General features: G+C 73.0%; 104 protein-coding genes and 2 pseudogenes (1 of these 106 running past the window's edge). 36 read left to right on the top strand and 70 right to left on the bottom strand.

Annotated features, from left to right (window positions below; translation table 11 throughout):
• Nucleotides 1-73: 73 nt before the first annotated feature.
• Together QJ852_01590 and QJ852_01585 are read left to right on the top strand one after the other, a co-directional pair.
• Complete coding sequence (locus QJ852_01590) at nt 74-2452, top strand: DEAD/DEAH box helicase (protein ID WGX97138.1); 2379 nt, start codon at nt 74-76, stop codon at nt 2450-2452.
• 9 nt (nt 2453-2461) lie between these two features.
• Entirely contained in the window at nt 2462-2770 is a 309-nt protein-coding gene (locus tag QJ852_01585) for a hypothetical protein (protein WGX97137.1), read from the top strand.
• Nucleotides 2771-2859: 89 nt separating this feature from the next.
• Here QJ852_01585 and QJ852_01580 read toward each other — a convergent pair whose 3' ends face one another.
• The 7 genes from QJ852_01580 to QJ852_01550 form a co-directional block, all read right to left on the bottom strand.
• Complete coding sequence (locus QJ852_01580) at nt 2860-3228, bottom strand: flp pilus-assembly TadE/G-like family protein (GenBank protein WGX99516.1); 369 nt, start codon at nt 3226-3228, stop codon at nt 2860-2862.
• 2 nt (nt 3229-3230) lie between these two features.
• Nucleotides 3231-3674, bottom strand: coding sequence for a TadE family type IV pilus minor pilin (locus tag QJ852_01575; protein WGX97136.1), 444 nt, complete (start codon nt 3672-3674; stop codon nt 3231-3233).
• The gene (locus tag QJ852_01570; GenBank protein WGX97135.1) at nt 3646-3870 is read right to left on the bottom strand and encodes a DUF4244 domain-containing protein; all 225 of its coding nucleotides are present in this window, start codon (nt 3868-3870) and stop codon (nt 3646-3648) included. Before QJ852_01570 ends, QJ852_01575 begins: the two co-directional genes overlap by 29 nt.
• 199 nt (nt 3871-4069) lie before the next feature.
• On the bottom strand, nt 4070-4795 hold the full coding sequence (locus QJ852_01565; GenBank protein ID WGX97134.1) for a type II secretion system F family protein: 726 nt from the start codon (nt 4793-4795) through the stop codon (nt 4070-4072).
• A complete protein-coding gene (locus tag QJ852_01560) occupies nt 4788-5624 on the bottom strand; it encodes a type II secretion system protein (GenBank protein ID WGX97133.1) in 837 nt (278 codons plus the stop codon). The genes QJ852_01565 and QJ852_01560 overlap by 8 nt, the downstream gene beginning before the upstream one ends.
• Nucleotides 5625-5628: 4 nt before the next feature.
• Complete coding sequence (locus QJ852_01555) at nt 5629-6828, bottom strand: TadA family conjugal transfer-associated ATPase (protein WGX97132.1); 1200 nt, start codon at nt 6826-6828, stop codon at nt 5629-5631.
• Nucleotides 6825-7949, bottom strand: a complete 1125-nt coding sequence (locus tag QJ852_01550; protein ID WGX97131.1) for a septum site determining protein — start codon at nt 7947-7949, stop codon at nt 6825-6827. Before QJ852_01550 ends, QJ852_01555 begins: the two co-directional genes overlap by 4 nt.
• A 110-nt stretch (nt 7950-8059) precedes the next feature.
• Between QJ852_01550 and QJ852_01545 the strand changes: the two genes are divergently transcribed.
• Nucleotides 8060-8869, top strand: a complete 810-nt coding sequence (locus tag QJ852_01545; protein ID WGX97130.1) for an HAD family hydrolase — start codon at nt 8060-8062, stop codon at nt 8867-8869.
• Nucleotides 8870-9204: 335 nt separating this feature from the next.
• Here the strand turns inward: QJ852_01545 and QJ852_01540 are convergent, their stop codons facing one another.
• Nucleotides 9205-9933, bottom strand: a complete 729-nt coding sequence (locus tag QJ852_01540; protein WGX97129.1) for an oxidoreductase — start codon at nt 9931-9933, stop codon at nt 9205-9207.
• Nucleotides 9934-10011: 78 nt separating this feature from the next.
• Here QJ852_01540 and QJ852_01535 point away from each other — a divergent pair, with 78 nt between their 5' ends.
• From QJ852_01535 to QJ852_01505, 7 genes are all read left to right on the top strand, one after another.
• On the top strand, nt 10012-10284 hold the full coding sequence (locus tag QJ852_01535) for a type II toxin-antitoxin system VapB family antitoxin (protein WGX97128.1): 273 nt from the start codon (nt 10012-10014) through the stop codon (nt 10282-10284).
• Nucleotides 10281-10670, top strand: coding sequence for a type II toxin-antitoxin system VapC family toxin (locus QJ852_01530; protein ID WGX97127.1), 390 nt, complete (start codon nt 10281-10283; stop codon nt 10668-10670). The genes QJ852_01535 and QJ852_01530 overlap by 4 nt, the downstream gene beginning before the upstream one ends.
• A 71-nt stretch (nt 10671-10741) precedes the next feature.
• On the top strand, nt 10742-11677 hold the full coding sequence (locus QJ852_01525) for a class I SAM-dependent methyltransferase (GenBank protein WGX97126.1): 936 nt from the start codon (nt 10742-10744) through the stop codon (nt 11675-11677).
• 250 nt (nt 11678-11927) lie between these two features.
• Complete coding sequence (locus QJ852_01520; protein WGX97125.1) at nt 11928-13058, top strand: histidine kinase; 1131 nt, start codon at nt 11928-11930, stop codon at nt 13056-13058.
• Nucleotides 13055-13792, top strand: coding sequence for a LytTR family DNA-binding domain-containing protein (locus QJ852_01515; GenBank protein ID WGX97124.1), 738 nt, complete (start codon nt 13055-13057; stop codon nt 13790-13792). The genes QJ852_01520 and QJ852_01515 overlap by 4 nt, the downstream gene beginning before the upstream one ends.
• Nucleotides 13793-13802: 10 nt before the next feature.
• Nucleotides 13803-14210 carry a hypothetical protein gene (locus tag QJ852_01510; protein WGX97123.1) on the top strand — a complete coding sequence of 136 codons (408 nt, stop codon included), beginning with the start codon at nt 13803-13805 and terminating at the stop codon, nt 14208-14210.
• Complete coding sequence (locus tag QJ852_01505) at nt 14207-15709, top strand: cation acetate symporter (GenBank protein ID WGX97122.1); 1503 nt, start codon at nt 14207-14209, stop codon at nt 15707-15709. The genes QJ852_01510 and QJ852_01505 overlap by 4 nt, the downstream gene beginning before the upstream one ends.
• Before the next feature lie 15 nt (nt 15710-15724).
• On the opposite strand, the gene QJ852_01500 is transcribed toward QJ852_01505, so the two are convergent.
• From QJ852_01500 to QJ852_01460, 9 genes and pseudogenes are all read right to left on the bottom strand, one after another.
• A complete protein-coding gene (locus tag QJ852_01500) occupies nt 15725-22243 on the bottom strand; it encodes an Ig-like domain repeat protein (GenBank protein WGX97121.1) in 6519 nt (2172 codons plus the stop codon).
• Between the two features lie 140 nt (nt 22244-22383).
• Nucleotides 22384-23109 (bottom strand): hypothetical protein, encoded by a 726-nt coding sequence (locus QJ852_01495; protein WGX97120.1) that lies wholly within the window; start codon nt 23107-23109, stop codon nt 22384-22386.
• A gap of 293 nt (nt 23110-23402) precedes the next feature.
• Nucleotides 23403-24587 (bottom strand): calcium-binding protein, encoded by a 1185-nt coding sequence (locus QJ852_01490; protein WGX97119.1) that lies wholly within the window; start codon nt 24585-24587, stop codon nt 23403-23405.
• A 255-nt stretch (nt 24588-24842) separates the two neighbouring features.
• On the bottom strand, nt 24843-25877 hold the full coding sequence (locus tag QJ852_01485) for a PASTA domain-containing protein (GenBank protein WGX97118.1): 1035 nt from the start codon (nt 25875-25877) through the stop codon (nt 24843-24845).
• Nucleotides 25878-25948: 71 nt separating this feature from the next.
• On the bottom strand, nt 25949-26713 hold the full coding sequence (locus tag QJ852_01480; protein ID WGX97117.1) for a CbiX/SirB N-terminal domain-containing protein: 765 nt from the start codon (nt 26711-26713) through the stop codon (nt 25949-25951).
• The gene (locus tag QJ852_01475; GenBank protein ID WGX97116.1) at nt 26710-27822 is read right to left on the bottom strand and encodes a uroporphyrinogen-III synthase; all 1113 of its coding nucleotides are present in this window, start codon (nt 27820-27822) and stop codon (nt 26710-26712) included. Before QJ852_01475 ends, QJ852_01480 begins: the two co-directional genes overlap by 4 nt.
• Nucleotides 27819-28157 (bottom strand): annotated as a pseudogene (gene nirD, locus QJ852_01470) (nitrite reductase small subunit NirD). Before nirD ends, QJ852_01475 begins: the two are co-directional and overlap by 4 nt.
• An 18-nt stretch (nt 28158-28175) precedes the next feature.
• Nucleotides 28176-30605: pseudogene (nirB, locus tag QJ852_01465) on the bottom strand (nitrite reductase large subunit NirB).
• Nucleotide 30606: 1 nt separating this feature from the next.
• Nucleotides 30607-32106 carry an FAD-dependent oxidoreductase gene (locus QJ852_01460; GenBank protein WGX97115.1) on the bottom strand — a complete coding sequence of 500 codons (1500 nt, stop codon included), beginning with the start codon at nt 32104-32106 and terminating at the stop codon, nt 30607-30609.
• A 130-nt stretch (nt 32107-32236) separates the two neighbouring features.
• On the opposite strand from QJ852_01460, the gene QJ852_01455 reads away from it, so the two are divergent.
• The 4 genes from QJ852_01455 to QJ852_01440 all read left to right on the top strand — a co-directional run bounded on the left by QJ852_01455 (nt 32237) and on the right by QJ852_01440 (nt 35866).
• Nucleotides 32237-33760 (top strand): hypothetical protein, encoded by a 1524-nt coding sequence (locus QJ852_01455; protein WGX97114.1) that lies wholly within the window; start codon nt 32237-32239, stop codon nt 33758-33760.
• 30 nt (nt 33761-33790) lie between these two features.
• Entirely contained in the window at nt 33791-34039 is a 249-nt protein-coding gene (locus QJ852_01450) for a ribbon-helix-helix protein, CopG family (GenBank protein ID WGX97113.1), read from the top strand.
• Nucleotides 34036-34278: a hypothetical protein gene (locus QJ852_01445; GenBank protein ID WGX97112.1), complete on the top strand. Its 243-nt coding sequence runs from the start codon at nt 34036-34038 to the stop codon at nt 34276-34278. Before QJ852_01450 ends, QJ852_01445 begins: the two co-directional genes overlap by 4 nt.
• 259 nt (nt 34279-34537) lie before the next feature.
• Nucleotides 34538-35866 (top strand): MFS transporter, encoded by a 1329-nt coding sequence (locus tag QJ852_01440; protein WGX97111.1) that lies wholly within the window; start codon nt 34538-34540, stop codon nt 35864-35866.
• Nucleotides 35867-35876: 10 nt separating this feature from the next.
• Here QJ852_01440 and QJ852_01435 read toward each other — a convergent pair whose 3' ends face one another.
• Complete coding sequence (locus QJ852_01435) at nt 35877-37970, bottom strand: molybdopterin oxidoreductase family protein (GenBank protein ID WGX97110.1); 2094 nt, start codon at nt 37968-37970, stop codon at nt 35877-35879.
• A 197-nt stretch (nt 37971-38167) separates the two neighbouring features.
• On the opposite strand from QJ852_01435, the gene gdhA reads away from it, so the two are divergent.
• Nucleotides 38168-39523: an NADP-specific glutamate dehydrogenase gene (gdhA, locus tag QJ852_01430; GenBank protein ID WGX99515.1), complete on the top strand. Its 1356-nt coding sequence runs from the start codon at nt 38168-38170 to the stop codon at nt 39521-39523.
• Nucleotides 39524-39605: 82 nt separating this feature from the next.
• Here the strand turns inward: gdhA and QJ852_01425 are convergent, their stop codons facing one another.
• Entirely contained in the window at nt 39606-41123 is a 1518-nt protein-coding gene (locus QJ852_01425) for a nitrate/nitrite transporter (protein WGX97109.1), read from the bottom strand.
• Between the two features lie 216 nt (nt 41124-41339).
• On the opposite strand from QJ852_01425, the gene QJ852_01420 reads away from it, so the two are divergent.
• Nucleotides 41340-42743, top strand: a complete 1404-nt coding sequence (locus QJ852_01420; protein WGX97108.1) for an FAD-binding protein — start codon at nt 41340-41342, stop codon at nt 42741-42743.
• 31 nt (nt 42744-42774) lie between these two features.
• Here QJ852_01420 and QJ852_01415 read toward each other — a convergent pair whose 3' ends face one another.
• The 17 genes from QJ852_01415 to QJ852_01335 form a co-directional block, all read right to left on the bottom strand.
• Nucleotides 42775-43794, bottom strand: a complete 1020-nt coding sequence (locus QJ852_01415; protein WGX97107.1) for a LacI family DNA-binding transcriptional regulator — start codon at nt 43792-43794, stop codon at nt 42775-42777.
• Between the two features lie 55 nt (nt 43795-43849).
• Nucleotides 43850-44347 (bottom strand): nuclear transport factor 2 family protein, encoded by a 498-nt coding sequence (locus QJ852_01410; protein ID WGX97106.1) that lies wholly within the window; start codon nt 44345-44347, stop codon nt 43850-43852.
• A gap of 72 nt (nt 44348-44419) precedes the next feature.
• Nucleotides 44420-45622: a dihydrolipoamide acetyltransferase family protein gene (locus QJ852_01405; GenBank protein WGX97105.1), complete on the bottom strand. Its 1203-nt coding sequence runs from the start codon at nt 45620-45622 to the stop codon at nt 44420-44422.
• Nucleotides 45615-47816, bottom strand: a complete 2202-nt coding sequence (locus tag QJ852_01400; protein WGX97104.1) for a thiamine pyrophosphate-dependent enzyme — start codon at nt 47814-47816, stop codon at nt 45615-45617. Before QJ852_01400 ends, QJ852_01405 begins: the two co-directional genes overlap by 8 nt.
• Nucleotides 47813-48319 carry a VOC family protein gene (locus QJ852_01395; GenBank protein WGX97103.1) on the bottom strand — a complete coding sequence of 169 codons (507 nt, stop codon included), beginning with the start codon at nt 48317-48319 and terminating at the stop codon, nt 47813-47815. The genes QJ852_01400 and QJ852_01395 overlap by 4 nt, the downstream gene beginning before the upstream one ends.
• Complete coding sequence (locus QJ852_01390; protein WGX97102.1) at nt 48316-49749, bottom strand: NAD-dependent succinate-semialdehyde dehydrogenase; 1434 nt, start codon at nt 49747-49749, stop codon at nt 48316-48318. Before QJ852_01390 ends, QJ852_01395 begins: the two co-directional genes overlap by 4 nt.
• A gap of 23 nt (nt 49750-49772) precedes the next feature.
• Entirely contained in the window at nt 49773-51032 is a 1260-nt protein-coding gene (locus QJ852_01385; protein ID WGX97101.1) for a Xaa-Pro peptidase family protein, read from the bottom strand.
• Nucleotides 51033-51036: 4 nt separating this feature from the next.
• Nucleotides 51037-51978 carry an NAD(P)-dependent oxidoreductase gene (locus tag QJ852_01380; GenBank protein ID WGX97100.1) on the bottom strand — a complete coding sequence of 314 codons (942 nt, stop codon included), beginning with the start codon at nt 51976-51978 and terminating at the stop codon, nt 51037-51039.
• An 81-nt stretch (nt 51979-52059) separates the two neighbouring features.
• Nucleotides 52060-53007 carry an amidohydrolase family protein gene (locus tag QJ852_01375; protein ID WGX97099.1) on the bottom strand — a complete coding sequence of 316 codons (948 nt, stop codon included), beginning with the start codon at nt 53005-53007 and terminating at the stop codon, nt 52060-52062.
• Between the two features lie 35 nt (nt 53008-53042).
• Entirely contained in the window at nt 53043-54377 is a 1335-nt protein-coding gene (locus tag QJ852_01370) for an amidohydrolase family protein (protein WGX97098.1), read from the bottom strand.
• Nucleotides 54374-54772, bottom strand: a complete 399-nt coding sequence (locus tag QJ852_01365) for a Rid family hydrolase (protein WGX97097.1) — start codon at nt 54770-54772, stop codon at nt 54374-54376. The genes QJ852_01370 and QJ852_01365 overlap by 4 nt, the downstream gene beginning before the upstream one ends.
• A 122-nt stretch (nt 54773-54894) precedes the next feature.
• Entirely contained in the window at nt 54895-56166 is a 1272-nt protein-coding gene (locus QJ852_01360) for an amidohydrolase family protein (protein ID WGX97096.1), read from the bottom strand.
• Entirely contained in the window at nt 56163-57383 is a 1221-nt protein-coding gene (locus QJ852_01355; protein WGX97095.1) for an amidohydrolase family protein, read from the bottom strand. The genes QJ852_01360 and QJ852_01355 overlap by 4 nt, the downstream gene beginning before the upstream one ends.
• Complete coding sequence (locus QJ852_01350) at nt 57380-59554, bottom strand: ABC transporter ATP-binding protein (GenBank protein ID WGX97094.1); 2175 nt, start codon at nt 59552-59554, stop codon at nt 57380-57382. The genes QJ852_01355 and QJ852_01350 overlap by 4 nt, the downstream gene beginning before the upstream one ends.
• Complete coding sequence (locus QJ852_01345) at nt 59547-60521, bottom strand: ABC transporter permease (protein ID WGX97093.1); 975 nt, start codon at nt 60519-60521, stop codon at nt 59547-59549. The genes QJ852_01350 and QJ852_01345 overlap by 8 nt, the downstream gene beginning before the upstream one ends.
• On the bottom strand, nt 60521-61420 hold the full coding sequence (locus QJ852_01340; protein ID WGX97092.1) for an ABC transporter permease: 900 nt from the start codon (nt 61418-61420) through the stop codon (nt 60521-60523). The genes QJ852_01345 and QJ852_01340 overlap by 1 nt, the downstream gene beginning before the upstream one ends.
• Nucleotides 61421-61510: 90 nt before the next feature.
• Nucleotides 61511-63145 (bottom strand): ABC transporter family substrate-binding protein, encoded by a 1635-nt coding sequence (locus tag QJ852_01335; GenBank protein WGX97091.1) that lies wholly within the window; start codon nt 63143-63145, stop codon nt 61511-61513.
• Nucleotides 63146-63388: 243 nt separating this feature from the next.
• On the opposite strand from QJ852_01335, the gene QJ852_01330 reads away from it, so the two are divergent.
• Nucleotides 63389-65065: a CocE/NonD family hydrolase gene (locus QJ852_01330; GenBank protein WGX97090.1), complete on the top strand. Its 1677-nt coding sequence runs from the start codon at nt 63389-63391 to the stop codon at nt 65063-65065.
• Nucleotides 65066-65080: 15 nt separating this feature from the next.
• Here QJ852_01330 and QJ852_01325 read toward each other — a convergent pair whose 3' ends face one another.
• The 5 genes from QJ852_01325 to QJ852_01305 all read right to left on the bottom strand — a co-directional run bounded on the left by QJ852_01325 (nt 65081) and on the right by QJ852_01305 (nt 70267).
• Nucleotides 65081-65725, bottom strand: a complete 645-nt coding sequence (locus QJ852_01325; GenBank protein ID WGX97089.1) for a response regulator transcription factor — start codon at nt 65723-65725, stop codon at nt 65081-65083.
• A complete protein-coding gene (locus QJ852_01320; GenBank protein ID WGX97088.1) occupies nt 65722-66819 on the bottom strand; it encodes a histidine kinase in 1098 nt (365 codons plus the stop codon). Before QJ852_01320 ends, QJ852_01325 begins: the two co-directional genes overlap by 4 nt.
• Before the next feature lie 87 nt (nt 66820-66906).
• Nucleotides 66907-67479 (bottom strand): hypothetical protein, encoded by a 573-nt coding sequence (locus tag QJ852_01315; GenBank protein ID WGX97087.1) that lies wholly within the window; start codon nt 67477-67479, stop codon nt 66907-66909.
• Between the two features lie 44 nt (nt 67480-67523).
• Nucleotides 67524-69542: a hypothetical protein gene (locus tag QJ852_01310; GenBank protein WGX97086.1), complete on the bottom strand. Its 2019-nt coding sequence runs from the start codon at nt 69540-69542 to the stop codon at nt 67524-67526.
• Nucleotides 69539-70267 carry an ABC transporter ATP-binding protein gene (locus QJ852_01305; GenBank protein WGX97085.1) on the bottom strand — a complete coding sequence of 243 codons (729 nt, stop codon included), beginning with the start codon at nt 70265-70267 and terminating at the stop codon, nt 69539-69541. The genes QJ852_01310 and QJ852_01305 overlap by 4 nt, the downstream gene beginning before the upstream one ends.
• A 272-nt stretch (nt 70268-70539) precedes the next feature.
• On the opposite strand from QJ852_01305, the gene QJ852_01300 reads away from it, so the two are divergent.
• From QJ852_01300 to QJ852_01280, 5 genes are all read left to right on the top strand, one after another.
• Nucleotides 70540-71133: a pentapeptide repeat-containing protein gene (locus tag QJ852_01300; protein ID WGX97084.1), complete on the top strand. Its 594-nt coding sequence runs from the start codon at nt 70540-70542 to the stop codon at nt 71131-71133.
• A gap of 545 nt (nt 71134-71678) precedes the next feature.
• Nucleotides 71679-72008, top strand: a complete 330-nt coding sequence (locus QJ852_01295) for a DUF485 domain-containing protein (GenBank protein ID WGX97083.1) — start codon at nt 71679-71681, stop codon at nt 72006-72008.
• Nucleotides 72008-73612, top strand: a complete 1605-nt coding sequence (locus tag QJ852_01290; protein ID WGX97082.1) for a cation acetate symporter — start codon at nt 72008-72010, stop codon at nt 73610-73612. Before QJ852_01295 ends, QJ852_01290 begins: the two co-directional genes overlap by 1 nt.
• Before the next feature lie 187 nt (nt 73613-73799).
• Nucleotides 73800-75833, top strand: a complete 2034-nt coding sequence (acs, locus tag QJ852_01285) for an acetate--CoA ligase (GenBank protein WGX97081.1) — start codon at nt 73800-73802, stop codon at nt 75831-75833.
• Between the two features lie 81 nt (nt 75834-75914).
• Nucleotides 75915-76334 (top strand): PPOX class F420-dependent oxidoreductase, encoded by a 420-nt coding sequence (locus tag QJ852_01280; GenBank protein ID WGX97080.1) that lies wholly within the window; start codon nt 75915-75917, stop codon nt 76332-76334.
• A gap of 107 nt (nt 76335-76441) precedes the next feature.
• Here the strand turns inward: QJ852_01280 and nhaA are convergent, their stop codons facing one another.
• Nucleotides 76442-77824 (bottom strand): Na+/H+ antiporter NhaA, encoded by a 1383-nt coding sequence (gene nhaA / locus QJ852_01275; GenBank protein ID WGX97079.1) that lies wholly within the window; start codon nt 77822-77824, stop codon nt 76442-76444.
• 102 nt (nt 77825-77926) lie between these two features.
• On the opposite strand from nhaA, the gene QJ852_01270 reads away from it, so the two are divergent.
• The 5 genes from QJ852_01270 to QJ852_01250 all read left to right on the top strand — a co-directional run bounded on the left by QJ852_01270 (nt 77927) and on the right by QJ852_01250 (nt 82061).
• A complete protein-coding gene (locus tag QJ852_01270) occupies nt 77927-78337 on the top strand; it encodes a phage holin family protein (GenBank protein ID WGX97078.1) in 411 nt (136 codons plus the stop codon).
• Nucleotides 78338-78367: 30 nt separating this feature from the next.
• Entirely contained in the window at nt 78368-79282 is a 915-nt protein-coding gene (locus QJ852_01265; protein ID WGX97077.1) for a fructosamine kinase family protein, read from the top strand.
• Nucleotides 79283-79345: 63 nt separating this feature from the next.
• Nucleotides 79346-80059 carry a response regulator transcription factor gene (locus tag QJ852_01260; GenBank protein WGX97076.1) on the top strand — a complete coding sequence of 238 codons (714 nt, stop codon included), beginning with the start codon at nt 79346-79348 and terminating at the stop codon, nt 80057-80059.
• Nucleotides 80060-80071: 12 nt separating this feature from the next.
• Nucleotides 80072-81511, top strand: a complete 1440-nt coding sequence (locus QJ852_01255; protein ID WGX97075.1) for a HAMP domain-containing sensor histidine kinase — start codon at nt 80072-80074, stop codon at nt 81509-81511.
• Entirely contained in the window at nt 81504-82061 is a 558-nt protein-coding gene (locus tag QJ852_01250) for a hypothetical protein (GenBank protein WGX97074.1), read from the top strand. Before QJ852_01255 ends, QJ852_01250 begins: the two co-directional genes overlap by 8 nt.
• Before the next feature lie 97 nt (nt 82062-82158).
• Here QJ852_01250 and QJ852_01245 read toward each other — a convergent pair whose 3' ends face one another.
• The 7 genes from QJ852_01245 to QJ852_01215 all read right to left on the bottom strand — a co-directional run bounded on the left by QJ852_01245 (nt 82159) and on the right by QJ852_01215 (nt 90105).
• Complete coding sequence (locus QJ852_01245; GenBank protein WGX97073.1) at nt 82159-83457, bottom strand: anthranilate synthase component I family protein; 1299 nt, start codon at nt 83455-83457, stop codon at nt 82159-82161.
• Nucleotides 83458-83461: 4 nt separating this feature from the next.
• Entirely contained in the window at nt 83462-84004 is a 543-nt protein-coding gene (locus QJ852_01240; protein WGX97072.1) for an aminodeoxychorismate/anthranilate synthase component II, read from the bottom strand.
• 34 nt (nt 84005-84038) lie between these two features.
• Nucleotides 84039-84614, bottom strand: coding sequence for a transglutaminase family protein (locus QJ852_01235; GenBank protein ID WGX97071.1), 576 nt, complete (start codon nt 84612-84614; stop codon nt 84039-84041).
• Complete coding sequence (locus QJ852_01230) at nt 84614-84997, bottom strand: hypothetical protein (GenBank protein ID WGX97070.1); 384 nt, start codon at nt 84995-84997, stop codon at nt 84614-84616. The genes QJ852_01235 and QJ852_01230 overlap by 1 nt, the downstream gene beginning before the upstream one ends.
• Complete coding sequence (locus QJ852_01225; protein WGX97069.1) at nt 84994-85260, bottom strand: hypothetical protein; 267 nt, start codon at nt 85258-85260, stop codon at nt 84994-84996. Before QJ852_01225 ends, QJ852_01230 begins: the two co-directional genes overlap by 4 nt.
• A 120-nt stretch (nt 85261-85380) precedes the next feature.
• Complete coding sequence (locus tag QJ852_01220; GenBank protein WGX97068.1) at nt 85381-87297, bottom strand: anthranilate synthase family protein; 1917 nt, start codon at nt 87295-87297, stop codon at nt 85381-85383.
• A gap of 273 nt (nt 87298-87570) precedes the next feature.
• The gene (locus QJ852_01215; protein ID WGX97067.1) at nt 87571-90105 is read right to left on the bottom strand and encodes a CHAT domain-containing protein; all 2535 of its coding nucleotides are present in this window, start codon (nt 90103-90105) and stop codon (nt 87571-87573) included.
• A 98-nt stretch (nt 90106-90203) separates the two neighbouring features.
• Between QJ852_01215 and QJ852_01210 the strand changes: the two genes are divergently transcribed.
• Complete coding sequence (locus QJ852_01210; protein WGX97066.1) at nt 90204-91595, top strand: S8/S53 family peptidase; 1392 nt, start codon at nt 90204-90206, stop codon at nt 91593-91595.
• Nucleotides 91596-91696: 101 nt separating this feature from the next.
• Here the strand turns inward: QJ852_01210 and QJ852_01205 are convergent, their stop codons facing one another.
• Nucleotides 91697-92161, bottom strand: a complete 465-nt coding sequence (locus QJ852_01205) for a carboxypeptidase-like regulatory domain-containing protein (protein WGX97065.1) — start codon at nt 92159-92161, stop codon at nt 91697-91699.
• Nucleotides 92158-92724 carry a sigma-70 family RNA polymerase sigma factor gene (locus QJ852_01200; protein ID WGX97064.1) on the bottom strand — a complete coding sequence of 189 codons (567 nt, stop codon included), beginning with the start codon at nt 92722-92724 and terminating at the stop codon, nt 92158-92160. The genes QJ852_01205 and QJ852_01200 overlap by 4 nt, the downstream gene beginning before the upstream one ends.
• Nucleotides 92725-92902: 178 nt before the next feature.
• Between QJ852_01200 and QJ852_01195 the strand changes: the two genes are divergently transcribed.
• Both QJ852_01195 and QJ852_01190 read left to right on the top strand, forming a co-directional pair.
• The gene (locus QJ852_01195; protein WGX97063.1) at nt 92903-93316 is read left to right on the top strand and encodes a hypothetical protein; all 414 of its coding nucleotides are present in this window, start codon (nt 92903-92905) and stop codon (nt 93314-93316) included.
• Between the two features lie 12 nt (nt 93317-93328).
• Nucleotides 93329-93592 carry a LuxR C-terminal-related transcriptional regulator gene (locus QJ852_01190; protein ID WGX97062.1) on the top strand — a complete coding sequence of 88 codons (264 nt, stop codon included), beginning with the start codon at nt 93329-93331 and terminating at the stop codon, nt 93590-93592.
• Nucleotides 93593-93613: 21 nt separating this feature from the next.
• Here QJ852_01190 and QJ852_01185 read toward each other — a convergent pair whose 3' ends face one another.
• Both QJ852_01185 and QJ852_01180 read right to left on the bottom strand, forming a co-directional pair.
• Entirely contained in the window at nt 93614-94120 is a 507-nt protein-coding gene (locus QJ852_01185; protein ID WGX97061.1) for a MarR family transcriptional regulator, read from the bottom strand.
• 9 nt (nt 94121-94129) lie between these two features.
• A complete protein-coding gene (locus QJ852_01180) occupies nt 94130-94684 on the bottom strand; it encodes a hypothetical protein (GenBank protein WGX97060.1) in 555 nt (184 codons plus the stop codon).
• 83 nt (nt 94685-94767) lie between these two features.
• Between QJ852_01180 and QJ852_01175 the strand changes: the two genes are divergently transcribed.
• The gene (locus QJ852_01175; GenBank protein ID WGX97059.1) at nt 94768-96006 is read left to right on the top strand and encodes an MFS transporter; all 1239 of its coding nucleotides are present in this window, start codon (nt 94768-94770) and stop codon (nt 96004-96006) included.
• Here QJ852_01175 and QJ852_01170 read toward each other — a convergent pair.
• Together QJ852_01170 and QJ852_01165 are read right to left on the bottom strand one after the other, a co-directional pair.
• Entirely contained in the window at nt 95990-96319 is a 330-nt protein-coding gene (locus QJ852_01170) for a hypothetical protein (protein WGX97058.1), read from the bottom strand. The two genes, QJ852_01175 and QJ852_01170, sit on opposite strands and share 17 nt — an antisense overlap.
• A gap of 23 nt (nt 96320-96342) precedes the next feature.
• Complete coding sequence (locus tag QJ852_01165) at nt 96343-97842, bottom strand: FAD-dependent oxidoreductase (protein WGX97057.1); 1500 nt, start codon at nt 97840-97842, stop codon at nt 96343-96345.
• Between the two features lie 56 nt (nt 97843-97898).
• On the opposite strand from QJ852_01165, the gene QJ852_01160 reads away from it, so the two are divergent.
• From QJ852_01160 to QJ852_01150, 3 genes are read left to right on the top strand one after another with little or no spacing between them, the layout of a single operon-like run.
• Entirely contained in the window at nt 97899-98573 is a 675-nt protein-coding gene (locus tag QJ852_01160) for a TetR/AcrR family transcriptional regulator (GenBank protein WGX97056.1), read from the top strand.
• A complete protein-coding gene (locus tag QJ852_01155; GenBank protein ID WGX97055.1) occupies nt 98570-99226 on the top strand; it encodes a class II aldolase/adducin family protein in 657 nt (218 codons plus the stop codon). Before QJ852_01160 ends, QJ852_01155 begins: the two co-directional genes overlap by 4 nt.
• A 3-nt stretch (nt 99227-99229) precedes the next feature.
• Nucleotides 99230-100162, top strand: a complete 933-nt coding sequence (locus QJ852_01150; protein ID WGX97054.1) for a PfkB family carbohydrate kinase — start codon at nt 99230-99232, stop codon at nt 100160-100162.
• On the opposite strand, the gene QJ852_01145 is transcribed toward QJ852_01150, so the two are convergent.
• Entirely contained in the window at nt 100111-101385 is a 1275-nt protein-coding gene (locus tag QJ852_01145; GenBank protein ID WGX97053.1) for an MFS transporter, read from the bottom strand. The genes QJ852_01150 and QJ852_01145 overlap by 52 nt on opposite strands.
• 1 nt (nt 101386) lies before the next feature.
• A complete protein-coding gene (locus tag QJ852_01140; protein WGX97052.1) occupies nt 101387-101971 on the bottom strand; it encodes a helix-turn-helix domain-containing protein in 585 nt (194 codons plus the stop codon).
• A gap of 103 nt (nt 101972-102074) precedes the next feature.
• Here QJ852_01140 and QJ852_01135 point away from each other — a divergent pair, with 103 nt between their 5' ends.
• A complete protein-coding gene (locus QJ852_01135) occupies nt 102075-103304 on the top strand; it encodes a helix-turn-helix domain-containing protein (GenBank protein ID WGX97051.1) in 1230 nt (409 codons plus the stop codon).
• 155 nt (nt 103305-103459) lie between these two features.
• On the opposite strand, the gene QJ852_01130 is transcribed toward QJ852_01135, so the two are convergent.
• Entirely contained in the window at nt 103460-103654 is a 195-nt protein-coding gene (locus tag QJ852_01130) for a ferredoxin (GenBank protein ID WGX97050.1), read from the bottom strand.
• Nucleotides 103654-105120 (bottom strand): fatty acid desaturase, encoded by a 1467-nt coding sequence (locus QJ852_01125; protein WGX97049.1) that lies wholly within the window; start codon nt 105118-105120, stop codon nt 103654-103656. Before QJ852_01125 ends, QJ852_01130 begins: the two co-directional genes overlap by 1 nt.
• A gap of 240 nt (nt 105121-105360) precedes the next feature.
• Between QJ852_01125 and QJ852_01120 the strand changes: the two genes are divergently transcribed.
• Complete coding sequence (locus tag QJ852_01120) at nt 105361-106293, top strand: LysR family transcriptional regulator (GenBank protein ID WGX97048.1); 933 nt, start codon at nt 105361-105363, stop codon at nt 106291-106293.
• A gap of 9 nt (nt 106294-106302) precedes the next feature.
• Here the strand turns inward: QJ852_01120 and QJ852_01115 are convergent, their stop codons facing one another.
• The 11 genes from QJ852_01115 to QJ852_01065 all read right to left on the bottom strand — a co-directional run.
• Nucleotides 106303-106572, bottom strand: a complete 270-nt coding sequence (locus tag QJ852_01115; GenBank protein ID WGX97047.1) for a hypothetical protein — start codon at nt 106570-106572, stop codon at nt 106303-106305.
• Nucleotides 106569-107831, bottom strand: a complete 1263-nt coding sequence (locus QJ852_01110) for an FAD-dependent oxidoreductase (GenBank protein WGX97046.1) — start codon at nt 107829-107831, stop codon at nt 106569-106571. The genes QJ852_01115 and QJ852_01110 overlap by 4 nt, the downstream gene beginning before the upstream one ends.
• Nucleotides 107828-108160, bottom strand: a complete 333-nt coding sequence (locus QJ852_01105) for a 2Fe-2S iron-sulfur cluster-binding protein (GenBank protein WGX97045.1) — start codon at nt 108158-108160, stop codon at nt 107828-107830. The genes QJ852_01110 and QJ852_01105 overlap by 4 nt, the downstream gene beginning before the upstream one ends.
• Nucleotides 108157-108708 carry an aromatic-ring-hydroxylating dioxygenase subunit beta gene (locus tag QJ852_01100; GenBank protein ID WGX97044.1) on the bottom strand — a complete coding sequence of 184 codons (552 nt, stop codon included), beginning with the start codon at nt 108706-108708 and terminating at the stop codon, nt 108157-108159. Before QJ852_01100 ends, QJ852_01105 begins: the two co-directional genes overlap by 4 nt.
• Nucleotides 108701-109987 carry an aromatic ring-hydroxylating dioxygenase subunit alpha gene (locus QJ852_01095; protein WGX97043.1) on the bottom strand — a complete coding sequence of 429 codons (1287 nt, stop codon included), beginning with the start codon at nt 109985-109987 and terminating at the stop codon, nt 108701-108703. The genes QJ852_01100 and QJ852_01095 overlap by 8 nt, the downstream gene beginning before the upstream one ends.
• A gap of 20 nt (nt 109988-110007) precedes the next feature.
• Nucleotides 110008-110511, bottom strand: a complete 504-nt coding sequence (locus tag QJ852_01090; protein WGX97042.1) for a nuclear transport factor 2 family protein — start codon at nt 110509-110511, stop codon at nt 110008-110010.
• A 51-nt stretch (nt 110512-110562) separates the two neighbouring features.
• Nucleotides 110563-111456 (bottom strand): carbon-nitrogen hydrolase family protein, encoded by an 894-nt coding sequence (locus QJ852_01085; protein WGX97041.1) that lies wholly within the window; start codon nt 111454-111456, stop codon nt 110563-110565.
• Between the two features lies 1 nt (nt 111457).
• Nucleotides 111458-112930 carry a TRAP transporter large permease subunit gene (locus QJ852_01080; protein WGX97040.1) on the bottom strand — a complete coding sequence of 491 codons (1473 nt, stop codon included), beginning with the start codon at nt 112928-112930 and terminating at the stop codon, nt 111458-111460.
• Entirely contained in the window at nt 112927-113463 is a 537-nt protein-coding gene (locus QJ852_01075) for a TRAP transporter small permease (protein WGX97039.1), read from the bottom strand. Before QJ852_01075 ends, QJ852_01080 begins: the two co-directional genes overlap by 4 nt.
• Nucleotides 113463-114656 (bottom strand): TRAP transporter substrate-binding protein DctP, encoded by a 1194-nt coding sequence (gene dctP / locus QJ852_01070; protein ID WGX97038.1) that lies wholly within the window; start codon nt 114654-114656, stop codon nt 113463-113465. The genes QJ852_01075 and dctP overlap by 1 nt, the downstream gene beginning before the upstream one ends.
• A 184-nt stretch (nt 114657-114840) precedes the next feature.
• Nucleotides 114841-115343 carry the end of an AAA family ATPase gene (locus tag QJ852_01065; protein WGX97037.1) on the bottom strand. 1732 nt of this gene lie beyond the right edge of the window, so only the last 503 of its 2235 coding nucleotides appear in the window; the start codon falls outside the window, past its right edge; its stop codon occupies nt 114841-114843.

Raw genomic sequence — 115343 nt, 5'->3', positions numbered from 1 at the left:
CCGGGCCACGGATCCGACGCCGTCCGCGGATCCGGGCTGAGCCCGTGTCGGGGGTCCGGGAGACAATCGGGGCATGACCGCGCAGCCCGATCTCGGCGTCGGCCCGGCCGCACGCCGCGACCCGGGCGCGCTGCTGGACCGGCTGACCGCACTGCCCTCCCGGGCGGACCGGCTCACCCATCGCGAGCGGGTCCCGGCCCGGCCCGCGGCCTGCTCGGCGTGGCCCGACTGGGCCGACCCCGACCTCGTGACCGCCTACTCCGCGCGGGGCGTCGCGCTGCCCTGGCGCCACCAGGTCGCGGTCGCCGAGGCCGCCCACCGGGGCGATCACGTCGTCGTCGCCACCGGCACCGCGTCCGGCAAGTCGCTCGCCTACCTGCTGCCCGCGCTCACCGACATCCGCCGCAGCCGCGGCCCACGCGGCCAGCGCGGGGCGGCCGTGCTCTACCTCGCGCCCACCAAGGCGCTCGCCCACGACCAGTGGGCGGCGATCCGCGAGCTCGGACTCGACGTCCGGGTGGCGACCCACGACGGCGACAGCACCGCCGAGGAGCGCGAGTGGACCCGCGACCACGCGGAGTACGTCCTCTCCAATCCCGACATGCTGCACCGCTCGCTGTTGCCGGCCCACGAGCGGTGGACGCCCTTCTTCCGGTCCCTGCGCTATGTCGTCGTCGACGAGTGCCATCACTACCGCGGCGTCTTCGGCGCCCACGTCGCGCAGATCCTGCGCCGGCTGCGCCGGGTCTGCGCCGCCCACGGCGCGTCACCGACCTTCGTGCTCGCCTCGGCGACGGTCGCCGACCCCGACCTGACCGCCCGCCGGATGACCGGGCTCGAGGTGACCGCCGTGACCGAGGACGGCTCCCCCCGCGGGGCGCTCGAGCTCGGGCTGTGGGAGCCGCCGCTGACGTCGTACCAGGGGGAGAACGGCGCGCCCGTCCGTCGCCCGGCCACGGCGGAGACCGCCGACCTGCTCGCCGACCTCGTCGTCGACGACGTCCGGACCCTGGCGTTCGTGCGGTCCCGACACGGCGTCGAGACCGTGGCCCGCCGGGCCGGCGAGCTGGTCGCGGAGGTCGACCCGTCGCTGGCCGGACGGATCGACTCCTACCGCGGCGGCTACCTGCCCGAGGAGCGTCGGTCCCTGGAGCACGACCTGCGCAGCGGACGGCTGCTCGGCATGGCGGCCACCAACGCCCTCGAGCTCGGCATCGACGTCAGCGGACTCGACGCGGTCGTGGTCACCGGCTACCCCGGCACGCGGGCCGCGTTCTGGCAGCAGGTCGGCCGGGCGGGCCGCGACGGCGGCGGTGCCCTCGGGCTGTTCGTCGCCCGCGACGACCCGCTGGACACCTATCTCGTGCACCATCCCGCCGCCCTGCTCGGTCGGCCCGTCGAGGGCACGGTGTTCGACACCGACAACCCCTACGTCCTCGGGCCGCACCTGTGCGCCGCCGCGCAGGAGCTGCCCGTGACGGTCGCCGACGCCGCGTTGTTCGGGCCCCGGATGCGCGAGGTGCTGGGCTCCCTGGTCGAGCGCGGGCTGCTGCGGCGCCGGGCGGCCGGGTGGTACTGGACCGACCGGGCCCGTGCCGCCGACCTCGCCGACATCCGCTCGACCGGCGGCGCCCAGGTGCAGCTGGTCGAGGCCGACACCGGTCGGGTGGTCGGCACGGTCGACGGCGGCCGAGCGCACAGCACCGCCCACGAGGGCGCGGTCTACCTGCACCGCGGCGAGACGTGGCTGGTCGAGTCGCTCGACCTCGACGAGCACGTCGCGACCCTGCACCGTGCCGACGTCGACCACACCACCACCGCCCGCGAGGTCACCGACATCGAGATCGTCGAGGAGCGCGAGCACGTCGCCTGGGGGCCGTGCCGGGTCTCCTTCGGCACGGTGGAGGTCACCAGCCAAGTCACCTCCTACCTGCGCCGCCGCACCCGCACCGGCGAGGTGATCGACGAGCGGCCGCTCGACCTGCCGCCGCGCACCCTCGCCACCGCCGCGGTCTGGTGGACGGTGCCCGACGGCCTCGTCGCCGACCTGCTCGGCTCGGCCGGGCTCGCCGCCGCCGACCTGCCCGGTGCCGCGCACGCGGCCGAGCACTGCTCGATCGGTCTCCTTCCTCTCTTCGCGACCTGCGACCGTTGGGACATCGGCGGCGTCTCGACCGCCCGGCACCCCGACACCGGCGTCCTCACCGTGTTCGTCCACGACGGCCACCCGGGCGGCGCCGGGTTCGCCGAGCGCGGATACCGCACCGCGGCCGCCTGGCTCCGCGCCACCCGCGCCACGATCGCCGCCTGTGAGTGCGCCACCGGCTGCCCCTCGTGCATCCAGTCGCCCAAGTGCGGCAACGGCAACGACCCGCTCGACAAGGCCGGCGCCGTCGCCCTCCTCGACACCCTGCTCCGCGAGGCGCCGCCCGCGACGCCCGACGCGGAGTAGCCTGCCGCCATGCTGCTGCTCGGACTGGTCCTGCTGGTCGTCGGCGTCCTCGGACTCGTGCTCAGCTTCTTCGGCGCGAGCATCGACTACACGCACCGGTCCGCCGAGATCATGAACTGGGACGTCGCGCCCGGCACGCTCGTGCTCTGGGGCGCGGTCTCCACCCTCCTCTCGGTGGCGGGTCTGTGGATGATGAAGGCGGGCACCAAGCAGAGCTGGAAGCGCCGCAAGGAGCAGAAGCGGCTCGCCGAGCTCTCCGAGAAGCTCGATCAGGTCGAGCTCGACCGACGGCGCGGCGAGCTCTCCGACGACGAGTGAGCTGAGGGCCGACCACGCCCATCACTCCGGTCACGCCGGGCGACGGCGGGCGACGGCGGGCGACGGCGGGTGACGGCGGGTGCGGCGGGTCACGGCGGCCGGGGCAGGGCCGGACCGGCTCGCGCGGCGGCGATGAGGTCCTGGTCCTGTCCGAGCCAGCGCGGGCCCGGGACCCGGACCTCGACCCGCACCTCCCGCCCGCTCACCCGGCACGACACGAGCTCGGCGCCGTTGTCGTCGGCGACGCCGACAGCGCTCACGCACGGATCACGGCCGGGGTGGCCGCCACGCCCCGCCAGCGAGGCGGCCGCCGCGAGGGCCGTCAGGTCGGCCGCGGCCTGGGCCCGGCGTTGCGCCACGACGATCGCGCCGACCACCCCGGCGGCCGCGCCGACGAGGAGCAGGACGCCCGCCATCGCCAGGGCGAGGACGGTGGCGGCGCCGCGGTCGTCGGGCATGGTCACGGACTCGCACCCCCCTCCTCGGCGAGCGCGACGGCCTCGGCCTCGACGGTCGCACCGGGAAGCGCGCCGAACAGCCCGCCGGGGCCGCTGATCCGGCCGCGGGCCCGGACGACGATCCGGTCGCCGTCGTGACGGACGGAGAGCCGGACGCCGTCGGGAGCCACCCGCGCGCCGAGCTCGAGGGCGACTCCGGAGTCGTCGCCGCGGGCCACCGCCCGGGCCGCCTCCCGAGCGGCGTCGACGGTGCGGACCTGGGCGATCGCCACCGCGAGCAGCCACACGAGACCGGCGGTCAGGGTCAGCAGCAGGGGCAGCGCCAGCGCCAGCTCGGCCGTCACCGCGCCCCGCTCCGCGCGGCGGAGACGCCGGTGGCGGCGGGGGTGGAGCAGGCGACAGGCGCCGCGCGGGCGGTCACCCCAGTCCGAGCAGACCCAGGACATGGTCGAACAGGGTCTTGATCAGCTTGTCGCCGAAGCCGCCGCTGAGCAGCTTGTAGAGCAGGCCCGCGAAGCCGGCTCCGGCGGCGGTCGCGACGGCGTACTCCGCGGTGGTGACGCCACGCTGGTCGGCAGCGCCGGCCGGGGACGGCCGACCGGCGCCGCGGGAGGCGGCGGGACGGAAGGGGGACGGTGCCACGGTGATCTCCGTTCGTCTGCAGCCGCCCGATGCGGCTGTCGGACCCGATCGTGCGCGGCCCGGGCGGCGGCGGGCGCCCGGCGCCGTCGGGCCTGTGGACGACACCCCGCCCGAACGAGCCCTGGGGACGATCGACGGATCCCGCTGTGACGCGAGGGGCTGCTGATCCGAGTCGCCGCGCATCGGCCCGGCCGCTGCCTCAGCCCACGATGCTGCCCGCGAGCGACACCGCCAGCGGGACGATGCCCAGGAGCAGGAAGGACGGCAGCAGGCACACGCCCAGCGGCACGGCGGCCCGGACCCCGACCGCGCGAGCGCGATCCTCGACCTCCGCCCGGGCGCGGGACCCGAGCTCGTCGGCGAGGCCCTCGACGGCGGCCACCACCGGCGCGCCGGTCCGATGTGCCCGGGCCAGGGTACGGCCGAGCGGGCCGAGGTCGGGGTCGTCGGCCAGCCGGGTCCAGGTCGCCGCCGCGTCTCCCCCGAGACGGAGCCGTGCCGCGACCCCGGTCAGCCGACCGGCGGCCGCGCCGGGCAGGGCCCGACAGACCAGCTCGATCGCCTCGGCCGGCGCCTGCCCGGCGCGGAGCGCCGCGGCGAGCAGGGTGACGACGTGCGGCAGGTCCCGTCGCACCTCCTCGCGCCGTCGGCGGCGGGCGCGCGGCTCGAGCCGGGCGGCGGTCGTGGCGACGACGGCGGCGGCAGCAGCACCGGCGGGGACGGCGAGCGGGCCGCCGACCAGGACGGCGGTCCCGCCGCCCGCGAGCAGTGCCCACAGGAGTCGCCCGCGCCGCAGCAGCCCGTCCCCGTCGTCCTGCGGGGACGTCTCCGGGGCGTCGGCTCGACCGGTCCGGCCCCGGCGGGGCGAGGGGCCGAGGAGCAGGGCGGCGGCGACCAGGAGCGCCACGAGCTGGGCGTCAGCCATGGCGGTCGACGTCGCGGGCGAGCGCCTCGATCCAGGCCAGCCCGGCATACCCGGCCGCCAGGCCCCCCGCGAGGCAGAGCAGTCCCGCGGGGTGGCCGAGCAGGAACCGAAGAGGGTCGCCCCCGGCCCCGGATCCCAGGACCAGGGCCAGGACCGGGAGGGCCGCGAGCAGCCGAGCCGTGGCGCGCGCCGAGGCGAGCTCGCCGCCGACCACCCGGCGGGTCCGCTCGGCAGCACGCAGGTCCGCGGCGACCCGGCCGAGGGTGTCGGCGAGGCCGTGTCCGGTGCGGTGCGCCACCTGCCAGGCGGCGGCGACCACGCGCAGGGCGTCGGCTCCGGGCGTGGCCGCCAGCGAGCGCAGCACGGCCGCCACGTCGCCGCCGGTGAGGGCGGCCCGGGCGGCGGGTGCGACCAGCGGCCACTCTGCCGCGGCCCGGTCGAGCGCCCCGGTCGCCGTCTGGCCGGCCGCGAGCTCGCCGCGCAACGCGTCGCAGAGGTCGATCACCCGACGGCGCACCTCGGCCGCGGCACGGTCACGACGCCGCGCGGCCAGCGCCCGGACGACGGCGGCACCGACGGCGATCGCCAGGAGCGGGAGCATCACGCCCGGCAGCGAGCGTGGGGCCAGGATCGCCACCGCGGCCGCCGCGGCGCCGGTCAGCAGGAGGCGGCGGGCACCCGTCGTCGCGGGGGCGCTGCTGCTGCGGGCGTCACCGCGGTCGGCGGCCTCGGGGAGCACGCCGGCGAACACACCGGCGAGGCGCGCCGGGGCGGGGCGGAGCAGCACCACGCCCGCGGCGACGACGAGCGTCAGGACGATCCCGGTCACGTCCTCACCTCCGCCCGTCCAGCAGGTCGCGCAGCCGGTCGGCGCCCGGCCCGCCGGTCGGCGTACCGGCGGCGTCGAAGGAGACCGCGACCTCGGTGTGGGCCAGCCCGTCGGAGCCGCGCACCACGACGGCGACCTCGCCCAGGCGTCGACGGCCGCTGTCCCGGTCGCGCCGGACGTGGAGGAGGACGTCGAGGCCGGCGACGAGCTGGCTGTGGGCGGCGTCGCGGGCGAGACCGGCGCCGAGGGCGAGCGCCTCGACCCGCGCAGGTACGTCGGCAGCGGAGTTCGCGTGCAGCGTGCCGCAGCCGCCCTCGTGGCCGGTGTTCATCGCGGCGAGCAGGTCGACGACGGCGGCGTCGCGGACCTCGCCGACCACCAGTCGGTCGGGCCGCATCCGCAGGGCCTGGCGCACCAGGTCGCGCAGCGAGACCGCGCCCGTCCCCTCCAGGTTGGCGGGCCGGGCCTCGAGCGCGACGACCTGCGGATGCGCGGGCCGCAGCTCGGCGGCATCCTCGACGACGACGATCCGCTCGGCCGGGTCGACGGCGCCCAGGAGGGCGGCGAGCAGCGTGGTCTTCCCACCGCCGGTGCCGCCCGTGACGAGGAACGCGAGGCGCGCGTTCACCACCCGCCGCACCACCTCCAGCCCCGCGTCGCCCAGCGCGCCGGCGGCGTGCAGGTCGGCCAGGCCGAACCCACCACGGCGCGGGACCCGCAGCGAGATCGCGGTCCCGGGCTGGGCGAGCGGCGCGAGCAGCGCGTGGCAGCGGGTGCCGTCGGGCAGCCGGACGTCGGCCCAGGGCGCCGCGTCGTCGAGCCGGCGGCCCCCACTGGCCACCAGCCGCTGGGCGAGCCGGCGGCAGGCCTCCTCCGAAGGCAGCACGACGTGCGTCGTCTCCACGCCGGCCCCGCGGTCGATCCGGACCGGTCCCGGCCCGTTGACGAGGATGTCGGTGACGCCGGCGAGGCCGAGCAGCGGCTCCAGGGGCCCGGCGCCGATCACGTCGCGGCGCAGCGCCTCGTAGACCGCGAGCACCGTCGCGTCGCCGACCGGTCGGCCCGCCTGACGCAGCGACTGGGCCACCCGGTGCGGGCTGAGGTCGCCCGGCTCGCGGGCCAACCGGGCCCGGACCTCCTCCACCAGCACCGACACGTCGCCCGGGGAGGTGCCGCCCGGGGAGGTGCCGCCCGGCGAGGTCACGCCGCCGCCTCGGCGACCGGCGCGTCGAGCACCCGCGCCGCCGCCCGGGCGAGCGGGCCGCGCAGGGAGCGCAGCGGCCCGAAGCCGAGGTCGACCGCCTCCGCAAGCCCCCGCTGGTCGCGCATCTGCGCCCGGACCGGCAGCCCGACCGTCCGCGCGACCTCCTCGGCGGCGAACGCCTCGCCCCGCAGCACGATGCACGGATCGGCGTGGTCGGCGAACCGGGCGCGCATCCGCGCGGCGCCGGCGACCCCGACGACGCTGCCGACCGTGACGACGAGCAGCTGGTCGCAGCGCGCCGCGACCTCGTCGACCAGCGGGTCCGGCGAACGGGGGAGATCGACGACCACGACCCGGTGACCGCGACGGGCGGCCGACAGCGCCTCGCGCACCGCGAACGCCTGCAGGCTCTGGGCGCGGCCGTCGACGTACCAGGACAGCACCCCGAGGCGCCCGCGTCGTGGCAGTGCCTCACGCAGCGAGCGCGCCGACAGCCGCCCGGTGGTCTGGCACAGCGCGTCCCAGCGGAAGCCCTCGCAGCGCTCCAGCCCGAGCATCCGGTCCAGGCCGGGGCCCTGCGGGTCGCAGTCGAGGACGACGGCGTCGCCCGAGCGCGCCGCCCACTGACCCAGGGCGCAGGCGAAGGTGGTCGCTCCGGCACCTCCGGTGCCGCCGATCACCCCGATCACCCGGGCACGGCCGGGCTGACGCTCGGTGAGATCGGCGAGCAGCTCGACCAGCCAGTCGGTGGAGCCCGCCAGCTCGATGACGCTCTCGGCGCCGAGGTCCAATGCGGTCCGGAACAGCTCGTCGGGCGGGCGTCGGGCACACACGACATAGCTCCGGGCCCGGGTCTCGGGGGCCACCTGGGTCATCGCCGTGGCCAGGTCGGCGCCGACGAGGACGACCGGCGCTCGGGTCCACGTGACCAGGGCGGTCCGCGGGTCGCGCGCGATCGTCGGAGCCACGTCGGCGGCGGCGGCGAGCGGCAGCAGCTCGGCCAGCAGGTCGTCATCGGCGGTCACCACCAGGGGAGGCACGTCCGTGGAGCGGGAGTGCGGGGAACGGACGGATCGGTTGAGGTTCATGACCAGGTTGTCGCCGCCCACCGACGCCGTCATGCGGCGTCCGCGCGGGCCTGTGGGAACGCCTGGGGACGACGGCCCCTGTGGAGGACGAGCGGCAGCGGGTGGGACGGATGGGGCGGACGTGGTCACCTACGATGGAGGGCATGGCTCCCGCGGGTACGCCGCCCACCGCCGCGTTCTTCGACCTCGACAAGACGATCATCGCCAAGTCGAGCGTGCTGGCCTTCAGCAAGCCGTTCCAGGCCGGGGGCCTGATCTCGCGGCGAGCCGTGCTGCGCTCGGCGTACGCCCAGTTCGTCTTCATGGTCGGCGGCGCCGACCATGACCAGGTCGAGAAGATGCGGCAGTTCATGTCGCAGCTGTGCGCCGGCTGGGACGTCGCCACGGTCCGCGAGATCGTCGCGGACACCCTGCACAACGTCGTCGACCCCCTCGTGTACGACGAGGCGGTCCGTCTCATCGACGAGCACCATGCCGCGGGCCGCGACGTGGTCATCGTCTCCACGTCCGGCAGCGAGGTCGTCGAGCCGATCGGCGCCCTCCTCGGTGCCGACCGGGTGATCGCGACCCGGCTCAAGGTGGAGGACGGGCGCTACACCGGCGAGATCGAGTACTACGCCTACGCCGAGGAGAAGGCGAACGCGATCCGGGCGCTGGCCGAGACCGCGGGCTACGACCTCGCCGGCTCCTACGGCTACTCCGACTCGGTGACCGACGTGCCGATGCTCGAGGCGGTCGGCCACCCCCACGCGGTCAACCCCGACAAGGAGCTGCGCAAGGTCGCGGCGGGCAACGGCTGGCCGGTGCTGGTGTTCACCCGGCCGGTCGCGCTGCAGTCGCGGCTGCACCTGCCGCCGCCGAAACCGACCCTCGCGGCGCTCGCGGTCGGCGGGGTGGTCGCGGCCGGCGCCGCGCTGTGGATCGGCACCCGGCGCCGCTCGCTCGGCGCCTGAGCCACGCCCTGCGCCACCTCGCGGGCCGGGCCGCGGGAGAACCTGCCCCCAACCCGCCAGCGTTCCCCGTCCCCGGCGAAAAGACAACCCTTGAAGGTGGCCCCGAGGCGGCGTACAAAGGACACCAAGAACTCAAGAGCAACACGTGATCCCGGTACCCACGCGGCGATCTACCCTTCTGAATTGGGCGCTTGCATTCGGAAGACTTCCGGAGCAGCTGTTGATGGTGCACGCCTGGTAGCCACGGTTCACGTGTCAGCGGTGGCACCCGAGACGACTACGGCTCGGGTGCCACCTGCATTTGTCTGCCCGAGGCCGGGCACGCTGCGTGTCGTCTACTCGGCCGCGCGGACCAGCGGGCTCGCCTCGGCGGCGGCCGACCACGCCTCGACGGCGTACAGCAGCCAGGCGTGCATGCCCGCGGGACCGCCGCTCGCCCAGCCGCGCAGGTTGGACTCGTACTGAGGGCGGAGCGCGAGATGCGCGGCCTCGGGTACGACGAGCGACTTCTCGTCCACCCCGCGGGTCGCGGCGACCAGTCGCTCGGCGGCGCGGGCCACGATGCCGTTGTGCGAGCCGAACGGCGCGGCCGTGACCAGCTCGGCGTGGACGACGGCGGCGACCGCGAGGGCGGGCGCCTCGGTCGGCGCGGTGACCAGCTCGGCGATCCCCCGCAGCCGGGACGCGGACTCACCGTCGCGCGGGCGGCCGAGCAGCTCGTCGGGCAGGGTGCCGCGCGCGGCGAGGCTGTGCATCCGGGCGAGCGCCTGGAGCGGCTGGCGGCGCAGCACGGGCATCAGCGCGAGGAGCTCGGTGGCGAGGCGGACGGCGTCGCCGGCGATCTCGTCGCCCTCCCCGGCGCGGACCTCGGGCAGCGTGGACCCGGATCCCTCCAGTACCGCGCTGGCGTGCGCCCCGCGCAGCAGTGACTCAGCGGTCAGCTCCGGGCCGGTCCGGCGCAGGCCCCGGTCGCGGAGCACCACGTCGATGCCGTCGCGGGCGCCGGCGAAGCCGGAGGGGACGCCCTCGAGGGAGAGCAGCCAGGCGTGCGGGTCGGTCGTCACGAGGGCAGCCTAGGAGGGTAGATCGGTAGATCAGGTCAGCGGTAGAATGGTAGACGGACCGGACGACGGAGGTCGGAGATGAGTCTGAACATCAAGAACGAACGGGTGCACGCGCTGGCGCGAGAGGCAGCGCGGATCACCGGGAAGACGCAGACCAGCGTCATCGAGGAGGCCCTGGAGAGGTTCCTCGCGGAGGTCGGCGCGGATCCGGTCGAGGCGGAGCGACGGCGCAAGATCGACGCCGTCCACCGGATCCAGCTCAGGGTCGCTGCCTTGCCCCGGCTGACCGGTCCCGATCGGATCCTGAGCGACGACGACCTCTACGACCCGGAGACAGGTCTGCCGGCGTGATCATCGACTCGTCGGCGATCATCGCGATCCTCTTCGGAGAGCCCGAATCGGAGGACTTCGTCGGCCGGATGGCTTCCGCACGCTGCCGTATGTCGACGGCGAACTGGCTCGAGTCGGCCATGCGCCTCGAGGGCGTCCTCGGGGCAGGCGCCGGGCCGGTGCTGGACGGGCTCGTCGACGAGCTCAGCATCGTTCTGGAGCCCGTCACCGTGGAGCACGCAACAGCCGCGCGCATCGCGTTCCGGCGCTACGGCAAGGGCTCCGGCTCCCCGGCCGAGCTCACCTTCGGCGACTGCTTGGCCTACGCGCTCTCCGCCACCTCCGGCGAGCCGCTGCTCTTCAAAGGCGACGACTTCACCCACACCGACATCCTCAGCGTCCGCTGAGGGAGCGACGGAGTGGCCGACCGCAGCGTGCCTCCGCCACCGGGAGCCAGAACCGCCGTACGCTCGCCCCGATGGCTACCGACCCCACCCCCGACGCACCGGGCCTCTGCTTCGGCAGTGTGGCCGAGGCCTACGACCGCGGCCGCCCCGGCTACCCGCGCGAGGCCGTCGCGTGGCTGACGGGCGAGGAGCCGATCGCGGTCCTCGAGCTGGGCGCCGGCACGGGCAAGCTCACCGAACACCTCGTCGCCCTCGGGCACGACGTGCACGCGACCGACCCCGACCCGAGGATGCTCGATCGCCTCGGCACCCGGCTGCCGGAGCTGCGGGTCTCGCAGACGGCGGCCGAGGAGATCCCCGCCGCGGACGCGACGTACGACCTGGTGATCGCGGCGGACGCCGACGAGTGGTTCGACAGCGAGCGGGCGCTGCCCGAGATCGCCCGGGTCCTCAAGCGGGGCGGGACCTTCGCGATCGTCCGCAACGTCCGCGACGAGCGGATCCCGTGGGTGAGGCGGCTCGGCAACCTGATCGGCCACCACACCATCGGCGCGGGCGTGGGTGACGCGGTCGAGTCGTCGCCGTACTTCGGACCGGCCGAGGACGCCTCCTTCAAGCAGTGGCAGGTCATCGACAGGTCCTCGGTGCAGGATCTCGCGCGCTCGCTGCCCGACGTCGCCGGACTGGACCGGACCGGGCAGGAGTCGAAGGTCCGCGAGGTGCTCGCGTTCTACGACGACTTCGGCCGCGGCATGGACGGCATGCAGCTGCCCTGGGTCGCCGAGTGCTTCCGCGCGGTCGTCGGCATCCAGCCGAAGACGATCCGCCAGGACCAGGTAGCCACCGGTACGCCGACCGCGGAGCCCGCCGCCGAGAGCGGGCCCGGCAGCCCGGGTGGTCCGGGCCCGGAGCTGGTCGGCGAGGACACCGTCCCGGTGGCGCTCGCGCCGGCCGTCGAGCCCCCGGCCGACGACGACTCCGGCATGCTGCTCATCGACTTCCGCTGACCGCGGCCCCGCCGAGGAAGCGGGGTGATCCGTCCACGGCGGGCCGCCGCGCTGTAACACGCCGTCCACCCGACTACCCGGCGGTTGTCAGCCTCATCGGACCCGATTCCGGGCATTTCCTGCTGAGAACCGGCGCCCAGACGGGTAGACAGCGTGTTACAGCGCCGGCTCGCCGAGCGGGACCGCAGGCGCCCGACGGAACCAGACGCCACGTCGCGGACGACGCGACCTCCCCGCCCGGACGGGCATGATGAGTCCCATGCGGACCGACCGGCTGTGGCGACGCGGGCGGCTGGGGAGCGAGGCGGACCGGGCGGCGTTCCGGGCCCTGCACCAGGCCTCCCTGGCGGCGCCGGCCCTGCGCGAGGGGCTGACGACGCAGAGCGCGGAGCGCGCCGTACGACACCTGCGCAACCTGCTCGGTACGCCGGCCGTGGCGATCACCGACACCGAGGCGGTGCTCGCGTGGGACGGACTCGGCGGCCACCACGCCGACCAGGCGGCGGTCGTCGGGCTGCTCGCGATCGAGAGGGGCGCCACCCGGACCGTCGACCGCGGCCAGCTGGGCTGCACGACGAACGGGTGTCCCATCCGGACCGGCGTGGTGAGCCCGCTGGTCGTCGAGGGACGGATGCTCGGGACCGTGCAGGCGTTCGCGTCGTCGCCGACGGCGGGCCTGGTCCGGGCGACCGAGGAGGTCGCCGCGTGGGTGTCGGGACAGCTCGAGCTGGCCGAGCTGGACGCGCACCGCAATCGGATGATCGAGGCCGAGGTCCGCGCGTTGCGGGCGCAGATCAGCCCGCACTTCGTCTACAACTCGCTCAACGCGATCGCCAGCTTCGTGCGGACCGACCCGGACCGGGCCCGCGAGCTGCTGCTCGAGTTCGCCGACTTCACGCGCTACTCCTTCCGGCGCCACGGCGAGTTCACGACGATCGCGGAGGAGCTGCGCTCGATCGAGCGCTACCTGCTGCTGGAGCAGGCGCGGTTCGGCGACCGGCTCCAGGTCACCCTCAACGTGGCCCCGGAGGTGCTGCCGGTCGTCGTCCCGTTCCTGTGCATCCAGCCCCTCGTCGAGAATGCCGTGCGGCACGGTCTGGAGAGCGTCGAGGAGTCGGGGCAGCTGACCATCGTCGCCCACGACCGGGGCCACGAGGCGCTGCTGGAGGTCGAGGACAACGGCGTCGGCGAGGACCCGGAGAAGGTCCGGCGGGCGCTCGCCGGTGATGTCGGGCTCGACTCGATCGGTCTCGGCAACGTGGACGCACGGCTGCGCGCGGCCTTCGGCGACGACTACGGTCTGGTCGTGGAGACCGCACCGGGCGCCGGGACCAAGGTGATCGTGCGCGTCCCGAAGTTCGCCCCGGGGGTGAGCGCATGACCGGCGCGGGCGGGCTGCGGGTGCTGGCGATCGACGACGAGCGACCCGCTCTCGACGAGCTGTGCTACCTCCTCGAGGCCGACGACCGGGTCGCCGAGGTGGTCGCCTGTCCGTCCGCCACCGAGGGGCTGCGGATCCTGCGCGAGCGCGAGGTCGACTGCGTGTTCCTCGACGTGCAGATGCCCGGCCTGAGCGGGCTGGAGCTGGCCGAGGTCCTCGGCCGGTTCAAGCAGCCGCCGCCCGTCGTCTTCGTGACCGCGCACGAGCAGCACGCGGTCGACGCCTTCGACCTGCGCGCCGTCGACTACGTCCTCAAGCCGGTGCGTCCCGAGCGGCTCGCCGAGGCGGTACGCCGCGTCCTCGGCGGCGCCTCCCCGCAGCAGCCCGCGACCGACACCCAGGTCGCGGTCGAGCGGGGCGGCGTCACCCGGTTCGTCGACCGCGGCGACATCACGCACGTCGAGGCCCAGGGCGACTACGCGCGGCTGCACACCGCTGGTGGCGAGACGTACCTGGTGCGAGTGCCGCTGACGACTCTCGAGGAGGAGTGGGCGGAGGCCGGCTTCCACCGGATCCACCGGTCCCTGCTCGTCGCGCTGGCGCACGTCACCGAGGTCCGCACCGACGCGGGGCGGACCTCGGTCCGGGTCGGCGCGACCGAGCTCCCGGTGAGCCGACGGCACACCCGCGGCCTGCGCGACGTCCTGGTCCGGCGGGCCCGCGCCGCCCGATAGGGAGACACAGATGACCGAGCGGGTGCGGGTCACCGGACCACCGCGGCACCCCGCCGCGGGGAGCCCGGCGAGCACGACCGACCCGCGGAGCCGGCTCGGCGACGTCCACGAGCAGACGGCGCTGGGCGACGTCTACCTACGCTCGCTGCTGCGCGAGCAGCTCGGCCTCGCCGCCCGGGTCCTGGTGCTGCTGGCGGCGACCCTCGGCGCGCTGCCGCTCGTCTTCCACCTCGCGCCCGGCCTGGCCGACGTGCGTCCGCTCGGGATCCCGCTGCCGTGGCTGCTGCTCGGGGTCCTGGCGCACCCCGTCCTGCTGCTGCTCGCGTGGCGCTATGTGCGTCGGGCCGAGCGCAACGAGCGCGCCTTCGCCGATCTCGTCGGCAGCGACGCCGAGCGCACCCCGGAGGACGAGCCGTGAGCGCGGACGCCGTACCGGGGCTCGTCGCGGTCGTCCTGGTCACCCTGATCACGCTGGCGATCGGCATCTACGGGCTGCGTTTCTCGCGGACGACGAGCGACTTCTTCGTCGCGTCCCGCACCGTACGACCCGGCCTGAACGCATCGGCGATCGGCGGGGAGTACCTCTCCGCCGCGTCCTTCCTCGGCATCGCGGGCCTGCTGCTCGTGGGCGGCGCGGACATGCTCTGGTACCCGGTGGGCTGGACCGCCGGCTACCTCGTCCTGCTCGTGCTGGTCGCGGCGCCGCTGCGGCGCTCGGGGGCCTACACACTGCCGGACTTCGCCGAGGCGCGGCTGGGATCGCGCACCGTCCGCGCGGCCTGCTCGCTGCTCGTGGTCGGCATCGGCTGGCTCTACCTGATCCCCCAGTTCGAGGGCGCCGGGCTGACCCTGCGCACCGCCATCGGCGCGCCGGAGTGGGCCGGCCCGGTGGTCGTCGGCGGGGTCGTGCTGGCCAATGTCACCTCCGGCGGGATGCGGTCGGTGACCTTCGTCCAGGCGTTCCAGTACTGGCTGAAGCTGACCGCGATCCTGCTCCCGGTCGCGGTCCTCCTCGTCGTGTGGTGGGGCGACGGACGGCCGCACGGCACGGCGGGCGCGGACGGCTGGTCGGTGCCGGTCGCGGGCGACGGCGGCATCGGCCTCTACACGACGTACTCCCTGATCGCCGGGCTCTTCCTCGGCACCATGGGACTGCCGCACGTCGTGGTCCGGTTCTACACCAATCCCGACGGCCGTGCCGCGCGCCGGACCACCGTCGTCGTCCTCGCGCTGCTGGGGCTGTTCTACCTCTGGCCCCCGGTCTACGCCGCCCTCGGCCGCGTGTACGCCGGGCGCCTGGTCGCCGAGGGCCGCTCCGACGTCCTCGTGCTGGAGCTGCCGCGGCTGATGCTGGACGGGCTCGGCGGCGACCTCCTCACCGGGCTGGTCACGGCCGGCGCGTTCGCGGCCTTCCTGTCGACGTCGTCGGGGCTGGCGATCGCCGTCTCGGGCGTGCTCACCCAGGACCTCACCACCCGGCTCGTCGGCGAGCGGCGCGGCGGGGTCGCCGCGTTCCGCCTCGCAGCGGTCGTCGCCGTGGTGATCCCCATCGGGGCCGCGCTGCTGGTGCGCAACGTCGGGGTGGCGCAGTCGGTCGGCCTGGCGTTCGCCGTGGCCGCGTCGACCTTCTGCCCCCTGCTGGTGCTCGGCATCTGGTGGCGCCGACTCACCGCCGCCGGTGCGCTCGCCGGCCTCGCCGCAGGGGGACTCGGCGCGGGCGGTGCCGCGATCGCCACCCTCGCCGGCTACGCCCCCGGCGGCTGGACCGGCGCCCTGCTCGGCCAGCCCGCCGCGTGGAGCGTGCCGCTCGCGGCGGCGGTCATGGTCCTGGTCTCGCTCGCGACGGCGGACCGGGAGCCGGCGCACGCCCGCCGGTTCCTGGTCCGCCTGCACACGCCGGAGTCGCTCAGCCGCTGACGTGACTCAGCGCTCTCAGCGCACCGTGACCACCTGCTTGCGGCTGCGCGCCGCCTCGTGGGTCGCCGAGCCGTCGTAGAGCACGACGATCTTGTGGCGACCGCGCGGCAGCCGGGGCAGCCGGAGGCGCAGCGTGCCGTCGGCCTCCGCGAGCACCACGGCCCGGCGTACCTTGCCGTCGACCTTGACCCGGACGGGGCCGCCGGCCGGCGGTCCACCCGCGACGGCACGCACCGTGAGCACCACCTTCGCGCGGCGCGCGGCCTTGATCCGCTTCTTGGTCTTCGCCTCGACCACCGTCGGGACGCGGTCCACCGTCGCCACACCCGCTGCGTACCCCGCCTCGACGGTGTCGGAGCCGGTGTAGTTGACCAGCAGCGGCCAGGTGCCGGGAGTCAGCCCCGGGTCGAGGGCGAAGCGGGCGCGGCCGGCCGCGTTGAGGGTGGCCTCGAGGACCTCGCCCGCGACGCTGACCCGCACCGTGCCGGAGGCGGGCGTCGCACCGGCCGCCACGTCGACCACCACGACCGCGGACCGTCCGTACCAGGACGGCTGCGAGCGCACGGTCATCGTCGGCCGTGCCTTGCCGGGCTGCTCGGGTCGTGGTGCGATCCGGACGGACAGGACGCGGGAGGTCGAGCCCGCGAAGGCGGTCGCGTCGGCGGGTGTGAACTCCGCACTGAGCGCGTGGACGCCCTCGGCGAGATCGCTCACCACGAGCTCCGCCACCCCGGACACCACGTCCGCCCGGCCCAGGCTGGTCGTCCCGTCGAACAGCTCCACCGAGCCTGCCGCATCGGCGGGAGTGACGCCCATCGCGAACGTCAGCGCAGTGCCCTCGACCGGATCGCCGGAGAAGGCGAGCGACACCGAGGTGGCGGTCGGCTCGGCCTGGTCCGCGGTGGTGAAGCCCCACACCGGGGAGTCCGTCCGGTGACCGTCGGCATCGGTGACGCGCGCGAACCACTGGTACGACGTGGCCGGGTCGAGTGCTCCGGTGCCGACCGTGGCGCGCTCACCGGACTCGACATGGACGACGTCACCGATCCGCTGCGTGCTGCGCGTCGTGACCGTGAGCGCGTCGGTCGCGATCTCCCGGCTGGCCCGGGTGATGTCCATCGGCACCGTGAAGTTCTCGGCGTTCGACGTCCCGCTCCAGCCGTCCGGCGCGACGAACTCGGTGCCGTTGCCGGCGAAGTTGTTGCCCGGCTTGGTGACCGAGAAGGTCCGGTGCGTGGTCGTCTGGTTCGTGGCGTCCATGTCGAAGGTGCGCATCCAGCCGTCGCCGGCGTACCCGACCGCCTGCGAGTCCTGCATGACCTCCACGACCACCCGTCCGGCACTGGGTCGCTTCACGTTCATCGCCACACCGGGCGTGTGCCCCGACAGGATCATCTTCACGTTGGCGTTCGGCAGCACGATCTCGTCGAAGATCGTCTGGCCGGGCGTGACGTAGGAGCCGCCGTTGAGCAGGTACTGGTGCGTGCCGATCACCACGTTGTGGTCCGGATGGGACGCGATGACCTCGTTCGCCCAGTCGATCTCGTCCTGGGAGAGCGACCAGTCGACGTAGAGGAAGAGGTAGTCGGCGTCCGGGGTCGAGAACACGTCGTAGTGCTGGACGTTGTCCTGGTTGGTGCCGCCGTACCACGGGTTGTCCTGGAACCGCGCGGCACCGAAGTAGGTGCGATAGGTCTCGTACTGGCCGCTCGCGATGTCGTGGTTCCCGGGCACGACCCCGTACGGGAAGCCCGCGGCGTCCCAGGGCTCATGGGCTCTGCTGGCGTTCTGCCACTGCGCGACCGACGAGCCGGCGTCGACGAGGTCGCCGGTGTGCACGCCGTAGGCGATGTCGTCGCTGATCCGGTGGTCCAGCGTCCACTTGATCTGAGCCTCGTACGTCGCGGTCTCGCGAGCCGCGTAGTACTGCGTGTCGGTCAGCCAGGAGATCGTCGTCACGTCGTCGTCGTCGAGCACGACCTCGGGAACGTCCTGGACCAGCACGGTCGCGGTCCCGTCGCGCACGGTGTCCGCGACCGACGCGGCCGCCTCGAGGGTCAGGTCGCTGCCCGTGCCCTCCGCCAGCAGCTGCCAGCGGTCGGCGGCGTGGTCCCAGACCGACAGGGCCGCGCGGTCGCCGTCGGGGACCGCGCCGCGCCAGGTCACGGTGAACTCGTCGCCGGCGAGGTCCGTCGGCACGTCGACCTCGAACCGCTGGAACGGGTACGAGCGCTCGCCGGCGGTGGTCAACGACGTCCCGTCGGCCGCGGCCAAGGCGTCCGCGGTCGCCGCGGTGCCGGCGGTGCGGCCCGGCAGGGCCGCCTTGGTGGCGCCCTCGGCGACCTCGCTGACGCCTCCCTGGTAGCCGCGCAGGAACTCCACGTCGAGGGCGTCCCCGGCAGGATCGGTCGCGGTGACCGAGAGCTCGGTCCCGGCGGGGTCGACCCCCGTCGCTCCGTCGGCGGGTCGCGGGTCACCCGGCTCGTTCGGCGCATTGCCGACCGTGTCGAAGGTGACCGGAACGTCGACGGTGTTGCCGAGCTTGTCCACGGCGTGCGCGGTCAGCGTGTGCTCACCGGGGCCGAGCGTGTCGACGTCGACCACCGTCCCCTGGGCGACCGGCTCGCCGTCGAGGTCGAGCGTCAGGGTGTCCACCTCATGGGGGTCCTCGGCGCGGACGTCGACGGTGAAGGATCCCTTGTAGCGCCCGCCGTCGACGGGCTCGTGGAAGGTCACCGTCGGCGCGGTGTTGTCGACGTCGACCGCAGCGGTGGTCGTCCCGCCCTCGGTGGTGGCGGCGACGGTGTGTCGGCCGTCCGCGCCCAGGGAGGTGTCCCAGGTGGCGGCGTACGTCGTCAGCGCTCCCGGTTCGACGGTCAGCGTGAACTCGCGGAAGTAGACCGTGGGGTTGGCCGTGCCCGCGGGGAACCCGTCGCCGATGAACAGCGGCGCGGCCGGGTCGACCGCCGGGTCGCGCAGCACCGTGCCGCTGTTGCCCAGCTCCAGACGCGGGTCGGTGATGGTGAAGTCGTCGTTGTTGGCGGCGGTGTCCTCGGGACGGGCGGAGCTGCCGGTGCTGATCCGCAGCGTGTTCGCCCCCTCGCGCAGGATGCCCTCGGGGATGTCGAGGCGCAGCGTGCCGTTGACGTCGGTGCGGGGCGGATGGATCGACTCGCCGTTGACCCGGACGTCCTGCACGAAGCCGGTCTGCCAGCCCGACACGTCGAACACCGCCTGGGCGGTCTCCTCGGCCGCGCGGACCTCGAGCGGCTCTCCGTCGACCTCGATGGCCACGTCACCGTCCGCGTCGCCGCCGGGGCGGCTGGCGACGATGTCGATGGTGCCCGAGACGAGGTCGCCGTCGGTCAGCGAGAGTCGCGGCGCTCCCTCCGGGGCGACGGCGGCAACGCTGAAGCGACGGGTGACCGACTTCTGGCTGTCACCGGCGGTGGCGGTGACCACCACGGTGTGGGTGCCTGGCTCCAGACCGGCCAGGGTCGCTGCATAGGCGCCGTTCACCTGGCCCAGGGACACGGGGTCGGCGCCGTCGACGGCGTAGGTGACCTCGGCGCTGCTGGTCGTCCCGGCGAGCGCGATGTCGCCTTCGGGGAGGACGGCGCCCTCCGCGGGCGAGGTGACCGAGAGCTGCAGCTGCCCGGCGGACTCGACCTGACCGACGGTGGTGAGTCGCCCCGAGCGCGCCAGCGACTCGGCCTTGATCCAGTCCGCGCTGCGGGCGACGCGCGACAGGCGCATCTCGTCGATGCTCATCTTCACGCCTCCGGGCGTGTTGGAGTAGCCGTCGACGACGAATCGCGGCGGGGCCAGCCCGTCTCCGATGGCGCCGCTGATGGCATGGGCCGCGGCCTGCTCGCCGTCGACGTAGGTGCGGATGGTGGTGCCGTCGAAGGTCGTGGTCACGTCGTGCCAGCCCGGCGACCAGGCCGCCGAGGCGAGCGCATTGCCACCGCTGGCGTTGACTCCGACGTTGTCGACGACGAAGCGGGGGAAGACCTTGCCCTGGTAGCAGACCAGTGAGTAGGTCTCCCCGGCGACCTTCCCGCCCCCGACGTCACGGCCGGCGATCACCCGGTAGCCGGTGTCGCTCGCCGTGCACTGCGCCGGGTCGATCAGGATCGACGTGGAGAAGGTGACCTGCTCCGTCGCGTCCGCGGCCATCGCCGTGCCGTAGTCGACGTAGGTGCCGGCACCGGTGATCTGGTACGCCGGCGTGCCGCTCTCGCTCGGAGCGCCGTAGACCGACGCCGAGCCCGTCGTGCTCCCGGCCCAGCCGTTGGCCGTCGCGTCCGGGAAGTCGCCGCTCGGCGACGCGAAGTGGTGGACGGCGATGTAGTCGTCGTCCCACACGTCCGTGGCGGTGGTCGTGTTCTGCGGTGCGCCGTCGAAGTACAGCTCGACCTCGGACCCGGTGGCGTCGACGCGCGGGACCCGCACCCACACCGACGTACCGGCCCGGTCCCACCGCTCGACCTGATAGGGCAGCGGCGTCGGGTCGTCACCGGCCGTGAAGACCAGACGGTCGGGATCGGCGACGGCGAAGTCCAGATCGTCGTCATCGAACGTGAGGAGCACCGGGAAGCCCGTGACCGGACCGGAGAGCCCCTCGCCGCGCACCGCGAACGGCAATCGCTGGCGCGCCTCGGGCACCCTCCAGTCCGCCGGCACCTCCGGGCCGTCGTCAGGGGCGAGGAGCGTGATCTCGTCGACGACCGCCATCGTGTCGGTGCGATAGGTGGTGAGACCGATCTCGGCGTCGCTGACCGAGACGCGGGTGAACTGCGGGACGTTGGGCTGGCTCGTGACGGCGACCCAGGAGGCTCCCGCGTTGGAGTTGCCGTAGTACTTGCTTCCCGACGCCGAGCTCGCGGTCAGGTAGAGGATCTTGCCCTGGCCGGCCTGGATCTCGGCGGGTGCGTCGGCCGGCAGCGGTGCCGGCGTGCCCCCGTCCATGGGGTGGCTGCGGGTGTAGACGTGGTCGTGACCGGCGAGCGCGAGGTCGATGCCCAGGCGCTTGAACTGGTCGGGGAAGTAGGCACGACGCTGGAGCACGTCGCTGTCGGTCGCGTGGGGACCGGACGAGTAGAGCGCGTGGTGCATCACCACGACCTGCCACGTCGTGTCGGGGTTGGCGGCGATGGTCGCCTCCATCCACGCGACGTGGGCGGCACGCTGGGCCTCGGTGTTGAAGTTGCTGTCGAGGTTGAGGAAGAGCGTGTCCCCGTAGGTGTACCAGTAGTCGCCGCTGGCCTCGTCGTAGTTCGGCAGGTTGTAGTGCTGGTAGTAGGTCGAGCGACTCCCGGCCTCGTGGTTCCCGACCGTGGTCGACGTGGCCAGCTCGGTGACCTGGTGGGGGGAGAGGAAGCCGTCGTACTGCTGCTCGTTGGCGGCCGAGTCCACCTGGTCGCCGGCCGAGAGCAGCCATTCGGCGGTCGGCACCTGGATCGACGCCTTCGCCAGGGTGTCCGCCCAGCCCGCACTGTCGTTCGCGACGTTGCCGGAGGAGCCGATCTGCGGATCGCCCACGTAGATGAAGTCGTAGTTGTTGTCGAAGTCCCCCGTCGTGAAGGTCGCGATGTCGGACCAGGCGCCGTCGGTGCCGACCCGATAGGCGTACTCGGTGCTCGGCGAGAGTCCGCCGAGCGTCGCCTTGTGCGCCGTCTTCCCCGCTTCGTTGGCCGGACTGGGGACGGAGGTGACCGCTTCGGCGCCGGTGGCGGGGAACGCGCCACCCACCAGGTCGGCGGCGGGCAGGTACTGCACGCTCTGGGCCGCCGACCCGGTGGAGTACCAGTTCACGTTGCGCTGCTTCTCGTCGGCCCCGATGTTGAGGATGACGTCGCTGACGGCCGGCGCGACCGCCGTGCTCAGGCTCGCACTGACGAAGTCGAGGTAGATGTCCGAGCTGCTGGCCCGGCCCTGGTGCAGCTCGACCGCGATCGTGTTGGCACCCTCGTGGAACGCGCTGACGGGCATGGTGAACTCGGCCAGCTTCGGGACATCGGCGTTGGAGCCGCCGTAGCTGAGGTTGGCGGTGATCGACGCGTCGTCGAAGCCGGCGACCCGGGTGCCGTTGACGTAGACGGTGGCCGCGTCGTCGTACCGGATGGCTGCGGCGAGCGAGGTGACCCCGGCGAGAGCGCCGGGCGGGACGGTGACCTCGGTACGGAAGAAGAATGCCTCGATGTCGGTGGTGCCGCCCGGCTTGTACTGGGTCAGGAGCGTGTTCGGCACGAACCCGCTCACGCTCGCCAGGGCGCCGTTCTTCGCGCCGAAGGAACCCTTCGCGCTCCGCCACGCGGTGTCGTCGAAGCCCGGGTCGGCCCAGTCGGTGCGATCGGGGAGGCCCGCCGCGGGATCGGTGCCGTCGTCCAGGTAGCGCCAGGTCGTGGTCGCGGTGCTGATCAACGTCGGGTCCGCGGCCTCCGCGGACGGCGCTGTCACGGCCAGGGCGCCGGCGGCGACCGCAGCCGAGAGGGCGGTGACGAGAACACGGCGCAGTGCCGGGATGTTCATGGGGGGAGGGTCCTCACATCGACGACGGCATGAAGGGGCTGGAAGGCGCGCCCGAGCGTCCCCGGGGGGACGCGCACCCGAGGAGCACCTCATCGAGGACGGATGAACCGGCGCCCGGCAGGTTCGGGCCAGTCGCCGAATCAGCGGTGAACAGTTGTGGTCCGCGTCCGTCGGCGACGCCACGCCAGGATCATGCCGAGGAAGGCCACCGCCCCGCCGATCACACCGCCGAGCTGGACCAGTGCGCTCCTGCCGGACCCTCCGGCCCCTCCCGACCCGTCGGCGTCGGCCGCGGAGGCGTTGCCTCCGGTCATACCCGCCGGGGCGGCCGGGAACGTCCAGGCGTGCACGCGTTCGGCCGCCGAGTAGGCGGCGCGCTGCCCGGTCGGTCCGGTCGCCAGCGTCCGATAGGACTCGTGCAGGTCGACCAGCAGGTCCAGTTCGACGTCGGCGGCCCGGACCGGGCCGCCGCAGTCGAAGCTCAGCGTGGCACCCTCGGCGATCACGTCCGCGAGCGGCTCGAGCGCACCCGTGCACGCGCGACCACCGACGGTGACGGCGACATGCTCCAGCAGGTACGTCGCGAAGGCCGGCGCCCCGGCGAGCACGACCCCGTCGGAGTCGTCGGACTCGGCCGGGACCAGCGCCCCGTCCTGGAAGACGTAGGTGCGCATCTCGGCGAGCACGCCGAGATGCATCGCCAGTGCGGTCACGTCGTCCGGTGCCGCCTGCCACCGCACCTGCACGCCCTGCGCCGTCGTCGTGATGTCAGCGGTCTGCGGGTCCCCGAAGGGATGCGCCGACACGGTGTCGGGCGCGTGGGGACCCGCGGCAGCCGCCGAGTCGACGCCGGTGGTCGCCGTCACGATCCCCAGAGACAGGACGGCTCCCCGCAGGCACGCGCGCATGAACCCTCGCTTCGATCGACGCACGACTCGGGGAGCCCTGCCACCACGCCCCGGCGGCCGCCGGGGCGGTGCAGAGCACAGCGGGTCGTGGTGGCGGGCGCCTGCACGGTCGCCGACCGCCGGACGACGGCCGGGTGAACAGGACTCGGCGGCGGTGAGGGCGGGCCCGACCGCCGTCGTACCCGGCATCCGGGTCCCCCTGACGGCGGATGCGCGACCGGAATGCCGGGTACGACGAGCGCCGGGGCGGGCTACGGGAGGCCCGGGGTGACGGGCGCCAGGTCGAACTGCCACTCACGGTAGAAGTTGTCCGCGAGGTCGAGGCGCGACCCGCCGACGATCCGTCCGGTCTCCGGGTTGCGGACGCCCTCGAGCACCCGCCCGCCGGTGAGCAGCGAGGCGAGGTGGACGCGCTGGCTCTCCGGACAGACCAGGGTGACCTCCAGCAGCTCGGGGCCGCCGAGCTCGAAGTAGAACCCGGTGCCTTCCTTGCGCACCCGGAGGTCGGCCCACAGCTCGGCCTCGTCGAACGGCCCGGAGCTGTCGAAGCTGCAGGTGCTCGCCCGCGTGGCGGAGTACGTCCCCTCGGCCTCCTCGAGCCGGTAGAAGATCTCGCCGTTGAAGTCCTGGTCCTTCACCACGATCACGTCGAGGGTCCAGGTCGCGAGCTCGACGATGCCGGGGGCGGGCTCGAGTCGGGTCACGCCCGAGATCGCGCCGGCCCACCGTTCGGGCAGCGCGTCGCCGCGGCACGACCGCATCACCTCCGCGGTGCAGATGTCCGGATCGCCCGGTGAGTTCTCCGGACCCCCCGGCGCGCCGCCGTTGCACTGGTCGCGACCCGGGCCGCCGTCGCACGTGTCGACCCCGAAACCGCCGTTGAGCTGGACGTCGTCGCCGCCGCCACCGGAGACGTGGTCGTTGCCGTCGCCGCCGTTGAGCTGGTCCGCGTCGGGGCCACCGATCAGCGTGTCGTCACCGCCCTCCCCGTTGACCAGGGTCACCGGCCACGAGGTCTTGAGCAGGTCGTTGCCTTCGCCGCCGTACAGCGCCTGCCCGGGGGCACCGGTCGCCATCGTGTCGTCGCCCGCGTCGCCGTACCCGATGCCGCCGTTGCCCGGCCCCAACGCGATCAGGTCCCGGCCGGCGCCGCCGTGCACCCAGTCCTGGCCGGCACCGCCGTCGATCGTGTCGTTGCCGCCACCACCGCAGATGACGTCGTTGCCGCCGAGACCCTTGATCCGGTCGTTGCCGCCGCGCGCCACGATCACGTCACGCTTCTTGGTGCCCTTGATCCTGTCGGCCTTGTTGGTGCCCACGATGGTCGCCTTGGCGCCGCCGCACCGCGGCTTGGCGGCCTCGGCGCTGGCGGAGATGCCGACGCTCGCGGGGAGCGCGAGCGCCAGGGCGAGGACGGGGAGGAGATGTCTTCTCATGCCCCCGAGGGTCGCCGGGGGCGCTTGCGGCGGGCTTGCGGACCGCTTGGCGTCAGACCTTCGCGACCGATCCGTCGGTCGTGCGGACCTTCAGGCGCCGATACAGGTTCGCGCCGTCGTCCAGGCCGCGGGACTTCTTGACGACCACGCCCTCCCACGCCTCGGTCATGACGGGCTCCTCTCACGTCGCGGCGGACGCCCGGAAGCCGGCGCCCCTCGTCCTCGACGGTAGGCGACGGGCGAGGCTCGGCGGGGCTACCTGCCGAGGGTGACCGCGACCGACGTACCGGGCGCCACTCTGGTGCCGGCGGGGACCGACTGCGCGAGCACCTTCTTGCGGAGCTTCTTGGGCGCCTTCTTCTTGGTGACCTTGCCCAACGCGCAGCCGACGGCGGTCAGCGCCGCCTTCGCCGCACTGGCCGTCTTCTTCTTCAGCGAGGGCACCGTGCAGTACGCGAGCGGCGCCGGCGGCGGCTGGTTGTCGCAGCGCTCGTCGGTGAACGACGAGGGCGTGACGTTGCCCGCCAACGTGTTGCCGCACAGCGAGTGGATCGGCCCCGCGCCGGCCAGGGCCACGCCGTTGAAGACGATGGCCGTCTGGGAGACCCATGCCTCGCTCCCAGACGCGACCCGGATGCCAGCGCCGGAGCGGACGACCGAGCTGTCGGTGATCGCGACCTGGGCCGATCGGCCCGCCGAGGCGGGTTCGACACTGACACCGGTCGCACAGTTGTCGACGATCTCGCTGTTGCGGATGACGAGATCGGCACGGGCGTCCGCCCCACCGGCGTTCAGCGGCGTCGCGACGCCCTGGTCGAAGCCGCTGATCCGCACGTTCTCCATCGTGACGCTCGTCCGGTTCCGGACCACCACCCCGATCGTCCCCTGACAGGAGTCGTCGACCGGGTCACGGGAGCCGTTGATGTCGAGATCGCGCAGCACGACGTGGCCGCCGGCAGCGATGTTGATCTGGACGCCGGAGGTGCCCGTGGCGAGGATCGAGGCGTTGGTGCCGGTGCCGTCGATCGTGATCGACTTGGTGATGGTCACCGAGCCGAAGCCGCCGGGGTCCAGCACGCTGATCGTGCCACCGGCCGCCGTCTGGGCGATCGCGCCGGCGAACGTCTTGCACGGCGCGGTCCGCGAGCAGGGGTTGGCGTCGTCGCCGACGCCGGACACCCAACTCCGCGTGACGGCCGCGGAGGCAGGCGGGGCGAGCACGACGGCGCCGCCGAGCGGCAGGCTGAGGGCCGCGAGGTGGATCAAGACACGCCGGACGGAGGCAGACATGCTTTCAGCGTTCCAGAGCAACGACGATCCCGCGGTGGATCGTCGGAAACTTGTCGATCGGGCCAGTCAGCTCAAGCCGGGACGTGCGTCGCGGACCGGACGAGGGCCAGGGCACGCTCAACCACCAGATCCACCACCCGTGGGTGGGCGCCGAGGACATCGGCGACGACCCGCACGCCGGCGGCGCACGCGTCGCGGCGGGCCCGGTGGTGGAAGTGCCCGGTGGCGAGGAGGTACGGCGACACGGCGTCCCCCGGCCGGACGACCTCCGCGAGGCGGGGGCCGCGGCCCGAGAGCGTGGCCAAGCGGACCGGGGCGCCCCAGGCCTGGCCGAGCAGACGGGTGGCGGCGTCGAGGTCGGCGGTCGCGGCCGGATCGGTGGAGCCGGCGGCGACCATGACCACCGGCTGGCCGGCCGCGGCGCCGGCGCCGCGGAGGCGCTCGGCCTGGGCGTCGGCGAGGAGGGGATCGGGACCGAGCGCCCGGCCGAGGTGGACGTCGCCGCGGCCCGCTCCCCCGACGGCGGCGGGCAGGTCGTGGCGCAGGTGGTACCCGGTCGAGAGCAGCAGCGGGACCACGACGGTCGGCGCGGTGCTCTGCGCCGCCTCGACCAGGACCTCGGAGAACGTCGGCGCGCACAGCTCGACGTACGACGCCGTGGCGGGCCAGCCGAGACGACGCGCGGCCGCGGTGGTCAGGGCGCGAGCCACTTCGTTGCCGGCCGCGGTGCGGGTGCCGTGGGCGACGGTGACCAGGTGGGGTCCGGGCGCAACGTCATACGTTCTGTGGGCTCGAGCCCACGGAGCGAATGACGCTACGGCGGGATTCGACCTCACGGGGCGACCGCCAGGCGGTAGCCGCGCTTCACCACGGTCTGGACGCAGCGGGTGCCGAGGGCGGCGCGGAGCCGGGCCACGGCCATCTCGACGGCGTGCTCGGAGCCGGCGGTGCCGGAGGGGAGCGCGGCGAGCAGGTCGCGGCGGGACACGACGGTGCCGGGGTTGACGAGGAGGGCCTGGAGGACGGCGTACGGCGCGGGCGAGAGCCGCACCTCGACGCCGTCGAGCAGCACGTCCTCGCCGTGCAGGAGCAGGGTGTGGCCGGCGACGTCGAACGACGTGCCGGCGGCGCGGGACGGCAGCTCCACCTCGAGCTGCTTGACCATCGCGGCCAGCCGGGAGCGGTCGGGATGGATGGACGGCACGCCCCACATCTCGAAGGCCGCGGCGGTGACCGGTCCGACGCAGGAGGCGACCACGTCGGCCTGGAAGGCGCCGACGACCTCGTCGCGGTGCCCGGTCGTGCCGGCGGCCTCCATCATGGCCGCGATCGCGGGGGCGGCGGTGAAGGTCACGGCATGCACCCGCCGCTCGGCGACGGCCTCGATCAGGCCGAACATCGGCTCGGGGTCGGCCGCGCCCTCCACCCGGTAGACGGCGACGGTGGTGACGTCGGCACCCAGCCGGCGCAGCGCGTGCGCCGCCAGGGAGAGCGACTGGCCGTGCTCCTGGACGACGATCCGGCGCCCCCGCAGGTCGCGCCCGCGCAGGTGCGCGAGCACGTCCTCGAACTCCTCCGACTCCGGCGCCCACAGCTCGCGCAGGCCGAACCTGCGCAGCGCGCCGACGCTCTTGGGCCCGCGGGCCAGGATCTCCGCGCCGCCCAGATGGGTGGTGAGCTCGGCGAGCAGGCCCCAGCGCTCGGCGGCGGTGAACCAGGACTTCAGGCCGATGCCGGTGGTGGCGACGAAGATGTCGACGGGCTGGGCGAGCACCTCCTCGGTCGCGGCACGCAGAGCGTCCTCGTCGATCCGGTTGGGGTCGACCGACAGCGCCGGGGCGTGGATCACGGACGCACCGCGCCGCTCCAGCAGCGCGATCTGCTCCTCGGCCCGGCGCGCCGCCGTCACACCGATCGTGAAACCGGACAGGGGCAGGTCAGTCACGACGCGATTGTCCCGCGTCGCGCGCCCACCACCACAATGCCGTCGACCACGCGGACGTCGTACGTCGGCACCGCGAGGCTCGCGTCGTCCAGGCACACGCCCGTGCGCAGGTCGAAGTGGTGCTTGAGCAGCGGGCTCGCGACGAAGGGCACCTCCTCGCCGGCCACCGTGCGGGTCCCGACGATGCCGCCGGAGAGCACGGCCGCGCCACCGCGCGGGTCGACGTCGGAGAGCGCGAACAGCTCGTCGTCGTAGGTGCGGAAGACGGCGACCGCCTCCCCGTCGATCAGCGCGGACACCCCGGACTCACGGGCGATCCGGTCGACCGGGCAGACCTCCGGCTGGTCGGGGGCGTTGACGAAGGAGACGAAGCGCGCGAGCTTGGCCGGGTCGTCGATCGTCGCCTGCCACTCGTCGAAGTACGAGTCGACGTGCCGGGCCATCGCCGCCTCCAGCTCGTCGCCGAGCCCGAGGCTGTCGTCGACGACGACCTCGCGCACCCGCTCCAGTCCGCCGATCTCGTCCAGCCAGGGCGCCGTGCGCTGCAGCCGGTCGGCGGTGCGGACGTAGTACATGAGGTAGCGGTCGAGGTAGCGGATCAGCTCCTCGCGGGACAGGTCGCCGGCGAGCAGCTGCGCGTGCGCGGGTACGGCGCCGCCGTTGCCGCCGACATAGAGGTTCCATCCCTTTTCGGTCGCGATCACGCCGAAGTCCTTGCCGCGAGCCTCGGCGCACTCGCGGGCGCAGCCGGAGACGCCGCCCTTGAGCTTGTGCGGCGAGCGCAGGCCGCGGTAGCGCAGCTCGAGCTCGACCGCGAGGCCGACCGAGTCCTGGACGCCGTACCGGCACCACGTCGAGCCGACGCACGACTTCACGGTCCGCAGCGACTTCCCGTAGGCGTGGCCGGACTCCATGCCGGCCTCGACCAGCCGCCTCCAGATCGCCGGCAGGTCCTCCTTGCGGGCGCCGAACAGGTCGATCCGCTGACCGCCGGTGACCTTCGTGTAGAGACCGTAGTCGCGGGCCACCTCGCCGATCACGATCAGCTTGTCGGGCGTGACCTCGCCGCCAGGCAGTCGCGGGACGACGGAGTAGGTGCCGTTCTTCTGCAGGTTCGCGAGATAGGCGTCGTTGGTGTCCTGCAGGGTCGCGTTGGGTCCGTCGAGCACGTGGTCGTTGAGCAGGCTGGCCAGGATCGAGGCGACCGCCGGCTTGCAGACGTCGCAGCCCCGGCCCCGGCCGTGGCCCTCCACGATGTCGTCGAAACGCTGGTAGCCGTGCACCGCGACGACCTCGAAGAGCTCCTGGCGGGTGAGCGGGAAGTGCTCGCACAGGGACTTGTCGACGGTGCGCCCGGTGGCGGCGAAGTGCCCCTCGACGATCTTCTTCACCACGCTCTTGCACGACCCGCAGGTGGCCCCGGCGCGGGTGCAGGCGGTCACGCAGCCGGCGTCGTCGCAGGTGCCCCCCTCGGCGAGGGCCGCGACGATCTCGGCCTTGGTCACGTCGTTGCACGAGCAGACCTGCGCGTCGTCGGGCAGGCCGATCTCCACGCCGCCGCGCGCGGTCGGGAGGATCAGTTCCTCCGGGTTGTCGGGCAGCTCGATGCCGGAGCCCACCAGCGGGCGGAGCACGCCGTACGACGACGCGTCGCCGACCAGGATGCCGCCCAGCAGCTCGTAGCCACCGCTCGCGAGCTCCTTGACCACGAGCTTCTTGTAGACGCCGGCCACCGCGTCGGCATACACGACCTCGAGGGCGGCCTCGTCCGCGGCGAAGGCGTCGCCGAAGGAGGCGACATCGACGCCGAGCAGCTTGAGCTTGGTCGACATGTCGGCACCGGTGAAGGAGCCGGCCTCCCCGCCGAGCAGCGCGTCGACGACGACCTCGGCCATCGCGTAGCCGGGCGCGACCAGGCCGTACATCCGACCGCCCGGAGCGGCGCACTCACCGATCGCCCAGATGTGCTCGTCACTGGTGCGGCAGCGCTCGTCGACCAGGATGCCGCCGCGCTCGGCGATGTCGAGGTCGGCGGCCCGGGCCAGCGCATCGCGGGGACGGATGCCGGCGGAGAAGACGACGAGGTCGACGTCGAGCGGGTTGCGGTCCTTGAGCGCCAGGCCGGTGACCTTGTCCTTGCCGAGCACGGCCTCGGTCATCGCGCCGGTGTGCACGGTCAGGCCGAGGGTCTCGATGTGACGGTTGAGCGTGGAGCCCGCGGCGTCGTCGATCTGGACCGCCATCAGCCGCGGCGCGAGCTCGACGACGTGGGTCTCCAGGCCCAGCTGGTGCAGCGCGTTGGCGGCTTCCAGGCCGAGCAGGCCGCCCCCGATGACCGCACCGACCCTCGCCTTCCGCGACGCCGCACGGATCGCCTCGAGGTCCTCGATGGTGCGGTAGACGAAGACGTTCCTCAGGTCGCTGCCCGGCACCGGCGGCACGAACGGGGTCGCGCCGGTCGCCAGCACCAGCTCGTCATAGTGCAGGTCCTCGCCGCTCGCGAGCGTGATCACCCGCTGGCGCGGGGAGATCGCCACGACTTCGGCCCCGAGGCGCAGGCGGACCCGCGGGTCGTCGTACCCGCCGCCGGGGAGGAGGGACAGTGCCTCGGCACCCCGCTCGAAGAAGGAGGTGAGCGCGACCCGGTCGTACGCCGGGCGCGGCTCCTCGCCGAGGATCGTGATGTCGTGGGTCGCGGTGAGCCCGCGCTCGATCGCCGCCTGGACGAGGCGGTGGCCGACCATCCCGTGGCCGACGACCACCAGGTGCCTGCGCTGGTTCATCTCATACGCCTTTCGTGACGAGGACGGCGTGGTCGGCGCCGCTGCCGAGCAGCTGCCGCACCGTGCCGGCGCAGCCACCGCAGCCGGTGGTCGCGCGGGTGGTGTCGCGGATCTGCTCCAGCGAGGAGCAGGCGCGGATCCGGCCGGCGGTGACGCCCGCGCAGGCGCACACCTCCGCGTCGTCCGGGAGGAGCGCGACCGCGCTGTCGTCGCCCGCCCCCGTCCGCTCCGGCATCAGCAGGCGGCCGGGCTCCGCCGGCCCGAGGACCGTCCGCCGGTCGAAGTGCTGGGTGATCAGACCCACCCGGGACAGGTCGCCGACCAGGGTCGCCGCCACGATCCGCCCGTCGCGGACGACGAGGCGGCGGTGCGACCCGGAGAGCGGGTTCGCGAGCTCGACCACCTCGCCCCCGGCGGCGATCTCGGCCGTGGCGTCCCCGAGCACGGCGACGTCGAGGTCGGTCGCCCGCAGCCGGGCGACGATCCGGGCGCCGTCGTACGTCGGGGTGTCCTCGCCAACCGGTGTCGTCAGGATGGCGGCGAGGACAGCGGCCTGCTCCCAGGCCGGCGACACGAAGCCGGGGCTGCGGCCCTGCCCGTCCGGCGACACCGTCTCGGCGCAGTCGCCGAGCGCGTGGACAGCCGGGTCGGTGACGCTGGCGAGGCGGTGGTCGACGACGATGCCGCGGCGCACCTCGAGCCCCGCCCCACGGGCCAGCGCGGTCGCGGGCCGGCCGCCGGCGGCGAGCACGACCAGGTCGGTGTCGAGGGTGCAGCCGTTGTCGAGCCGCAGCGCGGGCCCGCGGGGACCGTCGACCAGCCGGACCGCGCGGGCGCCGGTGTAGACCGCGACGCCGAGCCGCTTCAGGTCCCGGCCGAGGATGCCGGCGGCCGGGGCGCTCAGTTGCCGGTGGAGCAGGTGCTCGCCGCCCTCGACCACCTCGGTCGCGATGCCGCGCGTGCCCAGCGCCCGGGCCACCTGGAGGCCGAGCAGGCCGCCGCCCACGACGACGGCACGGCGACTGTCCGGCAGCGCCGCGACCAGGCGGGCGCAGTCGGCGAGGGAGCGGAAGGCGTGCACCGCCTCGTGCAGCGAGCCGTCCATCCGGACCAGCCCGCGGATCGGCGGCAGCGACGGGATGCTGCCGGTCGCGAGCACCAGGGCGTCGTACTCCACGAGGGTGCCGTCGACCAGCATGACGTCGCGTCGCGCACGGTCGATGCCGAGCACCCGGGCGCCGAGACGCAGGTCGATGCCGTGGCCGGCGTACCACTCCGGGGCGCGCAGCGTCAGCGCCTCCGGCCGGTGGGTGCCCTCGAGGACGGCCGAGAGCAGGATCCGGTTGTACGGCGGCGCGTCCTCGTCCCCGAGGACGGTGATGTCCATCCGCTCCGGTGCCCGCCGGGCGACCAGCTCCTCGACCAGCCGGGTCGCGGCCATGCCCGAGCCGACGACGACGAGCCGCCGGCGCGGTGGGTCGGTGTGCGGTGGGCCGATCATGGGAGCCATCGAAGGTCACCGAGGTTTCGCGCCGCGGCGCTGGGCCCGCACCCCGATGTCAACGACTCCTCACGACCTCACCGGGTCGCCGCCATGAGCAGCCGTCAGGGAGCCCGGCTAGCGTCGAGCCATGCTGAGGCCCACTCCCCGTGACGTGCACGTGTCCCGGGCCTCCTACCTCGCGGGCGCGATGGCGTTCGCCGCGTGGCTCCCGTTCCTGCGCACCCCGTTGGCCTCCGACGCGGCCGGGTTCCTCGCCCTCGGGCAGCAGTGGGAGCACGGCAGCTCCCTGTACGGCGACCACTGGGTGGACCGGCCGCCCCTGTTGATCTGGATCTTCCGTGCCGCCGCCCGACTCGGCCCGATCGGGCTCGGCGACGACGGCGTGTCCGCTCCGGCGGTGATGGTGCTCGGCGGGCTGGCCAGCGCGGCTGTCGTCCTGCTCGCGGGGCTGCTCGCGGCTCACCTGGCGGCCCCCGGCACGCGCTGGACGACCCGCGCCGTCCCCGTCCTCGCCGCGGCGCTGCTGTCCAGCCCGCTGCTCGGCATGCCGGAGACCAACGGCGAGCTGCTCGCGGCGCCGTTCGTGCTGCTCGGCGTGGTCGCGCTGGTCGCGGCGCTGTCGATGCCGGCCGGTCGCCGACCGGTCCTGCTCGCCGCAGGGGCCGGCGCGGCGGCGATGGCCGCCGCGCTGGTCAAGCAGAACGTCATCGACGTCTTCGTGTTCGCGGCGGTCCTGATGATCCTGTGCCGGGGTGGCGTCGCCGGCCTGGGCCGGGCCGCGGGCTCCTTCGCGGCCGGCTCGGTCGTCGTCCTGGCCGCCGCTCTCGCCTCCGCGGCCGAGCGCGGCACCTCTCCCGCCGACCTCTGGCAGGCCGTCGTGGTCTTCCGGCTCCGCGCCGGGGAGGTGATCGACACCTCGGCGAGTGCCAACACCTCGCACCGGATGCTCCTGCTCACCCTCGCCTTCCTCGCCAGCGGCGCGGCGCTCACCCTGGGCACGGTGGCCCTCCTCAACGCCCGCGACGCGATCCGGGACCGGCCCCGCGGCGCGCCGCTCGCGCTCGCGGGGCTCGCCCTGGCCGGGTGGGAGCTGGTCGGCGTGGTGGCGGGCGGCAGCTACTGGCTGCACTACCTGACCGGGCTGGTCCCGGGCATCGTGGTCCTCGCCTGCCTGGTCCGCCCGACGACGGCGGTCCGCCGGGTGCTGTCCACCTGCCTCGGCCTGGCCCTGATCGCCACGGCCACGGCCTGGACCGAGCAGCTGATCAACCCCGCGAACCCGGCGATCGCGCTCGACGCGAAGATCGCGCACTACCTGCGCGACCACGCCGCCCCCGGCGACGGCGTGGTGGTCGCCTTCGGGCGCCCCGACATCGTCGTGGGCAGCGGGCTGTCCAGCCCGTACGAGCACCTGTGGAGCCTTCCCGTCCGCGTCCTCGACCCCGAGCTCACCGAGCTGCGGGCCGTCCTGACCGGTCCGGACGCACCGCGCTGGGTGGTGGTCTCCGGCGCCAGCCTCGCCACCTGGGGCGTCGACGCGAGCGGGGTGCAGGACTATTTCGTCGAGCACTACCGCGAGCAGGCGGCGTACGACGACTTCCACATCTGGCGCCGGATCGAGGATCGTCGCGACGCGTCCCCGGGACCTTGATCCAAGCCATTTTCGTATTACGATTATCTGGTGGACAAGATCAACGGCGTCCCGGTGACCGACCAGGACGTCCAGAAGTGGGCCGACGAGGCCGAGCGCGGATACGACGTCGACCAGCTCCGCAAGCGCGGGCGCAGGCCCGTCGGTGACGGACCGGGGCAGGTCGTTCCGGTCCGCATCGACGAGACACTGCTGTCGGCGCTCACCGAGCGCGCAGAGAAGGACCACGTCAGCCGCTCCGAGGCGATTCGAGCAGCGATCCGCGCCTACGTCGCGTGAAGGTTCACGACGCCGCACTCAAGCACGGCGTCGATCCGGCCGACGCCGTCCACGCCGCCCGGTCCGCGGTCTTCGTCAGCGATCTGGACGAGGACATGCCGTCTCGACAACTACGGCTCGGATTCGATCGGAGCGGCCGGCTGCTCGAGTTGGTCGTGCTGCGATTCGACAGCGGCGGCGAGCTCCTGATCCACGCCATGAAGGCCCGGCGCTCCTACCTCGACCTGCTCGAACCCTGACGATCGCTTGCAGGCATCCGTTCGCGGCGCCGGATCCCTACGCACCGGCTCGCGAGATGAGTCACCCTCCGACGCGACCGCGAGCAGGCGGCGTACGACGACTTCCACATCTGGCAGCGACGCTGACGCCACCCGCCCAGGTCGCTTCGGTCACACCGGGCGGCGGCCAGGAATAGCCGACGGCGGGGCGCCGTTGCGGCGGATCAATACCCCACGGGGGTATAGTCCGAGACTCCGCACCGCTGGAAAGGAGACCGCTGTGAGCCTGTTCGCGATCCGCGACTTCCGCCGCCTGTTCGCCGCTCAGATCATCGCGCTCTTCGGGACCGGGCTGGCGACCGTCGCGCTCGGCCTCCTCGCCTACGACCTGGCCGGCCGGGACGCCGGCGCGGTCCTCGGGACCGCCCTCACCATCAAGATGGTGCTCTACGTCGTCATCGCGCCGCTCGCGGCGGCGTTCGTCGACCGGCTCCCCCGCCGGCTCTTCCTGGCCCTGCTCGACGTGGTCCGTGCCGGCGTGGTCCTGGCGCTGCCGTTCGTCAGCGAGGTCTGGCACATCTACGTGCTGATCGCGCTCCTGCAATCGGCGTCCGCGGCGTTCACCCCCACCTTCCAGGCCGTCATCCCCGACATCGTCACCGAGGAGGCCCAGTACACGCGGGCGCTCTCGGCGTCCCAGGTCGCCTACACGATGGAGAGCCTGCTGAGCCCGGTGCTCGCGGCCGTGGCGCTGACCTTCATGTCGTTCGACCGGCTCTTCGTCGGCACCTCGCTCGGCTTCGCCGTCTCGGCCGTCCTGGTCATGTCGACCGCGATCCCCAACGCGCGCCCGACAGCCGGCGCGAAGACCTGGGAGCGGATCGCGTCGGGGATCCAGAGCTTCGCCCGCACGCCCCGGCTGCGCGGGATCATGGCGCTCAACCTGGTCGTGGCCGCCGCCGGCGCGATCGTGGTGGTCAACACCGTCAACTACGTGCGCGACGTCCTCGGCGGCGACCAGGCCGACGTGGCCTGGATGCTGGCCGCCTCGGGCGGCGGCACCCTCCTCGTCGCCGTGGCCCTGCCGCGGGTCCTCGACCGGGTCGCGGACCGCACCGTCATGATGACCGGCGCGACCGTCCTGGTCGCCGCGGTCACGGCGGCCCTGGCGATGACGGCCAGCGGGACGACCGCGTGGGCGGTCACCGGCGCGATCTGGATCGCGGTCGGCGGCGGCATGGCCCTGATCGTCACCCCGACCGGCCGGGTGCTGCGCCGCTCGGCCACCCCCGACGCGCTGCCGAAGCTGTTCGCCGCCCAGTTCTCGCTCTCGCACCTGGCCTGGCTGGTCACCTATCCGGTGGCCGGCTGGGTCGGCACCGGCGTGGGCCTGACCACCGCCTGGTCGATCCTGCTGGTCCTCGCGGCCGCCGGCGCGGTCGCCGCGCGGCTGCTGTGGACCCGCCCGGTCTTCGTACGCGAGGGGGTGCCGGTCGAGTCGGCGCCGCGGGAGCCGGCCCTGGTCGGCGCCGGGCGGGCGTGGGCGGAGGCCGAGGCGGCGCAGGGCACGCTCGCCGCCGCGCAGTGCACCTGCGTGCGCACGGTGTGAGCCGGACGGCTCAGGCCGGTGCGGGGATCGGCACCAGCACCTGCGCCGCGCACACCTTGAACTCCGGCATCCGGCTGACCGGGTCGAGGGCGTCGTTGGTGAGCCGATTGGCGCCGACCCAGTGGAAGGGCACGAAGACGGTGTCCGGCCTGATGGTGGTGACCACCCGGGCGGGAGCACGCAACTCGCCGCGGCGGGTGCGGACCACGACCGGACGGCCGTCGGCGGCGCCGATCCGCTCGGCGAGCATCGGGTGCAGCTCGACGAACGCGCCGTCGTCGGCGAGGTCGCGGATCCGCCGGGTCTGCGCGCCGGACTGGTACTGCGCGAGCACCCGGCCCGTCGTCAGGTGCACCGGGTACGCCGGGTCGGGCTCCTCCGCCGGCCCGGCGTACTCCGGCACGACGAAGCGCGCGCGGCCGTCGGGGGTGGCGAAGGAGTCCGCGAACAGCCGGGGCGTGCCGGGATGGTCGGGCGAGGGGCAGGGCCAGAACACGCCGTGCTCCGCGGCGATCCGGGCGTAGCTGATGCCGGAGTAGTCGGCCCGGCCGCCCGCGGAGGCCCGGCCCAGCTCGGCGAAGACCTCCTCCGGGTCGGTGGGGAAGGCGGCCGGGGAGCCCAGTCGGGACGCCAGGCCCGCGATGACGTCGAGGTCGCTGCGCACGCCCTCGGGCGGCGCGACCGCCTGCCGCCGCAGGATCACCCGACCCTCGAGGTTGGTCATGGTGCCGGTCTCCTCGGCCCACTGGGTGACGGGGAGGACGACATCGGCGAGCGCGGCGGTCTCGGAGAGGACGAGGTCGCACACGACGAGCAGGTCCAGCGACTCCAGGCGCTGCGTGATCCGGGTCGCGTTGGGCGCGCTGACCGCGATGTTCGAGCCATGGACCAGCAGCGCGCGCGGCCCACCGCCGACGCCGAGCGACTCCAGCAGCTCGTACGCCGAGCGCCCCTTGCCCGGCAGCGTGGCGGGGTCGACGCCCCACACCCCGGCGACGTGGGCCCGCGCGGCGGGATCGTCGATCATCCGGTAGCCGGGCAGCTGGTCGGCCTTCTGGCCGTGCTCGCGCCCGCCCTGGCCGTTGCCCTGGCCGGTGAGGCAGCCGTAGCCGGCGTACTCCTTGCCGGGCATCCCGAGGGCGAGCGCGACGTCGATCCAGGCCAGCACGGTCGCGGTGCCCTGCGCGTGCTGCTCGGCACCGCGGGCGGTCAGCACCATCACCCGCGGGCGTCGGCCGCTCCGCTCCCCGCCGAGCAGGGCGACGAGGGCGCGCAGCTCGTCGGTGCCCACACCGGTGACGCGCTCGACCCGCTCCGGCCACCACGCGGCCGCCGCCCGGCGTACGTCGGCGAAGCCGGTCGTCCGGGCCGTGACATAGGTCTCGTCCACCGCGCCCCCGGCATCGAGCAGGTGCAGCACGCCCAGCGCGAGGGCGAGGTCCGTGCCGGGCACAGGTTGGAGGAAGAGGTCGGCGCGCTCCGCGGTCGGGGTGCGCCGGGGGTCGACGACCACGACCCGGCCGCCGCGCTCGCGGAGCCGGTCGAGGTGGCGCGCCGCCGGCGGCATGGTCTCGGCCAGGTTGGAGCCGACCAGGACGACCACGTCGGTGTGCTCGATGTCGGCCAACGGAAAGGGCAGGCCGCGGTCGACGCCGAAGGCCTGGTCGGCCGCGCTGGCGGCCGAGCTCATGCACCAGCGGCCGTTGTAGTCGATCTGGCTGGTGCCGAGGGCGACCCGGGCGAACTTGCCGAGCAGATAGGCCTTCTCGTTGGTCAGGCCTCCGCCGCCGAAGACGGCGACGGCGTCCTTCCCGTGCGCCTCCTGCAGCGTCCGAAGCCGGTCCGCGACCAGGTCGAGTGCCTCGTCCCAGTGCGCCGCACGGAGCTCGCCGGTCCCGCGGTCGCGCACGAACGGCGTCGTGAGCCGCTCCCGGCTGCCGCGCAGCCCGCCCGCGGTCCACCCCTTGCGGCACAGCGCGCCGGCGTTGACCGGGAACTCATTCCAGACGCCGATCTCGATGCCGACCCGACCCGCACGGGCAAGCGTCATGCCGCACTGCAGGCTGCAGTAGGGGCAGTGCGTGGGGGTCGCGGGAGCGGGCATGAACCGATTCGACGACATCCGCATTTCACGCCGGGGAGCGCCGGTGCCACTCCCTGTCAACGAGTCCTCACAGTCTCACCGGAGGACCCGCCGTCCACAGGATGGTCACGGAGATGAGACGCTAGGAACTTCCGAGAGACACCACCACAGCGTTGTGGGCGGCGTCCTCGTGCGTCTGAAGGAGCATCGTGAACGATCTGAACCCGACCCTGCAGCCGATCTTCGACGAGATCCTGGCCCGGAATCCCGGCGAATCGGAGTTCCACCAGGCGACGCGCGAGCTGCTGGACAGCCTGGGTCCGGTCGTCGCCCGTCACCCCGAGTACGCCGACGCCGCGATCATCCGCCGCGTGTGCGAGCCCGAGCGCCAGATCATCTTCCGGGTGCCGTGGGTCGACGACGCCGGACAGGTCCAGCTCAACCGCGGCTTCCGGGTGGAGTTCAACTCCGCGCTCGGCCCGTACAAGGGCGGCCTGCGCTTCCACCCCTCGGTCTACCTCGGCATCATCAAGTTCCTCGGCTTCGAGCAGATCTTCAAGAACGCCCTCACCGGCATGCCCATCGGCGGCGGCAAGGGCGGCTCGGACTTCGACCCGAAGGGTCGCAGCGACGCCGAGGTGATGCGCTTCTGCCAGTCGTTCATGACCGAGCTCTACCGCCACATCGGCGAGTACACCGACGTCCCCGCCGGCGACATCGGTGTCGGCGGCCGCGAGATCGGCTACCTGTTCGGGCAGTACAAGCGGATCACCAACCGCTACGAGTCCGGCGTCCTCACCGGCAAGGGCATCGGCTGGGGCGGCTCGCTGGTCCGCACCGAGGCGACCGGCTACGGCACCGTCTACTTCGCCAACGAGATCCTCAAGGCCCGCAAGAGCTCCTTCGAGGGCAAGACCGTCGTCGTCTCGGGCTCCGGCAATGTCGCGATCTATGCCGCCGAGAAGGCGACCGAGCTCGGCGCGATCGTCGTCGCCTGCTCCGACTCCAGCGGCTATGTCGTCGACGAGAAGGGGCTCGACCTCGACCTGCTGAAAGAGGTCAAGGAGGTGCGCCGCGAGCGCCTGTCGGCGTACGCCGAGGCACGCGAGTCGGCTCGCTTCGTCGCCGGCGGCGCCGAGCGCCCGGAGAGCTCGGTGTGGGAGGTCCCCTGCGACATCGCGCTGCCCTGCGCCACCCAGAACGAGCTGGACGGCGCGCACGCGCTGACCCTGGTCCGCAACGGCTGCTCTGTCGTCGCCGAGGGCGCCAACATGCCCTGCACCCCCGAGGCCGTGAAGGTCCTGACCGACGCCGGCGTCGCGTTCGCGCCCGGCAAGGCGGCCAATGCCGGCGGCGTGGCGACCAGCGCGCTGGAGATGCAGCAGAACGCCTCCCGCGACTCGTGGAGCTTCGCCCACACCGAGGAGCGCCTCGAGCAGATCATGGTCGGCATCCACGCCCGCTGCCTGGACACTGCCGAGACCTACGGCGCGCCGGGCAACTACGTCGTCGGTGCCAATATCGCCGGCTTCACCCAGGTCGCGGACGCGATGCTGGCCCTCGGCGTGATCTGAGTCCGGACGGTTCACCTACCGAATTTGTCGTGCTCGGGGCGTTCCAGCGACAATTTCGGTAGGTGAACAGCACACCCCCGCGTCAGATCCCGGCCTCGGCGTACCGCTGCCCGCGCCGGCAGTAGACCGCCCAGGTGACGACGAGGCAGAGGACGTAGCACGCGGCGAAGACCGCGAACGCGCTGCGGGTGGCGGCCAGCGGCTCGCTGACCCACGGGCTGTTGAACGTGATCGGGATGAGGAAGCCGCCGAGCGCGCCGACGGCGCCGATGATGCCGACCGCCGCCGACGACCGCCGCGTGCCGCCGAGCAGTGCGAGCTCGCGCTCGGGCGTGCCCGCGGCCGTCGCGAGCACCGCGTCGGCGCGGTGGAGGGCCGGGATCATCTTGTACGTCGATCCGTTGCCGATGCCCGTGCAGGCGAACACCAGCAGGAAGACGCCGAGGAAGAGCGGGAACACCGCCGCGTTGGCATCGACGGCGGCGGCCTGCGCCGCGACCCCGGTGGTCGGGATCGGGGTCAGCAGGGACAGCGTGCCCAGGATGCCGAGCGTGCCGAGCACCAGCCCGGCGAAGGCGAGGAGCGTGACCCGGGCGCCGCCGTACCGGTCGGCGAGGTGGCCGCCGAGCGGGCGGGTGACCGAGCCGACCAGCGCGCCGAGGAAGGCGTAGGAGGCGAACTCGATGCCGATCCCCGGGGCGCCGGGGACGCCCGGCCCGGCCTGGTGCCAGAAGTTGAGCTTGATCAGCAGTGGCAGGGCGGCGGAGTAGCCGATGAACGACCCGAACGTCCCGATGTAGAGGAGCGCCAGCACCCAGGTGTGGCGGTGCCGCAGCACGCTCAGCTGCTGGCGGGTGTCGGCGCGGGCGTCGGCGAGGTTGTCCATCCGGAACAGGGCGGCCAGGACGGCCACGACAGCGAATCCGGCGTACACCCACGCCGCGCGCTCCAGGTGGACCCCGCCCTCGCTGGCCCGGACCAGCCCGAAGAGGCCGGCGCCGCCGACGAGTACCGGCAGGCACAGCTGGATGAGCGCGACGCCGAGGTTGCCGCCCGCGGCGTTGAGGCCGAGCGCGGCGCCCTTGAGCCGGGCGGGGTAGAAGAAGTTGATGTTCGCCATCGAGCTGGCGAAGTTGCCGCCGCCGAAGCCGGCGGTCGCCGCGATCACGCAGAACAGCCAGTACGGCGTGTCGGGCCGGGTGACGGCGTACGCGAAGCCGAGGGTCGGCACGAGCAGCAGCCCCGCGCTGACCATCGTCCAGTTGCGGCCGCCGAAGCGGCCCACGGCCAGGGTGTAGGGCACCCGGATCAGCGCGCCCACCAGGTTGGGGATCGCGACGAGGAGGAAGAGCTGCTGGGGCGAGAACGCGAAGCCCTGGGCGACGAGGAAGGCCGAGCTGACGCTCCAGATCAGCCACACGGAGAAGCCGAGGTGCTCGGCGAAGATCGACCAGACCAGGTTGCGCCGGGCGATCGGCGCGCCGGTGCTCTCCCAGAAGTCCGGGTCCTCGGGGCGCCAGTCCGCGATCCACCGGCCCCGACGGCGCCGGTCCGGTGCGGGGGCGAGCGGCGGCGCGCCGCTCGGGCTGGTCAGGGTCATCGGGCGCTCCTGGCGGGCTCGGGTCGGGTGGTCGCGCCTCAGCCTGGCCGGGCGTCGTTTCCGGCCGCGGCGCCGCGAGATCTCGTCAGGTCAACTCCTGCTCACGGGCTCACCGGGAGTTCGCGCGTCCTGAAGCAGGGTCGACGACCAGTCCGCGGGGCCGGGGCTGCGGTACGGTGGCGCCACTCACAAACGATTGCACGGCAGGAGCCGACCATGCCTTCGACCCCGGACCCCGGCACCGCGGACCGCACCGTCCCCGCGGGCACACCCGAGTACGCCGAGGCGCTGTCCTGCTTCAACACGCTGACCGTGCACCGGCCCGCGCGGGTGATCGCGCCGACCACGGACGCCGAGGTGGTCGCCGCCGTCGCCCGGGCCCGGGAGGACGGCCTGCGCGTGGGCTTCCAGGCCACGGGGCACGGCGCCCGGATGGTCGACGGCGGCGCGCTGATCAGCACCCGTCGGCTCGACCGGATCGCGGTCGACCCCGAGCGGCGGACCGCGACGGTCGGCGCCGGGGTGCGCTGGGCCGACCTCCAGGCGGCGGCCGGCGAGCACGGCCTCACCGGCGCCGCCGGGTCCACCGGCCAGGTGGGCGTCGTGGGCTACACCGTCAACGGCGGGCTGGGGCTCCTCTCGCGCACCCTCGGGTTCGCGGCCGATCGGGTCCGCGCTCTCACCGTGGTCACCGGCGACGGCGTCCTGCACCGGGTCGACGCGGAGTCCGAGCCCGACCTGTTCTGGGCCCTGCGCGGCGGTGGCGGGCTGGGGCTGGTCACCGAGCTGACCTTCGACCTCGCCCCGGTGCCCGCGCTGCACGCGGGGTCCTACTACTACGCGATCGACGACGCGCCGAGCGTCCTCGCGCAGTGGCTGGACTGGGCCCGGACCGCGCCAGGGAGCGTCTCCACCTCGGTCGCCGTCCTCAACGTCCCCGACCGGCCCGGCCTCCCACCGGCGATCGCCGGCCGGCGGGTGCTGCACCTGCGCTATGCCGAGGTGGGCCCACCCGGACCGGACGCCGTCGTGGTGGCCGGCTTCGCGGCCCCGGTGCTCGGCGGGATCGGCCCGATGGCCTGCACCGACACGGGCCGGATCCACAACGAGCCCGACGACCGCAAGCCCAGCCAGCAGGACTCCCTCCTCCTCGACGACCTCGACCACGCCGGCATCGCCACCTTCCTCGACGCGGCCGAGGCGGCCGGCTCGTCGCTGATCGTCAGCGAGCTGCGGCTGATGGGCGGCGCGATGTCGGCACCGCCTGCAGTGGCGAACGCCGCGCCCGGCCGCGCGGCGCGCTTCAACCTGTTCGCCCTGGGCGCCGCAGCCCCCGATCCCGCCGAGCGGGACCGCCTCGGCGTCGACGCCGCACTCGACCGGCTTGTGGACACGATGGCGGTCTACGGCGCCGGCGCGACGCTGCCCGCCTTCGCGGGGATCGATCGCGGCGCCGACCGGATCCGGGCCGCCTGGTCGCCGGCAGAGCTGCGCCGGCTGAGCATCATCCGCACGACGTACGACCCCGACGACACCTTCGCCCCGGGCCTGCGCTGGTCACCGCTCCCCGCCGGACCGGCCGGCCCATCTCCCGCCGAGCTGTCGCATCCGACCCGTTGAAGCGACCACTCGACGGGCCGGGTGCGACGACTCAACGATCAGGAGGGGCGGCGGTCGAGCCGCGGACCACGAGGGACACCGAGAGCAGCACCGACTTCGGCGAGATCGCGGGGTCGCGCAGCTGCTCGAGGACCAGCCGCGCCGCCTCGGCACCGAAGTCGTAGTGCCGGACGTGGACGGTGGTCAGCGGCGGCCACACCTTGTCGACGAAGGGGATGTCGTTGAAGCCGACCACGCTGAGGTCCGCCGGACAGGAGAGCCCGCGCTCCGCGAGCACCTCGTAGCAGCCGATCGCGAGGAGGTCGTTGGCCGCGAGGACGGCGGTGACACCGGGGTGCTCGTCGAGGACGGTGCGCAGGCAGCCCGCGCCGTCCTCGATCTGATAGCTGGCCGCCTCGACGATCGGGCAGTCCTCCGCGGCCAGGCCGAGCTCGCCGATCTCGAGCTGGAAGGTACGCCGGCGGACCACGCCGGTCGAGGTGCTGCTCGGGCCGGCGATGTGGGCGATCCGGCGATGCCCCAGCTCGTGCAGGTGCCGCAACGCCTGCCGGATGCCGGACGCGTCGTCGCCGGCGACACTGAAGATCGGCAGGTCGGGCTCGACCCGGTTGACGAGCACGATCGGCACCTTGTCGGCGATCAGGGTGGAGATGACCGGGTCCTCGATCCGTGCGGTGGCCAGGATCAGGCCGTCGACCTGCCGGGCGCGCAGGCTCGCGACCTGGTCGCGCTCGCGGTCGGGCTCGTTGTCGGTGTTGGCGATCAGCACGTTGTAGCCGGCCGCGACCGCGACGTCCTCGATGCCCCGGATGATCGGCGCGAAGAGGGGGTTGGTGATGTCGGGGACGACGGCGCCGAGCGAGAGCGTGCGGTTGGTCTTCAGGCTGCGCGCGATCGGGTTCGGCACGTAGCCGAGTCGCTCGGCCGCCTCCCGGACCCGTTTGGCGGTGGCCGGGTTGACCATGCCGAGCGTCTCCGGGTTGAGCGCCCGCGACGCGGTCGCCGCATGGACCCCGGCAGCGGCCGCTACGTCACGCAGCGTGGCTGACATGGCACTCTCCTCCGGTCGTTGCCCCACCGCAACCGGTTGCGGCCCACGGCGGAGTCTACTTGGAACCGATGTCGGACGCCTTGACCGGCGCGGCCCGGGACTCGACCTCGATGATCCGGCTGCGGACCCGCCAGCGGCCGTCGTCGCACCGCTGGAAGGTGTCGAGGTAGCGCCCGAAGGACCACAGGAACGGGCCGTCCGCACCCTTGTCGATCCGGGTCAGGTACGACGTGCTGGTGGCCGTGTCGCCGTCCACCTCCACCACCGGGTCGCCGACGAGGTGCTTGTGGAAGTGCTCCGGGGCGTGCGAGTGCCCCGGGATGAAGGCGGCCAGCGCGTCCCTGCTGGTGTGCTGGACCCGGACCACGCGGTCGGTCTCGCTGACCTCGACCATCTGGAAGCTGGCGTCCGGCACGAAGCAGTCGAGCCAGGCGTCGTGCTCGCCGTAGTCGAGCGTCATCCCGAGCCGGAAGAGCACCTTGACGATGCTGGCCTCGGCCTCGAGGGTGTCCACGCGGCGGATGAGCGCCTCGAAGGCGGCGGTGTCGACCATGGGTGTCTCCTGGTTCTCGTTGTCCTGCGTCGATCGATTCTTGCTGGTGGCCGCGGCGGGCGCGGCCGGGCCTCAGGTGAGGAGCTGGATCGGGTCTTCGACCACCGCGACGAAGGCCGCGAGCCAGCGTGCGGCCGCGGCGCCGTCGGCCGCGCGGTGATCGACGGAGAGGGTCACCCGCAGCACCGGCGCGACCTGCGGCGCGCCGTCCTCGGCGATCACCTCGTCGCGGACGGCGCCGATCGCGAGGATCGCGGCCTGGGGCGGGTTGATGATGGCGGCGAACTCCTCGGTGCCGTAGCCACCGAGGTTGGACACGCTCACCGATCCGCCCTCGAGCTCGTGCTGGCGCAGGGTGCCCGCGTCGGCCCGCTCGCGCAGGTCGCGCACCAGCGCCCCGATCTCCGCGACCGACCGGGCCTCGACGCCGCGCAGGACCGGCGTCACCAGCCCCCGGCCGGAGGCGATCGCGACGGCGACGTCGACCGAGGCGAAGCGGCGCAGCGCCTCCTCGGTCCACATCACGTTGAGGTCGGGGACCAGGGTGTGGGTGCGAGCGACGGCCTTGACGAGGAGGTCGTTGAGCGAGACCCGGGGCTCGGCGTACCGGTTGAGGTCGGCGCGCAGCGCCGTCAGCCGGGCCACCCGGCACGAGGCGCGCAGGTAGAAGTGCGGCACCTCCTGCTTGCTCGCGCTCAATCGACGGCTGATCGCCCGACGCAGCGGGGTGTGCGGCTCGTCGTGGTACGCGGCCGGGTCCGTCGGCCGAGACGGTGCCGCGGGCTCGGCCGGCTCGGAGCGACCGCGGGCCAGGGCGGCGTCGACGTCGCGTCGACGGATCCGGCCACGCGGACCCGAGCCGGAGAGCTCCTCGAGCCGCAGTCCGTGCTCGGCCGCCAGCCGCCGCGCCAGCGGACTGGCGAACACCCGCCGTCCCTCGGGCACCGGCTCGCGCACCGACTGCTCGGGCGCCGGCTGCTCGGGCGCCGACTGCTCGGGCGTGAGCCCGAGCGTGGTCGGGTCGGGCAGGCTCTCGCCGGGTACGCCGACCACCGCGATCGGCGTACCGACCCGGACACTCGTGCCGGGCGCGACGAGCAGGTCGAGCAGGCAGCCGTCGCGGTCGGCCTCCACGTCGACGATCGCCTTCTCCGTCTCGACGGTGGCGATCGGGTCCCCGGCGACGAACGCGACGCCGGGCTCGACCAGCCAGCCGGCCAGGACCGCCTCGGTGGAGTTCGCGAGGACCTCCGGCATCCGCAGCAGCTCAGCCATCGCTCGCCACCCCGGGACCGGACGTGAAACCGAGCGCGTCGAGCGCGGCCACGACCTCGGCCGCCTGCGCGATCGCTGCCCGTTCGAGGACCTTGCTGATGCTGGGCGAGGCCTCGCGGCCGGTCACCCGCTCGACGGGCGCGTCGAGATGGTCGAAGAAGCGGCGCTGGATCTCGTCGGCCAGCCACCCGCCGTACGACGTCCCGCGGGCGCCCTGCTCGGCGATGAGCACGTTGTTGGTCTTCTCGATGCTGCGCCCGATGGTCTCCCAGTCGAGGCTGGCGCGGTCGAGCCAGCGCAGGTCGATCACCTCCGCATCGACGCCGGTCTGCGCGACGGCCTCCAGGACGAAGCCGGTCATCTGCAGGTAGGTGAGGATGGTCAGCTTCTCGCCACGGCGGCGCACCGCCGCCTTGCCGACCGGCAGGCAGTAGTCGTAGTCGTCGACGGGTGCCGGCCCGGAGCTGCCGTAGAGGTCGACGTGCTCGAGGACGACGACCGGGTCCTGGCAGCGCAGCGCGGCGTTCATCAGCCCGACGTAGTCGAAGGGGGTGGACGGCGCCACGACCCGCCAGCCGGGGTTGGTCACGAAGACGCCGGCCGGGTCCATCGAGTGCTGCGAGCCGTAGCCGGTGCCCATGGCGATCTTGCTCCGCAGCACGAAGGGCACCGGCGAGCGCCCGCCGAACATGTGGCGCGCCTTGCCGATCTGGTTGAAGAGCTGGTCGGCCGCGACCCACATGAAGTCGGCGTACATGAACTCGACGACGGGGGTGAACCTGCCGTCGAGCGCGATGCCGCCGCCGAGGCCCGCGAAGGCGTTCTCGCTGATCGGGGTGCCGAGCACCCGGTCGGCGAAGTCCTCCCGCAGCCCGCGGGTCGCGCCGTTCGTGCCGCCGTTGAGCCGGTGCACGTCCTCGCCCAGGACGACGACGCCCGCGTCGGTCTCCATTCGGCGGTGCATCACCTGCGCCACCGCGCTGATGAACTTCCGCTCCTCCAGGGCGCCGGTGAAGGTGTCGACCTCCTCGAAGCGCGCGTCGTCGAACTCCGTGAGGTCGCCGCGGACGCCCACGTCGGCGAACGCCGGGTCGGGCCACTCCGCCGGCCGGATCCGGCGCTGCCCGGGCTTGCCGTCCGGCACCGGCTCGACCAGCACGTCGCCGAGCTCGGCGACCAGCGCCTGCGCGGCCGCCGTACCGGCCTCCACCTGCTCGGGGGTCAGGACGCCCCGGCGGACCAGGTGCCCCGCGACCTGCGCGATCGGGTCGCGGGCCCGCCAGCTCGCCTCCTCCTCCTTGCTCCGGTAGCCGAAGGCGCTGCCGGGGAAGCCGCCGTTCTGGTGGAAGTAGCGGTAGACGTCGGCCTCCACGACCGTCGCACCGGCGCCCGCGCGCATGTGGGCGACGGCGTCCTGGGTCGTCAGGTAGACCGCGAGCGGGTCCATGCCGTCGACCTTCCAGCTGGCGAGGTTGAACGCCGGACCGCGCGCCGAGAGCCGCGGCTCGGCGGTGGCCTCGCTGACGTGGGTGGACACGGCGTACTGGTTGTTCTCGATGAAGAAGCACAACGGCAGCCGCCAGGCTCCGGCCAGGTTCATCGTCTCCAGGGTCGAGCCGATGTTGACCGCGCCGTCGCCGAAGTAGGTGACCGAGACGTCGTCGGTGGCCGCGGCCCGGTGCGCCCAGGCGTAGCCCGCGGCGACCGGTACGCCGCCGCCCACGATCGCGTTCGTGCCGGTGGCGCCGGCGGGCAGCCACTGGAGGTGCATCGAGCCGCCCCGACCGCCGCTGAAGCCGCGGGCCAGGCCGCAGATCTCGGCGAGCGTGCGGAGCAGGACGTCGCGCAGCTCGTCGCCCACCGGCGCACGCAGGTCGAGGTCGGGGTCGACGTGGTTGATCGCCTTCGCGAGGAACTGGTGGTGACCGCGGTGCGAGCCGTTGACCGTGTCGCTGCTGCGCAGCGCCAACGCGCTGCCCACGGCGCCCGCCTCCTGGCCGATGCTGGAGTGCGCGGGCCCGTGGACGAGACCGGCCGCGGCGAGGTCGAGGACGTACTCCTCGAAGACCCGGATCAGCACCATCTGGTCGAGCATCCGGCGCAGCAGCACCGGGTCGGCCGCGTCCCAGTCGGCCTCGGTCGTCGCCACCTGCACCCAGGGCGCGGCGGGCTGGAGGTCGGTCCGCGTGCTCATGACCGCGCCTCCCGGTCGAAGGCCTTGCCGCCGGGATAGGAGACGAGCTCCATCTGCAACCCCCAGGGGGTGCGGAAGTAGACCCACCGCTGGCCCTCGCTGGGCCCCGTGCTCGCCGTCGGCTCGCCCATCACCTCGACCCCGTGCGCCCGCAGGTGCGCCAGCGCCAGGTCCAGGTCCTCGACGTAGAGCGCCACGTGATGGCCGCCGAGGTCGCTGTTGCGCGGCATCGCCCGACGCTGGTCGGGGGCGGCGTACTGGAAGACCTCGAAGGTCACATTGCCGCAGCGCAGCAGCCGCAGCTGCTCCATCACCGCGCGCGGGTGGACGCCGAGCCGGTCGCTCATCCAGCTGCCGTCGTCGTCGCGGTAGGGCCCGAGGGTGTAGAGGTACTCGCAGCCGAGGACGTCGACCAGCCAGCGGCACGCGGCGTCCAGGTCGGGCACCGTGAGCCCGACATGGTCCACGCCCCGCAGACCGGGCAGACCGGGCAGCCCGCTCACCACTGCACCGCGACGTACTTGGACTCAAGGTAGTCGAGCATCCCCTCGTGCCCGCCCTCGCGGCCGATGCCGCTCTGCTTGACACCGCCGAAGGGCGCGGCCGGGTCGCTGACGATCCCGCGGTTGAGCCCGATCATCCCGGACTCCAGCGCCTCGCTGACCCGCAGGCCGCGGGCGAGATCGCCGGTGAAGACATAGGCGACCAGTCCGAACTCGGTGTCGTTGGCCGCCGCGACCGCCTCGTCCTCCTCGGTGAAGGTCACGATGGGCGCGACCGGGCCGAAGATCTCCTCCCGCAGGATGGCTGCGTCGGCCGGTACGTCGGTCAGCACCGTGGGCTCGTAATAGCAGCCCACCCGGTCCGGCCGCCGGCCGCCGGTGAGGACCCGGGCGCCGGCGGCGACCGTCCCCCGGACCAGCTCGTCGACCTTGCCGACGGTCTCCTCGTTGACCAACGGCCCCACCTCGGAGGCGGCATCGGTGCCCGGACCCAGCCGGAGCGCCTCCATCCGCGCGGCGAGTCGCGCCGCGAACTCGTCGGCGACCGGGGCCTCGACGTAGAAACGGTTGGCCGCGGTGCACGCCGAGCCCGCGTTGCGCATCTTGGCGATCATGGCGCCGTCGACGGCCGCATCGAGGTCGGCGTCCGCGAAGACCAGGAAGGGCGCGTTGCCGCCGAGCTCCATGGACGTGTTGACGACGCAGTCGGCCGCCTCGTGGAGCAGCAGCCGGCCGACCTCGGTGGACCCGGTGAACGACACCTTGCGCACCCGCGGGTCGTGCAGCATCGCAGAGACGACCGCGCCCGAGCGACGGGAGGTGACGACGTTGACCACGCCGTTCGGTACGCCGGCCTCGGCCAGGATCTCCGCCATGGCCAGCGCGGTCAGCGGGGTGTCGCTGGCGGGCTTGAGGACGACCGTGCACCCCGCCGCGAGCGCCGGTCCGATCTTGCGGGTGGCCATCGCCGCCGGGAAGTTCCACGGGGTGACCAGCACGCACACGCCGACCGGCTGGTGCAGCACCAGGATCTTGTTGGCACCGGCCGGGGCGGTGCCGACGGTGCCGAGGCCGCGGACCGCCTCCTCGCCGTACCAACGGAAGAACTCGGCGGCGTAGGCCACCTCGCCCCGGGCGTCCGGCATCGCCTTGCCGTTCTCCTGGGAGATCAGCCGGGCCAGCTCCTCCCCGCGCTCGGTCATCAGGTCGAAGGCCCGCAGCAGGATCCGGCTGCGCTCACGGGGCGGGGTCGCCGCCCAACCGGCGGCGGCCGCGTCAGCGGCGGCGACGGCCAGCATCGCGTCATCGACCGACCCGTCGGCCACCGAGGCGATCGGCGCGACCGTGGCCGGGTCGAGGACGTCGAACCGGCGGCCGCTCGCGGCCGGCCGGAAGGTGCCGTCGATGAAGAGGTCGGTGGGCGGTGTCACGCGGAGCTCCTGGGGTGAGGGGATCAGTACGGGTTGGCGACGAAGAGGTCCTGGGCCGGGAAGAGCGTCAGCAGCCGGCAGCCGTCCTCCGTCACGACGACCTCCTCCTCGATGCGGGCGGCCGAGACGCCGTCCTCACCGGGGCAGTAGGTCTCGAGGGCGAACACCATCCCGGGCCGCAGCTCGACCGGCTCGCGCAGACTGTTGAGCCGGGAGATGATCGGCCGCTCGTGCAGGCCCAGGCCGAGCCCGTGACCGAACTGCAGGCCGAAGGCCGCCATCTCGTCGGCGAAGCCGAACTCGGTCGCGGCCGGCCAGACCAGAGCCACCTCGTCGGTCCCGACACCGGGGCGGATCTTCTCGATGGAGGCGTCCATCCACTCCCGGGCGCGGGTGTAGGCACTGCGCTGGCTCGCGGTGGCGCTGCCGACGCTGAAGGTGCGGTAGTAGCAGGTCCGGTAGCCGTTGAAGGAGTGGATGATGTCGAAGAACGCCTGGTCGCCCGGCCGGATGATCCGGTCGGTGAAGTTGTGGGGGTGCGGGTTGCACCGCTCCCCCGAGACCGCGTTGATCGCCTCGACCTGCTCGGAGCCCATCTCGTAGAGCCGTTTGTTGGCGAGGGCGACGATGTCGTTCTCGCGGATGCCGGGGCGCAGCACGTCGACGATGTCCTGGTAGACGCCGTCGACCATGGCCGCGGCCTGGGTGAGCAGCATGATCTCGTCGGGCGACTTGATCTGGCGTGCGTCGAGCATGAGCTGCTGGGCGTCGACGACCTCCAGCCCCTGGCGCTGCATCTCGAAGAGGAAGGGCGGCTCGACGAGGTCGACGCCGACCGGGGCACCGGCCAGGCCGGCGTCCTCCAGCAGGCCCCTGATCTGCCGGACGGCGTCGACCATCAGGCCGGCGGAGGGCGCGATCGCGCCACGCATGCCGAGCATGCCGGCGTGGCAGTCCTCGGGACGCAGCCACGGCGCGAACAGCTGGTGGTGCCGGGCCGCGGACCCGAAGTCCCACAGCATCGGCTCGCCGCCCCGGGTCAGCAGGGCGTACCGGGTCATCTTGTCCGGCAGCGCGCCGCCGATCCAGGTCTGCGTGGTGTAGCGGATGTTGTAGGCGTCGAACAGCAGGAAGGCACCGCAGTCGCTGGACTCCAGCGCCGCGCGGGCGCGGTCGAGCCGGTACGCCCGGAGCCGGTCGAAGTCGACCCGGGTCTCGAAGTCGACCGCGCGGTGCCCGGGGGCGTGCAGCGGGGCGCCACTCGTCGTGGCCGGCGACGTCACGGGGTCACTCCGCGCCGGTGCCGAGACCGTCGGTGATGTCGGCGGCCTCCGACTCCAGAGCGATGCCCGAGGCCGCGGCCTGCAGGTCGAGCAGGATGGCGAAGTCCTCCTCGATCCGGCCCGAGCCCACGGAGGCCTGGACCAACTGGGCGGTCTGCGCGGCGAGCGGCATCGGTACGTCGAGCGCGCGCGCCGCCGCCAGCCCGAGGTCGAAGTCCTTGCGGAGCAGGATCGGGGTGAACGTCGGGGTGTAGTCGAGGTTCACGAAGGCCGGCGTCTTGTACCGGGTGAAGACCGAGCCCATCACGCTCTGGTTGAGGAAGTCGAGGAAGGCGGCCCGGGAGACGCCGCCCTTCTCGGCCAGCACGGTGATCTCGGCGAGCGACTGGGTGACGACGCCGAGGAAGAGGTTGTGCGCGATCTTCACCAGGCGGGCACCCTCGCCCTCGCCGGCGTAGGTCGCGCTCTTGCCGATCGCGACCAGCAGCGACTCCACCCGGTCGTAGGTCGCCCGAGGGCCGGACGCGACCAGCGACAGACCGCCCGTCTCGGCGACCCGCCCGTTGCCGCTGACCGGCGAGGCGAGGAACTCCACGCCCAGCTTCTCGCAGGCCGCACGCACCTCGGCCGACGCCTCGATCGAGACCGTCGAGCAGTCGACGACCACCTGCGGGAGGGCCCCCTCGGTCGCGAGCAGGCCCTCGGCGCCGAGCAGCACCTCCTTGAGGTCGGCCGGCGTCGAGACCATGGTGAAGACGACGTCGCGGTCACGCAGGTCGGCGACCGCGTCGGCGACCAGGGCACCCCGGGGCACCAGCGCCTCCGCCTTGGCGCGGGTCCGGTTCCAGGCCGTGACGGAGACGCCCGCCTCCAACAGGCGTCCCGCCATCGCCGCACCCATCCGGCCGCAGCCGATCCAACCAACGTTCAAGGCCGTGTCCGTCATCGTCGAAGTCCTTCGCAATCGTTTGCTATCGAGGTCTGAAAATCCCCCGGACCGGAGCGGGCCGGTCCGGGGTGGGGCGGGTCAGCTGTCGCCGAGCCCCAGGAGGTCGACGGCATTGCCGTCGAGGATCCCGTGCACGGTGTCGTCGGCGAGATCGGACTTCTCGACGTAGGAGACCGCGCGCGTGTAGAGGTCGTCCTGGAAGTACGGGAAGTCGCTGCCCAGCACGATCCGGTCGGCGCCGAAGGTGTCGATCGAGCAGCGCAGCGAGGGGGCGTGGAAGTTCGCCGTGTCCCACCACATCTTCTTCCAGATGTCGCTGGGCAGCTCGGGGAAACCCTGTCCCCAGTGCGCGTAGTTGTCGTCGATGCGCTGGGCGAGGAACGGGATCGGGCCACCCAGGTGGGCCACGATCACCTTGATGTCGGGGTAGCGGGCGGTGATCCCGGCGCGCACGAAGTGCAGCACGCCGATCGCGTCCTCGAAGGGCGCGCCGACGATCCAGGTCAGGCCGTGCTCGGAGATCAGCGGGGAGTCGGCGTCGCGCCCCGAGGCGTGGATGAAGAGCGGCGCCTTGCGCCGGTTCAACTCGGCCCACAGCGGCTCGAACTCCGGGTCGGCGAGCGTCCGGTCCAGCACGGCCGTGCCGATCGAGGCACCGATCATGCCCAGCTCGTCCATCGCCCGCGCCACCTCGGCGGCGGCGGCCTCGCCGTGCGGGAGCGGCGTGGTGGCGAAGCCGGCGAACCGGTCGGGGTGGCGGCGCACCAGGTCGGCGTACAGGTCGTTGGCCAGGCGGGCCGCCTCGACGGCGCGGTCGGCGTCGTCGAAGGTCGGCAGCTGCGGCGTCGTCGAGAGCACCTGCATGTCGACGCCCGCGGCGTCCATCATCCGCAGCCGGTCGTCGATGTCGCCCGGGTCGTCGCCCGCACGCAGGCCGCGAGCGACAGCCGTGAAGTCGCTCCCGAACTCGTCGAGCTTGTCGAGGTACTCGGTCGGGAAGTAGTGGGCGTGGACGTCGATGCGCACGGGGGTGGCCTCCTGGAGTGATGGATCGGGCGGGATCAGTGGGTGGACAGGGCGAGGTCGCGCGTGGCGAGCAGGCGGTCACGCGACTCGGCGAGCCGCGCGGAGATCTCGGGGCCGTCGATGCCGACCAACCGTCCGCCGCGGACCCGGACCTCACCGGCGACCAGGACGGTGTCGACGTCGCGCGAGGTGGTCTGCAGGACCAGGTGGCCGGCCGGGTCGCCGAGGGACAGGCCCCACGGCTCGGTCTCGACCAGCAGCAGGTCGGCCGGCGCGCCGGCCCGGATGCCCTGGTGGTCGCGGTCGCCCAGCGCGCGCCGCCCGTTGGTCGTGGCCCACCGGACGACGTCGCGGGTCGAGACGAGCGGCACGTCGGTGTCCCGGTGGGGCGGCACGTGCCCGCGGGCGCGCTCCTTCTCGCCGTCGATCACCCGGTGCAGCGCGTAGGCCAGTCGCATCTGGGTGAGCAGGTCGGCGCAGGCGTAGCTGACGACGTCGACGCCGAGGGCGATCGGGATGCCCCGCCGCACGGCGCGGTCGAAGATCGCGGTCGGCTTGCCCATGCCCATCTCGATGTCGGGGGTGAGCGAGAGCGAGGCGCCGGACGCCGCCAGGGCGTCGAGCTCACGCTCGGAGGCGTAGTTGCCGTGGACCCACAGCACGTCGGGCGCGAGCGCACCGGCCGCGGCGAACTGGTCGGCGAGGCCGACCGGGTTGCCGTGCACCGAGATGCCGAGCCCGAGCTCGCGCGCCAGCCCGACCGCCTGGTCGTCGTAGGCGTGGTCGAGGGCGAGTGCGATGTCGACCAGCGGCTCGCCGGCCACCGCCTCGGTCACCCGGGCCAGGTCGTCGAGCCGGTGGGCCCGGTCGGCGTACGTCGCGCTCTCGCGCTCGAACAGCCCGAACCCGTAGGTCGCCCGGATCCCCGCGTCGCGCAGCCCCCGCAGGGAGGCGTCGGCGTGCTCGGGGGAGTTGACGCTGTGGCAGTAGTCGAAGACCTGGGTCACGCCGTGGGCGAGCAGCTCCAGCCCGCCGGCGTACGTCGCCCAGTACATGTCCTCCGGCGTGTAGTACTGCGACATCGGGTGGACCGTGTGGAAGTACTCCCGGGCCCACAGGTCGGCGGTCATCCCCCGCAGCGGCGTCTGCCACAGGTGCAGGTGGGTGTCCACGAGCCCCGGGACGACCAGCTTGCCGCCGGCGTCGAGCAGGGCGGCGCCGTCGGCGGCCAGGCGCACTCCCGGCTCGCCGACCTCGGCCACGACCCCGCCCGCGAGACGCAGGTCGCGCTGCTGCGCGACCGGGTCGCCGTCGAGGTAGACGAGGCCGCCGGCGACGACGGTCGCCGGGGGCTCGGAGGACACGGTCACGGCCGGGCCGCCCGCACGGCGCTCGCGTCGATCTCGACCAGGACCCGGGGATTGGCCAGCCGGCCGACCTCGACCAGCGTCGACGTGGGCCGGGCGTCGCCGAACCAGCCGAAGACGGTGTCGAGGGCAGTGCGCAGGAACTCGTCCATCCGGGTCGTGTACACCTGGATCCGCACCACGTCGCTGCGCTCGAGCCCGGCCGCCGCCAGCGAGCGGCCCAGGTTGAGCATCACCACCTCGGCCTGGGTGGCCAGGTCCTCGTCCAGGCCGCCGTCGGAGTGGTACGGCAGCGTCCCGGCGATCTCAAAGCGCTGGCCCTCGGCCACCGCGATCACCTGGGCATAGAGCCCCGCGACCGGCTCGAAGACGTCGCCGGGCTGGATCCGCTGGTGCATCAAGGTCTCCTTGGTCGATGGCTGCAAACCTTTGCAGCACTCAATCTAGAGGGCAGGGAAGGTGTCGTCAAGCAGTTGGCGGCCCCGGTACTACAATCGTTTGTAGTCTCGATTCCGCCGGCTCACCGACGGCCGGCGGGCTCCGCGGCGGAGGCTGCGCCGGTGCTCTCGAAGGTGAGCGTCCCGTCCTGGTACACGCGGCGGATCCGCTCGCGCAGTGTGCCCAGCGCGGACACGCCCCCGGACACGACGACCAGGTCCGCGGCCTTCCCGACCTCCAGCGTGCCTCGCTCGTCGGCGACGCCCAGGAGGCCGGCGGCCGAGGACGTGGCGGCGAGGAGTGCCTGGGTCGGCGTCATGCCGCCCAGCTCCATGGCGGAGAGCTCCGCCAGGTTGTCCCCGCAGCGGTTGCCGAAGTCGGTCCCCATCGCGATGCGCACGCCGGCCTCGTGGGCCCGCCGGAAGGAGGCGAACGCGAGCTCCGCCTTCGCCCGCGGATCGACCCGACTGTCGCTCTGGTGCCCGATCCGGTCCCGCTGCTCGGCCGGCCCGTCGCCGTCGAGGTGCGGACGGTAGAGACTGAGGGTCGGCACGAGCCAGGCGCCGGTCTCCAGGAAGAGCTCGATCGCCTCGTCGTCGAGGTCGGCGACGTGCTCGATCGAGCGGGAGCCGGTCCGCAGCGCGTCCTTGACCGGGCCGGAGCCGTAGGCGTGGGTGGCCACCGCGACGCCCTGTGCCGCGGCCTCCTCGCCGATCGCCGCCAGTTCGGCGAGGTTGAACCGGGTCTTCTCCGAGCGCGCCGAGCCGGAGTGCGTGGCCAGGACCTTGACGAAGTCCGCACCGGCCCGCAGGGACTGCCGGACCACCTTGCGCACATTGGTCACCCCGTCGGCGATGGAGTCGGGTCGGCCGGGGTGGGGCACGTAGTAGGGCACGACCCAGTTCGAGCTGGGGGTCATACCGTCCATGTGTCCCCCGGTCTGGGAGAGCGCCGTGATCGAGATCTGCAGCCGGGGTCCGGCGATCACGCCGGACTCGATCGCCTGCTTCACCCCGAGGTCGGCGCCGGCACAGTCACGGGCGCTGGTGATCCCGCACTCCACCAGTCGCCGCAGGTTGGCCGCGGCGTTGTAGAACTGGTAGCTGAACGGCTCGTTGAGCCGGTCGAGCAGGCGTGGCTCGATGCCGAGCACGTGGACGTGACAGTCGAACATGCCCGGCAGGACCGTGCAGCCGGCGACGTCCACGACGGCGTCGGCCGGGCCCACCTCGATCCCCTGCCCGATCGCCACGATCTGCCGGCCCTCGACTACGACGTCGGCGGCGTACGGCTCGCTGCCGGTGCCGTCGAAAACCGCGCCGCCGCGGAGGACGAGCCTGTTCAGGTTGGTCATCGTTCCCTTCCCTCCGGTTCGCTGCCACTGACGACGACGCCGTCCTGATAGACGGTGGCGATCCGCTCGCGCAGCCCCTTGAACGGCAGCAGGTCCCCGGCCACGACGACGAGGTCGGCCCGCAGGCCGGGCCGGATCGCCCCGACGTCGTCGGCGATGCCGAGGAGCTCGGCCGCGACGGACGTCGAGGCCGCCACGACCTGCTCGGTGGTGAGACCGCCGACCTGCATGTAGTGGAGCTCGTCGAGGAGCTCACCGCCGTGCATGTCGGTCCCCATCGCGATCGGCACGCCGGCACCGACCGCGCGCTGGAAGGACTCCAGGTTCGCGTCGGCGATCCGGCGGGCGTGGGCCAGCCGCTCCGCGCCGATCCGGGCCCCGGCCGCCGCATTGTCCAGCGGGCCGAAGGATCGCGACAGCGTCGGGACCAGGTAGGTGCCGCGCTCGGCCATCATGTCCACGGCCTCGTCGTCCAGGTAGGTGCCGTGCTCGATCGAGTCGACGCCGGCCCGGACAGCGTTCTTCACGCCCTCGACGCCGTGCGCGTGCGACGCGACGGGACGTCCCGCGTTGCGCGCCTCCTCGATGACCGCCGCCAGCTCGTCGTCGCGGAAGTGCGCCGGCAGGTAGTCCTTGCGAGGGTAGAGACCGCCGTTGGTGGTGCAGATCTTGATGACGTCGGCCCCCGCGCGGGTCAGCTCGCGCACCGCGAGACGGATCTCGTCGGGGCCGTCGACGACGCCGTGGGGCCGTCCCGGATGCGCGATGTAGTACTCGAAGGCGTCCACCCCGCTGGGCAGCCAGGCGTCGATGTGGCCCCCGGTGGGCGAGAGGCACTGGACCGCGATCTCCAGACGCGGCCCCGGCAGCAGCCCACGCTCGACGGCGCGCTTGACGCCGAGGTCGGCCCCGGCGAGATCCCGCACGGTCGTGAAACCGCACCGCAGCAGGTCCGCCATCAGCGGGATCGCCGCGAAGAACTGGGCGGAGAAGGGCGCGCGCAGGCGGTCCTCCAGGATCGGACTGGTCCCGACGACGTGGACGTGGGTGTTGATCAGCCCGGGGAGCAGCGTCCGCCCGGCGAGATCGACCACGACGTCGCCGACCAGGCCGTCGCCCACCGCGACGATCCGGCCGTCCTCGACGGCCACATCCGTCACCCGCGGCGGGCCTCCGGTCCCGTCGAGAACGTGGGCGTGGGCCAAGACCTTCCTCACGATGGCGATTCCTCCCTCTGCTCGATCGGTCGTCGGTGGGCGGCGGCGGGTGTCTCCTCGCGGGTCAGCCGCCGCTGCTCCTGGCGCTCCGGCGCTCCCGCACCACGGGCCCGGGCCTGTGCCCCCGCCCGCTCGTCGGCGGACAGGTCGTCGAGGTGATGGCAGGCCGCCGCGGTCCGGCCCTCGTGGGCGCGCGGCCGGACCTCGACGCAGACCGCCCGATCCGCAGCGTCGAGGCCCTCGAAGACCGGGCAGCGGGTCCGGAAGCGGCATCCGCTCGGCGGCTCCTGCGCAGACGGGACCTCGCCGACCAGGCGGATCCTGGTGCGAGTCCGCTCCGCCACGGGATCGGGCAGTGGGACCGCGGCGACCAGGGCCCGGGTGTAGGGATGCCGGGGTGTCGACAGGACGTCCTCGACGCGCCCCGTCTCCACGATCCGGCCCAGGTACATCACCGCGACGCGGTCGGCGATGTGTCGCACGACCCCGAGGTCGTGGGTCACGAAGACGTAGGCCACACCGAGCCGACGCTGCAGGTCACGGAGCAGTGCGAGGACGTCCGCCTGCACCGAGACGTCGAGGGCGGAGACGGGCTCGTCGAGCACCAGGACGTCCGGCTCGACCGCGAGCCCGCGCGCGATGGCCACCCGTTGCCGCTGGCCGCCGGACAGCTCGCCCGGGAACCGGTCGGCGACCGTCTCCGGCAGGCCCACCATCGTGAGCAGCTCGGCCACCCGGCCCGGCGAGCGACGGCCGTGGATCTCGAGCGGCTCCGCGATCAGCGCGCCGACGGTCAGCTTCGGGTTCAGCGACGCCGTCGAGTCCTGGAGCACCATCTGCAGGCGGCGACGGTGCTCGCGCATCCGGCGCACGGACAGGTGCGTGATCTCCGTCCCGTCGACGGACACCGATCCCGACGTGGGTCGCTCGGCGCGTACCAGCGCCCGCATCAGGGTGGTCTTGCCGCTTCCGGACTCGCCGACGATCGCCAGGGTCTCCCCGGGCCGGACGTCCAGGCTGACGTCGCAGACGGCGTGGATCAGCTTCCCGCGACGGGTGCGGAAGTGCTTGACGAGGTGGTCGACCGCCAGCACCGGCTCCCGCTCGGGATCGGGCTGCGTCGCCGGCGCCGGGCTCGCCGTGCTCTCGAACAGCGCGGCCGCGTCCTGGCCGGCCAGGTCGTCCAGCCGGATGCACGCGGCAGCGTGACCGTCCTGGACCTCGAGGAGCTCCGGGACGGCGGTGCGACAGGCGTCCCGCGAGGCCGGGCACCGCTCCGCGAAGGCGCACCCGTCGGCCACCGCGCGGATCGTGGCCGGTCGCATCCGGATGAGCGGGGCGTCCGCCGCCAGGTCCAGCCGAGGGATCCCGCCGAGGAGTCCGAGGGTGTACGGCATCCGCGGGCGCCCGAAGACGTCGTCCGTCGTCCCGGTCTCGACACAGCGACCGGCGTACATCACGAGCACACGGTCCGCACAGCGTGCGACGACGCCCATGTCGTGGGTGATCAGGATCAGGCTCGCGCCGGAGAGCTCGCGCGCCCGTTCGAGGGTGTCGAGGACCTGTTCCTGGACCGTGACGTCCAGCGCGCTGGTCGGCTCGTCCGCGATGATGAGCGAGGGACGGTTGGCGAGTGCCATCGCGATGACGACCCGCTGGCGCATGCCGCCGGAGAGCTGGTGGGGATACGCCTCGAAGCGGCCTGCGGGGTTGTCGATGCCGACCGCCTCGATCAGGGTCAGCGCCTCCTCGCGGGCCGCCGGCTTCGCCACATCGGGCCGGTGCGCGCGGATCGCCTCCACGATCTGGTGGCCGACGGTGTAGACCGGGTCCAGCGAGCCGAACGGGTTCTGCGGGACGTAGGCGATCCGGCCACCGCGGATCTTCTGCATCGCGCGGTCGGAGCGGCCGAGCAGCTCCTCGCCGTCGAAGACGGCGGACCCCTCGACCGCTGCATGGCCCGGCAGCAGGCCCAGGAGCGCCAGACCCGAGGTGGACTTCCCCGAGCCGGACTCGCCCACGATCGCCACGGTCTCGCCGCGGCCGACCTCGAAGTCGAGGTCGTGCACCGCCGTGACCCGCCGGCCGGTGGAGCCGAAGGACACACCGAGGCCCCGGACCGTCAGCAGCGGGGCGGCGCCGGCCGGAGCCGGCCGTGGAAGGTCAGTCATGGGTCATCCTGGGGTCGAGGATCCGGTGGACGATGTCGGCCGCCAGGTTGAGGAGGGTGATCAGCACGGCGGAGAGGAGGAGGAAGGCGAGCACGGTGTTGGTGTCCTGCTTCTGGACGCCCTCCACCAGCAGGGTGCCGAGACCACGCCAGCCGAAGACCGACTCGACGACGACGAGACCTCCGATGACCCACGGGAGGCGGAGCGCGATCATCGTGATCAGCGGCATCAGCGCGTTGCGCAGGCCGTGCCTGAACATCACGCGGGTGCGCGGCAGGCCCTTCGCCCGCGCCATCGTGATGTAGTCGGAGTCGATGACCTCGAGCATCGCGGAGCGCTGGTAGAGCGCCCACACCGGGAAGACGGCGAGCACCAGGACGATCGTCGGCAGGACCAGGTGTGCGGCGTAGTCGCTCATCCGGGTCGACCACGCCATGCCGGCGACCCCCGGCGTCGAGTCGCCGATCGTCGCGATGACGGTCGATCCGGCCGCCTCGTTGACCTTGATCGCGGCCTGCTTAGATACGACCGCGATCCAGAACTCCGGCGCGGTCAGCAGCAGCACGGTCACCATGGTCAGCACGCGGTCGAGCGGGCGGCCCCGGTGGACCGCGCTGAAGAAGCCGACCAGCACGGCGACGACGATCGCGATCAGGATCGCGATGGCCACCAGCCGGAAGGACACCAGACTGCGGTGGAGGAGCTCCTCCCCGACCGGGACGCCGCGCGCGTTGAGCCCGAAGTCGCCCTGCAGGGCACCGGTGATCCAGTGCCAGTAGCGCTCGAGGAGGGGCTCGTCCAGCCCCAGCTCGCGCGCCTTGGCGTCGAGGGTCGACTGCGGGACGTTCGGCTGGCGGTAGCGGTCCAGCGGGTCTCCGGCCACGGAGACCGCGAGGAAGATCAGCAGTGTCGAGGCGAGGATCAGCGGGATCGCGACCAGCACCCGGTTGAGGACCATCCGTCCCATCAGTGCGCCGCCTTCGAGCTGCGGTTGAAGGCCGCCTGCAGTCCGTCACCGATCAGGTGGATCAGCAGGACGATCACGACGATGAACGCGCCGGGCAGGTAGAACAGCCACCAGGCGGTCGACGCGAACCCCACGCCGTCGCCGACGAGCAGCCCGAGGGAGGTGTCGGGCGGCTGCACACCGAGACCGAGGAAGGACAGCGTCGACTCCAGCGCGATCGCGGCGGCGACGTACGTCGTCGTGACGACCGCGATCGGGCCGACCAGATGGGGCAGCAGGTGCCGCCCGAGGATCCGAGGCGTGCTGGCGCCGACCAGACGGGCCGACTCGACGAAGTCGGAGTGGCGCAGTGTCTGCACCTGGGTGCGGATGACCCGCGCCGTGGGCGTCCAGTAGAGCAGGGAGATCGCCACGGCGACGATCAGCCAGCCGCTGTCGGTGCCGCCGACCCGGACCGCCACCAGGCCGAGGACCGCCAGCAGCGGCATCATCAGCACCAGGTCGACGCCCCGCATCAAGATGTTGTCGACGAGGCCGCCGAAGTAGCCGGCGACCATGCCGACCAGCGTCCCGAGCAGGGTCGACAGGACGGCGACGATGATGGCGACGGCCAGGGAGCGTTGGGCGCCCCGCATCACGAGGGCCAGCATGTCGTGCCCGACCGGATCGGTCCCGAACGGATGGCGGGAGCTCGGCGGAGCCAGCGTGTCCGGCGTGATCACCGTGTGGTCGTAGCGCCACAGCATCGGACCGACGACGACCGCGGCCACGAGAAGCACCAGCAGCACCAGCGAGGTCAGCGCGACCCGGTGGGCTACGAACCTGCGGGCGACCACCCCGCGACGCCCGCCCGGCGCCGGCGGGGCGACCGATGCGCTGGGCACCGTCAGATCAGCCATGCCTTCATCTCCCTTCCTCCGATCTTCTCCCCGGGTGCCCGACCGTGCCGCGCGGCGCGGTCGGGCGCCCGTCAGCGTCCGGCGTCCCCGCTAGCCGCGGCGCCAGGTGCTCGCGGCGAGCAGCTGGTACTCCTTGGGCAGGTAGACGTCGACGCCGTCGAGGTCGGATGCGTGGACGACGAGCTGCGGCACCTCGAAGAGGGGGATGTTCGCCACGTCCTCCCACAGCATGTCGTCGGCCTGGTGGACCAGGTCCGCGCGCTTGTCGTCGTCCAGCTCTCCGTAGGCGCTGTAGTAGATCGCGTCGAAGTCCTTGTTGCAGTAGCGGGCGAAGTTGTAGCCGGCATCGCACGGGTAGAGACCGCCGTACCAGGAGACGGGGAAGGCCGACGCCGGGTAGTTGCCGAGCCCGATGTCGTAGTCCGCCTTGCCCAGGGTGGGGAACCAGTCCGCGCTGTTGACGGTGTTGAGCTTGATCGCGATGCCGATCTTCTTGAGCTCGTCCTGGGCGATGACGCCGACCTGACGCGCGAGGTCGTCCTCGGCACGGACCAGGTAGTTGAGCTCGAGCCGGGTGCCGTCCTTCGCGAAGACCCCGTCCGCACCGGGGGTGTAGCCCGCGTCGGTGAGGATCTGCCGGGCCGCGTCGACATCGCCGGTGCCGAAGCCCTCCGGTCGGTTCTCCGCGTACCAGGGCGAGGCCGGAGCCAGGATGTGGTGGGTCGTGAGCAGTTCGGCCACGTCGCCGCCGAAGGCCGTCTCGGCGATCTTCTCGGGCACCAGGGCCGTCGCGATCGCCCGCCGCACGGCGAGGTCGCCGACGGTGGGGCTCGCGAACTGGGTGTTGAGGAACTGCTGATTGGTCGTGGGCACCACCTTGGTGACGAGTCCGCTCATCCCGTCGGCCTGGCTGATCAGCGCGCGCGTGGCCTTCAGGTCGAGGGCGAAGTCCACCTCCCCGCTGGCCAGCGCCTGGAGCACGGACTGGTCGTCGCCGAAGAAGCGGAGGGTCACGTCGTCGATGGTGGGCGCGTCGCCGTACCACTGGGGGTTGGGCGCGAGCTGGAGGAACTCTCCGGTCCGGTTCTCCGCGATGGCATAGGGGCCGCCGCTCACCGGCGACTCCTCGACCAGACCGGTGTTCCAGGCCGCCGCGTCCTCGCCGAGCGACGCCATGTGGTGGGCCGGCAGCAGCGGCGAGAAGAGGGACTTCCAGTCCGCGAACGGCGAACTGAACTCGACCTTGACCGCCTTCGGGTCCCCGTCGGAGCTCACCGCGGCGATCTGCTTGTACCCGATCGCGCTCGTGACCTGGAGGTCCTTGTCGCTGCCGTTGAGGTGCTTCCAGAGATAGACGAAGTCGTCGGCGGAGATCGCGGTTCCGTCGGACCACACCGCGTCGTCCTGGATCCGGTACTCGACGACCTGGGGGTCCGTGGAGACGATCTCGGCGCTCTCCAGCAGGTCGTCGTTGAGCACGACGGTCTGGTCAGCCTCGACGTGGAAGGTCGAGGGATAGATCGCGTTGGCGATGTTGATCCCGATCGAGGTGCCCTGGTCGGGGACGTAGGGGTTGAAGCCCGCCCATGCCTGCACGGCCGCCAGGGTCACCTGGCCCCCCGAGCCTCCGCCACCCGTGCCGTCGGTGGTGTCGGCGCTGCACGCGGTGACGACGGACATGCCCAGGAAGGCAACGACGGCCGCTACCAGACGCGGTCTGTTCATCTTTGGTCCCTTCGGTGACGTGGCGCGGCCTCCCACCCAAGATGCCGCAACCGATTGCAGTCATTCTGGATCTCAATGTACGCGGCGTCAAGACCCAATCTGAGCGGCGTGGCGGGCTCGAATGACAAACGGTTGCACGACGCCGAGCGGCCTGCCAGCATGGCGCCCCAAGGCGGCGCACACCCCCGCCGCCCGACCCCGTCCGGCCGGATCGGGGCCGCGACATCCCGAGGAGGGCATCCTGTGAGGACCGAGATCACCGGCGACGTCGCCGTCGAACGCGACCACGAGGTCGCCGTGCGCGACGGCGTGGTGCTGCGCGCCGACGTCTACCGCGCCACGGGCGGCGAGGACGCGCCCGTCCTGCTGCAGCGCACGCCCTACGACAAGTCGGTGTTCACCGAGCTCGGCGTCCACTACGCCCGGGCCGGCTACACCGCGATCTTCCAGGACGTGCGCGGTCAGTTCGCGTCGGACGGCGTGTGGCAGCCCTTCGAGAACGAGGCCGCCGACGGTTTCGACACCGTCGCCTGGGCCGCGGCGCTCCCCGGCACCACCGGCCGGGTGGGCATGATCGGCACGTCCTACCAGGCCAGCTGCGCCTGGCAGGCCGCGCGACTGCGGCCCCCCGCGCTCGCCGCGCTCGCCTGCGGCGTGACGCCGGTGGACTACTACACCGACTGGGTCTACCCCGGCGGCGCCTTCGCCCTCGCCATGAACACCACCTGGCTGCTGCGCAATGTCGCGAGCTCGGCGAGTGCCCGACTCCCCGACGGCGCCGCGCTGCAGGCCGGGATGACCGCGGCGTACGACGACCTGATCGACCGGTGGTGGCGCTACCTCCCGCTCGACGAGCTCCCGCCGCTGCTGCCCGACCGGCCCGAGGTCGCGGGCTACTTCTTCGACTGGATCGACCACCCCACCCGCGACGAGTACTGGGAGCGGATCTCGCTGCGAGGCGTGCACGCCGACATCGACATCCCGGTCCTCAACGTCGCGGGCTGGTACGACGTCTTCGTGAACGCGGGCATCGAGGCGTTCGGCGCCCTGCCCGACGGGCGCAAGCGACTCGTCGTCGGCCCCTGGGACCACAACACCTGGGGCAAGGAGCCCGGCGAGGTCGACTTCGGTCCCTCCGCGATGTTCTCCTTCCCCGGGGCCGTCGTGGCGTGGATGGACCGGTGGCTCAAGGGACACCGGCCCGCGACCGAGCCCGCGCCGGTGCGCTACTTCCGGATGGGCGATCTCACCTGGCAGGAGGCCCCGACCTGGCCGCCGCCCGGTACGACGGAGCTGCGCCTCCTGCTCGACGGGGGCGGTCGCCTCGTCGAGGGCGGCGCCCCGACCGGCGCCGACAGCTACGTCTACGACCCCTCCGACCCGGTGCCGAGCATCGGCGGGCGCAGCTGCTGCTATCCGCCCTCCCCCATCGGTCCGCGGGACCAGCGCGCGCTCGCCGGACGGCCCGACGTGCTCGGCTACGCGACCGACCCGCTCGACCACCCGCTCGAGCTGGCCGGCCCCGTGCGCGTCGAGCTCTATGCCTCCTCCACCGCGCCGGACACCGACTTCACCGCGAAGCTGGTCGACGTGCACCCCGATGGCACCGCGATCAACGTCTGCGAGGGGATCATCCGGGCCCGCCTCCGCGAGGGCTTCGACCGGGAGGTGCTGCTGACCCCGGGCGAGACGGTGCGCCTCGACATCGACCTGGCCGCGACGGCCATCGTCTTCGGGCCGGGACACCGGGTCCGGCTGGAGATCTCCAGCAGCAACTTCCCGACCTTCGACCGCAACCCCAACACGGGTGCGCCCTTCGGCCGGGACGCGCGGATGGTGACGGCGCGCCAGCACATCCACCACGACGCGGCGCACCCGTCCGCACTGGTGCTGACGGCGGTGCCGCGCACCGACGGCTGAGCCCGTCGGGCGACGTCAGGCCGGCTCGTCGTCCATCAACCCCGACTCCCAGGCCCGGGCGGCGACCTCGACCCGGTTGCGGGCGTCGAGGCGCTGCTGGATGCTCGTCAGGTGCGCCTTGACCGTGCCGAGCGCGATGTGCAGCTCGGCACAGATCTCGGCATTCGTCCGCCCGCGCGCGACCAGCCGGACGACATCCAGCTCGCGGGCGCTCAGCTCCGGCAGTGCCCGTCCGGTACGTCGGGAGCGGCCGCGGGTGCGCTCCAGCAGCGGCACGGTCAGCTCCGGGCTGATCAGCGCGTCGCCGGCGGCAGCGGCACGGACGGCCGCGACGAGCAGGGCGGGGCCGGCGTCCTTGAGCAGGAAGCCGTAGGCACCGGCGGCGAGGGCCTGGTCGACGTACTCGTCGTGGCCGAAGGTCGTCACGACGACCACATTGGTCAGCGTGCCGACCTGCGCGGCGACGTCGAGCCCGGTGAGCCGCGGCATCCGGATGTCGAGCAGCGCGACGTCGGGCCGCAGGCGCCGGATCGCCTCGACCGCGGTGACGCCGTCGCCGCACTCGGCGACCACCTCGATGTCGTCCTGGGCGCCGAGGATCATCGCGAAGCCGGTGCGGACCATCTCCTGGTCGTCGGCCAGCACCACGGTGATCGTCATGGTCCCTCCACGGGCAGGCGCAGCTCCGTCTCCCAGCAGCCGTCCGGAGCGGGCCCGGCACGCAACGAGCCGCCGAGCAGCTCGGCGCGGTGCCGGACCCGGGCCAGCCCGGAGCCGTTGCCGGGGCCGACGCCGCCCGACGCGACCCCGTCGTTGTCGACGCGCAGGCGGTGCTCGCCCCCGACCCGGTCCAGCCGGACCCGGACCCGGGTGGGCCGGGCGTGCCGGTGGACGTTGGTCAGGCTCTCGGTGAGGCCGCGCAGCAGGACGGTGCCGACGGCGCCGGACACCTCCTCGGCGGGCAGGTCCACCTCGACCCGGGCCGGGGTGGTCGCGGCGAACCGGTCGGTGACGTCGCGCAGGGCCGCCAGGCCGGCCCCCGGCGCCGCGGCGGGGGTGTCGGCCGACTGCGCCACCAGCGCCCGGATCTCGCCGAGCGCCTCGTGGGCGGACCGCTCGATCCGGGCGAAGGCATCGGCGGAGCCGGGGTCGGGCGCGACCGCGCCGGCCGCTTGGGCGAGCACGACGATGCCGGTCACCTCGTGCGCGACGAGATCGTGCAGGTCGGCCGCCATCCGGGCCCGCTCCTGGGTGCGCATCAGCTCGCGGGCGTCGGCGACGCGCTCCTCCTGACTGCGCGCCAGGACCCCGATCGCGACGCTGATCGTGCAGGCAGTCACCGTCGCGAACATCATCAGGATCCCGCTGCCGTCGTTCCACAGTCCGATCGGCAGCACGACCGCCAGCAGTGCGGTCAGCGCCACGAGCAGCCGGTCCGCCGGACCGCGCTGGAGCCCGGCTGCCACGCCGGTCTGCACGATCAGGCCCCAGGCCAGCGTCGTGCACCAGATCCCGTCGAGCGCGAGCACGGCACCGATGCCGCCGGCAGCGACCAGCCCGGCGGCGTACCTCCCGCGGGCGAGGTCGCGGACCGGCTCGCGCGGGCTCCAGGCTCGGACGGTGCGCTCGGCGTCGACCTGGAGGGCCACGCCGAGCACCATCGCGAGGAACACCAGCGGGTTCGTCCAGGAGACGAGGTCGAGCAGGAGGACGAACGGCAGCGGCACGACCACCAGCCGGCGCAGCCTCGTCATGGCGGTCACCCTACTGAGCCGCCCCCATCGTTGAGTTGCCGCTTCCTCACCGTCGAGTTGCCCCTTCCTCACCGTCGAGTTGCCCCTTCAGTCGAGTCGGACGTCGGTGCTGATCAGCTCGACCAGCACGCCGTCCGGCACCGCCGTGGCCTCGCCGGCCAGCCGCTGGCCGGGGAGTGCGGGGACCCGTACCGAGCCGAGGTCCGCTCCGCCCTCGGTCGTGACGGTGACCCTGCCGTCGGCGAGGCCCGCGTGGAACGCCAGCTCGGAGCCGTCGACCGTCGCCCGCGAGCTGTAGGAGCCGTCGGCGTTCTCGATCGGCGTACCCGCGCCCGGGTACGGCAGCGTCAGGAACACCCGGACCCGGCCGGCCCGGTCGGCGGTGAGGTCGAGGTTCTGCACCAGTAGCTGGGCGGAGGCGCCCTGCTCGGGGGTGTCGATGTCGACGTACGCCGTCGACACCTCGTCGTTGTTGCGCGAGATCACATAGGGGCGGCCGCGCAGGTTGACGTGGGTGACCTCGGCGTCGGGCAGCGCCCTCTCGACGCGGCTGGTGAGGTCGGCGGTCAGCGAGCGGGCGCTGGCCTCCTCGGCGACGGCGACGCCACCGACGAGGACGACCGGGACGGCGAGGCTGGCGATGACGGGCAGGATCCGCATGTCGGATCTCCTTCTCTCTTTCGGGTGAGTGGACGCGCGGTGCCCTAGGAGCGGGCGACGGCGACGAGGAGGGGCCGGCTGGAGCGCACGGCCAGGAGTACGCCGGCCAGGCCGATGCCGACGGTGAGGACGAGCAGGCCGACGCCGGTGACCGAGATCCCGCCGCCCTGGAGGGTGAGCGGCGCGGCGGCGAAGACGCCGGCGGCGATGGCGAGTCCGGTGCCCACGACGACGGGGACCAGGCTCTCCAGGGTCCGCGCGCGGTCGAGCACGGTGACGGGGACGCCGGCGTGCCAGAGCCGGCGGTAGACCTCCCGCCGGTCGAGCGTGGTGGCCGCGACGGTGATGGCCGTCGACGCGGCGGCGACCAGGAACGAGGTGAGCAGGATGACCAGTGCGGCCAGCGCGAAGTCCTTCGGGAACTGGGCGTCTCGGACGGCGACGTCGTCGCCACTCCCGGCGGGCGCGCCCGGAAAGGCCGCGAGCAGGGCACCGCGCGCCCGGTCGGCGGCATCCTCCGCCACCGGCAGCCGGACCTTCAGGGCAGCCGCATCGGCGTCGCCTATCGACAGCGACCACAGGACCTCGGGATCGCCGCGGCGGACCGGCAGGTCGAGGCCGGCTTCCCGCAGGGCGGCCTCGGCCCGCTCGGCCGCTGCATCAGCACCGTCGGCCGGCACGACCACCTCGTAGGTCCGGGCCGTGCCCGCGCTGAGGTCGGCCGCGCTCGCGACCTGGAAGAGCGCGAGGAAGCCGGCGACGAAGGCGGCCAGCACGACGCCGGACACCACCCGCCAGACCGCACGGGGGTCGTCGAGGACCCGGCGCGCCGCCAGTAGCAGCCCCGGCCCGCGGCGCCGGGACGCCCACAGCATGATCCGGCCGAGGAAGGTCACGACGAGCGGCCCGATCACGTTGAGCACCCCGAACAGCCCGGCGAAGACGATCATGACCAGGACCAGGCTGGCGCCGTCGCTGCGCGCGACCTGGCTGAACACCACAACGACCGCGGCGGCGAGCGCGACCCGCCACCAGCCGGGGCTGCGCGGCGTGTGGGCGTGCACGACGGCGAGCGGGTTCCGCGACGCCGAGCGCAGGCTCGGGGCCGCGCTGGCGAGCAGCAGCAGGGCCGCGGCTCCGGCCAGGCCGAGCCAGACCAGCGCGTCGAGACGCAGGTCGGCCGTGTGGAATCGGCCCCCGCCGACCCGGACCCGCGCCACGGCGGGCGTCAGCGCGACGGTGGCGAGCCAGGCCGCGGCGGCACCGGCCACCACGACGAGGCCGACCTCCAGCGCGAGGCAGCGGCGCAGCAGTCCGGCCGGGGCGCCGGCGAGCCGCAGGGCCGCGAAGCGCTCGGTACGACGGCGGGCGCCGAGGCGGACGGCCGCGCCGCCGAGCGTGAGGACGGGCACGATGAGGAGGACGGCCGCGATCCAGCCGAGGGCGACGTACTGCGCGCCCTCTCCGTCGGCGGCCGACGCCCGGCCCGCGAACCCGTCGATCGGGGTCGGCGCGACGAACGTGTCGACGGCGACCGGGTCCCGCCAGGACGGGGCATGCCGCAGCTCGGCGAGCGGGACGCCGAGGACGGCGACCAGCTGGTCCGGGGCGGCCACGGCGGCGTCGTCGAGGGTGGCCGCGCCCGCGTCGCCGCCGAGGGCGGCGGCCTGGGCCGGGCGGTCGGCGAGGAGGGCGCGGAGCGCGGGCGACCAGGTGGCGGCGCCGGGCGCCGGGAAGGCGGACATGCCGGGCGGCACCGGCGGTGCGGACGCGCCGGGCAGCGCGGCGAGCCGGACCACCTGGACCGGCCGGCCGGCGACGTACGTCGTGCTCAGGGACTGCAGTGCGGTCGCGTCGCCCGCGGCGGCGGGGGCGGGCCGGGTCCAGTCCGCGCGGTGGTCGCGGGTCGAGAGGCCCTGGATCGCCCCGAGCGTCAGCGCGACGACGGTGAGGGCGAGGGCGACCGCGACGACGGAGAGGGCGAGGGTCTGCCGGTCCCGGCGGCCGCCGCCGAGCAGCAGCCGGCGGCTCAGGTCGAGCGCGGGCCGCGACGTCCGGCTCATCGGCCCGCTCCGGCCAGCGGGGCGGACAGCACCCGGCCGTCGCGCAGGGTCACGACGCGGTCGCACAGCGCGGCGATCTCCGGGTCGTGGGTGACCACGACCAGCGTCACGCCGGTGGCCCGCTGGGCATCGAGCAGCAGCCGCATCACCTGGTCGCCGGTCCGCCGGTCGAGCGCGCCGGTCGGCTCGTCCGCGAAGAGCACGGCCGGACGTGGGACGAGCGCCCGGGCGATGGCGACCCGCTGCTGCTGGCCGCCGGAGAGCTCGCCGGGGCGGCGCTGCTGGAGTCCGTCCAGGCCGAGCGGCCCGAACATCGCCGCGGCGGCGGCCTGTGCCTCGCGGGCGTCGCGGCCGTCGAGAAGCAGCGGCAACGCGACGTTCTCGACGGCGGTGAGCTCGCCGAGCAGCTGGCCGGACTGGAAGACCATGCCGAAGGTGCCGCGCCGCAGGCGCGCCCGCTCCTCCGACCCGGCCCGGTCCACGGCGATCGGGGCGCGGCCGGCAGCAGCGAAGACGACCTCGCCGGCGTCCGGCACGGCGATGCCCGAGAGCACGTGCAGCAGCGTGGTCTTGCCCGAGCCGGACGGCCCGGTCAACGCAACGGACTCACCGGACGTGGCAGTGAAGTCGACGCCGCGCAGCACCTGCTGCTCGCCGTACGACCGGACGACGCCGCGGGCCCACAGGGCGGTGCGCGGAGGGGCGGAGGCGTTCTCGAAGCTCATGCCCCCGACGCTAGGAACGACGGCAGGGTCCGCCCATCGGCCGTTGGACCACGCCTCGGCCGGCTCCCTCGGCCGTTCGGCCTAGGGGGTGTCTCTCAGATCGGCGCCGTCGCGAGCGGCGTTTCCGGCCGATCTGGCAAGGCGGCGGAGCGACGTCGTGCCGGATCGCCCTTCGAGCGACGCCAACGCAGCCAGATCGAGTCGGAAACGTCGCGCAGCAGGCGCGGATCTGAGAGACGCGCCCTTGGGGTGTCTCTCAGTAGGCTCCCGGGGTGGTGACGAGGCGCTGGCGACCCGAGCAGCTCGATGCGCTGGAGCGGGGCCTCGTCGAGGCGGCACGGCGCCCGGGGTCGAGCCTGCCGGAGTCCCCCTTCGGGACCACCGACGACGGGCTCGCCGACTACCGTGGAGCGACGCTGCGCCGGCCGGTGCGCTACCTGCAGGTGACGGGCGCCGACTTCTCCCGCGTCCGCTTCGAGGACGGCGCGAGCATGAACGAGTCGGAGCTGACCGGGTGCGTGCTCGACGGCATCGACCTGCGCGGCAGGTTCGTGACCAGGCGCTTCACCGACTGCAGCTTCGTCGCGGCCAGGCTGAGCCGCGCCCGCCTGGTCGGCGTCTTCACCGACTGCGACTTCACCGGCGCCACACTGACGGGCTCGGTGGCGTCCGGCGCGCGGTTCGAGCGGTGCGTGTTCACGGGTGCATCACTCCGCTCGATCCAGTGGACGATGCGGTGCGTCTTCGACCACTGCGTCTTCGACGGCGTCGGCGCGCTCAGCGGATCGCTGGCGGGCAGCGTCTTCATCGGCACCGAGCCGGAGGACCTGTCCGGCTGCGTCACCGATCACGTCCGGCGCGCGTAGCCCGCCCCCGCGCTCTCCTGCCGCGCCACGGAGGCGGTGTTGCGGGCGTCGGGCTCGAAGACCAGACGACGACAGCCGGGGGCAGGCAGGCGAGGCCCACGCCGAGGGTGGCGGCGTAGTCGTCGGCGTGGGCGGGACGAAACACATGGTGCAGCAGGAGGTGGGGCACGACGGGTCACCTTCGTCCGAGATCAGGAAGCCATCCTCATCACATGATCGGCGGCGGCCATCTCCGTCTCAGATGCCGCGCGTCGCGGCCGGCCAGGATTGACCGGGATCCGATCAACCCTGCTGATCGGATCCCGGTCGACAACCGCCACGGAGTCGTCGCGACCGACCGTTCGTCGCGTCGTACCGACCGCTGGTCGACAACCCGGACCCGCTCGGCGCGCAGCCGGACCGCACCCCTCCCGGCGCGGGCGTCGGCGCTCCTAGCGTCGAGCTGTCCGTGACCCCGGTCACATGCACCGATCCCGAGGAGGCTCGTCGTGACGTCCGACATCTCGCACCATGACCCTCATGACTCCGCAGCGCGTCATGACCCCGTGTACGACGAGCTCCATGCCGCGCCGGAGTTCGCCGAGCTCAAGCGGCGCTACCGCGGCTTCGTGTTCCCGGCGACGATCGCCTTCCTGAGCTGGTACCTGCTCTACGTCGTGCTCTCCAACTGGGCCGGCGAGCTGATGAGCAAGCAGGTCGTGGGGAATATCAACGTCGCCCTGGTCTTCGGGCTGCTGCAGTTCGTGACGACCTTCCTCATCGCGTGGCTCTACGCCCGCTACTCCAGTGCCCGCCTCGACCCGTTGGCCCGGGAGCTGGACGAGCGCTTCGTCGCCCTCGAGGGCAAGTCCTCCCGCGGAAGGGGCGATCACTGATGGACCACCAGCTCCTCACCACCCTGCTGTTCCTGGCCGTCGTCGCGCTGACGCTCGGCATCACGATCTGGGCCAGCCGCCAGACGTCCGGCGCGGCCGACTTCTACGCCGGCGGCCGCAGCTTCTCCGGCATCCAGAACGGCTTCGCGATCGGCGGCGACTACATGTCGGCCGCCTCCTTCCTCGGCATCTCGGGAGCGATCGCGCTGTCCGGGTACGACGGCTTCCTGTACTCGATCGGCTTCCTGGTCGCGTGGCTGGTCGCCCTGCTGCTGGTCGCGGAGATGCTGCGCAACTCCGGCCGCTACACGATGGCCGACCAGCTGGCGTACCGGATGAAGCAGCGTCCGGTCCGGATGGCCGCCGCCACCTCGACCGTGGTCGTGTCGATCTTCTACCTGCTGGCCCAGATGGTCGGCGCGGGGGCGCTCGTCGCGCTGCTGCTCGGCGCCGACAGCCAGGCGCTGAAGAACCTCACCATCGTCGGCGTCGGCGCCCTGATGATCTTCTACGTCACCATCGGCGGCATGAAGGGCACCACGTGGGTGCAGATCGTCAAGGCGATCCTGCTGATGGTGGGCTCGGCGCTGATCGTGGTCCTGGTGCTCGCGCACTTCCACTTCAACCTGTCCGAGCTGCTCGGCACCGCCGCGTCGAACACGGGCAAGGGCCAGGCCTTCCTCGAGCCGGGCCTGAAGTACGGCGTCGACACCACCAGCAAGATCGACTTCCTCAGCCTCGGTCTCGCGCTGGTGCTCGGCACCGCCGGCCTACCGCACATCCTGATCCGCTTCTACACCGTCCCGACGGCGCGGGACGCCCGCAAGTCGGTGCTCTGGGCGATCGGCCTGATCGGCGTGTTCTACCTGTTCACGCTGGTCCTCGGCTTCGGTGCAGCCGCGATGCTCAAGGGCGACAAGGCCGCCGACGTGGCGGCGTCCGGCGGCAACCTGGCCTCGCCGTTGCTCGCCGAGGAGGTCGGCGGCGGCGCCGGCTCCACCGGGGGCGCGATCCTGCTGGCCTTCATCGCGGCGGTCGCCTTCGCGACCATCCTGGCGGTGGTGGCGGGCCTGACCCTGACGTCGTCGACCTCGGTCGCGCACGACATCTACAACAGCGTCGTGAAGGGCGGCAAGGCCAGCGAGCACGACGAGATCAAGGTGACCCGGATCGCCGCGGCGGCCATCGGCGTCATCTCGATCGCGCTGGCGATCCCGGCGCAGAAGCTGAACATCGCCTTCCTCGTCGCCCTCGCGTTCGCCGTCGCAGCCTCGGCCAACCTGCCGGCGATCGTCTACAACATGTTCTGGAAGCGCTTCAACACCCGCGGCGCCACCTGGGGCATCTACGGCGGCCTGCTGTCGTCGGTCGGCCTGGTGTTCTTCTCGCCGGTCGTGTCGGGCTCGGAGACGGCGCTGGTCACCGGCGCCGACTGGTCCTGGTTCCCGTTGAGCAACCCGGGCATCATCTCGATCCCGCTCGGCTTCTTCTTCGGCTGGCTCGGCACCGTCACCTCCCACGAGCCCGCCGCGCAGGAGCGGTTCACCGAGCTCGAGGTCCGCGCCCTCACCGGCGCGGGTGCGGAGCAGGCCGTCCAGCACTGATCCACAGGCCGCCCTTGTAACTACGTGTTACGGCACGAAAACCGGTGCAACAACGCCCGGGTAGGAGCAATAACACGTAGTTACAAGGGGCGGGCTTCTCCACAGGCAGCCCTCTGCACCCCTGGTGACCACACTTCCCGTGGGTCCTAATGTGACCTGAGGCACCCGAATCGATCAGGAGACCACCGTGAGCGACCAGACCGCCCCTTCCTCGACGGACCAGACCCTGGCCAACCTGCTGAAGGAGGACCGCCGCTTCGAGCCGCCTGCCGGGCTGGCGGCCGCCGCCAACGTGACGGCCGACGCGTACGACGCCGCGCGGGCCGATCGTGAGGGATTCTGGGCCGCGCAGGCCGAGCGGTTGTCCTGGGACACGACGTGGGACCGGGTCCTCGACTGGGACAACCCGCCCTTCGCGAAGTGGTACGTCGGCGGCCGGCTCAACGCGGCGTACAACTGCGTCGACCGGCACGTCGAGGCCGGCCGGGGCGACCAGGTCGCGATCCACTGGGTGGGCGAGCCCGTCGGGCCCGATGGTCAGGCAGAGTCCCGGGACATCACCTACGCCCAGCTCAAGGACGAGGTCTCCCAGGCCGCCAACGCGCTGACCGACCTGGGCGTCGGCAAGGGCGACCGGGTGGCGATCTACCTCCCGATGATCCCCGAGGCGATCGTCACGATGCTCGCGTGCGCCCGGATCGGCGCCCCGCACACCGTGGTGTTCGGCGGGTTCTCCGCCGACGCGCTGGCCTCGCGGCTCGACGACTGCCAGGCCAAGGTCGTGGTGACCGCCGACGGCGGCTACCGCCGCGGCACCGCCTCCGCGCTGAAGCCCGCCGTGGACGAGGCGTGCACCAAGACCGACGTCGTGGAGAAGGTCCTCGTGGTCCGCCGTACCGGCCAGGACCTGGGCCCGAACGGATGGGACGACGCCGTCGACGTGTGGTGGCACGACGCCGTGACCGGCGCCTCGACCGAGCACACCCCCGAGGCGTTCGACGCCGAGCACCCGCTCTACGTCATGTACACCTCCGGCACGACCGGCAAGCCCAAGGGCATCCTGCACACCACGGGCGGCTACCTCGTCGGCGCGGCGTACACCCACCACGCGGTGTTCGACCTCAAGCCGGAGTCGGACGTGTACTGGTGCACGGCCGACATCGGCTGGGTCACCGGCCACTCGTACATCGTCTACGGCCCGCTCGCCAACGGCGTCACGCAGGTCCTCTACGAGGGCACGCCCGACTCGCCCGAGCCGGGTCGCTGGTGGAAGATCATCCAGGACTACGGCGTCACCCTCTTCTACACCGCCCCCACCGCGATCCGCTCGTTCATGAAGCAGGGCCACGAGGTCCCCGACCGCTACGACATGTCCTCGCTGCGGATCCTCGGCTCGGTCGGCGAACCGATCAACCCGGAGGCCTACGTCTGGTACCGCCACGTCATCGGCGGCGACCGGACGCCGGTCGTCGACACCTGGTGGCAGACCGAGACCGGCGCGATCATGATCTCGCCGCTGCCCGGCGTGACCGCCGGCAAGCCCGGCTCGGCGATGACCGCGATCCCCGGCATCGAGGCCGACGTGGTCGACGACGAGGGCAGGTCGGTGCCCAACGGCTCCGGCGGCTACCTCGTCGTCACCTCCCCCTGGCCGTCCATGCTGCGCACCATCTGGGGCGACGACGACAGGTACGTCGACACGTACTGGTCGCGCTTCAAGAAGCAGGGCTACTACTTCGCCGGCGACGGCGCCAAGAAGGACGACGACGGCGACATCTGGGTGCTCGGCCGGGTCGACGACGTCATGAACGTCTCGGGTCACCGGCTCTCCACCACCGAGATCGAGTCGGCGCTCGTCTCCCACCCCAAGGTCGCCGAGTCCGCGGTCGTCGGTGCCTCGGACCCCGACACCGGCCAGGCCGTCGTCGCCTACGTCATCCTGCGCAACTCCGTCATCGAAGCGGCGGGGGACGGCGGGCCGGACCATGCAGCCCTGGCGAAGGAGCTCTCCGACCACGTCCGCAAGGAGATCGGCCCGATCGCCAAGCCGCGGCAGATCATGATCGTCCCCGAGCTGCCGAAGACCCGCTCGGGCAAGATCATGCGCCGCCTGCTGCGCGACGTCGCCGAGGGCCGCGCCGTCGGCGACACCCAGACCCTCGCCGACGCCTCGATCATGGACCTGATCTCGGCCGGCCAGGCCACGTCCACCGAGGACTGATCACCGACCCGGCGCATCTGAACGCCTGAGAGGCACCGACCCGGCGCGTTTGAACGCGCCGGGTCGGCGTACTTTGGCGCGGTGCCCGCACTGAAGCCCCCCGTCTGGTCCGCACTGCCCGCGGAGCTCGCCGCGTTCTGGACCGAGTACCACCTCTGCACGCTGAGCACCCTCGACCGGCACGGCGCACCCCACGCCGTCCCGGTCGGTGCCACCCTCGACCTCGACGGCGGCTGCGCGTGGATCATCACCCGCCGCGGCTCGCAGAAGGTGCGCAACCTCGCGCGCGACCCCCGCCTGACCGTCACCCAGGTCGACCGGGGGCGCTGGGCCTCACTGGTCGGGACCGGCGAGGTGCGCGAGGACGAGGAGTCCGTGGCCCGCGCCTGCGCGCTGTACGCCGCCCGCTACCGGCCGCCGACGCCGAACCCGGAGCGGGTGGCGATCCGGGTCGGTGTGGAGCGGATCCTCGGCTCGGCCCAGGTGCTGCCCGGGGGCTGAGTCCCCGGGGTGCAGGAATCGCCGGTCGACCGGTGATTCCTGCACTTGCCGGGCGTTGCAATGCCCGTCAAGTGCAGGAACTGCCCGTCCGCAGTGACAGGTGGGGCTCAAGTGACCTGGCTCGAGCGCTCCTCGCCGGCGCTCCGGCGCCCTGCACCCACCAGCAGGAGCGCCACGCCGACCGCGGCGGCGATCACCGACGCGACCAGGATGCCGACCTTCGCCTCGGCGGTGAGCAGGTCGGAGCCGGGGAAGGACAGGCCGGCGATGAACAGCGAGACCGTGAAGCCGATGCCGGCGACGGCGCCGACCCCGACGATCTGCGGCCACGAGGTGCCCTCCGGCATCCGGCCGACGCCGAGCCGGATCGCCAGGAAGCAGGCCAGCGTGATGCCGAGCGGCTTGCCGAGGACCAGGCCAGCCGCGATGCCGAGGGCGATCGGCGAGCGCAGGGCCTCGCCGAGCACGCCGTCGCCCAGGGCGACGCCGGCGTTGGCGAGCGCGAAGACCGGCAGCACGACGTACGCCGACAGGGGGTGGAGGCGCGTCTGCAGGCGTTCGACGACGGGGACGGACTCGCCGATGAGGAAGCGCAGCCGGTGCAGCTCCTCGGCGTCGAGGTCGTTGTCGCGCAACCCCTCGACGGCGTACTCCGTGGCGACCGAGGGACGCAGCAGGGCGACGGCGGGTGTGAGCAGGCCGATCGCGACGCCGGCGAGGGTGGCGTGCACCCCGGACTGGAGCAGCGCGAACCACACCGCCACCCCGAGCACGGCGTACACCGGGATCGACCACACCCGCGCGGCCCGGAGCACGGCCATGACCGCCAGCAGGCCGAGGGCGAGGGCGAGCCAGCCGAGGGAGAGGTCGGCGGTGTAGAACACCGCGATCACCAGGATCGCGCCGATGTCGTCGACGATCGCGAGCGTCAGCAGGAACAGCCGCGCGGCGGACGGGATCCGCGAGCCGAGCAGGCCGAGCACGCCGACGGCGAAGGCGATGTCGGTCGCCATCGGGATCCCCCAGCCGCCCGAGCCCTCACCGCCACCGACGATCGCGACATAGACCAGTGCCGGCACGACCATGCCGCCGACGGCGGCGACGATCGGCAGCGCGGCGGTGCGCGGGTCGCGGAGGTCGCCGTGCACCAGCTCGTACTTGATCTCGAGGCCGACCACGAAGAAGAAGATCGTCATCAGCCCGTCGTTGACCCAGTGCTGGAGCGACTCCTCGATCCGCCAGTCCCCGATCTCGAGGGCGATGGGCGTGTGCCAGAAGTGGTCGTACGCCGAGGCCCAGCCGTCGAACGGCAGGTTGACCCAGAGCAGCGCGATCACCGTCGCCGCCAGCAGCAGCACCGATCCGGCCGCCTCGACATGGAGGAACTCGCGCAGCGGGCGGGCGACGTACCGGGCCAGCGGGCGCTGGCTCGCCGTCCACACGGGACCGCGGCGCCACAGGTCATCGGGGGCGTGGGTGGGGTCGGGCACGGGACGGGCTCCTGACGTCGGGTGGGTACGGCGAGTTCACATGCCGACCAGACTTCCCGGCTCACCTGCACCGATCTTATCGATATCGGTAAGGTCGGCGGCATGGCCACCGAACCGCGGACCCGCACTGGGGAAGAGCCGACCATCGGGCGTCTCATCAAGGACGCCCAGACCGACCTCTCCACGATCATGCGCAAGGAGATCCAGCTCGCGAAGTCCGAGTTGAAGGTCAGCGTCACCGCGGGCGGCGTCGGAGCCGGCCTGATCGCGGCGGCCCTGTTCCTGCTGGTGCTGGCCGTCATCATGCTCTCGGTCGCCATCGCCTACCTCATCCACTGGAACGGCTCGGGCCTCGACCTGCACTGGGCGTTCCTCATCGTGTTCGGCTTCTACGTCCTCCTCGCGGCACTGCTGGTGTTCCTCGCGATCCGGAGCTTCAAGAAGGTGAAGGCTCCCGAACGCGCCATCGAGCAGGGACGCGAGATCCCGCGTGCCCTCAAGGGCCAGGCCTGAGCCGCAGCGCAGGGCACGAGGGGGGAACCGATGGCGCGGCAGCCGGTCGTCGCAGGACGGGCCGAGCAGCTGCTCGGCTCCGCCGTGGTCGCCACCGCCCCGGTCGCGGGCGGCGACATCGCGACCGCGGTCAAGCTGCGCCTGTCCAGCGGGCGCACGGCCTTCCTGAAGACGCTCAGCCCCGCGCCGCCGCAGTTCTTCGCGCGTGAGGCGGCCGGCCTGCGCTGGCTGGCCGAGGCGACGCCGAGCGGCGGCGTGGCCGCGGCCGAGGTGCTCGCCGTCGACACCGACTGCCTGATCCTCGACTGGGTCGAGACCGCCCGGCCCAGCGCGGAGGCCGCCGGCGCCTTCGGCCGCGCCCTGGCCGCCACCCATGCGTACGGCGCGCCCAGCTTCGGGCTGGACGGGGAAGGGAACGAGACCGGAGGGTCCGCAAAGGGCGGAACCCCCCGTGTGGAGGGCTACATCGGGCGGCTGCCGCTGCCCAACCGGCCGCTGCCGACCTGGGCGGAGTTCCACGCCGAGCGCCGGATCGCGCCGTACCTCAAGGTGCTGCGCGACAAGGACATCGTCAGCGCCGAGGACGCCGCCACGATCGAGACCGCCGCCGCACGCGGCCCGTCGATCGTGCCGATCGAGCCGCCCGCCCGCCTGCACGGCGACCTGTGGAACGGCAACGTGCTGTGGGCCGCCGGCGACCGGGTGGTCGTCATCGACCCCGCGGCGTACGGCGGGCACCGCGAGGTGGACCTCGCCATGCTGGCACTGTTCGGTCTCCCCCAGCTGCCCCAGGTGATGGCGGCCTACCACGAGGCGGCACCGCTGGCCGACGGCTGGGAGGAGCGGCTGGGCTACCACCAGCTGTTCCCGCTGCTGGTCCACGCCTGCCTCTTCGGCGGCCAGTACGGCGCCCGCGCGGCTCGGGTCGCGCAGCGCTACCTGTAGCCCGGCCGCGGCCTCGTGCCCGCCTCTCAGCCATCGCTCAGGCCGATCGGCCATGATGGGGGCGTGTCTGCCCGTACCACTGCTCCGCACCGCATCCTGGTCGTCGACGACGACCGCGCCGTGCGGGAGTCGCTGCGGCGTTCCCTCGCCTTCAACGGGTACGACGTGCATCTGGCCGGCGACGGCGCGGAGGCGCTCGCCGGCATCGGCGCGGTCGCACCCGACGTCGTCGTGATGGACGTGATGATGCCCAAGCTGGACGGGCTGGAGGCCACCCGGGCGCTGCGGGCGGCCGGCAACGACGTACCCATCCTGGTGCTGACCGCGCGCGACGCCGTCGGTGACCGGGTCGAGGGCCTCGACGCCGGGGCCGACGACTACCTGACGAAGCCGTTCGCGCTGGAGGAGCTCCTCGCGCGGCTGCGGGCGCTGCTGCGCCGGGTGGCGCCGATCGAGGACGGCGCCGAGGAGGAGGTCCTGTCCTTCGCCGACCTCACCATGAACGTCACCACCCGCGAGGTGCGCCGCGGCAGCCGCTCCATCGAGCTGACCCGCACCGAGTTCACCCTGCTGGAGATGTTCCTGCGCCGTCCGCGCCGGGTGCTCGACCGCAGCTTCATCCTCGAGGAGGTCTGGGGCTACGACTTCCCCACCACCGCCAACTCCCTCGAGGTGTACGTCGGCTACCTGCGCCGCAAGACCGAGGCCGAGGGCGAGCAGCGGCTGATCCACACCGTCCGCGGCATCGGGTACGTCCTGCGCGCGACGGACTCCTAGGGTGGTCCTGGGGTGACGGTTCCCTGGGGCCTGGGGGTCGGCCAGGGGCTCGGGGTCGGCCAGGGGCCCGACGGGCGCTGGCACTACCGCCGATCGCTGGCCAGCCGGGTGATCTGGCTGACCACGATCGCGGTGGGCATGTCGGTCGCGCTGGTCGCGGTGGGCGCCTACATCACCGCGCGCGTGCAGATGCAGGACACCCTCGACAACGGCCTGGTCGACCGCGCCGACAAGGCGGCCCGGTCCGACAGCCTGCTGCAGGCCGGCTACCAGGGCATCCCCTCGTGGGCGTTGGGCGCCGGCGACGCGCGGATCGCGATCCTCGACTACAACAGCGGCACGCTGCGGATCCTCGACCGCGGGCCGACCCTGGAGCTGGGCCGGCCCGAGCTCGAGGTGGCGCAGGGCAAGCAGGAGCAGAGCCTGCGGACCATCGTGCTCGCGGGCGAGCGCTACCGCGTGGTCGCCGTACCCACCCAGCAGAGCGGGGTCGCGCTGGTCATCGCCCAGCCGCTGGAGGACCAGGATCGCACCCTGCGCCGGCTCGGCTGGGTGACCGTGGCCTTCGGCGTCTTCGGCGTCCTCGCCGCCGGGCTGGCCGGCTGGGCGGTCGCGAGCAACGGCCTGCGACCGGTACGCCGGCTGAGCGGGTCGGTCGAGGAGATCGCCCGGACCGAGGACTTCACCCCCCTGCCGGTCGAGGGCGACGACGAGGTCGCGCGGCTGGCAACGGCCTTCAACCACCTGCTCGTCGCGCTCGACGCGAGCCGGATCCGGCAGCGCCAGCTGGTCGCCGACGCGAGCCACGAGCTGCGCACCCCCCTGACCGCGCTGCGCACCAATATCGACCTGCTGACCATGACCGCCCGCGGACCGGACGGCTTCGGCAGCCTGCCCCCCGATGCGCGCGACGAGCTGCTCGACGACGTCCGCGCGCAGATCGAGGAGCTCACCACCCTGATCGGCGACCTGACCGAGCTGGCCCGCGACGAGCCGATCCCGGTGCAGGTCGAGCCGGTGGACCTCGCCGACGTCGTCGACCACGCCGTGCAGCGGGTACGCCGCCGCGCGCCCAGCCTCGAGTTCGAGGTGTTCACGCGGCCGTGGTGGGTGATCGGCGAGGACGCCGAGCTGGAGCGCGCGGTGACGAACCTGCTCGACAACGCCGCCAAGTGGAGCCCCGAAGGAGGCCAGGTGACCGTCCGCCTCAGCGACGGGGTGCTGACCGTCGACGACCAGGGACCGGGGATCGCCGAGGCCGACCGCTCCCAGATCTTCGACCGGTTCTGGCGTTCGCCGGACGCCCGCACGATGCCCGGCTCGGGCCTGGGCCTGGCGATCGTGCGCCAGGTCGCCCAGCGCCACTCCGGCTCGGTGCAGGCCACGGCCAACGCCAGTGGCGGCGCCCGCCTCGTACTCAAGCTGCCCGGACGGGAGAACCCCCATGTCTGACCTCCGTCGTACCGCGCCCGTCGCGGCTCTCCTCTCCGCCCTCGCGCTGCTGTTGGCGGCGTGCGGCGGGGAAGAGGTCGGCGCGAAGCCCGACCTGCCGACCGAGACGCCGGCCCTGTGGAACCCGTGCGACGTGCTCGACCCGGCGTACGTGAAGGCGCAGTTCGGCAGCGAGACCACCGAGCACAGCGGGACCCCCACCAAGCCGGAGTGCCGGTTCGCGCCGGCGGAGGGGAGCGGCGAGCCGGTCGTGACGTCCAACTACCTGCTCTTCCCCGGCACCCTGGAGGAGGCCTGGGCGACGATGGGCCAGCAGCCCGACGCCGACGTCCGCACGCCGGCCATCGACCGGGCCGACGACGCCCGGGTCGTGGTCAACGCCGCCGAGGACCAGCTCTACGTCACCGGCTTCGTGCAGAACGGCAACCTGATCCAGCAGGTCGACGTGGTCGACCCGGCGCCGTACGACGCCCGGCGGATCGTACGCGGCGTCGAGACGACGCTCACCCTGCTCTCCGGGCACGCGGCGGAGTCCGGCGTCGCCTCCTGACCGGGGTGGGTCTGCCGGCTGCGGTTCAACTACCGAATCTGTCGTCCCCGGCGACCGATCACGACAAATTCGGTAGTTGAACCGCACAGGGCGAGCATCAGGGGTTGATCGCCTGGAGCAGCCGAGCCGCCTTCCACTCCGTCTCGGCCCACTCCTCGGCCACCTCGCTGGCGACGATGATGCCGCCGCCGGTGCCGAGGATGTAACCCTCGCCGGCGCTCAGCAGCGAGCGGATGACGACGCCGAGGTCCGCCCGGCCGTCGCCGGACACCCAGCCGAAGGCACCGGCGTACGCGCCGCGGGGGGTCGCCTCGACCTCCTCGATGATCTCCATCGTGCGCAGCTTGGGCGCGCCCGTCATCGAGCCGGCGGGGAACAGCGCCCGGAGCGCGCCAAGGGTCGTGACGTCGTCGCGGAGCCGGCCACGGACCGTGGAGACCAGCTGGTGCACGGAGGCGTAGGACTCGACCTCCATCAGCGCGGGCACCTCGACGGTGCCCGGGGCGCAGACCGTGGCGAGGTCGTTGCGGAGCAGGTCGACGATCATCAGGTTCTCGGCGCGGTACTTCGCGTCGCTGGCCAGCCGCTCCCGCGCCTCCGCGTCCTCGGCGGGGGTGGCCCCGCGCGCCGTGGTGCCCTTGATCGGCTTGGTCTCCAGGGTCCGGTGCTCGTCGATCAGCGCGTACCGCTCGGGCGAGGAGCTCAGCAGCCAGGCCGTCGACTTCGGAGGGGCCCCGACGGTGTTGCTGAGATCGTGCTGGAGGAAGCCGGCGTACGGGGCGGGGTTGAGCGCACGGAGCCGGAGGTACGCCGCCGCGGGGCTGAGCGGGCTGCTCGCGCGGACGCGGTGGGTCAGGTTGACCTCATAGGAGTTGCCGGCGTGCAGGTGCTCCTGGACCCGGGTGAAGGCGGCGGCGTAGGCGGGGGGGAGGCTGTCGGAATCGCCGGTCGACCGGTGATTCCGACGCTTGTCGGGCGTTGCAACGCCCGACAAGTGCAGGGAACGCTCGACAAGTGGGTGGTCGTACTCCCGGAGGTGCGAGGGCCGCAGCCACACCGCGTCGGGCAGGTCCGGGTCCGGCTCGGCGGGCAGGTCGGGGCGCGCGGCGTACCCGAAGTAGCCGAACCACTGGTCGGTGGGGCGTCCGGCCGCCAGCTCCGCCTCCAGGACGGCGAAGGGGTCGTCGCCGACCACGACCGCGCGGCCGCCGGCATGCCGGGTCACCTCGCGCCGGGCGGCGTCATAGCTGAGCGAGACGTCGTCGTCGTCGAGCCAACCGAGGATCGAGCGGCGCCGGGACCAGTCGCGGGCGCCGCCGCCGTCGAGCCACACACAGCGGGCATGACGGGCCTGGATCCGCGCGAACGCCTCGGCGGGGTCGCCCTGGGTGACCATCCGGTCAGCGTCCCACGGCGAGGAAGTTCGCGACCAGCCTCGCGCCGTACGTCGAGAGGACGGACTCGGGATGGAACTGCACGCCCTCGATCGGCCGGCTCCGGTGCCGCACGCCCATGACGGTGCCGTCGGCGGCCCAGGCGGTCGCCTCGAGCTCGTCGGGCAGCCGCGTCGCAGCGAGCGAGTGGTAGCGCACCGCGTCGAGCGGCGACGGCACCCCGGCGAACACGCCGCGGCCGTCGTGGGTCACCGACTCCACCACGCCGTGCGCGGGCTCGACCCGCCCGACCTCGCCGCCGTGGGCGAGCACCATCCCCTGCATGCCGAGGCAGACCCCGAGCACCGGGCGCTCACCGGCGAAGTCCCAGTCGTACTCGCCCGGATGGCCCGGTCCCGGTGACAGCACGACGTGGGAGAACCCGGACAGCTCGACGGGGTCGTCCCACTGGACCACGGTCGGCAGCACGCCGGTCACGCCGGCGACGAGGTGGACCAGGTTCCAGGTGTAGGAGTCGCGGTGGTCGACGACCACGACATCGGGGGTCACCGCGGCGTCCTGGGCATCAGGTGGGGATGAGCGCTCACAGCTCGGTCGCCAGCTCGCCGCGCCGCAGCGCGGCGATCACGCCGGGCGCGGGGGCGACGTGCACCCCCCGGTGGTCGACCTCCCCCAGTGCCGGGTCGACCGGCCAGGCCAGCCGCTCCTCACCGAGGGAGAACTCCGCCGCGACCCCCGGCTTGTTGCCGCGCGGGTCCTGCCGGTGCCAGCCGCCGTCGAGGTGGACGGCGACCAGCCCGTGCACGACGTACCCGCCGTCGGTCCCGTCGTCGGCCAACCGCTGGTAGCACAGCCCCGTCGGTACGCCGCCCGCGCGCAGCACCGCGGTCAGCAGGTGCGCCTTGGCGTAGCACCAGCCGACGCCGTCGGCGAGCACCTCGGTCGCCGAGACCGCGAACCGCGGATCCCCCGCGTCGCCGGCGTGGGCGATCTCGTCGCGCACCCAGTCGAACGCCGCGCGGGCGAAGGCCCGATCGTCCCCGCGGCCGGCGCCCAGCCGCGCCGCCAGCGCCATCACCTCCGGCGCGGTCGACTCGACGATGTCGTCGGCGTCGAGGTACTCGCCGGGTGGCCGGGCGATCAGATCCGCCATGAGCATCAGACGGCGATGATGGAGAGTGAAGGGTCGACGGCGCGAATGTCCTCGGGATCGGAGGTCATCACGGCGTGCTGGCGCTGCCGCGCGTGGACTGCCACATGGACATCGGTGACATCCGTGTGTCCGGTCGCCCCGACGACCAGGCCGAGCAGCTTAGCCGTCTCCGGATCCAGACCGACCAGGGTGACGCCGTCGCACCCCAGCAGCGCGGCAAGCTCGGCCTGACGTGGTCCACCGCGCCAGACCTGCGCCAGCACACCGGGCACGACATGGATCGGCCGATCCTCCCTCAACGCGTTCTCGATCAAGCGTCGGACGAAGAGGTTGCCACGCTCGACCGCGATCAGAGCACCGGCATCGAGAGTCAGGCCCGCACGGGTCACAAGAGGCCCTTGGCCTTCTTCTCGGCCATCTCCCTGTCGGCGCGGTCGAGCTGCTCGCGCGCCCAGGCATCGTGCTCCGCAGTGGGCGAACCCCATTTCTTGTCGAACATCTCGAAGAAGTCGCCGATCGGCTCCCGGTCCGCCTTCTCCTGCAGGGCCTGGGCGACATAGGCCGAGACCGAGGCGGCCTTCCCCTCGGCCACCGCCGCACGGGCATGCTCGACCAGATGGTCGGGCAGGCTGACGGCGATCTTCGTGGTCATACTGCCATCATACCGCGCGCCGGGCGTCTCGAGGGTCCGGGTGGCCATGCCACCAGCCTGACGCCGTCCCGGCCTCGGCGCCACCACCGATCCGCGGCCTGTGGAAAGTGCCCGGAGCGATCAGAGCAGGACGCCGGCGACCAGGTCGTGGACGATGTCGAAGCCGCGCTCGGTGAGGATCGACTCGGCATGGAACTGGACGCCGCGGTAGTGCGGGCCGGCGAGCGCGTTGACGTCACCGGTCTCGGCGTCGGCGTCCACCCGGACCCCATCCGGCAGCGCGAGCCCGGGAGCGACCCGACCCACGAAGGTGTTGTAGAAGCCCACCCGCTGCGGACGCCCGTCGAGCAGCACGGTGGCCTGGGTGCCCTGGAAGACGATGTCCTTGTAGGCGACCGGGACGCCGAGCTGGTGGCACAGCGCCTGGTGGCCGAGGCAGACGGCGACGAACGGCTTCTCGTGGGCGAGCAGCCAGGTCACGGCGGCGCGGAGCCGGCCCATCTTGGGGTCGGTGTCGTCGCGCGGGTCACCGGGGCCGGGGCCGACGATGACCAGGTCGAAGCCGTCGAGTACGCCGTCGGCGTAGTCCTCATGACGCACCACCGACGAGCTCATCCCCATCCGGGCGAGCATGTGCCGCAGCATGTTCACGAAGTCGTCCTCGCCGTCGAGGATGACGGCGGACTTCCCCGCGAGGCGCGGGTCGCTCGGCGTACCGGCCTGGTCGGCGAGCCAGAAGCCGGAGAGCCGGCTGTTGCGCGCGTTGAGCGCGATCAGCACCTCCTCGTCGGCGACGAGGTCGGCGACGGGGACGTCGGCGACCGGCGCGGGCGGCACCAGGCCGAAGGCGGAGAGGATGCCGCCGGCCTTGGCGTGCGTCTCGGCGACCTCGTAGGCCGGGTCGGAGTCGCGCACCAGCGTGGCCCCAGCGGTCACCTTCAGCTCCCCGGCGGGCGAGACGTCGGCGGTGCGCAGCACGATCGGGCTGTCGAGGACCGGCTCGCCGGCGTCGTCGCGACCGAAGATCGCGAGCGCGGAGGCGTAGTAGCCACGGCCCTCGGGCTCGTACTGCTTGATCAGCCGGCAGGCGTTCTCGACGGGCGATCCGGTCACCGTCGCGGCGTACATCGTGTCGCGCAGGACCTCACGCACATCGCGGGTCGTGCGGCCGGCGAGGAGGTACTCGGTGTGGATGAGGTGGGTCATCGGCTTGAGGAAGGGCCCGAGCACCTGGCCGCCCTCGGTGCAGATGTCGCACATCATCTTGAGCTCCTCGTCGACGACCATGAAGAGCTCGTAGATCTCCTTCTCGTCCTGGAGGAAGGCGCGCATCCGCTCCTCGGTGCTGCGGGTCTCGCCGGCGGGCGGGCGCAGGTGGAAGGTGCCGGAGATCGGGTTCATCCGCACGTCGCCGCCGTGCACCGACACGTGGCGCTCGGGCGAGGCGCCGATCAGGAAGCGGTCGCCGGTGAAGAAGACGAAGGTCCAGTACGCGCCCCGCTCGCGCTCCAGCAACCGGCGGAAGACGGTGAGCGCGACCGACGCGTCGAAGTCGGCGACGACCGCCCGGTAGTTGCGGCCGATGACGAGGTTGGCGCCCTCGCCCTGGCCGATCTCGCCCTCGATGATCGCGGCGACGATCTCGGCGTACTCGTCGTCGCCGGTCTCGAAGCCGCCGCGGTCGGTGAACTCGACCGGCACCGGGTCGATCGCGTCGACCACGTCGGCGACGGAGAACTCGTGCTCGGCCTGCACGTCGACGACGACGAGCGGGGTGCCGTCGTCGTGGGCCTCGAAGCCGCGCTCACTCACCTGACGGAACGGTACGGCGACCAGCCGGTCGCAGATGTGTCCCGGCTCCGGGACTCCCGTCTCGAGAGGGATGTCCATGATCGACTCGACGATGCTGCGGGTGCCGCCGAGGACGCCGACGGTGTCGCGGTCGCCCGCGCGGGTGGAGCGCCGGATGATCGCCCAGGCCTCGTGCCCCTGGACGGCCGTGATGGCTTCCCGGGCAGTGAGGCTGGTGTCAGTCATGGCCGCAGCCTAGTGACCGCGGTTCACCTACCGGATTCGTCGTCCACACCCCGGCACGCCGACAATTTCGGTAGGTGAACCGAGCGGGTTCAGAGCAACCCGGGAACCAGCTCACCGACGACGAGGAGAACGGCAGGCAGGAGCGGCATCCGGTCGGCAGCATGCCGTCGGGGAGGACGCCCGCGACCAGGTTGCCGACCGCGGCGGCGCCCGTCCCGCGGTACGCCGAGGCGAGGCCGACGTAGTTCTCGACCTTCTTCGCCCCGTCCCGGGTCACACCCCCAGGGCGAGGAAGGCCGCCGCCGTACCGGCCGCCACCGCGTCGCCGCCCGCCCGGCGCCGGACACCGAGCAGTGCGGTGGCCGGGTCCTCGCCGGCCGCGAGGGCGGCGTGCAGGTCGACCATCAGGTCGGCGGTGGCGGCGTCGTTGACCTCGCCGACGCTGCACACGAGCCCGGCGGTCCCGAGCGAGAACAGCGCCGCCGCCAGGCCGAGCAGCTCCTCGGCCCCCACCGGCGCCAGCACGCCCGACTCGCACGCCGACAGCACCACCCGGTACGGCGCCCGCCGGATCCGCTCCAGGTCGTGGACCGTCAGCGGCCCGTCGGCGAGGTCGAGGGCCGAGAACAGCGGACTGTCCGCGCGGAACCGGCCGTGCGCGGCCAGATGGACCAGTCCGGCCCCGTCGAGGTGGGCGAGGACGGCGTCGAGCGTGGCCCGCGGCCCGTCCAGCAACACCGCGTCGGGATGACGGCGCGCCAGGACCGGCACCTCGGCCCCGCCGCTGGCCAGCGCCGGTCCCGCGACGAGGACGGTGCTGACCGGGTCGGGGGCCGCCGTGGCGCGGGCACGCAGCCATTGGCCTGCCGAGGGGACCACCGCGAACGGCCGGTCGCGCAGCGTCGGGAGCAGCGACCAGGCCAGGCCGTGCAGGCGGGCCGTCGGGGCCAGGACCACCGGGGCGTCCGGCAGCAGCCGGACCGCCTCGCCCAGCACCGCCTCCTGGAGGGCCCGCCCCAGGTCGGCCGTGTCGGCCGGCCGGCCGCGGGCCGCGCGGCGCAGCAGCATCCCCGCGGGACCGAGCAGCGTCGCGATCTCGTCCGCCGACCCGGCCACCCGGCGCCGTACCGTGCCGGCGTGGGCGACCACGACGTGCAGGCTCCCGTCGACCTCGACCAGCTCGACGAGGCAGGTGTCGTCGGTCGCGGCCAGGATCTCCTCGACTCCCGCCGGCCGCTGCTGCGCGGCTGTGGTCGCCGACAGCGTGTGGCTCTGCGCCCGCACCGCCCGCTCCAGCCGGCGGCGCTCCCGCTCGAGGTCCTCGGTCGCCGTGCCTTCCTGTCGTGCCTCGGCCAGCTGCCGCCCGTTGGCGCGCAACGCCGCCAGCGCGGCGGGGATCGTGGCGGCGTCCGAGGTCGCGGGGGGCTGCGCCAGCGCCGTGGCCCGGGTCCGCTCGCTCCACCGCAGCAGGGTCCGCGCGTCCGAGGCCGCGTGGCGCAGGGCGACCGCGGTCAGCTCGCGACCGTGGGCCGTCGCCAGCGCCCGCAGCTCGGAGGAGCCGATCAGCCGACGGTGCTCGTCGACGGCGGCGAGCCCCGCGGCCGCCGCCCGGAGGACGCCGCCGCGGCCCCCCGTCTCCTCGCGCGCCAGCGCCTGCGCGTGCCAGGCGCCCGCCCGGACCAGGGCGTTCGGGTGGTGCCGGTACGACGCCGCGCGGGTCCAGGCGCGCAACCGCTGGTCACCGTCACCGAGGCGCCCGGCGAGGATCAGCGCGACCGGCGCCTCGTGGGCCCGCTCGGCGTCCAGGGCCGCGGCCAGGGCGGCTGCCCGGCCCCGGCTCGGACCCGCCCGGGCGGCGTCCTGGGCCCGGAGCTCGACGAGCTCGGCGCGCAGCCGGTGCCAGTCGCGCTGCTGGCGGCGGAACATCGCCCGCGCCGTCCGAGCCTCCTCCAGCGCCCGGCCCTCCTCCGCCATCGCCAGCAGGGCGGTCGCGTGCAGGAGGTGGAGCTCGGCCTGGTCGACGGCGGGGATCCCGCCCCGCTCCAGGAACCGCGCGATCAGGACGACCGCCTCACGGGCGAGACCGGCGGAGAGATGGGCGCGGGCGTGCATCGCGGTGCCGGCGTACCGGACCGGCTGGCCCAGGGACCGGTACCGCTCGGCCGCCTCGGCGTAGCGCCGCAGTCCGCCGGCCACGTCGCCCCGCGCGATCGCGATGTCGGCGCGGTTCTCGAGCGCCGTCACCCGCTCGAGCTGCGCGCCGGCCCGCTCCAGGAGTCGCTCCGCGCGTCGCGCCTCGGCCTCGGCGGCGTCGAGGCGGCCCCGGCGCAGCTCCAGGTCGCCGAGCCAGATCCGGGTACGGGCCTCCCAGACCTCGTCGCCCGTCGCGGCGAGCGCGTCCCGCGCGGCCCGCAGGACCGGCATCGCCTCCTCGTCGCGGCCGAGCAGCACCAGCGCCCCGGCCCGCCGCATGCCGATGCGCGCGGCCAGGGCACCGGTCGCACCGTCGGCCGCTCGGGCCAGCTCGGCGAGGCCGGCCCGGGTCCGACCCGCGAACACCAGGGTCGCTCCCAGCGTGGCGCGGACGTCCCGCTCCCGGTCGGGCACGGACGCCTGCCGGGCGGCCCGCAGCGCCGCGCGCAGCTCCCGGAGGGCGGCGTCGTGATCGCCGCGGTCGCGGTGCACGATGCCGAGGCATTGGTGCGCGTAGGAACGGGCGAGGGCGTCCGCCGGCCCGCGCAGCAGCGCCTCCGCCCGGGCTCGACCCTGGTCGGGATCCTCGAGTGCGAGGTCGAGCAGTTCCTCCATCGGCGGTCTGTGCTCCTTTACGGGACCCGCGCGGCAGCACTACGTTAGCGCCGACGGCAGGCCCCGGCCCGGTCCGTCACCTCGCCCCAGGAGCGGCCATGAGCGATCCCGTACGACCCAGCCTCCCGGTCCACCTGCTGCGCGAGCTGCTGCGGCGGCTGCGGCTCACCCGGCCCCACCCACCACGCGACGTCGGAGCCGAGCGGCTGCGCGCCCAGGTGCGGGTGATCCGCGAGGCGATGAAGGACTCCGGCGTCTCGGGCGCACCGGCGAAGGGATCGCGGCCGACCGGCGACGACGCCGACGTCCACTATCTCTACCGGCCCGGGCACGCCCTGGTGCGTCGCCAGGACCTCGGCCGGCTGGAGGAGTACTTCGGAACGGACGAGAACCGGAAGCGGTTCCGGGGCAGTCTGGACGCCCGGGAGACCCGGGTCCCCGACCTGCTGCTCGCGCGCCTGCCCTCCCGGGTGGACCGCCAGGACGACGTCCTCGCGACGCTCGACGAGCTGGAGCGCTCCCAGGTCCTCGAGCGGGGTGCCGCCACGCCTGACCACGTCGTCTACGTGACGCCGCGCGGCTTCATGTGCCCGGCCACGGAGCCCGAGACGCCTCATCGCCACACCAAGCCCTGGCCCGCGGCCCATCCCTCGCCGGGCAGGCTCGCGGACCGCGACCGGGTCCGGGTCGCGGTCGTCGACACCGGTCTGTGGACCGACGCCGTCGGCAGCACCGCCACCCCCTGGCTGGAGGCCGGCGACGTCGTGGCCGACCCCGGCGACGTCGAGACGGTCGACCCCGACGCCATCCACCCGTACGCCGGCCACGGCACCTTCGTCGCCGGCGTCATCAGCTGCCTGGCACCCGACACCCGGGTCGAGGTGGAGGGGGTGCTGGTCCACGGGGGCGCGGTCTACGAGTCCGACATCGTCGAGCAGCTCCAGCAGGCGATCGATGACGACGACCGTCCGCAGCTCGTCAGCATCTCGGCGGGCACCCACACCCGCGGCGACTTCGCGCTGCTCGGATTCCGACTGCTCGGCGAGACCAACAAGCTCGCCGAGCGCACGGACGTCCTGATCGTCGCCGCGGCGGGCAACGACTCCAGCGACCAGCCGTTCTGGCCGGCCGCCTTCCCGTGGGTGGTCTCGGTCGGCTCGGTCGACCCCGACGCCTGCGTCTCCGACTTCTCCAACGTCGGGCGATGGGTCGACGTGTACGCCCGCGGGCGCGACCTGGTCAACGCCTTCCCGAAGGGCACCTACACCTGCCACGAGCCGCCGCACGTCGGCGAGGTCCGCACCTTCGACGGCCTCGCCCAGTGGAGCGGTACGTCGTTCTCGACGCCGATCGTCACCGGGCTCATCGCCGCGCGGATGCGCGCGACCGGGCAGTCCGCGCGCGAGGCGTGGAACGACGTCCTCGCGGGCGCGACCGCCGCGACCGACCCGCGTGGTGGGGCGATCAGGATCGTCGGCCCGCTGACCTGAGCCGGGCCGCCGGCGGTGACCGGCTGAGCGGTCGCCCGACAGCGACGTCCGCTTCCACCGACGGAACTGAGAACGGGCGCCGTGCTCGTCGCCGCCGAGGATCAGAGGGTCACCCAGGGCGTGGTGAGCGACCACCCGCCCTGCTCGACGACGAAGCGAGCCGTGCCCGGCCGCACGCCCTCGAACCGGAAGAAGCCCGAGGCTTCGGCGACCGCCGAGCGCGCATCGGCGTCGGGCCGCTCCAGCAGCACCGAGGCGGGCACGGTCGTGTCCGCGGCGCCGCCGGGAGCGATCACCTGGCCGAGGAGTGCCTCGCCGTCGAGCTCGAGCTCGAGGGTCAGCCCGCTGTGCCCGAAGGAGAGGGTCCGGGAGTCCTCGCCGTCCGAGCGGACCGCGGCGCCGGCGTCGAGCGCCGAGTCGTGGAGCAGCTCGGCCAGCTCGGCGTCGATCGATCGCCAGGTGAAGGCGGCGCGCGCCGCCGTACGACGGCGGTCGCTGACCGCCGCCTCCTCGGCCACGGCGTCGCCGAGCAGGGCCATGAGGTCGTCGTCGCGGGGGTCGTTCACGGGGTCACCTCCACCAGTCGGCGCAGGGCAGGGGTGCGGCGCAGCTGGTCGAGCGCGCGCGCCCGGGTCGGACCGATGCTGCCGACCGGGATGCCGAGGCGCCGGCTGATCTCCTGGTAGCCGACCGGCGGGTCCGCGAGGAGCAGCAGGAGCAGCGCACGGCGTGCCTCGGGCAGCGCGGCGAGCGCCTCGCGGAGCAGCTGTCGGCTCTCCGCGGCGAGCAGCCCCACACCGGCGCTGTCGTCGACGACGGCGTCGAGGCCGGTGGCGTCCTGCGGGTCGACCGGTCGGATCCGGCCCCGGGCCGCCAGCAGCCGCAGGCACTCGTTGCGGGTCGTCGTCCGCAGCCAGCCGGGCAGCGCCGCCGGCTCGCGCAGGTCACCGAGGTGCTCGACGAGACGTAGCCAGACGGTCTGGCTGACGTCGTCGCCGTCGGCCTCGCCGAGGCGGTGGCCCCGGATGATCGCGTCCACCAGCGGGAGGAACCGCTCGACGATCGCATCCCATGCATGCTGATCTCCTTCCCGCGCCGCGGAGACGAGCGCCGGCAGCGGTGAGTCCACGTCCACACCCGACCCCCTTCGCGTCACGCGAGAGCTTGCGGATGCATCGTCCCGCACATCGGACCCGCGAGCCAGTACCGCTGATACGTCGGCTTCGGGTGTATCACCGGCGCGGCCGGGCGCCTCCTTCCCCTATCCGCTCCCGCCTGCCCGCACGACTCCTCGGAAGGACTCCCCCATGACCTGGAGCATCCACGAACGCCGCCGCATCATCCGCGTGGTCGAGGCGGTCGCCGCCGTCGACATGAGCGGCGCCCTGCCCTGGCGGGAGGAGTGGCGCACGCACTTCGACGGCCCGGCCGGACTGGTCGCGGCCCTCCGCACCCACGGGCGGCAGTGGACGTCGGCATCGCCCGCCGCGGGGCTCGACGAGGACCGGGAGGTCGACGTCCGGGTGCGCCGTACCGAGCTCGCGGTCCGCGAGATCCTGCGTCGGTACGACGCCGGGGACCCGGACGCCCCCGTCCTGCTCGACCTGGCGGATCTGCGCCCCGCCACACTCCTCCCGCAGCTCCCCCGGCCCCGGCCACCCGGGCGGATCCGTCTGCGCCGCCGGTACCGCGGCGTCCACCGCGGCTCGCTCCTGGACTAGTGGTCACCCGTCATGCACCCGCGAAGGACGTCCACCATCGAGCTCACCACCGTCGCCGCCGACCGGCTCGACCGGCTCAGCCACCGGCAGCGCCGGGTCCTCGAGCTCGTCGCACTGGGCCAGTCCGACAAGGCCATCGCGGCCCAGCTGCACCTGAGCCCGGAGAGCGTCGCCGCTCTGTGCGCCGACGTGTTCGGCACCCTCGGCCTCACCGCGTCGCTCCACCTCGATCGCCGGCTGCTCGCGATCCTGACCCTCGGGCAGGAGCAGCTGTAGCAACCCGCCCGGGCTCGGGGCTCAGGCCTCCCGCTCCTCGGCGCGCACGGTGACCTTCTTGAGCAGGCGGTTGAGGGTCGCCAGCTCGCGCTCGGTGAGCGCGTCGGCCAGGTCGTTCTCGGCCTCGCCGCGGATGTCCATGGCCCGGCGCCACGCGGCCATCCCGGACCGGGTCACCTCGACGATCACCCGGCGCCGGTCGTCGACCGACGGGATCCGGCGGATCCAGCCGGCCTTCTCCAGCCCGTCCAGCCGGCCGGTCATCCCCGCCCCGGACATGCCGAGCTCGGCGGCGAGCTCGGTCGGGGACGCGGAGCCGGGAGTATCGCGGATCATCAGCAGGTGCAGGGTGTTGTACTCGAAGTCGGTCAGGCCGACCGTCGCCACGGCGCGCTGCTTGGCGGCGCGCAGGTATCGGTCGATCCGGTTGACCCGGACGAACACGCCCTCCACGACCTCGTCGAACTCCAGGTCGAGCCAATGATCCTTCCACCGCGCGACGTGGCGGTCCGTCCAGTCCTCGGCCATGGCTGAACGCTACTGCGGGTGGACCGGGTCAGCTCCTCGAGAAGGTCGAGCGGCGCGCCCTCGGCTGCCCCAGCGTCCGGCGAGCCCGCTGCCGACGAGCAGCGCCCCGACGAGGGGGAACAGATAGGTCGGGACCGCGAACCAGTAGTGGCTCGACGGCAGGTCCCGGGTGACCTCGAAGAAGCTCCGCAGGTCGACCAGGAACCAGACGAACGGGAGGCCGCCCCACAGGAGCCCCGCGACGACCGGACCCAGCCCGGACACCCGGGCGGAGGCTGCCACCGCAGCCAGGACCAGCGCCCCCACGAACATGAGCACGAGCTCGCGGGTCGCCCCGGAGCCGTCGAGGGTGACCGCCCGCTTCTGCGCATACGTGCCGGCCCCGTAGTCGAACACCAGGACGCCGATGGGGGTGAGGACGAGCGCGACGACCACGCCGACGACGTGCCGCAGCACCATCGAGTCGCCCAGCGTCCGCGCCGGCGACACCGGCGGAGGGAACGGAGCGGGCGGGCCCTGGCCGGGCGGCGGAGGCGGGGCGAAGGGAGCACCGGAGGCGGTCATGGGTCCGATCCTGCCCCCGGTCGAGACGCGCCGAAACAAGTATTTCGTTGCCGAATACTTTGATAGCGAAGTAATCTCCTTCGGTGCCTCCGTCTCCGCTTCGCTCGCGCGACTTCCGCCTACTCGTGGGCGGTGTCGCGGTGAGCGGACTCGGCTCGGCGATGACGCCGGTGGCGCTGGCCTTCGCGGTCCTCGACCTCGGCGGCACGGCCACCCAGCTCGGCCTCGTCGTCGCCGCGTTCGCGGCGGCCGAGGTCGTCACCATCCTGTACGGCGGTGTGCTCGGCGATCGACTGCCCCGCCCGCTGCTCATGCAGGGCTCGTCGGCGGCGACCGCCGTCAGCCAGGCGGCGGTCGCGGTGGTGCTCGTCACCGGGCACGGCTCGATCTGGTTCCTCACCGCCATCGGCGTGGTCAACGGCTGTCTCGGCGCCATCGCGCAGCCCGCGTCCAACGCGATGACCCGCTCGACCGTCGCCGAGGACCAGCTCGCGCGCGCCGTCGTGCTGCGCAGCCTGGCCGGCCAGACCGCCTTCGCGGTCGGCTTCGCCCTGGCCGGCATCATCGTCGCCGTCGCCGGGCCGGGGTGGGCGATCGCGGCCGACGCGGCGACGTACGCCGTCGCGGCCGTGCTCTTCGCGATGATCCGGGCGACCGGGACGACGAACGGGTCGCGCGAGCGCCTCCTGGCCGAGCTCGCGGACGGGGCGCGCGAGGTGTTCCGGCACAGCTGGCTGTGGCTCCTGATCGGGCAGGCACTGCTCTACCACCTGTTCTACAACGGCGCCCAGGGCGTGCTGGGGCCGATCGTGGTCGGCGATGTCTGGGGCGAGGAGGCCTGGGGCTGGGCGCTGTCGGCGCTCATGGTGGGCTTCGTCGCGGGCGGCCTGGTCGCGCTGCGCTGGCGCCCGCGCCACCTGCTGCGCTGGGGCCTGGTGCTGCTGTCGCTGACCGCGGCGTTCCCGCTCGCGATGGCCGTGGCCGACGATCTCCGCCTGGTCCTGGCCGGAGCGTTCGTGCACGGCGTCGGCCTGCAGCTGTTCAGCGTCAACTGGGACCTGGCGATCCAGGAGAACATCGCCGAGGACATGCTCGCGCGGGTCTACTCCTTCGACCTGGTCGGCTCGTTCGCCTGCCGTCCGATCGGCCTCGCGCTCACCGGTCCGGTGGCCGCGCTGGTCGGCACCGACACCTGGCTGCTCGTCGTCGCCGCCGTGATCGGGCTCAGCTCGCTGGCCGCGCTCGCCGCCCCGTCGGCGCGCGGGCTGGCCCGGCGTACGCCGGTCCTGACGCCCGGCGAGGCGGTCACGACTCCACGGTGACGGCGACGACCTCGCCGGTCGGGCCGAGACGCACGGCCGGCCAGTAGCCGTCGAGGAAGTGCTCCCCGCAGCTGTCGTCGAGATGGAGGACCACCGAGCCGTCCGCGACCACCTCCACGGCACTGATCCGCAGGTCGCCGGCGGCCTCGGCGAGCTCGTCCGGCGGCGGCTCCTCCTCGCTGAACCGGCGGACCACGGCGTCGGTCGCGACCCGCGCGAGTCCCGGCAGCGCGCCGATCACCTCGGCACCCCGGGCCCGGAGGGCGTCGGCACGCTCCGGTGCGGACGGGTCGAGGATCAGCTCGGGGGTCACGCCGGCACGCTACCGGGGGCGCACTACAGCGCCGCCAGAACCTCCCGCGCGGACCGCTCGCCGGAGCGGACGGCGCCGTCCATGTAGCCGGTCCAGTACGTCGAGGTCTCGGTCCCCGCCCAGTGCACCCGCCCGTGCGGCGTACGGATGTGCCGGCCGTGGACCGACAGCACGCCCGGCGGGTAGATCGCGGTGGGGCCGCCGCCGGTCCACTGCTCGCGGGTCCAGTCGTGCTCGGTGTAGTCGATCGGGTGGCGGGCCTCCTCGCCGAACATCCTCGCGAAGCCCTCGAGGACCGCCGCCCGGCGCTCGGCGAGGGAGAGGTTGCCGTACTGCTGCCACGCGGAGCCGCCGACGAACGCGAGCAGGATGCCGTGGCCGGTGTCGGCGACGTGGTTGTCGAAGGCGACCCGGACCGCTCCCGCGTCGGCGATGCCGAAGCCGGTGAGGCCGCGGGCGCGCCAGAAGGGCCGCTCGTAGACCGCGTCGCACTTCATCAGCCGGCCCATCCGGACCTGCTCGAGCAGCGCCCGCCGGCCGGCCGGGAGAGCGGGGGCGAAGCCGATGTCGAGGACCTGCTTGGGCGGCGCGGCGACGATGACGCGGCGCGCCCTCACCGACCCACGGCCGGTGTCCACCCGGACGCCGTCCGGCTCGGCCACGATCCCGGTCACCGGGGCGTCGAGCGCGATCCGGGCGCCGAGCAGCCGCGCGAGCTCCAGGGGCACCCGCTGCGAGCCGCCGACGAACCGGCTCTCCTGGGCGCCGCCGACCGTGTCGGAGTTGCGCTCGAAGGTGCCGGGCGTGGACTCGTTGCCCGAGCAGGCGATGTAGTGGAGCACGAACAGCAGCGACACCTGATCGGGGTCGGCGCCGAAGCCGGGATGGGTCCAGGACCGGATGAGCTTCTCGATGCCCCGCCGGTTGAGGGTGTTGCGGCGCAGCCAGTCGCTGAGACTGAGGGCGTCCCATTGCGCGGCGCGCGGGTGCGCCCACGGTGCGTCGACCCGCAGCTCGCGGGCCATGTCGTCGAGACGCTTGAGGGCGAGCGCGGCGTCGAGCAGGATCGTCGGGTCCGGCGGGACCGTGCCCTTGAACTCCATCCGGCCCAGGAGGGAGGAGAGGTAGACGTTCTTGCCGGTGGCGTACTGCTCGAAGGTCGCGACGCCGAGCCGGCTCGCGAGCGCCGCGATCCGGTCCTGGGTCGGTCCGATGAAGGCGCCGCCGGCCTCGAGGGTGCCGCCGGTGGGGAGCTCGTGGTTGAGCACGCGTCCCCCGACCCGGTCGCGCGCCTCGACGACGAGCACGGAACGGCCGGCGCGGGTGACCTCGTCGGCGGCCACCAGACCGGCGATGCCGGCGCCGACGACCACGACGTCGACGACGGGCGGCAGGTCGCCGGCCAGCGTGCCGGCGGCGACCTCTGCCTCCCGTGCGTCGAGGGCGAGGACGCCGAACGCGGCGGCGCCACCGGCGAGGAGGCCGCGGCGGCCCAGGTCGATCGAGCGCCCGATGGTGTGCACGTCGCCTCCGAAGGTGAATATGTGTCAGGTTCGGGTTCGGAGGCTACACTCCGGCCATGTCCTCCGCCAGCGTCCCGGACGTCACCGGCCGGTCCAGCCGCCGCCGGCTCCCCGCCCAGGCCCGGTCGCGGGAACGGGTGGAGCGGATCCTCGACGCTGCGGCGCGCCTCGTCGTGTCCAACGGCGTCGACGGCCTGACGACACGCTCGATCGCCGAGGCCGCCGAGCTGCCCGTCGCCTCCCTCTACCAGTACTTCGCCGACAAGGAGGCCGTGCTCCTCGCCCTCTGCGAGCGCGACATGGCCGAGATGGACGACCGCGTCGCCACCGACCTCGCCCTCCTCGCCGACCCCGACAACCCCGCCGAGCTGACGATCGCGAGCATGGTCGAGACCGCGATGCGCGCCTTCGTCACCGTCTATCACCGCCGTCCCGCGTTCATGCAGATCTGGATGCGCGGCCGGGCCAACCCCGCGATCTACGACTACGGGCGCCACCACAACCGCCGGATCGCGGCCAACCTGCTCGCCTTCGGCCTCGGCGCCGGGCAGCTCGCCACCGACCGGTACGACGACGACGAGATGACCGCCATCGCCGAGCTCGCCGTCGAGGTGGGCGACAGTGCCTTCCAGCTGGCCTTCGAGCACGACCCGCGCGGCGACGAGTTCCTGATCAGCCAGGCGATCGCGCTGGTCTCCGGCTATCTCGAGCGCGTCACGAGCGGCCGGTGAGCGACGCCCCGGCCGCCGATCCGCGCGAGGAGGTGGCTGCGGCCGCGCGCCGCCTGGCCGCGGCCGGTCTGCTCGTCGGCACCGCCGGCAACGTCTCCGCCCGCTCCGGCGACCGGGTCGCGATCACCGCCACCGGGATCGCGCTCGGCTCCTGCACCGCCGACGACGTGACGGTCGTGACGCCGACGGGCCGGGTCGTCGCAGGCACGCTGGAGCCGACCAGCGAACTCTCCCTCCACCTCGGCGTCTACGCCGACTCCCCCGCCACGGCCGTGGTGCACACGCACGCCCCCTTCGCCACGGCCCTCGCGTGCGTGCTCGACAGCCTGCCGGTGCTCCACTACCAACAGCTCGCGCTCGGCGGCGAGATCCGGGTGGCGCCGTACGCGACCTTCGGGACGCCGGAGCTCGCCGCCCACGTGCGCACCGCGCTGGAGGGGCGCAGCGCCGCGCTGCTCGCCAACCACGGCTCGGTCACGCTCGGCGGCACCCTCGACGCCGCCGTCGAGAACGCGCTGCTGCTCGAATGGCTCTGCCAGCTCCACCACCGGGCCAGCGCCCTCGGCACGCCGCGCGCGCTCACCGAGGAGCAGCAGGCCGATGTCGTCCGGGCCGCGCTGGAGCGCGGCTACGGCACCCCGCGAAAGGCCTGACCAATGACCATGACCGTCGCCGCCGTCGGCGTGCACGTCCTCGACACCCACGTCCTCGGCATCGCGTCGATCCCGGCCGGCTCCGACGGGCAGCTGGTCGAGACGATCCGGATGTCGCCGGCCGGCACCGCGGGTGGCACCGCCGTCGTCCTGAGCCGGCTCGGTGCGACGGTCCGGTCCTACGGCGCGGTCGGCACCGACCCCGTCGGCGACACCCTCCTCGCCCTGCTGGCCCGCGAGGGCGTCGACGTCGCCGGCCTGATGCGCAAGGACGCCGCGCAGACGTCCGCCTCGGTACTGCCCGTGCGCGCCAACGGCGACCGCCCGGCCTGGCACTGCATCGGCGCCAACGGCGCGTTCACCCTCGACGACCTGCCGACCGGCGTCCTCGACGGCGTCACGCACCTGCACCTGGGCGGCCCGGAGTTCCTCGGCGGCGACGCGGCCGGCGAACTGCTCGCCCGCGCCCGGGCCGCCGGGATCACCACCTCCATGGACCTGCTGGCGCCGGGCGACCCCGACCTGCTGGCCTGGATCGCCGCCGCGCTCCCCCACACCGACCACCTGCTGCCCAACGACGAGCAGGTCCTCGGCCTCACGGGCGCCGCCACGCTCGCCGAGGGGGCCCGGGCGCTGGTCGCCGCCGGAGCCGGCTGCGTCGCGGTGACCCAGGGCGCGAAGGGGGCCCTGGTCGTGTCCGGGGGCAGCGTGACCGAGGTGCCGGCGTACCCGGTCGAGGTCGTGGACACCACCGGATGCGGCGACGCGTTCTCCGCCGGCTACCTGCGCGGGCTGGCGCTGGGTCGGACGCCGGTCGGCGCGGCAGCTCTCGGCTGCGCCACCGCGGCGCAGGTCGCCCGGGGTCTCGGCACCGACGCCGGGAGCTACGACCTCGCGGCGGTCGAGGCGGTCGCCGGACCGGCCGCGGCCGGCTGAGGCCGCTGATCGATCGTGCGCCACGCCGGCGACAGGACCGGCGCCATCGTGGTGAGCAGGTAGGCCGCACCGAAGAGCAGCAAGCCCGCCGACAGACCGGTCCCGGTGACGGCGAGGCCGGCGAGCAGGCCGCCCAACGGCATCAGCGACCAGGATGCCGCCAGCGACAGCGCACCGACCCGGCCCATCAGGTCCGCCGGGATCCGCTCGAACTGCACCGCACCGAGGACCGGGTTGATGAAACCGGCTCCGAAGCCGGCGACCACGTGGACGAGGGCGATCAGCCACAGCGGTGCGCCGACGGCCAGGATGATCCAGCGCGGGGCACCGGCGAGCAGATAGCCCACGACGTAGGTCCGGAACCGCGGCAGCCGCTCGGCGCGCCAGGTCGCCAGCACCGAGCCGAGCAGCGCCGCCCCGCCCATACAGGCGCCGAGCAGGCCGATCGCCGCCGGGCCGCCGCCCGCGCGCTCGGCCCAGACCGGCAGCATCACCGAGGAGTAGCCCTGGTCGAGCAGGTTGGTGACCGCGACCATCACCATCATCCCGAGCAGCACCGGGTCGTGCCGCAGGGCGAGCCAGCCGCCGCGGAGCTCGGCGAGGTACGACGACCGCTCGGCGGGCGCCGTCCGCTCCGACACCGGGCCGCCGACCCCGCGGGTGGACACCGCCAGGACCAGCGCACAGGCCAGGAACGACCCGGCGTCGACCAGCAGCGCGGTCGCCGGGCCGAGCAGGGCGACCAGGCCGCCGCCGACCGCGGCACCGACCAGCGCGGAGAGCCGGTCGGTCGTGCCGACCAGGCCGGTCACCCGCTCGGTCGGCAGGGCGACGTGACGCACCAGGGCCGGCACCATCGCGTGGCGGGCCGCCTCCGAGGGGCCGCGCAGCACGCCCGTGAGCGCCACGAGCGCCACCAGCACCGGGAAGTGCAGCCAGCCGGCGGCGTACGCGATCGGGATCGCGGCCACCGCGACACCGGAGGCGAGGTCGAGGCCGATCGCGACGCGGCGCGGTCCGGCGCGGTCGATCCAAGGGCCGCTGAGCGCCTGCGCCACCACGAGCGGCAGCAGTCCCGCGAAGGCGACCAGGCCGGTGCGGGTGGCCGAGCCGGTGGTGGTGAGGACCAGCCAGGGGACGGCGATCTGGGAGAGCCGGGTGCCGGCGAGCGAGACCGCGTCGGCGACGAGGTAGCCGGCGAGGGCGCCCGAGCCCGCCCGCACGTCACTCCCTCCGCTCGGGCGCGACGTGCCCGGGGACGGGGAACGACTGGATCTGGAAGGCGAAGGGGACGGCGTCCTCGCCCGGCTCGTCCTCACAGGACGCGATCAGCTCCTTGATCCGCGCGGTCAGCTCGGCGGCCTTCGACGCCGGGATGGTGTGCACCCAGTCGCTCACCGTCGACGCGGCTCGCCACTCGCGGGGCAGCAGCGGCCGCTCCTCCATCGCGGCCTGCAGGTTCTGGGCGTACATGACGGTCGACGCCTGCAGGAAGGCGTCCGCGACATCCCGCTCCTCCGGGGTCGCGGCCTGGGCCGCGCGGCTGTGCGTCTCCTGGTGCGCCGCCTTCCACCAGCGGTCGCGGGCGTTGCCGCGCCCGGCGTCCTCGACGACGAAACCGTGCTCGGCGAGCTGGCGCAGGTGGTACGACGTCGCGCCGCTGTTGAGCCCGAACCGGGTCGCCAGCGTGGTGGCCGTCGCCGGGCCCTCGATCCGCAGGTGGCTGAGGATCCGCAACCGGGTCGGGTGGGACAGGGCGCGCAGGCCGGCGAGGCTCGGGGTGACGACGGACGGGGACGTGTCGCTCATGCCTCCTACCGTAGATCTGCAAAGATGTCTTTGCAAACATGTCTTTGCAGAGTGCGCCTCGTCACCGAGCCGTGGCCGGCCGGCGTCGTCCTAGGGTGGGGCCGTGAGCAGCGAGTCCGTGCCGTCCGACCTCGCGCCGTGGCTGCTGGCGTACGTCGCCGAGCAGGCGCAGCCCGACCGGGTCGACGCCTGGGTCGACCGGGTCGCCGACGCGATCGTGCGGGAGATGCCGGAGGTCAACGCGGTCGAGGGCCTGCCCGCGACGCTGCGGCGGACCGTCCGGGAGCACTGGGTGGCCTTCCTCGGCGACTTCGCGCAGCCCGAGCAGCACTTCCACCTGCCCGAGGCGGCCCGGCTGCTCTCGGTCGACATCGCCGACCGGCAACTGCCGCTGGAGTCGCTGATCCGGTTCTACCGGATCGCCCAGCAGGAGGTGTGGGCCTACGTCAGCGAGGTGATCAAGGCGCTCCCGCCCGCGGACTTCGACCGGGCGGACCTGCTCATGTACTTCTGGAACCGGGCCGGGGTCTGGCTCGACCAGTCGATCACCGAGTCGATCGCCGCCTACGAGGCGGCCCGCTCGCGGGTGCTGGCCGGTGCCGCGGCGCAGCGGTTCGAGTCGGTCCGCTCGATCCTCGCCGGCGACCTGGTGGACCCCCGCGAGGCGTCGGCGGCGCTCGGCGGCTACCCGATCTCGGTGCACCACACCGCGGTCGTGCTGTCCGTCGGGGACGCCGAGCAGGCCGGTTCGCTCGAGTCGCTCGCCGCCGAGCTGGCCCGGCGGATCGGCGCCGCCACCCCCCTCCTCGTCAAGCCCGGCGGACGCCAGCTGTGGATGTGGCTCGGCACCCGCGACCAGCCCGAGCTCTCCGGTCTCGCCGCGGCCGCCGCGGACCTGCGCCACGGGAGCGTCGTCGTCGGCGTCGGCTCCGCGACCCCCCATATCGCCGGATTCGTGGCCTCCCACCGCGAGGCACAGGGCACCCTGCGCGTCACCTCCCCCGACACCGACGACTGGCTCGCCGTCTACTCCGACGTCGAGCTCCCCGTGCTGCTCGGCTGCTCGCCCGAGGTCGACCGGTTCATGACCCGCCGGCTCGGGCCGCTCGCCGGCGACGAGGAGGGCGTCCAGCGGATCCGGGAGACGCTGACGGCGTACCTCGACAGCGGCGGCAGCGCCGAGGAGGCCGCCCGCGCGCTGGTGGTGCACCGCAACACCGTCCGGTACCGCCTCGGCCAGGCCGAGGAGATGCTCGGCCAGCCGATCACCCGGATCAGTCCCCAGCTCGCCGTCGCGCTGCGCCACCACCACCTGTTCCACCGCGCCCGCTGAGCACGTCGACCCGGCGCATCTGAACGCCCTGAGCACGTCGACCCGGCGCATCTGAACGCCCTGAGCACGTCGACCCGGCGCATCTGAACGCCCTGAGCACGTCGACCCGGCGCGTTTGAACGCGCCGGGTCGATCGGGCGAGGGCAAGGTGGGACTCAGCCCTCGAGGCTCAGGGCGAGCACGGGGCAGGCCTGGACGGCGGCGTACACGTGGGCGCGGTCGGCGTCGGGCGGGCTGTCGAGGAGGACGGTCACCAGTTCCTCGTCCTCGTCCACCTCGAAGTAGTCGTTGGCCATGGACTCGCACATCCCGAGGCCCTCGCACCTCTTCAGGTCCGCGACGATGCGCATCACGCACCGACCTGGCTGATGTGGTGGCGGCGCGGCTCGACGGCCGTGAAGTCGACCTTCTCGCGCACCCCGCAGTCGGGGCAGCACCAGTCGTCGGGGATGTCCCGCCACGCCGTACCGGCGGCGAATCCCTCGAGCTCGTTGCCCTCCGCGACCTCGTAGGTGTACCGGCAGCCGGGGCACCGGGCGGCGAGCACCTCGCCCTCGAACTCGCGCGCGCTCTCGTCCTCGCGCAGGTCGGCGGCTTCGGCGGCGAGGAGCTCGGCAGGGACCGGGTACTTCCGCAGCAGCCTCTCGCGCTTGGCCGGGTGCAGGTTGGCCAGGCGCAGGTCGCCGTCGTAGTGGGCGATCACGCGCTTGTCCATCAGCGCGCGGAAGGCCGGCGGGAACAGGGCGACCACGATCATGCCGGTGTAGCCGGTCGGCAGCACCGGCGCATCCTTGAAATCGCGCAGCGTCTGGTAGCGCCGGGTCGGGTTGGCGTGATGGTCGCTGTGGCGCTGCAGGTGGTAGAGCAGCACGTTGGTGGCGATGTTGTTGGAGTTCCACGAGTGCGCAGGCGTGACCCGCTCGTAGCGCATCTTGCCCGGCGTTCCGACCTTCTGGCGCACCATGCCGTAGTGCTCCATGTAGTTGACGACCTCGAGGAGGGAGAAGCCGACGACCGCCTGCAGGACGAGGTACGGCAGCAGGCTCAGCGGGTTGACGTCGTACGCCAGTCCCAACCAGAGCATCAGCCCGCCCCACAGAGCGGCGGTCATCAGCCAGGCGTTGAGCACGTCGTTGCCGAGATGGAAGGGGTGCGTGCCCTTGCGCTGGTAGCGCTTGGCCTCGAGCTCCCACGAGCTCTTCAGCGAGCCCGCGACGGTGCGCGGCCAGAACCGGTAGACACTCTCGCCCATCCGCGCGCTGGCCGGGTCCTCCGGCGTCGCGACCCGGACGTGGTGTCCGCGGTTGTGCTCGATGTAGAAGTGGCCGTAGCAGGTCTGCGCCAGCGCGATCTTCGAGGCCCAGCGCTCGATCGACTCGCGCTTGTGGCCCAGCTCGTGGGCGGTGTTGATCGCGACGCCGCCGACGACGCCGACCGAGATCGCGAGCCCGACCTTCGCCAGGACGGACATGTCCGTGGTGGCGAGGTACCAGATCGACGCCACGAAGCCGCCGTACTGGACCGGGAGGTAGAGGTAGGTCACCCAGCGGTAGAACCTGTCGTTCTCGAGCGCCTCGATCACGTCGTCCGGCGGGTTGGTGTCGTCGTACCCGGCGATCAGGTCGATGAGCGGGATCAGCCCGAAGAACACGACCGGCGTCAGCCAGAAGAAGAGCGCACTGTCGGTCGCCTCGAACAGCGCGATCCCCACGATCGGCGTCAGTGGTACGACGAGCCCGAGGATCCACAGATAGCGCTTCTTGTCGCGCCAGGGAACGGACGTGCCGTCTGCTCCACGGGTTGCGTACGTGGCCATCGGATGCCTCCTCGAACGTGGCGACGGCAACGGTGTCGTCGTCGCCGGGTAGGTCTCCACGGTGGCAGCGCGCGCGGTGCGCACGCTCGGGCGCGACGCACAACGTGGGTCGGGGCGGTTGGCCGGCTGCACAACGCGCGTCGTGCGGCTCGCTGCTGCGGGTGCTGCCCCCGACAAGGCTAGGATCGGGGCGATCATGATGAAGTCAAGGTTCGACACCCGCGGTCGGGCGATGACGGGATGACTCCGAACTTCTCGCTGCGCCAGCTTGAGTTCTTTGTCGAGGCGGCGACGTTGGGCAGCTTCAGCGCTGCGGCGCGCAAGTGCCACACATCGCAGACCGCGGTGTCGCTCGCCGTGACCGACCTCGAGCGTCACCTCAAGGTCCAGCTGCTCACGCGGCGCAAGGCCAAGGGCGTCGTCCTCACCGATGCGGGCGCACGTCTGGTCGCCCAGGCACGGGAGCTGCTCGAGGCCGCCGAGCACCTGCAGGAGAGTGCCCTGGCCGATCGGACCCAGGTGAACGGTCGGGTGACCTTCGGATGTCTGCCGACCGTGTCGCCCTATGTGGTGCCACATCTCATCGACACGACGAGGGCCGAGTATCCGAATCTCGAGCTGACTCTGCTCGAAGCACCGACCGACGGGCTCATCGCCGCGCTCACCGACGGAACCTGCGACGTCGCGATGTTCTACTCGACCCCGGACATCAACGGCCTGGAGCTGACCAGTCTCGGCGCCTTCAAGCCCTACGTCCTGCTCGCGGCCGACCACCGGCTTGCGCGGCGCCCCGACATCCGACTGGCCGAGCTGGCCGATGAGGAGCTCATCACGCCGATGAACTCGACGCAGTTCTACGACAGCGAGGACGTCGTGCGAGCAGCGGGCGTCGAGGTGAGGATCGGGGTCCGCAGCGGCAACCTCGACATCGTCCGGGCGCTGGTCGCCCGCAACCTCGGATTCGCGATCCTGGTCCAGCCCTGGAAGGCCCGGGAGAGCCATGAGGGCCGCCCGCTCGTCGCGCTCCCCATCTCCGACGACATCCCCACCGCCCGGCTCGTGCTCGCCACTCTCTCCGGCATCCGTCCCACCCTCCGGACCGAGGTGGTCAAGGCGACCTGCGCACGGCTCTATGACGACGGCGAGCCGGGCGGTGACACGCCCCGAGGATGAACCGCAGGGTCAGCCCACTGCCGAATCAGCCCAGGCGGCCTCGGCGGTCCAGTACACGGCGCCGCCGGCCCCGACGCCACGCACCCACGGGGTCGTGCGACGCAGCAGCGGCTCCGTGCGACGGATGGCGTCATCCGCCGACTCGGGTCCGTTGTCATCCGGCTCCCAGTACACCCAGTTGACCTCCCGCCCCTGAGCGTCGTGGACGAAGAGGTCGACGTGGCGCCAGCCGTAGCCGTGGGTGTCCTCGTAACACACCACGGTCGTGCGGTAGCTCATCGTGCTCCACCGCCGCTCAGCATCCGGTCGTCACCGTGCACCGCATCGCGCAGTCGCCGGTCGGGATCAGCCGCGAGCACGGGGTCGAGCCGCGCCGCGGCACCGACGAGCCGACGCGCGGCCAGGGCGTCGCCTGCACGATTCAGGAACTCACCGCCGACGAGCACCCCGCCACGGAGATGGAGCACGCCGAAAGCCCCGCTTGCCGGATCGCCCCGGAGCAGGCACTGATCCGCCGGCTGGAGCCCGCCCACCATCTGCAGCTTCACCTGGCCCTGGTCGGACCAGAACCACGGGGCCGGTCGCGCCGATCTCGGCCGGCCGACGATCACCGCAGCCGCCCCGATCGCCTGGTCGGTCGCATTGGCGACGGACTCGATGCGGCGCGGCCGCGCCCGGCTCCCTGCCGGGCGCTGGGCCGAGCAGTCACCGAAGGCGACGATCCGGGGGTGTGCGGTCGCGCCGTGCTCGTCGGTCACCACGCCGCCGTCGAACTCCAGGTCGCACTGTGCGGCCAGGGAGCCGTCGACCTCCAGGCCGATACCGACGACCAGCTCGTCGACAACCACGGATCGGTCCGGCATCCTGATCACCGTCCCGCCGCCGGGCGCGGTCTGCACGTGTCGGACATCCGCCCCGAGCACCAACTCGATGCCCTGTCCACCGTGGATCGCCGCGACGGACGCCGCCACATCGACGGACACGGCACGCGACATGACGCTCTCGCCCTGCTCGACGACTGTCACCTCGTGGCCGAGGGATCGAGCGACCGCGGCCACCTCGAGCCCGATGAAGCCTCCGCCGACGACTCCCACACGACGCGCTGCGCCGCGCAGCCGGTCCCCGAGACGTTGCGCGTCAGCGAGCGTACGTACCACGTGCTGCTCCGGGCCGGAGGCGTCGAGATCGAGTCGCCGAGCGAAGCCGCCGTGCGCCAGGGCGAGCACGGAGTGCCGGTAGCGCCGGCCGGAGGAGCCCACGGCGACGCCGGATCCCGGACCCCGCGGCGGCGGCATCGCCGCGACCACGCGGTCGTGCACCACCTCGACGCCGAGGCCGGCGAAGAACGTCTCGTCGCGCACGATCAGGTCGGCGGGCCCCACCTCACCACGCAGAACGCCCTTGGACAGCGGGGGGCGCTGGTACGGCAGTCCGGGCTCGTCACTCACGATCGTGATCGCCTCACCGTACCCGAGCCTGCGCAGCTCGGCGACGAAGTGGACCGCCGCCTCGCCGCCACCGGCGATCAGGACGCTCACGCCGCGCCCTCCGCCACCACCACGGCGATCTGTGCCGTGTCCGCGACGACCTCCACCTGGCACCCCAACCGACTGTTCGGCCGGCGCGGCTCCCATGCCTCGTCGAGCATCTCGTCCTCCGTGGCGTCGGGCTCGGCCACCGAGGCCAGGTAGTCCTCGTCGACGTACATGTGGCAGGTGGCGCAGGCGGCCGAGCCACCGCACTCGGCGCGCACGCCGGGCACCCCGGCACGTACGGCGAGGGTCATCAGGTTCTGGCCGGGCACGGCGTCGACCACGGTGATGCCTGCCCTGTGCTCGAAGGTGACCACGGTGACCGGCGCGGTCACAGCAGGAATCCGCAGTTGCGCACCGTGGTCTCCGAGTCGAGCAGCCAGACCACCTTCTCCCGGATCCGCAGGCCGTCATCGGTCTGCCGAAGGGTGTGCCTCATCTCGGCCGCCCAGACCTGCTGCACGTCGTGCTTGAGCGCGACGACGACCTCCGTGGAGTCGATGACGACGTCGTCCGCCCCGCAGTCGACGAGAGTGAAGCGGCTGACCGTGCGCGCGATCGGGCCTGTGGTGTTGGCCGCGTGGGCGAACCCGCCCGACATCCGTTCGATCCGGCGACGGCGCATCGTCGTGTCGTCGTTCACCAGGTTGAGGTGGTCGTCGAAGTCCGCGACGACCCGACCGATGGGCAGCACGTACCGGCCGCCGTCGGGGACCCAGAGCTCGTCCCAGGCGTGGTACTGCTTGCGGTCCAGGAAGGTCGCCTCGAGGTTGATGAGCTGCACCGAGCGGCGCACCAGGAGGTCCAGCTCCGGGGTCAGCCCGAGGTCGCCGGGGGCCGGGGCGGCCACCCCGACCGGCCGGGAGAGGGTGTTCTCAGTCACGGGTCATCAGCTCCTTCCAGCGCGCGTAGGCGGCGCGCATGCCGGTCTCGTCCGTGATATGCGACGTCGGTCCCCACTCCGTGGCACGCTCGCGGTTGAGACCGCGGTGCAGCATCACCGGCAGCACCTTGTCGCCGGATGCTCCTCGCTGGACGCGCTCCCACACCTCTGCGTCGTCCGGCGTACCGAAGCCGAACGGTCCTTGGAAGTGCTCGTGGATCCGCAGCCGCTCACGGTTGGCCGGCGCCGGCGCGTCGCGATAGCCGAGCACCATGTGGGCGTTGTACGTCGAGTCGACGGCGAGGGGGTTCAGCAACCTGATGAAGCCCATCGACAACGCGAGGTTCGGGAAGATGTTGAGGTTGAAGCCGGCGCCGTGCAACGAGCGTGCCAGGCGGCGGAGCCGGGCCGGCTCCAGGTCGCCGGCCATCTCCGCGATCGCGTCGGCGAAGCGCGCCTGCAAGACCTCGGTCCCGTCGTCCTCACCGAGGTCGACGTGCTCCGGCACCATGATGCCCACGGAGTGACCGCGCCCGAGGGCATGGGTCACGCACGCGGGATCCTTCATGAACGAGAGCATGTCCGCCGTCTCGTCGTCGACCGACGACATCCAGGACCGGTGGACCAGGGGGAAGTGATAGCCGTCCGTGACGTTCTCCAGCTGGATCTTCCAGTTGGCGCGGTAGCTGAACTGGTGCTCCCCCTGGACCACCAGCTCGTAGCCAGCGGCCTGCTCGTTGAACAGATCGATCCAGGTGGTGGCCGCGCCGAGGAATTCCGTCAGCGGCTCAGCGTTCTCATCGAAGGTCGCGAAGACGAGACCGCCGTAGGTCTCCACCCGGAGGCGGGTCAGGCCGAACGCGCTCTTGTCGATCTGCTCGTCGTAGCCGTCCGGGTACGGGATGCCGCGCAGGCGGCCGTCCAAGGCGTAGGACCAGCTGTGATAGGGGCACGTGAAGCCGTTGGCCATCTCGCCGCGCGCCGGCTCGCACACGGTCGCCGCGCGGTGCCGGCACCGGTTGAGCAGCACGTTGATCCGGTGGTCGCGGTCTCGGTTGACGATCACTGGGCGCTCGCCGATCTGGAAGCGCTTGAAGTCGCCGGGCTTCGTCACCTCGCTCTCGTGGCCGACACAGATCCACGCCCGGTAGAAGATGCGTTCCAGCTCGGTTCGGTAGATCTGCTCGTCGGTGTAGACACGGGCGCTGATCCGGTCCGCCGCGATCAGCTGATCGACGTCGTCCGCGATCAGGCCCTCGGGCGAGGCGGTGGCTGACATCAGTGGTTTCCTCTCGAATCTCATGACTGGCGGTGGAGGGCGTCCCCCACCTCGGGTCCCGTCGGCCGCGCACGCCGAACCGGCTCGTACCGGTGGATCAGCGCTCGGTCCCCCTGCATCTCGAACCGGGTGCAGAGATCGGAGACCACCGTCTCCGCGGTGCCGTCGACGAGCACGGACGCGCGGACCATGAGCCACCGGACCTCGACCTGCGTGCGCCCCGCGCGGGTCTCCACCGCTTCGAAGGCCCCGCCGTCCAGCAGGTGGCGGTTGCTTCGGAACGAGCCGGACGGCGGCAGATGCGTCGCCAGCATCGCCGCTATCCGGCCCGCCCCGACGGTGGTGCCGAACTTCGCCTCGTTGTCCGCACCACCGCCGACCCACTGGGCGTCCGGAGTGAACAACGAGGCGATCGATTCCGGCGAGAAATCAACCCGAGAAGGAACGTCGCACAGATCCATATAGCGCCACAAGGCGGTGCGGCATATCTCTCTGATAGCGCCGCCGTTGCTGATTTCTTTCACACCCACAGCCTTTCCTCTCGGCCAGGGGCGGTCAATCGAGGATTGTTTACATCAATCCCATGCGGATCTTGCATTGGCGCCGGTCCGGCGCACGGCGCCGGGCCGGTAGAGCTCCGGGCGCCGGTGCTCGAGCACGAGGCGCGTCCGACGGGTTGCCTCGACGTCCGCCAGGTCGAGCTCCGCCACCACGATCTCGACCCCCGGACCCGCGACGGCGACCGGGCACCCGCGCGGGGAGAGCACGCCGGTCTGACCGCACAGGTCGAGCGACCCGGCCCGGCCGACCTGGTTGGCGTGTACGACCGGGGCCTGCGCGCTCAGGGCCGTTGCTGCCAACAGCAGGGTGAGATCCTCGTCGGCGCGCGCGGCGCCGCCGGTCGGCCAGGAGTTGGGCACCACCAGCAGCTCCGCCCCTGCCGCGGCCAGCTCCCGGGAGATCTCCGGGAACCTCAGTTCGTAGCAGACGACGAGCCCGAAGGTGCCGAAGTCGGCATCGACCACGAGCAGGTGGTCGCCCGCCTGCACGTGACGGCTCTCCGCCTCATTGCCGGGTGCATCGAACAGGTGGGTCTTGTGATAGCGGCCCACGCAGGCGCCGGAGCGGTCCAGGACGACGGTCTCGTTGCGGACGCGGCCGTCCGCCTCCCGACGGAGCAGGCCCGCCACCAGATGGGCGCCGATCCGCCGCGCCTCCGCGGCCAGCCAGCGATCGACCTCACTGTCCGCCGGCACCGCGACCTCCTCGATCGGCCGCTCGCCCAATGCCCGGAACATGAACATCTCGGGAAGTACGACGAGGTCGAGTCCATCGTCGGCTCCGAGGGAGACCAGCTGTCGTCGTACCCCCTCGACGTTGCGCTCGACGTCGAGACCGCCCTCGGTCTGTACGGCGGCGACCCGGACCGGTCGGCGCCGCGGGGGCTCGGGGGATGGCCGGGAGGACATGTCAGCCACCCTTCGCCAGCCACCCGGTCACATCCGGGAAGCCGATGAGCAGCAGGGCCATCACGACGCCGAGCCCGGCGAAGGCCCCGGCCGCGGCCATCGCGTGCCGCATGGTCACCGTGACGCCCTGGTTGACCTCGGGCTCCTGGGCCAGCCGATGCACGAGATAGAGCAGGATCCCTACCGGAGGAGTGACGTGGCCGAGCTCGGCCATCAGCACGGTGAACACGCCGAACCAGACCAGATCCACCTCGAGGTGCACCAGCATCGGCATCAGGATCGGGACGGAGAGCAGGATCATCGACATCGGCTCCAGGAACATACCCAGCACCAGGTAGATGACCAGGGTGATGAGCAGGAACTGCAGCTTCGAGATGCCCGCGTCCTGGAGCATGTCTCCCATCCAGGAGGTCATGCCGTTGACGGCCAGCGATCGGGACAGGATCGCCGACCCGATCACGAGGAGGAAGATCGCCCCCACGGTGCTCACCGTGTCGCTGCTGGCCCGCATCACCGCGGCGACCGCGCCCCGGCGCACCGTGACCAGGAGGTAGACCAGGGCCAGGCCGGCGCCGACCGCTCCCGCCTCCGTCGCCGTGAAGTAGCCGTTGTTGAGTCCGCCGAGGACCACGACGACCAGAAGCACGAGAGGCCACACCGCCACCAGCGAACGCAGGCGCTCTCCCCAGCTGCACGACTGCCGTCCGAAGGACTCGCCACGACGTCGTTCGGCCACTGCCGCCCAGATGACGAAGGCGACGGCATTGACGCCCAGGAGGAGCAGCCCGGGCACGATGCCCGCGAGGAGCTGGTCACTCACCACGGTGCCGGCGACTCCGGAGTAGATCACCAACAGCAGGCTCGGCGGCAACAGCTGGCTCGACGTACCCACGGTCATCACCGAGGCGAGCGCCAGCGGCACCGGGTATCGCGCCGTGAGCATCGACGGGATGCCGACCCGGCCCAGCGCATAGACCATGCCCAGCGTCGAACCCGACGCCGCACTCAGCCCACCGCCCGCCAGGTTGGTGGTGACAGCCAGACCACCGGGGAGGAACCCCAGCCAGTTGCCCGCGGCGCGGTAGGCCTTGTCGGTGATGCCCGAGCGCCACAGCAGCATGCCCATCAGCACGAACATCGGGATCACGGTGAGCGACCAGCTGGCCGAGGTGTCGTGCGGCATCGAGCGCAGCATCGACGCGATGCCCGGAGCGCCTTGCTGGTTGAAGACACCCAGCAGGCCGGCGATCGCCATCGCGACACCGATGTGGACCCGCGACAGGAGCAGCGCCATGAGGAGGACCACGGTCATCGTGCCCGCGGCCAGCCGGTCGAGCGTGATGGTCAGCAGGAGCAGCGTCGACCCGACGGCGATGATCGCCGCCGCACCGACCACCACCTGGCCGACGCGCCCCTCGCGGGGCGGGTCCTCGACCGTCCGGGGCGGGGCCGCGACCTGGCTCTGCGTGGTCATCGGGTGCCCTCCTGGGTCGGCGTCGAGACGTCGTCATCCGTGAGCTGCATCGGCCCGTCTCGCCGGGAGAGCACCGGCAGCACGGCCAGCACGATGCAGGTGATCCCCATCAGGGGCACGCCGAACCTGGACAGCCACACGGCGTGTCCGGAATCGATCCCGCGCTCACCCTGCGCTCGCGCCTCGACCGCCGCCTCCCAGCCGTACCAGGTGATCAACGCCATCAGCGCCACCAGCATGACGAAGCGCAGCACGGACACGAGCACAGCTGCCCGCGACCCGGCCGGGACCCGCAGAGCGTCCACCGACAGGTGCTCGCCCCGGGCCAACGCCACGGCGATGCCGGCGAACACCAGCGGAGCCATCAACCAGCGTCCCGAGATCTCGGCGACTCCCGAGAGCGGCGCACCCGCGGCGCGCATGATGACGCTCACGATGACATAGCCCATGAGCGACAACAGCAGCAGCGCGGCGCATGCCTGGAGGACGACGCTCCCCCGCCGGTTGCCCGCCTCGTCCGCCGCGAGGTCCATCAGGGCATCCGATCGGCGAGCACCCGGTCGTACACCAGCTCCGCGTAGGCACCGGTGTCGACCTCTGTGGTCGCGGACCCGACCCACTGTGCCCACGCGGCGTCGCTGCCCAGCCCCAGCTCGTCGGCCAGGAGTGCCTTCCACTCCTGGTGGGCCGCGACATACCTGTCGAGCGCCGCACCTCCGTCCGCCACTGTCCCGGGAGCCTCGTCCGGCAGCGCCGCCAGGGTCTTCTCGACATGCTCGTCGATGGCCGCCGCCAGGTCCGCCTCCGGTGCGTGCAGCCGGACGCCGTGCTCGTCGGCGTTCTCATAGAAGTTCTTCTCGATCCGCATCGCACTGTCCATCTCGGCCTTCAGGTACGCCGGGAGGTGCTCCCACATGATCGTCTGCAGGTCATCCGGGAGCCGGTCCCACAGATCCTGGGAGAAGAACAGGCCCCAGGTCATGAACGGCGGGAAGTCGACGGTCGTGAGGTGATGGGCGACCTCCCAGAAGCTGTTGTCCGCGATCGCGCCCGGGTTGTTGAGGACGCAGTCCACCAGGCCGCGCTGGAGCGCCTCGAAGGTCTCGGCGGCGGGCACCGTCGTGCTCTTCATGCCCAGTGCGGCCACGGCCTCCGCCTCGAAGGTGCCCGAGGTCTTGACCGTCCTGCCTCGCGCATCATCGAGCGAGGTGACCTGATCCCGGCACAGCAGCTGGTAGGGGGCGCTGGGCGTCGCGCCGGGCAGTGCCGGAACGATGCCGTTGTCCTCCCAGTCGCCCTTCCGGGCACCGTCCTCGGTCCACCACCACTCGATGTTGGCCGCCGACTTCTCGAAGACCGAGCCTGGGGCACCATGGCTCCCCACGACAGCCGCCTGGGAGATCCAGTTGCTCGCGGGGTAGAGCTCCGGCTTGTACGACGCCAGGATCTGACCCACGTCGACGGTGCCGTCCTTGAGGGCACCGCCGATCTCGGCCGGCGGCACCAGCGCGCCGCCGTAGAACATCTCGTAGTCGATCCGGCCGTCGCTGGCCTCCTTGACCGCGTCGAGATAGGCGATCAACGAGACGCTGTTGAAATGCTCCGGTCCCGCCGCCGGCGTCGCCACCCGCAATGTGACGGTGTCGCCGGAACCACTTCCCTCCTGTCCCGCGCAGGCCGCCAACGGCAGAGCAAGGATCGCCAGAACGGCGGTGATGCGACGCATTATTTCCCTCTCGAAGGACGAGTTCTCCAGTTCAGCGAATTGTTGACGCAACGTCGCACACGGGGAAAGCGCAGCTTGCATGGGCCCCACCCAAGAATCACTTGGAATGGGACGGAGCGATCGACGGCGATCCGATCAGCCCACGTGATCGGATCTCTGTCGGTCAGCGGTCGAGGCCGCGATCTCAGCCGACGGTGGTGAGCAGCTGGGTGGCGCGGGTGAGCACGACGTAGAGGGTGGCGCGGCCGGTGGCGGACTCGTCCTCGATCTCCTGCGGCCGGACGACGACGATGCCGTCGAACTCCAGTCCCTTGGTGTCGAGGCCGGTCAGCACCACGACCCGGTCGTCGCCCGACGGGGTGACGGACGAGTCGATCGCGGCCCGGGCGCCGGCGGCGTCGGCCGCCAGCTCGGGCCAGGAGGCGAGCCAGGCGTTGACCTCCGAGCGCCGGGCGACGGGGACGACGATGCCCACGGTCCCGGAGACCCGGCCCGCGACCTCGAGGACGGCGGCGCGGGTGGCGGCCTCGAGCTCCGCGGCGCCGGCACCGTCGGGGAGCTCGACGACGACCGGCTCCTCGCCGGTGCGGCGTACGGCGTCGGGGAGATCGGCGTCGAGGCCCACCCGCGAGGCGTACGCCGCGGCGTGGGCGTAGATCTCCGCGGAGTTGCGGTAGTTGGTCGACA

This window comes from Nocardioides sp. L-11A, assembly GCA_029961745.1.
Lineage (GTDB): Bacteria > Actinomycetota > Actinomycetes > Propionibacteriales > Nocardioidaceae > Nocardioides.
Note: the sequence above shows the minus strand (reverse complement) of the source record. Positions and strands in the feature narration are given on the sequence as shown.

Bases quoted from the DNA above. Each gene is read 5' to 3' on its own strand.
- QJ852_01125 (WGX97049.1), bottom strand. From the start codon at position 105,120: ATGGCCACGTACGCAACCCGTGGAGCAGACGGCACGTCCGTTCCCTGG.
- QJ852_01460 (WGX97115.1), bottom strand. From the start codon at position 32,106: ATGATCGGCCCACCGCACACCGACCCACCGCGCCGGCGGCTCGTCGTC.
- QJ852_01345 (WGX97093.1), bottom strand. From the start codon at position 60,521: ATGGGACGGATGGTCCTCAACCGGGTGCTGGTCGCGATCCCGCTGATC.
- QJ852_01335 (WGX97091.1), bottom strand. From the start codon at position 63,145: ATGAACAGACCGCGTCTGGTAGCGGCCGTCGTTGCCTTCCTGGGCATG.
- QJ852_01180 (WGX97060.1), bottom strand. From the start codon at position 94,684: ATGACCGCCTCCGGTGCTCCCTTCGCCCCGCCTCCGCCGCCCGGCCAG.
- QJ852_01425 (WGX97109.1), bottom strand. From the start codon at position 41,123: ATGACCCTGACCAGCCCGAGCGGCGCGCCGCCGCTCGCCCCCGCACCG.
- QJ852_01400 (WGX97104.1), bottom strand. From the start codon at position 47,816: ATGAGCACGCGGACCGACCTCCAGCCCGCCGCGCCCTGGGTGCAGGTG.
- QJ852_01190 (WGX97062.1), top strand. From the start codon at position 93,329: ATGCACCCGCGAAGGACGTCCACCATCGAGCTCACCACCGTCGCCGCC.
- QJ852_01365 (WGX97097.1), bottom strand. From the start codon at position 54,772: ATGCACCAGCGGATCCAGCCCGGCGACGTCTTCGAGCCGGTCGCGGGG.
- QJ852_01220 (WGX97068.1), bottom strand. From the start codon at position 87,297: ATGACTGACACCAGCCTCACTGCCCGGGAAGCCATCACGGCCGTCCAG.
- QJ852_01195 (WGX97063.1), top strand. From the start codon at position 92,903: ATGACCTGGAGCATCCACGAACGCCGCCGCATCATCCGCGTGGTCGAG.
- QJ852_01270 (WGX97078.1), top strand. From the start codon at position 77,927: ATGGCCACCGAACCGCGGACCCGCACTGGGGAAGAGCCGACCATCGGG.
- QJ852_01590 (WGX97138.1), top strand. From the start codon at position 74: ATGACCGCGCAGCCCGATCTCGGCGTCGGCCCGGCCGCACGCCGCGAC.
- QJ852_01510 (WGX97123.1), top strand. From the start codon at position 13,803: ATGACCGAGCGGGTGCGGGTCACCGGACCACCGCGGCACCCCGCCGCG.
- QJ852_01095 (WGX97043.1), bottom strand. From the start codon at position 109,987: ATGTCAGCCACCGCCTCGCCCGAGGGCCTGATCGCGGACGACGTCGAT.
- QJ852_01290 (WGX97082.1), top strand. From the start codon at position 72,008: ATGGACCACCAGCTCCTCACCACCCTGCTGTTCCTGGCCGTCGTCGCG.
- QJ852_01405 (WGX97105.1), bottom strand. From the start codon at position 45,622: ATGGCTGAGCTGCTGCGGATGCCGGAGGTCCTCGCGAACTCCACCGAG.
- QJ852_01565 (WGX97134.1), bottom strand. From the start codon at position 4,795: ATGGCTGACGCCCAGCTCGTGGCGCTCCTGGTCGCCGCCGCCCTGCTC.
- QJ852_01415 (WGX97107.1), bottom strand. From the start codon at position 43,794: ATGTCAGCCACGCTGCGTGACGTAGCGGCCGCTGCCGGGGTCCATGCG.
- QJ852_01580 (WGX99516.1), bottom strand. From the start codon at position 3,228: ATGCCCGACGACCGCGGCGCCGCCACCGTCCTCGCCCTGGCGATGGCG.
- dctP (WGX97038.1), bottom strand. From the start codon at position 114,656: ATGCGTCGCATCACCGCCGTTCTGGCGATCCTTGCTCTGCCGTTGGCG.
- QJ852_01455 (WGX97114.1), top strand. From the start codon at position 32,237: ATGCTGAGGCCCACTCCCCGTGACGTGCACGTGTCCCGGGCCTCCTAC.
- QJ852_01380 (WGX97100.1), bottom strand. From the start codon at position 51,978: ATGACGGACACGGCCTTGAACGTTGGTTGGATCGGCTGCGGCCGGATG.
- QJ852_01215 (WGX97067.1), bottom strand. From the start codon at position 90,105: ATGGAGGAACTGCTCGACCTCGCACTCGAGGATCCCGACCAGGGTCGA.
- QJ852_01115 (WGX97047.1), bottom strand. From the start codon at position 106,572: ATGAGCTACCGCACGACCGTGGTGTGTTACGAGGACACCCACGGCTAC.
- QJ852_01250 (WGX97074.1), top strand. From the start codon at position 81,504: ATGTCTGACCTCCGTCGTACCGCGCCCGTCGCGGCTCTCCTCTCCGCC.
- QJ852_01265 (WGX97077.1), top strand. From the start codon at position 78,368: ATGGCGCGGCAGCCGGTCGTCGCAGGACGGGCCGAGCAGCTGCTCGGC.
- QJ852_01150 (WGX97054.1), top strand. From the start codon at position 99,230: ATGACCATGACCGTCGCCGCCGTCGGCGTGCACGTCCTCGACACCCAC.
- QJ852_01410 (WGX97106.1), bottom strand. From the start codon at position 44,347: ATGGTCGACACCGCCGCCTTCGAGGCGCTCATCCGCCGCGTGGACACC.
- QJ852_01485 (WGX97118.1), bottom strand. From the start codon at position 25,877: ATGTCTGCCTCCGTCCGGCGTGTCTTGATCCACCTCGCGGCCCTCAGC.
- QJ852_01500 (WGX97121.1), bottom strand. From the start codon at position 22,243: ATGAACATCCCGGCACTGCGCCGTGTTCTCGTCACCGCCCTCTCGGCT.
- QJ852_01225 (WGX97069.1), bottom strand. From the start codon at position 85,260: ATGACCACGAAGATCGCCGTCAGCCTGCCCGACCATCTGGTCGAGCAT.
- QJ852_01080 (WGX97040.1), bottom strand. From the start codon at position 112,930: ATGACCACGCAGAGCCAGGTCGCGGCCCCGCCCCGGACGGTCGAGGAC.
- QJ852_01245 (WGX97073.1), bottom strand. From the start codon at position 83,457: ATGGTCACCCAGGGCGACCCCGCCGAGGCGTTCGCGCGGATCCAGGCC.
- QJ852_01350 (WGX97094.1), bottom strand. From the start codon at position 59,554: ATGACTGACCTTCCACGGCCGGCTCCGGCCGGCGCCGCCCCGCTGCTG.
- QJ852_01140 (WGX97052.1), bottom strand. From the start codon at position 101,971: ATGAGCGACACGTCCCCGTCCGTCGTCACCCCGAGCCTCGCCGGCCTG.
- QJ852_01490 (WGX97119.1), bottom strand. From the start codon at position 24,587: ATGAGAAGACATCTCCTCCCCGTCCTCGCCCTGGCGCTCGCGCTCCCC.
- QJ852_01320 (WGX97088.1), bottom strand. From the start codon at position 66,819: ATGACGAGGCTGCGCCGGCTGGTGGTCGTGCCGCTGCCGTTCGTCCTC.
- QJ852_01235 (WGX97071.1), bottom strand. From the start codon at position 84,614: ATGCTCATGGCGGATCTGATCGCCCGGCCACCCGGCGAGTACCTCGAC.
- QJ852_01545 (WGX97130.1), top strand. From the start codon at position 8,060: ATGGCTCCCGCGGGTACGCCGCCCACCGCCGCGTTCTTCGACCTCGAC.
- QJ852_01185 (WGX97061.1), bottom strand. From the start codon at position 94,120: ATGGCCGAGGACTGGACGGACCGCCACGTCGCGCGGTGGAAGGATCAT.
- QJ852_01525 (WGX97126.1), top strand. From the start codon at position 10,742: ATGGCTACCGACCCCACCCCCGACGCACCGGGCCTCTGCTTCGGCAGT.
- QJ852_01210 (WGX97066.1), top strand. From the start codon at position 90,204: ATGAGCGATCCCGTACGACCCAGCCTCCCGGTCCACCTGCTGCGCGAG.
- QJ852_01585 (WGX97137.1), top strand. From the start codon at position 2,462: ATGCTGCTGCTCGGACTGGTCCTGCTGGTCGTCGGCGTCCTCGGACTC.
- QJ852_01160 (WGX97056.1), top strand. From the start codon at position 97,899: ATGTCCTCCGCCAGCGTCCCGGACGTCACCGGCCGGTCCAGCCGCCGC.
- QJ852_01325 (WGX97089.1), bottom strand. From the start codon at position 65,725: ATGACGATCACCGTGGTGCTGGCCGACGACCAGGAGATGGTCCGCACC.
- QJ852_01515 (WGX97124.1), top strand. From the start codon at position 13,055: ATGACCGGCGCGGGCGGGCTGCGGGTGCTGGCGATCGACGACGAGCGA.
- QJ852_01130 (WGX97050.1), bottom strand. From the start codon at position 103,654: ATGCGCATCGTCGCGGACCTGAAGAGGTGCGAGGGCCTCGGGATGTGC.
- QJ852_01520 (WGX97125.1), top strand. From the start codon at position 11,928: ATGAGTCCCATGCGGACCGACCGGCTGTGGCGACGCGGGCGGCTGGGG.
- QJ852_01550 (WGX97131.1), bottom strand. From the start codon at position 7,949: ATGACGGCGTCGGTGGGCGGCGACAACCTGGTCATGAACCTCAACCGA.
- QJ852_01360 (WGX97096.1), bottom strand. From the start codon at position 56,166: ATGACCAACCTGAACAGGCTCGTCCTCCGCGGCGGCGCGGTTTTCGAC.
- QJ852_01085 (WGX97041.1), bottom strand. From the start codon at position 111,456: ATGTCCTCCCGGCCATCCCCCGAGCCCCCGCGGCGCCGACCGGTCCGG.
- QJ852_01305 (WGX97085.1), bottom strand. From the start codon at position 70,267: ATGAGCTTCGAGAACGCCTCCGCCCCTCCGCGCACCGCCCTGTGGGCC.
- QJ852_01435 (WGX97110.1), bottom strand. From the start codon at position 37,970: ATGCCCGCTCCCGCGACCCCCACGCACTGCCCCTACTGCAGCCTGCAG.
- QJ852_01315 (WGX97087.1), bottom strand. From the start codon at position 67,479: ATGCGGATCCTGCCCGTCATCGCCAGCCTCGCCGTCCCGGTCGTCCTC.
- QJ852_01075 (WGX97039.1), bottom strand. From the start codon at position 113,463: ATGGACCTCGCGGCGGACGAGGCGGGCAACCGGCGGGGGAGCGTCGTC.
- QJ852_01575 (WGX97136.1), bottom strand. From the start codon at position 3,674: ATGTCCTGGGTCTGCTCGGACTGGGGTGACCGCCCGCGCGGCGCCTGT.
- QJ852_01340 (WGX97092.1), bottom strand. From the start codon at position 61,420: ATGGCTGATCTGACGGTGCCCAGCGCATCGGTCGCCCCGCCGGCGCCG.
- QJ852_01120 (WGX97048.1), top strand. From the start codon at position 105,361: ATGACTCCGAACTTCTCGCTGCGCCAGCTTGAGTTCTTTGTCGAGGCG.
- QJ852_01420 (WGX97108.1), top strand. From the start codon at position 41,340: ATGCCTTCGACCCCGGACCCCGGCACCGCGGACCGCACCGTCCCCGCG.
- QJ852_01535 (WGX97128.1), top strand. From the start codon at position 10,012: ATGAGTCTGAACATCAAGAACGAACGGGTGCACGCGCTGGCGCGAGAG.
- QJ852_01310 (WGX97086.1), bottom strand. From the start codon at position 69,542: ATGAGCCGGACGTCGCGGCCCGCGCTCGACCTGAGCCGCCGGCTGCTG.